General features: G+C 67.0%; 113 protein-coding genes (1 of these 113 only partly in view). 51 read left to right on the top strand and 62 right to left on the bottom strand.

Annotation, left to right across the window (positions count from 1 at the left end; translation table 11 throughout):
* Positions 1-144: 144 nt before the first annotated feature.
* The 8 genes from ACWDUN_RS06685 (at position 145) to ACWDUN_RS06650 (ending at position 8,313) form a co-directional block, all read left to right on the top strand.
* Entirely contained in the window at positions 145-1,083 is a 939-nt protein-coding gene (locus ACWDUN_RS06685; RefSeq protein WP_449926102.1) for a carbohydrate ABC transporter permease, read from the top strand.
* 101 nt (positions 1,084-1,184) lie between these two features.
* On the top strand, positions 1,185-1,925 hold the full coding sequence (locus ACWDUN_RS06680; protein ID WP_449926099.1) for a carbohydrate ABC transporter permease: 741 nt from the start codon (positions 1,185-1,187) through the stop codon (positions 1,923-1,925).
* The gene (locus tag ACWDUN_RS06675; protein ID WP_449926098.1) at positions 1,922-3,187 is read left to right on the top strand and encodes an ABC transporter substrate-binding protein; all 1,266 of its coding nucleotides are present in this window, start codon (positions 1,922-1,924) and stop codon (positions 3,185-3,187) included. The genes ACWDUN_RS06680 and ACWDUN_RS06675 overlap by 4 nt, the downstream gene beginning before the upstream one ends.
* Positions 3,188-3,292: 105 nt before the next feature.
* Positions 3,293-5,635, top strand: a complete 2,343-nt coding sequence (locus tag ACWDUN_RS06670; protein ID WP_449926096.1) for an FAD-dependent oxidoreductase — start codon at positions 3,293-3,295, stop codon at positions 5,633-5,635.
* A 61-nt stretch (positions 5,636-5,696) separates the two neighbouring features.
* Complete coding sequence (locus ACWDUN_RS06665; RefSeq protein WP_449926093.1) at positions 5,697-6,713, top strand: LacI family DNA-binding transcriptional regulator; 1,017 nt, start codon at positions 5,697-5,699, stop codon at positions 6,711-6,713.
* Positions 6,714-6,747: 34 nt separating this feature from the next.
* Positions 6,748-7,830: an ABC transporter ATP-binding protein gene (locus ACWDUN_RS06660; RefSeq protein ID WP_449926090.1), complete on the top strand. Its 1,083-nt coding sequence runs from the start codon at positions 6,748-6,750 to the stop codon at positions 7,828-7,830.
* Positions 7,827-8,135 (top strand): hypothetical protein, encoded by a 309-nt coding sequence (locus ACWDUN_RS06655; protein WP_449926088.1) that lies wholly within the window; start codon positions 7,827-7,829, stop codon positions 8,133-8,135. Before ACWDUN_RS06660 ends, ACWDUN_RS06655 begins: the two co-directional genes overlap by 4 nt.
* A gap of 7 nt (positions 8,136-8,142) precedes the next feature.
* Positions 8,143-8,313, top strand: coding sequence for a hypothetical protein (locus ACWDUN_RS06650; RefSeq protein ID WP_449926086.1), 171 nt, complete (start codon positions 8,143-8,145; stop codon positions 8,311-8,313).
* Between the two features lie 11 nt (positions 8,314-8,324).
* Here ACWDUN_RS06650 and ACWDUN_RS06645 read toward each other — a convergent pair whose 3' ends face one another.
* The 3 genes from ACWDUN_RS06645 to ACWDUN_RS06635 are packed head-to-tail and all read right to left on the bottom strand — an operon-like array spanning position 8,325 to position 10,925.
* Complete coding sequence (locus ACWDUN_RS06645) at positions 8,325-8,738, bottom strand: nuclear transport factor 2 family protein (RefSeq protein WP_449926083.1); 414 nt, start codon at positions 8,736-8,738, stop codon at positions 8,325-8,327.
* 48 nt (positions 8,739-8,786) lie between these two features.
* Positions 8,787-9,944: a serine hydrolase domain-containing protein gene (locus tag ACWDUN_RS06640; protein ID WP_449926080.1), complete on the bottom strand. Its 1,158-nt coding sequence runs from the start codon at positions 9,942-9,944 to the stop codon at positions 8,787-8,789.
* A gap of 33 nt (positions 9,945-9,977) precedes the next feature.
* On the bottom strand, positions 9,978-10,925 hold the full coding sequence (locus ACWDUN_RS06635) for a helix-turn-helix transcriptional regulator (RefSeq protein WP_449926077.1): 948 nt from the start codon (positions 10,923-10,925) through the stop codon (positions 9,978-9,980).
* A gap of 61 nt (positions 10,926-10,986) precedes the next feature.
* On the opposite strand from ACWDUN_RS06635, the gene ACWDUN_RS06630 reads away from it, so the two are divergent.
* Positions 10,987-11,616, top strand: a complete 630-nt coding sequence (locus ACWDUN_RS06630) for a TIGR03086 family metal-binding protein (RefSeq protein ID WP_449926074.1) — start codon at positions 10,987-10,989, stop codon at positions 11,614-11,616.
* 49 nt (positions 11,617-11,665) lie between these two features.
* On the opposite strand, the gene ACWDUN_RS06625 is transcribed toward ACWDUN_RS06630, so the two are convergent.
* The 3 genes from ACWDUN_RS06625 to ACWDUN_RS06615 all read right to left on the bottom strand — a co-directional run bounded on the left by ACWDUN_RS06625 (position 11,666) and on the right by ACWDUN_RS06615 (position 13,161).
* Positions 11,666-11,968, bottom strand: a complete 303-nt coding sequence (locus ACWDUN_RS06625) for a hypothetical protein (protein WP_449926071.1) — start codon at positions 11,966-11,968, stop codon at positions 11,666-11,668.
* 88 nt (positions 11,969-12,056) lie between these two features.
* The gene (locus ACWDUN_RS06620) at positions 12,057-12,428 is read right to left on the bottom strand and encodes a nuclear transport factor 2 family protein (RefSeq protein WP_449926069.1); all 372 of its coding nucleotides are present in this window, start codon (positions 12,426-12,428) and stop codon (positions 12,057-12,059) included.
* A gap of 58 nt (positions 12,429-12,486) precedes the next feature.
* Positions 12,487-13,161 carry a DUF1684 domain-containing protein gene (locus ACWDUN_RS06615; protein ID WP_449926066.1) on the bottom strand — a complete coding sequence of 225 codons (675 nt, stop codon included), beginning with the start codon at positions 13,159-13,161 and terminating at the stop codon, positions 12,487-12,489.
* 299 nt (positions 13,162-13,460) lie between these two features.
* On the opposite strand from ACWDUN_RS06615, the gene ACWDUN_RS06610 reads away from it, so the two are divergent.
* Positions 13,461-14,084 (top strand): helix-turn-helix domain-containing protein, encoded by a 624-nt coding sequence (locus tag ACWDUN_RS06610; protein WP_449926064.1) that lies wholly within the window; start codon positions 13,461-13,463, stop codon positions 14,082-14,084.
* Positions 14,085-14,208: 124 nt separating this feature from the next.
* On the opposite strand, the gene ACWDUN_RS06605 is transcribed toward ACWDUN_RS06610, so the two are convergent.
* Positions 14,209-14,835 carry a TetR/AcrR family transcriptional regulator gene (locus tag ACWDUN_RS06605; protein WP_449926061.1) on the bottom strand — a complete coding sequence of 209 codons (627 nt, stop codon included), beginning with the start codon at positions 14,833-14,835 and terminating at the stop codon, positions 14,209-14,211.
* A gap of 118 nt (positions 14,836-14,953) precedes the next feature.
* Between ACWDUN_RS06605 and ACWDUN_RS06600 the strand changes: the two genes are divergently transcribed.
* The 3 genes from ACWDUN_RS06600 (at position 14,954) to ACWDUN_RS06590 (ending at position 16,963) form a co-directional block, all read left to right on the top strand.
* Positions 14,954-16,126, top strand: coding sequence for an aromatic ring-hydroxylating oxygenase subunit alpha (locus ACWDUN_RS06600; protein ID WP_449926339.1), 1,173 nt, complete (start codon positions 14,954-14,956; stop codon positions 16,124-16,126).
* A gap of 181 nt (positions 16,127-16,307) precedes the next feature.
* Entirely contained in the window at positions 16,308-16,544 is a 237-nt protein-coding gene (locus tag ACWDUN_RS06595; RefSeq protein ID WP_173839648.1) for a type II toxin-antitoxin system Phd/YefM family antitoxin, read from the top strand.
* Positions 16,545-16,564: 20 nt separating this feature from the next.
* The gene (locus ACWDUN_RS06590) at positions 16,565-16,963 is read left to right on the top strand and encodes a PIN domain-containing protein (protein WP_449926056.1); all 399 of its coding nucleotides are present in this window, start codon (positions 16,565-16,567) and stop codon (positions 16,961-16,963) included.
* A gap of 652 nt (positions 16,964-17,615) precedes the next feature.
* Here the strand turns inward: ACWDUN_RS06590 and ACWDUN_RS06585 are convergent.
* Together ACWDUN_RS06585 and ACWDUN_RS06580 are read right to left on the bottom strand one after the other, a co-directional pair.
* Positions 17,616-19,109, bottom strand: a complete 1,494-nt coding sequence (locus ACWDUN_RS06585; RefSeq protein ID WP_449926053.1) for a flavin-containing monooxygenase — start codon at positions 19,107-19,109, stop codon at positions 17,616-17,618.
* A gap of 76 nt (positions 19,110-19,185) precedes the next feature.
* Positions 19,186-20,193 carry an AraC family transcriptional regulator gene (locus ACWDUN_RS06580; RefSeq protein ID WP_449926050.1) on the bottom strand — a complete coding sequence of 336 codons (1,008 nt, stop codon included), beginning with the start codon at positions 20,191-20,193 and terminating at the stop codon, positions 19,186-19,188.
* 111 nt (positions 20,194-20,304) lie between these two features.
* Here ACWDUN_RS06580 and ACWDUN_RS06575 point away from each other — a divergent pair, with 111 nt between their 5' ends.
* From ACWDUN_RS06575 to ACWDUN_RS06565, 3 genes are read left to right on the top strand one after another with little or no spacing between them, the layout of a single operon-like run.
* A complete protein-coding gene (locus ACWDUN_RS06575) occupies positions 20,305-21,330 on the top strand; it encodes an alcohol dehydrogenase catalytic domain-containing protein (RefSeq protein WP_024454948.1) in 1,026 nt (341 codons plus the stop codon).
* Positions 21,323-22,453: a zinc-dependent alcohol dehydrogenase gene (locus ACWDUN_RS06570; RefSeq protein WP_449926046.1), complete on the top strand. Its 1,131-nt coding sequence runs from the start codon at positions 21,323-21,325 to the stop codon at positions 22,451-22,453. Before ACWDUN_RS06575 ends, ACWDUN_RS06570 begins: the two co-directional genes overlap by 8 nt.
* Before the next feature lie 27 nt (positions 22,454-22,480).
* Complete coding sequence (locus ACWDUN_RS06565) at positions 22,481-22,897, top strand: tautomerase family protein (RefSeq protein ID WP_024454946.1); 417 nt, start codon at positions 22,481-22,483, stop codon at positions 22,895-22,897.
* A 261-nt stretch (positions 22,898-23,158) separates the two neighbouring features.
* On the opposite strand, the gene ACWDUN_RS06560 is transcribed toward ACWDUN_RS06565, so the two are convergent.
* The 5 genes from ACWDUN_RS06560 to ACWDUN_RS06540 form a co-directional block, all read right to left on the bottom strand.
* Entirely contained in the window at positions 23,159-23,785 is a 627-nt protein-coding gene (locus ACWDUN_RS06560; RefSeq protein WP_449926041.1) for a hypothetical protein, read from the bottom strand.
* A 173-nt stretch (positions 23,786-23,958) separates the two neighbouring features.
* Positions 23,959-24,861, bottom strand: a complete 903-nt coding sequence (locus ACWDUN_RS06555; RefSeq protein ID WP_449926038.1) for a hypothetical protein — start codon at positions 24,859-24,861, stop codon at positions 23,959-23,961.
* Entirely contained in the window at positions 24,843-25,625 is a 783-nt protein-coding gene (locus tag ACWDUN_RS06550; RefSeq protein ID WP_449926035.1) for a TnsA-like heteromeric transposase endonuclease subunit, read from the bottom strand. The genes ACWDUN_RS06555 and ACWDUN_RS06550 overlap by 19 nt, the downstream gene beginning before the upstream one ends.
* Before the next feature lie 459 nt (positions 25,626-26,084).
* Complete coding sequence (locus ACWDUN_RS06545; RefSeq protein WP_449926033.1) at positions 26,085-26,621, bottom strand: DoxX family protein; 537 nt, start codon at positions 26,619-26,621, stop codon at positions 26,085-26,087.
* An 88-nt stretch (positions 26,622-26,709) separates the two neighbouring features.
* Positions 26,710-27,471, bottom strand: coding sequence for an IclR family transcriptional regulator (locus tag ACWDUN_RS06540; RefSeq protein ID WP_449926030.1), 762 nt, complete (start codon positions 27,469-27,471; stop codon positions 26,710-26,712).
* Positions 27,472-27,645: 174 nt separating this feature from the next.
* Between ACWDUN_RS06540 and ACWDUN_RS06535 the strand changes: the two genes are divergently transcribed.
* Entirely contained in the window at positions 27,646-28,935 is a 1,290-nt protein-coding gene (locus ACWDUN_RS06535) for a DUF6986 family protein (RefSeq protein ID WP_449926028.1), read from the top strand.
* Positions 28,932-29,747 carry a bifunctional allantoicase/(S)-ureidoglycine aminohydrolase gene (locus tag ACWDUN_RS06530; protein WP_449926025.1) on the top strand — a complete coding sequence of 272 codons (816 nt, stop codon included), beginning with the start codon at positions 28,932-28,934 and terminating at the stop codon, positions 29,745-29,747. Before ACWDUN_RS06535 ends, ACWDUN_RS06530 begins: the two co-directional genes overlap by 4 nt.
* A 55-nt stretch (positions 29,748-29,802) precedes the next feature.
* Here ACWDUN_RS06530 and ACWDUN_RS06525 read toward each other — a convergent pair whose 3' ends face one another.
* Complete coding sequence (locus ACWDUN_RS06525; protein WP_449926022.1) at positions 29,803-30,525, bottom strand: aspartate/glutamate racemase family protein; 723 nt, start codon at positions 30,523-30,525, stop codon at positions 29,803-29,805.
* 7 nt (positions 30,526-30,532) lie between these two features.
* Positions 30,533-32,041: an NCS1 family nucleobase:cation symporter-1 gene (locus tag ACWDUN_RS06520; protein WP_449926020.1), complete on the bottom strand. Its 1,509-nt coding sequence runs from the start codon at positions 32,039-32,041 to the stop codon at positions 30,533-30,535.
* A 218-nt stretch (positions 32,042-32,259) separates the two neighbouring features.
* On the opposite strand from ACWDUN_RS06520, the gene allB reads away from it, so the two are divergent.
* From allB to ACWDUN_RS06475, 9 genes are all read left to right on the top strand, one after another.
* Entirely contained in the window at positions 32,260-33,627 is a 1,368-nt protein-coding gene (gene allB, locus ACWDUN_RS06515; RefSeq protein ID WP_449926018.1) for an allantoinase AllB, read from the top strand.
* A gap of 44 nt (positions 33,628-33,671) precedes the next feature.
* Positions 33,672-35,294 (top strand): alkaline phosphatase D family protein, encoded by a 1,623-nt coding sequence (locus tag ACWDUN_RS06510; protein ID WP_449926015.1) that lies wholly within the window; start codon positions 33,672-33,674, stop codon positions 35,292-35,294.
* Positions 35,295-35,463: 169 nt separating this feature from the next.
* Complete coding sequence (locus ACWDUN_RS06505) at positions 35,464-36,156, top strand: cutinase family protein (protein WP_449926012.1); 693 nt, start codon at positions 35,464-35,466, stop codon at positions 36,154-36,156.
* A gap of 133 nt (positions 36,157-36,289) precedes the next feature.
* Positions 36,290-37,318, top strand: a complete 1,029-nt coding sequence (locus tag ACWDUN_RS06500) for a nitronate monooxygenase (RefSeq protein WP_449926009.1) — start codon at positions 36,290-36,292, stop codon at positions 37,316-37,318.
* A gap of 8 nt (positions 37,319-37,326) precedes the next feature.
* On the top strand, positions 37,327-37,698 hold the full coding sequence (locus ACWDUN_RS06495; protein WP_449926006.1) for a hypothetical protein: 372 nt from the start codon (positions 37,327-37,329) through the stop codon (positions 37,696-37,698).
* A 34-nt stretch (positions 37,699-37,732) separates the two neighbouring features.
* On the top strand, positions 37,733-38,176 hold the full coding sequence (locus ACWDUN_RS06490; protein ID WP_449926003.1) for an SRPBCC family protein: 444 nt from the start codon (positions 37,733-37,735) through the stop codon (positions 38,174-38,176).
* Positions 38,177-38,257: 81 nt separating this feature from the next.
* Entirely contained in the window at positions 38,258-39,490 is a 1,233-nt protein-coding gene (locus ACWDUN_RS06485; protein ID WP_449926337.1) for an MFS transporter, read from the top strand.
* Positions 39,487-41,205 carry a sensor histidine kinase gene (locus ACWDUN_RS06480; protein WP_449926001.1) on the top strand — a complete coding sequence of 573 codons (1,719 nt, stop codon included), beginning with the start codon at positions 39,487-39,489 and terminating at the stop codon, positions 41,203-41,205. Before ACWDUN_RS06485 ends, ACWDUN_RS06480 begins: the two co-directional genes overlap by 4 nt.
* Positions 41,206-41,284: 79 nt before the next feature.
* Positions 41,285-42,163 carry a universal stress protein gene (locus ACWDUN_RS06475; protein ID WP_449925998.1) on the top strand — a complete coding sequence of 293 codons (879 nt, stop codon included), beginning with the start codon at positions 41,285-41,287 and terminating at the stop codon, positions 42,161-42,163.
* A gap of 4 nt (positions 42,164-42,167) precedes the next feature.
* Here ACWDUN_RS06475 and ACWDUN_RS06470 read toward each other — a convergent pair whose 3' ends face one another.
* Together ACWDUN_RS06470 and ACWDUN_RS06465 are read right to left on the bottom strand one after the other, a co-directional pair.
* Positions 42,168-43,745: a hypothetical protein gene (locus ACWDUN_RS06470; protein WP_449925995.1), complete on the bottom strand. Its 1,578-nt coding sequence runs from the start codon at positions 43,743-43,745 to the stop codon at positions 42,168-42,170.
* A gap of 9 nt (positions 43,746-43,754) precedes the next feature.
* Positions 43,755-44,231: a winged helix-turn-helix transcriptional regulator gene (locus tag ACWDUN_RS06465; protein WP_449926334.1), complete on the bottom strand. Its 477-nt coding sequence runs from the start codon at positions 44,229-44,231 to the stop codon at positions 43,755-43,757.
* A 96-nt stretch (positions 44,232-44,327) separates the two neighbouring features.
* On the opposite strand from ACWDUN_RS06465, the gene ACWDUN_RS06460 reads away from it, so the two are divergent.
* From ACWDUN_RS06460 to ACWDUN_RS06440, 5 genes are all read left to right on the top strand, one after another.
* Positions 44,328-45,029 (top strand): SDR family oxidoreductase, encoded by a 702-nt coding sequence (locus ACWDUN_RS06460; protein ID WP_449925992.1) that lies wholly within the window; start codon positions 44,328-44,330, stop codon positions 45,027-45,029.
* Positions 45,030-45,052: 23 nt separating this feature from the next.
* On the top strand, positions 45,053-45,478 hold the full coding sequence (locus ACWDUN_RS06455; RefSeq protein WP_449925990.1) for a tautomerase family protein: 426 nt from the start codon (positions 45,053-45,055) through the stop codon (positions 45,476-45,478).
* 74 nt (positions 45,479-45,552) lie between these two features.
* Positions 45,553-46,158, top strand: coding sequence for a hypothetical protein (locus ACWDUN_RS06450; RefSeq protein WP_449925987.1), 606 nt, complete (start codon positions 45,553-45,555; stop codon positions 46,156-46,158).
* A gap of 13 nt (positions 46,159-46,171) precedes the next feature.
* Positions 46,172-47,644: an adenylate/guanylate cyclase domain-containing protein gene (locus ACWDUN_RS06445; RefSeq protein ID WP_449925985.1), complete on the top strand. Its 1,473-nt coding sequence runs from the start codon at positions 46,172-46,174 to the stop codon at positions 47,642-47,644.
* Between the two features lie 28 nt (positions 47,645-47,672).
* Positions 47,673-48,800, top strand: coding sequence for an epoxide hydrolase family protein (locus ACWDUN_RS06440; RefSeq protein WP_449926331.1), 1,128 nt, complete (start codon positions 47,673-47,675; stop codon positions 48,798-48,800).
* Here ACWDUN_RS06440 and ACWDUN_RS06435 read toward each other — a convergent pair.
* Entirely contained in the window at positions 48,781-50,190 is a 1,410-nt protein-coding gene (locus ACWDUN_RS06435; protein ID WP_449925982.1) for a purine-cytosine permease family protein, read from the bottom strand. The genes ACWDUN_RS06440 and ACWDUN_RS06435 overlap by 20 nt on opposite strands.
* A 384-nt stretch (positions 50,191-50,574) precedes the next feature.
* Here ACWDUN_RS06435 and ACWDUN_RS06430 point away from each other — a divergent pair, with 384 nt between their 5' ends.
* Genes ACWDUN_RS06430 through ACWDUN_RS06415 form a run of 4 tightly spaced genes read left to right on the top strand, consistent with a single transcriptional unit; the run spans position 50,575 to position 54,581 of the window.
* Positions 50,575-51,615, top strand: a complete 1,041-nt coding sequence (locus tag ACWDUN_RS06430; RefSeq protein ID WP_449925980.1) for an ABC transporter ATP-binding protein — start codon at positions 50,575-50,577, stop codon at positions 51,613-51,615.
* Between the two features lie 42 nt (positions 51,616-51,657).
* On the top strand, positions 51,658-52,845 hold the full coding sequence (locus ACWDUN_RS06425; protein ID WP_449925978.1) for a polyamine ABC transporter substrate-binding protein: 1,188 nt from the start codon (positions 51,658-51,660) through the stop codon (positions 52,843-52,845).
* Between the two features lie 33 nt (positions 52,846-52,878).
* Positions 52,879-53,754: an ABC transporter permease gene (locus ACWDUN_RS06420; protein ID WP_449925975.1), complete on the top strand. Its 876-nt coding sequence runs from the start codon at positions 52,879-52,881 to the stop codon at positions 53,752-53,754.
* A complete protein-coding gene (locus ACWDUN_RS06415) occupies positions 53,751-54,581 on the top strand; it encodes an ABC transporter permease (RefSeq protein WP_449925972.1) in 831 nt (276 codons plus the stop codon). The genes ACWDUN_RS06420 and ACWDUN_RS06415 overlap by 4 nt, the downstream gene beginning before the upstream one ends.
* A 74-nt stretch (positions 54,582-54,655) precedes the next feature.
* Here ACWDUN_RS06415 and ACWDUN_RS06410 read toward each other — a convergent pair whose 3' ends face one another.
* The 6 genes from ACWDUN_RS06410 to ACWDUN_RS06385 form a co-directional block, all read right to left on the bottom strand.
* Positions 54,656-55,516 carry an EamA family transporter gene (locus ACWDUN_RS06410; protein WP_449925970.1) on the bottom strand — a complete coding sequence of 287 codons (861 nt, stop codon included), beginning with the start codon at positions 55,514-55,516 and terminating at the stop codon, positions 54,656-54,658.
* A 43-nt stretch (positions 55,517-55,559) separates the two neighbouring features.
* Complete coding sequence (locus tag ACWDUN_RS06405) at positions 55,560-56,372, bottom strand: acyl-CoA thioesterase domain-containing protein (protein WP_449925967.1); 813 nt, start codon at positions 56,370-56,372, stop codon at positions 55,560-55,562.
* Between the two features lie 41 nt (positions 56,373-56,413).
* Entirely contained in the window at positions 56,414-57,088 is a 675-nt protein-coding gene (locus ACWDUN_RS06400; protein ID WP_449925964.1) for a response regulator transcription factor, read from the bottom strand.
* Positions 57,089-57,101: 13 nt separating this feature from the next.
* Positions 57,102-58,322, bottom strand: a complete 1,221-nt coding sequence (locus ACWDUN_RS06395) for a sensor histidine kinase (RefSeq protein ID WP_449925961.1) — start codon at positions 58,320-58,322, stop codon at positions 57,102-57,104.
* Positions 58,323-58,443: 121 nt separating this feature from the next.
* Positions 58,444-59,091 (bottom strand): nitroreductase family protein, encoded by a 648-nt coding sequence (locus ACWDUN_RS06390; protein ID WP_449925959.1) that lies wholly within the window; start codon positions 59,089-59,091, stop codon positions 58,444-58,446.
* A 70-nt stretch (positions 59,092-59,161) separates the two neighbouring features.
* Positions 59,162-59,575, bottom strand: a complete 414-nt coding sequence (locus ACWDUN_RS06385; RefSeq protein WP_449925957.1) for a nuclear transport factor 2 family protein — start codon at positions 59,573-59,575, stop codon at positions 59,162-59,164.
* A gap of 198 nt (positions 59,576-59,773) precedes the next feature.
* Between ACWDUN_RS06385 and ACWDUN_RS06380 the strand changes: the two genes are divergently transcribed.
* Positions 59,774-60,646 carry an SCO6745 family protein gene (locus ACWDUN_RS06380; RefSeq protein WP_449925954.1) on the top strand — a complete coding sequence of 291 codons (873 nt, stop codon included), beginning with the start codon at positions 59,774-59,776 and terminating at the stop codon, positions 60,644-60,646.
* A gap of 6 nt (positions 60,647-60,652) precedes the next feature.
* Here ACWDUN_RS06380 and ACWDUN_RS06375 read toward each other — a convergent pair whose 3' ends face one another.
* From ACWDUN_RS06375 to ACWDUN_RS06360, 4 genes are all read right to left on the bottom strand, one after another.
* Entirely contained in the window at positions 60,653-60,979 is a 327-nt protein-coding gene (locus ACWDUN_RS06375; RefSeq protein ID WP_449926328.1) for a YnfA family protein, read from the bottom strand.
* A gap of 85 nt (positions 60,980-61,064) precedes the next feature.
* Positions 61,065-63,044 (bottom strand): DUF7064 domain-containing protein, encoded by a 1,980-nt coding sequence (locus tag ACWDUN_RS06370; protein ID WP_449925951.1) that lies wholly within the window; start codon positions 63,042-63,044, stop codon positions 61,065-61,067.
* 41 nt (positions 63,045-63,085) lie between these two features.
* Positions 63,086-64,999: a primary-amine oxidase gene (locus ACWDUN_RS06365; RefSeq protein WP_449925948.1), complete on the bottom strand. Its 1,914-nt coding sequence runs from the start codon at positions 64,997-64,999 to the stop codon at positions 63,086-63,088.
* A gap of 53 nt (positions 65,000-65,052) precedes the next feature.
* Complete coding sequence (locus ACWDUN_RS06360) at positions 65,053-66,564, bottom strand: carboxylesterase/lipase family protein (protein ID WP_449925945.1); 1,512 nt, start codon at positions 66,562-66,564, stop codon at positions 65,053-65,055.
* Positions 66,565-66,642: 78 nt separating this feature from the next.
* Here ACWDUN_RS06360 and ACWDUN_RS06355 point away from each other — a divergent pair, with 78 nt between their 5' ends.
* On the top strand, positions 66,643-67,338 hold the full coding sequence (locus ACWDUN_RS06355; protein WP_449925943.1) for a hypothetical protein: 696 nt from the start codon (positions 66,643-66,645) through the stop codon (positions 67,336-67,338).
* A gap of 6 nt (positions 67,339-67,344) precedes the next feature.
* On the opposite strand, the gene ACWDUN_RS06350 is transcribed toward ACWDUN_RS06355, so the two are convergent.
* Positions 67,345-68,544 carry an alpha/beta fold hydrolase gene (locus ACWDUN_RS06350; RefSeq protein ID WP_449925940.1) on the bottom strand — a complete coding sequence of 400 codons (1,200 nt, stop codon included), beginning with the start codon at positions 68,542-68,544 and terminating at the stop codon, positions 67,345-67,347.
* 15 nt (positions 68,545-68,559) lie between these two features.
* Positions 68,560-68,919 (bottom strand): hypothetical protein, encoded by a 360-nt coding sequence (locus ACWDUN_RS06345; protein WP_449925937.1) that lies wholly within the window; start codon positions 68,917-68,919, stop codon positions 68,560-68,562.
* Between the two features lie 144 nt (positions 68,920-69,063).
* On the opposite strand from ACWDUN_RS06345, the gene rbpA reads away from it, so the two are divergent.
* Complete coding sequence (rbpA, locus tag ACWDUN_RS06340; RefSeq protein WP_019512961.1) at positions 69,064-69,399, top strand: RNA polymerase-binding protein RbpA; 336 nt, start codon at positions 69,064-69,066, stop codon at positions 69,397-69,399.
* Positions 69,400-69,426: 27 nt separating this feature from the next.
* Here rbpA and ACWDUN_RS06335 read toward each other — a convergent pair whose 3' ends face one another.
* The 8 genes from ACWDUN_RS06335 to cobN form a co-directional block, all read right to left on the bottom strand.
* The gene (locus tag ACWDUN_RS06335) at positions 69,427-70,230 is read right to left on the bottom strand and encodes a polyprenol monophosphomannose synthase (RefSeq protein ID WP_449925930.1); all 804 of its coding nucleotides are present in this window, start codon (positions 70,228-70,230) and stop codon (positions 69,427-69,429) included.
* Positions 70,227-71,978 (bottom strand): apolipoprotein N-acyltransferase, encoded by a 1,752-nt coding sequence (gene lnt, locus ACWDUN_RS06330; RefSeq protein WP_449925927.1) that lies wholly within the window; start codon positions 71,976-71,978, stop codon positions 70,227-70,229. Before lnt ends, ACWDUN_RS06335 begins: the two co-directional genes overlap by 4 nt.
* Entirely contained in the window at positions 71,971-73,575 is a 1,605-nt protein-coding gene (locus ACWDUN_RS06325) for an amidohydrolase (protein ID WP_449925925.1), read from the bottom strand. Before ACWDUN_RS06325 ends, lnt begins: the two co-directional genes overlap by 8 nt.
* 12 nt (positions 73,576-73,587) lie before the next feature.
* Positions 73,588-74,109: an FxsA family protein gene (locus tag ACWDUN_RS06320; protein ID WP_449925922.1), complete on the bottom strand. Its 522-nt coding sequence runs from the start codon at positions 74,107-74,109 to the stop codon at positions 73,588-73,590.
* Positions 74,110-74,316: 207 nt separating this feature from the next.
* Entirely contained in the window at positions 74,317-74,703 is a 387-nt protein-coding gene (locus ACWDUN_RS06315) for a PPOX class F420-dependent oxidoreductase (RefSeq protein ID WP_449925919.1), read from the bottom strand.
* Between the two features lie 17 nt (positions 74,704-74,720).
* A complete protein-coding gene (purU, locus tag ACWDUN_RS06310) occupies positions 74,721-75,617 on the bottom strand; it encodes a formyltetrahydrofolate deformylase (RefSeq protein ID WP_449925917.1) in 897 nt (298 codons plus the stop codon).
* A 1-nt stretch (position 75,618) separates the two neighbouring features.
* Positions 75,619-76,002: a PPOX class F420-dependent oxidoreductase gene (locus tag ACWDUN_RS06305; RefSeq protein WP_449925914.1), complete on the bottom strand. Its 384-nt coding sequence runs from the start codon at positions 76,000-76,002 to the stop codon at positions 75,619-75,621.
* A 31-nt stretch (positions 76,003-76,033) separates the two neighbouring features.
* Positions 76,034-79,627: a cobaltochelatase subunit CobN gene (cobN, locus tag ACWDUN_RS06300; protein ID WP_449925911.1), complete on the bottom strand. Its 3,594-nt coding sequence runs from the start codon at positions 79,625-79,627 to the stop codon at positions 76,034-76,036.
* 379 nt (positions 79,628-80,006) lie between these two features.
* Here cobN and ACWDUN_RS06295 point away from each other — a divergent pair, with 379 nt between their 5' ends.
* Positions 80,007-80,948, top strand: coding sequence for a TauD/TfdA dioxygenase family protein (locus tag ACWDUN_RS06295; protein ID WP_449925908.1), 942 nt, complete (start codon positions 80,007-80,009; stop codon positions 80,946-80,948).
* A 4-nt stretch (positions 80,949-80,952) separates the two neighbouring features.
* Here ACWDUN_RS06295 and ACWDUN_RS06290 read toward each other — a convergent pair whose 3' ends face one another.
* Positions 80,953-81,144 carry a hypothetical protein gene (locus tag ACWDUN_RS06290; protein WP_449925906.1) on the bottom strand — a complete coding sequence of 64 codons (192 nt, stop codon included), beginning with the start codon at positions 81,142-81,144 and terminating at the stop codon, positions 80,953-80,955.
* A 136-nt stretch (positions 81,145-81,280) separates the two neighbouring features.
* On the opposite strand from ACWDUN_RS06290, the gene cobG reads away from it, so the two are divergent.
* Genes cobG through ACWDUN_RS06270 form a run of 4 tightly spaced genes read left to right on the top strand, consistent with a single transcriptional unit; the run spans position 81,281 to position 85,640 of the window.
* Positions 81,281-82,408 (top strand): precorrin-3B synthase, encoded by a 1,128-nt coding sequence (cobG, locus tag ACWDUN_RS06285; protein WP_449925903.1) that lies wholly within the window; start codon positions 81,281-81,283, stop codon positions 82,406-82,408.
* Between the two features lie 9 nt (positions 82,409-82,417).
* A complete protein-coding gene (locus tag ACWDUN_RS06280; RefSeq protein WP_449925900.1) occupies positions 82,418-83,044 on the top strand; it encodes a precorrin-8X methylmutase in 627 nt (208 codons plus the stop codon).
* A gap of 28 nt (positions 83,045-83,072) precedes the next feature.
* A complete protein-coding gene (locus tag ACWDUN_RS06275) occupies positions 83,073-84,548 on the top strand; it encodes a precorrin-2 C(20)-methyltransferase (protein ID WP_449926325.1) in 1,476 nt (491 codons plus the stop codon).
* 51 nt (positions 84,549-84,599) lie between these two features.
* Positions 84,600-85,640 carry a phosphotransferase family protein gene (locus tag ACWDUN_RS06270; protein ID WP_449925897.1) on the top strand — a complete coding sequence of 347 codons (1,041 nt, stop codon included), beginning with the start codon at positions 84,600-84,602 and terminating at the stop codon, positions 85,638-85,640.
* Here ACWDUN_RS06270 and ACWDUN_RS06265 read toward each other — a convergent pair.
* The 4 genes from ACWDUN_RS06265 to ACWDUN_RS06250 are packed head-to-tail and all read right to left on the bottom strand — an operon-like array spanning position 85,637 to position 89,017.
* Positions 85,637-86,362, bottom strand: coding sequence for a cobalt-precorrin-6A reductase (locus ACWDUN_RS06265; protein WP_449925894.1), 726 nt, complete (start codon positions 86,360-86,362; stop codon positions 85,637-85,639). The two genes, ACWDUN_RS06270 and ACWDUN_RS06265, sit on opposite strands and share 4 nt — an antisense overlap.
* Positions 86,362-87,117, bottom strand: a complete 756-nt coding sequence (cobM, locus tag ACWDUN_RS06260) for a precorrin-4 C(11)-methyltransferase (protein WP_449925892.1) — start codon at positions 87,115-87,117, stop codon at positions 86,362-86,364. The genes ACWDUN_RS06265 and cobM overlap by 1 nt, the downstream gene beginning before the upstream one ends.
* Positions 87,114-88,277 carry a precorrin-6y C5,15-methyltransferase (decarboxylating) subunit CbiE gene (gene cbiE / locus ACWDUN_RS06255; protein WP_449925890.1) on the bottom strand — a complete coding sequence of 388 codons (1,164 nt, stop codon included), beginning with the start codon at positions 88,275-88,277 and terminating at the stop codon, positions 87,114-87,116. Before cbiE ends, cobM begins: the two co-directional genes overlap by 4 nt.
* Positions 88,274-89,017 carry an SDR family NAD(P)-dependent oxidoreductase gene (locus ACWDUN_RS06250; RefSeq protein ID WP_449925887.1) on the bottom strand — a complete coding sequence of 248 codons (744 nt, stop codon included), beginning with the start codon at positions 89,015-89,017 and terminating at the stop codon, positions 88,274-88,276. The genes cbiE and ACWDUN_RS06250 overlap by 4 nt, the downstream gene beginning before the upstream one ends.
* 35 nt (positions 89,018-89,052) lie before the next feature.
* On the opposite strand from ACWDUN_RS06250, the gene ACWDUN_RS06245 reads away from it, so the two are divergent.
* A complete protein-coding gene (locus ACWDUN_RS06245) occupies positions 89,053-89,466 on the top strand; it encodes a F420-dependent biliverdin reductase (protein ID WP_449925884.1) in 414 nt (137 codons plus the stop codon).
* 3 nt (positions 89,467-89,469) lie between these two features.
* On the opposite strand, the gene ACWDUN_RS06240 is transcribed toward ACWDUN_RS06245, so the two are convergent.
* Entirely contained in the window at positions 89,470-90,612 is a 1,143-nt protein-coding gene (locus tag ACWDUN_RS06240; protein ID WP_449925881.1) for a M24 family metallopeptidase, read from the bottom strand.
* A gap of 32 nt (positions 90,613-90,644) precedes the next feature.
* On the opposite strand from ACWDUN_RS06240, the gene ACWDUN_RS06235 reads away from it, so the two are divergent.
* Positions 90,645-91,598, top strand: a complete 954-nt coding sequence (locus ACWDUN_RS06235) for a 5'-3' exonuclease (RefSeq protein ID WP_449926322.1) — start codon at positions 90,645-90,647, stop codon at positions 91,596-91,598.
* 71 nt (positions 91,599-91,669) lie between these two features.
* Here the strand turns inward: ACWDUN_RS06235 and ACWDUN_RS06230 are convergent, their stop codons facing one another.
* The 15 genes from ACWDUN_RS06230 to ectA all read right to left on the bottom strand — a co-directional run bounded on the left by ACWDUN_RS06230 (position 91,670) and on the right by ectA (position 106,592).
* Positions 91,670-92,410, bottom strand: a complete 741-nt coding sequence (locus tag ACWDUN_RS06230; protein ID WP_449925878.1) for a DUF4333 domain-containing protein — start codon at positions 92,408-92,410, stop codon at positions 91,670-91,672.
* A gap of 42 nt (positions 92,411-92,452) precedes the next feature.
* Positions 92,453-95,200 carry a DEAD/DEAH box helicase gene (locus ACWDUN_RS06225; RefSeq protein WP_449925875.1) on the bottom strand — a complete coding sequence of 916 codons (2,748 nt, stop codon included), beginning with the start codon at positions 95,198-95,200 and terminating at the stop codon, positions 92,453-92,455.
* The gene (gene tatC, locus ACWDUN_RS06220) at positions 95,184-96,119 is read right to left on the bottom strand and encodes a twin-arginine translocase subunit TatC (protein WP_449925872.1); all 936 of its coding nucleotides are present in this window, start codon (positions 96,117-96,119) and stop codon (positions 95,184-95,186) included. The genes ACWDUN_RS06225 and tatC overlap by 17 nt, the downstream gene beginning before the upstream one ends.
* A gap of 81 nt (positions 96,120-96,200) precedes the next feature.
* Positions 96,201-96,458, bottom strand: a complete 258-nt coding sequence (tatA, locus tag ACWDUN_RS06215) for a Sec-independent protein translocase subunit TatA (protein ID WP_449926319.1) — start codon at positions 96,456-96,458, stop codon at positions 96,201-96,203.
* A gap of 30 nt (positions 96,459-96,488) precedes the next feature.
* Entirely contained in the window at positions 96,489-97,430 is a 942-nt protein-coding gene (locus ACWDUN_RS06210; protein WP_449925869.1) for a helix-turn-helix transcriptional regulator, read from the bottom strand.
* Complete coding sequence (locus ACWDUN_RS06205; protein ID WP_449925866.1) at positions 97,427-98,440, bottom strand: helix-turn-helix transcriptional regulator; 1,014 nt, start codon at positions 98,438-98,440, stop codon at positions 97,427-97,429. The genes ACWDUN_RS06210 and ACWDUN_RS06205 overlap by 4 nt, the downstream gene beginning before the upstream one ends.
* A gap of 44 nt (positions 98,441-98,484) precedes the next feature.
* Entirely contained in the window at positions 98,485-99,843 is a 1,359-nt protein-coding gene (gene pafA / locus ACWDUN_RS06200) for a Pup--protein ligase (RefSeq protein ID WP_449925863.1), read from the bottom strand.
* An 81-nt stretch (positions 99,844-99,924) separates the two neighbouring features.
* Positions 99,925-100,683 carry a proteasome subunit alpha gene (gene prcA, locus ACWDUN_RS06195; protein ID WP_449925861.1) on the bottom strand — a complete coding sequence of 253 codons (759 nt, stop codon included), beginning with the start codon at positions 100,681-100,683 and terminating at the stop codon, positions 99,925-99,927.
* 1 nt (position 100,684) lies between these two features.
* Positions 100,685-101,533, bottom strand: a complete 849-nt coding sequence (gene prcB / locus ACWDUN_RS06190; protein ID WP_449925858.1) for a proteasome subunit beta — start codon at positions 101,531-101,533, stop codon at positions 100,685-100,687.
* Positions 101,530-101,724 carry a ubiquitin-like protein Pup gene (locus tag ACWDUN_RS06185; protein WP_083054794.1) on the bottom strand — a complete coding sequence of 65 codons (195 nt, stop codon included), beginning with the start codon at positions 101,722-101,724 and terminating at the stop codon, positions 101,530-101,532. The genes prcB and ACWDUN_RS06185 overlap by 4 nt, the downstream gene beginning before the upstream one ends.
* A 74-nt stretch (positions 101,725-101,798) precedes the next feature.
* Entirely contained in the window at positions 101,799-103,307 is a 1,509-nt protein-coding gene (gene dop, locus ACWDUN_RS06180) for a depupylase/deamidase Dop (RefSeq protein WP_449925854.1), read from the bottom strand.
* Between the two features lie 34 nt (positions 103,308-103,341).
* Positions 103,342-104,241: an ectoine hydroxylase gene (gene thpD / locus ACWDUN_RS06175; protein WP_449925851.1), complete on the bottom strand. Its 900-nt coding sequence runs from the start codon at positions 104,239-104,241 to the stop codon at positions 103,342-103,344.
* Positions 104,238-104,636: an ectoine synthase gene (locus ACWDUN_RS06170; RefSeq protein ID WP_449925848.1), complete on the bottom strand. Its 399-nt coding sequence runs from the start codon at positions 104,634-104,636 to the stop codon at positions 104,238-104,240. Before ACWDUN_RS06170 ends, thpD begins: the two co-directional genes overlap by 4 nt.
* Before the next feature lie 21 nt (positions 104,637-104,657).
* Positions 104,658-105,956: a diaminobutyrate--2-oxoglutarate transaminase gene (gene ectB, locus ACWDUN_RS06165; RefSeq protein ID WP_449925846.1), complete on the bottom strand. Its 1,299-nt coding sequence runs from the start codon at positions 105,954-105,956 to the stop codon at positions 104,658-104,660.
* 72 nt (positions 105,957-106,028) lie between these two features.
* Positions 106,029-106,592, bottom strand: coding sequence for a diaminobutyrate acetyltransferase (gene ectA / locus ACWDUN_RS06160; protein ID WP_449925843.1), 564 nt, complete (start codon positions 106,590-106,592; stop codon positions 106,029-106,031).
* A 558-nt stretch (positions 106,593-107,150) separates the two neighbouring features.
* On the opposite strand from ectA, the gene ACWDUN_RS06155 reads away from it, so the two are divergent.
* Positions 107,151-107,825, top strand: coding sequence for a response regulator transcription factor (locus tag ACWDUN_RS06155; protein ID WP_449925840.1), 675 nt, complete (start codon positions 107,151-107,153; stop codon positions 107,823-107,825).
* Here the strand turns inward: ACWDUN_RS06155 and ACWDUN_RS06150 are convergent.
* Positions 107,801-109,177: a sensor histidine kinase gene (locus tag ACWDUN_RS06150; RefSeq protein WP_449925837.1), complete on the bottom strand. Its 1,377-nt coding sequence runs from the start codon at positions 109,175-109,177 to the stop codon at positions 107,801-107,803. The genes ACWDUN_RS06155 and ACWDUN_RS06150 overlap by 25 nt on opposite strands.
* A 75-nt stretch (positions 109,178-109,252) precedes the next feature.
* Here ACWDUN_RS06150 and ACWDUN_RS06145 point away from each other — a divergent pair, with 75 nt between their 5' ends.
* The 3 genes from ACWDUN_RS06145 to ACWDUN_RS06135 all read left to right on the top strand — a co-directional run bounded on the left by ACWDUN_RS06145 (position 109,253) and on the right by ACWDUN_RS06135 (position 111,434).
* Positions 109,253-110,395 carry a hypothetical protein gene (locus ACWDUN_RS06145; protein WP_449926316.1) on the top strand — a complete coding sequence of 381 codons (1,143 nt, stop codon included), beginning with the start codon at positions 109,253-109,255 and terminating at the stop codon, positions 110,393-110,395.
* A gap of 201 nt (positions 110,396-110,596) precedes the next feature.
* Positions 110,597-110,890, top strand: coding sequence for a DUF732 domain-containing protein (locus ACWDUN_RS06140; protein ID WP_449925835.1), 294 nt, complete (start codon positions 110,597-110,599; stop codon positions 110,888-110,890).
* A gap of 151 nt (positions 110,891-111,041) precedes the next feature.
* Complete coding sequence (locus ACWDUN_RS06135; protein WP_449925832.1) at positions 111,042-111,434, top strand: LysR substrate-binding domain-containing protein; 393 nt, start codon at positions 111,042-111,044, stop codon at positions 111,432-111,434.
* Here the strand turns inward: ACWDUN_RS06135 and arc are convergent.
* On the bottom strand, positions 111,422-113,236 hold the full coding sequence (gene arc / locus ACWDUN_RS06130; protein WP_449925829.1) for a proteasome ATPase: 1,815 nt from the start codon (positions 113,234-113,236) through the stop codon (positions 111,422-111,424). The two genes, ACWDUN_RS06135 and arc, sit on opposite strands and share 13 nt — an antisense overlap.
* 156 nt (positions 113,237-113,392) lie before the next feature.
* Between arc and ACWDUN_RS06125 the strand changes: the two genes are divergently transcribed.
* Positions 113,393-113,673 carry the 5' portion of a hypothetical protein gene (locus ACWDUN_RS06125; protein ID WP_449925826.1) on the top strand. It continues 205 nt past the right edge of the window, so the window shows 281 of its 486 coding nt (coding positions 1-281); it begins with the start codon at positions 113,393-113,395; the stop codon falls past the right edge of the window.

The raw sequence follows: 113,673 nt of genomic DNA, 5'->3' as shown, positions 1-113,673 counted from the left end.
TCGCGCGCGATACGTTGTGGACCGGTCCACGTGATCCAAGCCACTTCAGTTGGCTGAGGTCGCGGACGGCACACGTCAGAGAGGACACCAGATGCTGTCGAGATCCTGCTCATGCGCTCGGACACAATGCGAACGGTTCACCCCGTGACCTCCGGCCTGGCGACGGACACAAAGGATCCGGTGCCTTCGCCCATGAAGCGCCGGCGCAAACGATCCCTGTTTCCATACCTGCTGCTGGCGCCGGCGATGTTGATGTTCGTCGCAGTGATCGCCTACCCCTTTGTGCAGTCACTGTTGTTCGGCCTCTATGACGAAAGTCTGTTGGGTGATCGAAGTGGCGAGTTCGTCGGTTTCGATCACATCTCAAAGCTGTTGTCAGATACCGATTTCTGGTCGGTGGCGTGGCAGACCATCGTGTTTGTGGTGGTGTCCACCGTCGGCGCACTGGCGCTTGCCCTGGCGCTGGCTTTGGCGCTGAACTCGAAGATCCGCGGGTTGGCCATATGGCGTTCCACCCTCCTCATACCCTGGCTGCTGCCGGGTGTCGTGGTCTCGTTCTTGTGGCGATGGATCTTCGACACCAATTACGGTTTACTGAACGGAATTTCGGCATGGCTGGGTGGCAGCGGCGTCACCAACTGGCTGGATCAACCCGGCTTCGCGATGATGGCGGTGATCCTCGCCAAGATATGGCATTCATTCCCGTGGATGGCAGTGCTGCTGTTGGCCGCTCTGCAGGGGGTGCCCAACGAAGTACACGATGCTGCCGCGATCGACGGAGCCAAGGGCTGGCAGAAGCAGATCTATGTCGTACTTCCTCAGATCAAGGCCGCCATCGCCCTGACTTTGTTGCTTGAATTGATATGGGGACTCCAACATTTCGAGATTCCCTATGTCATGACCGGTGGCGGTCCGGTCGGCTCCACGACCACGCTGTCGATCGATCTGTACAAGGCCGCCTTCTCCCGGTTCGATCTGGGCGAGGCTGGCGCCATCGGCATCATGTGGACCGCACTCATGGCGGTAGTGGTGGCAATCTACCTGACCTATTCGGCTCGGCAGGAACGGGAGGCCCGGCGTTGATTCGCTCGAATAAACGGGAGCTCAGGCGCCGGTCGCGACCGGTAACCGCATATCTGACACTGGCGGTCATCGCGTCCTTCGCGCTCATTCCGGTGGCATGGATGGTCCTGACCTCGATTACTGACGACAGTGACATCTTCCAGTTTCCGCCGTCGGTATCCAGGTCGTACACCCTCGACCACTTCTTGGCGGTATTCCGCGATTCCACGCTTATGACGTTCGTGTTCAACGGTCTCGTCGTTTCGGTGGCGACGTCGGCGTTCAGTGTTACCGTGGGCTTTTGGGCAGGCTATGCGTTCTCGAAGTTCCGGTTCGGCGGGCGGAGTGGCCTGATGTACCTGCTGCTGATCGCTCAGATCGTTCCGCAGGTACTGCTGTTGGTGACGTTGTATACCGCCTTCGATCGTGTCGGCCTGCTGAATACCTACCTGGCACTGATACTTTCGTTCACGACGTTCACATTGCCGCTGTCGGTGATGATGATGAAGAATACATTCGACGCACTGCCCGACGAACTGATCGATGCGGCGCGCATCGACGGGGCCAGCGAATTGCGCGTCATGGGTTCGGTGTTGTTGCCGGTGATGAAGACCGCATTGATCGCGGTGGCGTTGTTCGCTTTCATCCGGGCGTGGAACGACTTGCCGTTCGCGCTGACCCTGGTGGATACCGAGAGGCAGACGTTGCCTGCAGGTTTGTCGCTGAAGTTCATGGGAGAGTTCAGGACTGCCTATGGCGAAATGATGGCGGCATCCATTGTGACGTCGCTGCCTGTCGTGGTCATCTTCCTGGCTCTGCAGAAGCACTTCGTCAGCGGCGCTGTGACGGGAGCAATCAAATGATGCAGTACAACCCCCTTCTGAGTCGGCGCAGGGCGCTGGCCTTGGGATTGGGCGCAGCGGGCGCGGCGCTGGTCGGCTGCTCGGCATCGAATTCGGCGATCGAAGAAGGTAAGGCTGTCAACTTCACGTCCTGGGTGTTCGGAACCAGCGGCGCGGGGCCGACGTCTCAGGCGGTCGCCGGATTCCAAGACCGCACCGGTATCACCGTCCGCCCGCGCTCGTATCCGTACGAGCAGTACCTGAACCAGATGGTGCTCAAATCACGAAGCGGCAACACCACCGGTATCGCGCACATCGACGAGGAATGGATGTCGACACTCGTCACGGCCGGGGTGCTCGCCGATCTTGGCCCCGTGGTCGATACGTCGTTGTATCCGGACTTTGTCCGGGCTGCAGGCACGTACCGCGGCACGCGGTATGCGATGCCGTGGACACAATCGGCCATCGGCATCGTCGCGAATGCGCAACTGGCCGAAGAGTTTGGTGTCGACATCGGCGCAGTGCGCGGCGTGGATTCGTTCACGAACGCGCTTCGGACCATCAAAAGGGCAGAACCGTCGATTATTCCGTATGTGCCGTGCACCGATGTCACTCAGCTCAAAGACATCATCCCGTGGATGTGGTCGTTCGGATCTCCTGTGGTGAAAGACGGCCGCCTCGCCCTGGGGGATCCAGGTTCGGTGCAGGCTGTCGAGTACTGGAAGATGCTGTTGGACGACAGTCTCATTCAGCCCGGAATCATCCGGGATGACGCACGCACGCTGTTCGCCCAGCAGCGGGCGGTCTTCTACGATGACGCACCTCAGGCCATCGGTGTGGTGCCCAAACGCTCCAGCGATCCTGGTATCGCAGCCACGATGCGACCTCTGCCTCGGCCTGCGGTGAACGCCGGTGGACGGAACCTGGTGTGGAGCCAGCCACTGGTGGCGCTGAACCGAAACGCCGCCGTCGACGACCTGCTCCGATACATGTCGACCGATTCTGAGGCGTTGAGGATCATGTTCGACGAGGCCGGACAGCCACCTGCGACATCCCGAGCGTTGCAAAGCCAGTGGTTCACCCAGGATCGCTTCTATGCCGAATGGAATGCCGTCGTTGCGTCGTCATCACAATTGAATCCATTATGGAGTTTCCCGAAAGCCACGGCTGCGCAACAGCTTTTCGATGAATGCATGGAACTGGCGCTCACCGGTTCGGTGCCTGTGAAGCAGGCGCTGGCCCAAGCGGCCGAAGGGCTGCAGGACCAACTCGACCCGTCCTGACTGTGCCGGCGGTCGTCGCCGTTCGGATACGATCTATGTGGAACGGTCCACATAGCGGACGACGGTCTCCATCGGACAATCCACAACAATCAAGGAAAGAAACAAATGCGAACGGTTGAAGAAGCGTACGACGTAGTGGTGTGTGGCGGGGGTCTGGCCGGATTCTCCGCAGCGGTGGCAGCGGCAAGGCATGGCGCGCGTACCGCGCTGATCCAGGATCGTCCGGTGCTGGGTGGTAATTCGTCCTCGGAGGTGCGTGTGACCCCGCACGGAGCCGCGGCGTTCCACGGATATGCACGCGAAACCGGCATCATCTCCGAAGCGCTGATCGCCGACAGGGCGGTCAACCACGCCGTCATCCGCGAGAACGGCTGGACCAACAGCGTCTGGGATCTGGTGCTCTACGACATGGCGGTGCGCACCCCGAATCTGACGCTGCACCTCAACACCGCAGTGCACGGCGTGCAGGTCGACGGCGAGAGGATCACCGCGGTCCTCGCCCGGGTGGCGAACGCGGAAACCGAGATGGTGATCGCGGGGCGGGTGGTGATCGATTGCACCGGTGACGGAACGGTCGCCGCGCTGGCAGGAGCCGAATCCCGGACCGGCACCGAGGCCGCCGACGAGTTCGACGAGCAGCACGCCCCGGCGACCGCCGATATCCGCCACACCATGGGCAGCTCGCTGCATTTCAAGACCGTGGATACCGGGCGACCCGTGCGCTTCGAGGCGCCGGAATGGGCTCACCGTTATGACGACCCGTCGTTCTTCAAAGACGGTGGGCGGCTCATCCCCACCCTGGAGAGCGGCTACTGGTGGATCGAGATCGGTACCCCGTGGGACACGCTGCACGACAACGAAACCATCCGGCATGAGCTGACACGCCACGTGCTGGGCATCTGGGATTACCTCAAGAACCGCGACCCCTACTGGTCGGCCAAGGCGACCAATTTGGCGCTGGACTGGGTGGGGCAGGTGCCCGGCAAGCGCGAGAGCCGACGCATTCTCGGGGAAGTGCTGCTCACCGAGCACGACCTGGATCGCGACAGGGTCTTCGAAGACGAGATCGCCTTCGGCGGCTGGTATATCGATCTGCACACCATCGGAGGCCTGCTGGAGAAAGTCGCCGAGCCGGTGACCACCGCGCGCCTGGCTGACCCGGAGTCGAGCTCGGGATCTTCGACCTATGTCGGACCGTTCGGCATCCCGATGCGCGCCCTTGTCGCCAAGGACCTGAGCAATCTCATGATGGCGGGCCGCAACATCTCTGCCACGCATGTCGCGCTCGGCTCGACGCGTGTGATGGGGACGGCTGCGCTGATGGGGCAGGCGGCCGGCACCGCAGCAGCCATGGCAAGCAATGACCGGGATCTGCGACAGGACCTGCCCGCGCACGTGCCGGCCATTCAACAGGCCCTGCTGCGCGACGGTTGCTTCTTGCCGCACGTCCGCAACGAGGATCCAGCGGATCTCGCCCTGCGCACGACCGCCACGGCCAGTTCGACCGACCTGGTGCGCGGTGTCGGTCCATCCAGTGCGAACTGGCTCGGCGGTCTCGACCATTGGCGCGGCTACCCGGTGTTCCCGTTCAAGGGGGAGTTGGCCAAACGCCTGGCTCAGTGGGTAGCTGTCGGCCCTGGTCAGAGGGTCGAGTTGATACGACTGGCGTTGCGCAACGGCGCTGACGAACCCCGTGCGGTGTCGGCGACACTGCATGACGTCGAAGACATCTGGGACTACCGACTCGACCCGGCCAAGCCGCTGGCGACGGCTGACCTGTTGGTCCCGCCGGGTGGCCCACACTGGGTCGAGTGGCGGGTGGATCTCGACGCCGACGCCGATCAGGGATTGCCGAGCCGTTACGTGCGTGTCGATCTGGCCGAGACCGCCGATGTGGAATGGGTGCTCAGCTCGGCCGTGTTGCCGGGGCAGATCGCGGGTTATGAGGACGGCGGCCGCTATCGGCGCTTCGGCGGCGGTTCCACGTTGAGCTTCCAGGTCGAACCGCCACAGCAGTCCTACGGACCCGATCAGGTTCTGACCGGCGTCACCAGGCCGCATGCCTCGGCCAACCAATGGCGCTCCGATCCGGTTGTACCGCTACCACAGTGGTTGTGCTTGGAATGGGAGCAGGCGCAGACGGTTGCGCAGGTTCAGCTCACCTTCGCCGGGCATCTGTTGCGCGAATACCACGCCTATCCGCCGCTGTACCGCGACCCGCAGACCGTGCGGGACTACGCCATCGAGGCGTGGCAGGACGACGCGTGGTGTGAGCTCGTACGGGTGCAGGGAAACGTGACCACTCGGGTCGTCCACGCCTTCGACCCGGTGACGACCACCCGGGTACGTCTGGTCGTCTATGCCACCAATGGCGACCCGGCCGCCGGCGTGTACGAGTTCCGTTGCTATGGCAGTGAAGTATGCACACCAAATGTGACCCAAGGGTGACCGCCCTCATCGCGGAGCCGACATAATTGCTGCTTCAGCACCGGGTTGAGAGGAACAGGCCGTGTCCCAGAAACGGGTGACCATCCGTGATGTCGCAGCGGCGGCAGGGGTTTCCAAATCCCTGGTGTCCTTCGTCTATGCCGACCCGAACCGGGTCAGCAAGGAGAAGCGCGAGCTGGTCCTGGCGACGGCGGCCGAGTTGGGCTTCCGCCCGAACTGGGCGGCTCGATCGCTCGCCGCGTCTGACGGTGGTTTCGTCGGTGTGCTGATGGCAGACCTGCACAGCCCGGCGTTCGCGGAGATCGTCGACGGTGCCCGCTCCAGGCTCAAGGAGAACGGCCGCACGCCGCTGATGACCTCGGCGCATCTCGTGGAGACCGACAACGTCACTGCACTGGATCCCAGTGCAGTGACGTTCTTCGGCGATCTGCGTCCGCAGGGTCTGCTGATCGTCGGGGGAGTGCCCGACATGTCGGCGGTACACGCGCTGGCAGAGACGGTACCGACGGTGATCGCGGGCGCCTCGCTCGACACGATGCCCTCGGTGGCAACCGTGCGGACCGATGACGTCGCCGGTATGGCCGCGGCGATCAGGCACCTGAAAGAGCTCGGACACGTCGACATAGCCCATGTCGGCGGAGCCGGCGGCCGGGTGTCCGAACTGCGTGCCCAGGCCTACCTCGATGCGATGCGTGCACACGGTCTCCACGACCACGTCTGTGTCGCAGCTGCGGACTTCTCGGAATCGACTGGCTACTCTGCCGTTTCGACCCTCCTCGACCAGGGGGAGCAGTTCACCGCAGTCTGTGCGGTATCGGATTACGCGGCTATCGGTGCGTTGGCTGCCCTGTCCGAACGGGGGCGCACCCAGGTCTCGGTCGTCGGTTACGGCGATACCGAGGTGGCGGGCTTCGCCTTCATCGGGTTGACGACACTGCGCCCCGGTAACACCGCCATCGGCGAACGTGCGGCGCAGGAGCTGCTCGACGCCGAATCCGCCGACGGAGCCGGTGGCTGGACCGTGCTCTTACCGCCGGAACTGGTAGTTCGGCGTACAACGCATCGGCTGAGGACGTAGCCGGGCTACTCATGTTGTTTCAGAAAGGATTTCGATGGCTTCGGTAATATTCGACTCGGTTCGCAGGGTCTTTCCAGGTCACGATCGCCCCGCGGTCGATGATCTGAATCTGCAGATCGAGGACGGTGAATTCATGGTTTTTGTCGGTCCGTCCGGTTGCGGAAAGTCGACATCGCTGCGGATGTTGGCCGGATTGGAGGACGTCACCGACGGCAGCATCCTGGTCGGAGGCCGCGATGTCACCGACGTCGCGCCCCGCGACCGCGACATTGCCATGGTGTTCCAGAACTATGCGTTGTATCCACACATGACGGTCCGCGAGAATATGGGTTTTGCGCTCAAGCTCGCCAAAGTAGACAAAGCCGAACGCAATCGCCGGGTCGAGGACGCCGCCCGGATGCTGGAGCTCAGCGAGTATCTCGATCGTAAGCCGAAGGCGCTCTCCGGTGGTCAGCGGCAACGAGTTGCCATGGGGCGGGCCATTGTTCGTGAACCTCAGGTCTTTCTGATGGACGAGCCGCTGTCGAACCTCGACACCCAACTGCGGGTGTCTACACGCACCCAGATATCGGCCATGCAGCGCCGGCTCGGAATCACGACTGTTTACGTGACCCACGATCAGGTCGAGGCCATGACTATGGGTGACCGGGTAGCGGTCCTCAAAGATGGTGTCCTACAACAGGTTGATGCTCCGCTCGCGCTCTACGAGCGACCCGCCAACCTGTTCGTCGCACGGTTCATCGGTTCGCCGGGCATGAATCTGTTGGAGACGCGCCCCCGAGACGGGTCGGTCATGTTCGGCCACCAGCGGCTGCGTCTAAACCGTGCGGCGTCGAGTGCTACGGCCGGCGGGCATGTGACCCTCGGTGTCAGGCCCGAGCATTGGCGGTTGGTGTCGGCCGGGGACGGCGTCGAGCTGACCATCGACCAGGTCGAGGACCTCGGTTCGGTGTCTTTCGTGTACGGCACGGTCTCGCTGGATGGTCAGCGTTGCGACGTTGTGGTGCGAACCGGTTCGCGTTCGGGACTCGCGGCCGGACAGACGGTCGAGATCGCAGCCGATCCGGACTCTGTCGTGATGTTCGACAGTGGCACCGGTCAGCGTCTGGCAGCGTGACCGTCGACCTGTTCGACTATCGACAGCTGATCGATTTCAACCCGGCTCGGCCTGAACCGCTCTACTACCAGATCGGCGTCGCGATCGCGGTGGCGGTGACGCAGGAGAGGATCCCGTCAGGCGTGCCTGTCCCATCGGTGCAGCGATTGGCGCAGAACCTGGACATCGCGAGTTCGACGGCGCGAAATGTCTTGGGTTATCTGGACCGACACCGCTACATCGAGCGCATCGGGCGCCGCAGGTTTCTGGTCGCGCCGGGGGATCGTTCGCGGTGCCTGGCGGATGCTCGTGCGGTAGGAGGATGATGGCGGCATGTCCACTGCGCTCTGGATCGTCGTTGCGGTATTCGCGGTCGGCACCATCGCCGGCGGGTTGCTGCGGATCCGGGCCTGGTTACAGAAGCCGGTGCCGCCCGAGATCATCGAGGCCGCGCACCGCGACGACGACGAGGACGAGGGGCGCCAAGGACCGGACGATGGATGAATTCGCCGTCCTCAGTCGGTGAAGGCTCGGAACACCGAGAGGCTGTCTTCGTAGATGTGGTGGCGAGTGATCAGACCGTCCACCACGGTCAGGTGCAGCGCAAAGGCGGCTGTGTAGCTGCGGCCGGTCGGTGCGGCGGTGTTGTGGAGTTCACCGAATACCACAGCGTCCGCGCCGTCGACCAGCACGGAATGCACCTCGGCCGAACTCAATTCGGCTATGTGGTGTTCAGCAATCAGCGCGTAGTGCTGCGCGACGCCGGCGCGCGTAGACCGCTGTCGGATCCAGGGGACAGTGTCTGCGTAGTCATCGTCGGGCCAGTTCAGTTTCCACGAGATCTGCTCGGCGTAAAGCGCAGCAACTTCCGTCGGGTCACCGACTGCGATGCGGCGGAGCAGTTCGTTGACCGTCTCTCGGGTGTCCACGGGGTCGAGTGTGGCACTCGGCGGGGTGGCAGGCGATTACGCCAGAGGTCATAGCGCGTCGTACACGGCGGCGAGGAGCCGATGGGCGCGGCGATCACCGGCCAGCCAGTCCCGGCGCAGGTTCGGCACGAAAGCGAAAGCGACGTTGTGTTCGGGATCTGCCAACCCCACCGCGCCGCCGGCGCCCGGGTGACCGAAGGCAGTCCGTTTCGCAGCTTCGGGCACCACGAAGTTCTGCGATGGCAGCATGTAACCCAGCCCGAACGCGCTTTCCAAGCACAGCACTCTGTCACGGCCGCGTACCCGCTCGGTGATCGCGTCCCGAAGAAGACCAGGGGAGATCAGGACTCCACCGATCAGATCGCGATAGAACTCGGCCAGATCACGAGCGGTGGTGACCAGGCCGGCCGCGGGCCAGCCTGCTGCCAAAACCTCTGGATCATTGTAGTCAGCAACGGGATTCGACGATGACCGGAGGAACAGCGATTCCGGATCGGCGAACGCAGCCAGCATCTCGGAGACGGTGTGCTCCGGGATCGGCGGTGCGTTCTCGGCGCTCCAGACACGCTGCTCGGGTGGTGGCGAACTCATCCGGGCAGCCTCATCCGCCGCCGCGCCGGAAACCCCGATGAGCAGACGCCGGCCCATGTGGCGCCTGCTGAAGTCGCCGACGGTCATACCGGCGTGGCGGCGCACGAATTCGCCGACCAGCCAACCGAAAGTCAAAGCGTGATAGCCGTGTTCGGCCCCGGGCTGCCAGAGCGGGCGTTGATCGGCCAACAGGTCGGCCATCGCCGCAGGATCGGCGGCTTGGGCCGCTGAGACCGGGCGCTCCAAGACGGGTAGTCCGGCGCGGTGAGCGATCAGGTCGGCAAGTGTGGTGTCGTGCTTGCCGTGCTCGGCGAACTCCGGCCACCAGCCGCCCACCGGTTCATCGGCACTCAGCCCGTGCTGTTGGGCCACCATGAGCGCCGCGGTCGCCGTCACCGCCTTGGTGCACGAGAAGGTCGGGCACGCCGTGTCGCGCGTCCATGGACGTCCGGCCCGTCTGTCGGCGATGCCTCCCCACAGATCCACCACCGCACGACCGTCGACGAATACCGCCACCGCGGCGCCGAGGTTGTCGCCGTCGGCCAGATCTGCGTCGAAGACGGCTTTCACTTCCGCGAACGCGGGGTCGAGGTCTCCCGCGGCTGAACCGGACATACGTCGGATTAGAACACGGGTGGCGCGTCCGCCTCAGCCGTAGCGTGCCACCAGTGCGTTGCCGATCGCAGCCAGTTGCTCGCACACACCCGGCGGGCCGGTGACTTCGAGCCATTCGGTGAGCCAGGCAAGTTCGCCGGCGAGCACGAACTCGTCGCGGCCGCGGATGACGACCTCGATCCGGCCGTCGGCTGTGGAGCCGCCGACTTCGAGGCGGCCACCGACCACCCTCCGGAGCAGTTCGAGCCCGTCCGCAGCGCAGATGGCCTGGGCCGAAAGGGGAGTGCGCCTGCGATCGACCTCGTCGGCGATCTCGCGCCAGCTCGCGGCAAGGTCGAATCCCCGAGGCCGTTCGACAGCATCGTCGGTCAACTCGACCGAGGAGACGCGGTCGATCCGGAAGGTCCGTCGGCCGGTGTCTGTCCCGGAGACCAGATACCACGTCGGTCCCTTGGCCACGATGCCCAGCGGATGCACGGTGCGTTGGGTCGGTGAGCCCTTCCGGTCGACGTAGCCGAGCCGTACCTGGGCGCCGCGGATCACCGCCTCCTGCAGGGTGTCGAGAAAGCGGGGTGGACGCGGTTCGGGCCGGCTGGATCCCCAATGTCGGGAGTCCACGACGACCGATGTCGCGGCCGCCGCGGCCTCGTCCCGGAAGGGTTCGGGCAGCGCACGTACCAATTTGCGCAGAGCGGCTTTCACGCTCGGCGTCGCCGTCGAGGCGGGTCCGGCGACAAGAAAGAGTGCGCGAGCCTCGCCCGCGGTCAACCCGGACAGGTCGGTGCGAGCGCCACCCAACAGTCGCCACCCGCCTCCGCGGCCCGGCACGGCGTACACGGGCACCCCGGCGCCGCTCAGCGCGTCGAGGTCCCGGCGGGCGGTGCGCTCGGATACCTCCAACTCCAGGGCGACCTCGGCGGCCGTGACCTGCTCGCGGTGTTGCAGCAACAGGAGTGTGGCTACCAGCCGATCGGCCCGCATGTCACCACACTGTCACATAAACCGGTCATGAGGTGACCGGTTTTGCCGTCACAATGGCGCCATGATCGCATCCAGCCAAGACCCCCGGGTCATCCTCGACCGTGCCATCGCCACCGGCGGCGTCGTCATCGCCGGTGTCCGGGCCGAGCAACTCACCGACCCGACGCCATGCGCGGACATGGATGTGCGGGCCCTGCTCGGTCACCTCATCTCCGTGCTGGACCGAGTTGCCGCGCTCGGCAACGGAGCAGATCCCTTCGCCGTCACCGAAGTTGCAGTGGCCGACGATCGCTGGCCCGTTGCCTGGCAGGAGTCGGGAAGGCGTGCGGCGGATGCCTGGAGTGACGACGCCGTGCTCGCGCGACCGATGGCCCTGCCGTGGATCCAAGGCAGCGGCGCCGAGGTATTGGCGTCGTACTTCTCCGAACTGACGGTCCACACCTGGGATCTCGCGACGGCTACCGGTCAACAACCCGACTGGGATGATGCCGTCGTCACCGTGGCATTCGGCGGGGCGCGCCGGATGTTGCCGGCAGCGAATCGTCGCGCGCTGTACGCGGAGATCTCAGCGCAGAGGGGCCTGGACGAGATGGCCGTCCCGTTTGCCGAGGCTGTTCCGATCTCAGACGATGCGCCCATGATCGACCGCCTCGTCGCCTGGAACGGTAGGGATCCGCGCCGTCGTTCCTGACGGCCGCAGGTCACGACAAAGCTCTCGTGCCGCGTGGCTGTGAACGGGACTAGAGGAGACCGACTGGCCGGCAGACATTGGACAGGGCGTTCCAGTACTGACCGGGCGCACAGGCCTCCGCAGGGCGCGGCGTCTGACAGGTGTTGGTGATCGGATCCCAGAACTGGCCGTTGACGCAGTTCAGCGGTTCTGCCGAACTGATCCCGGCCCCGAAGAGCGACATGGCGGCGATGGGCGCGGCCGCGAGGATGGCGGCGGTCGTGCGGAGTGGAAGTTTTCGCATGAGTTGATCTTGCCCGACGCCGTGGGTCTCGAAACCCGGATAGTTCAAATCAGCGGCCCAGGGAACCACTGTGACACGAAACCCGCGTATGTAGGTGAAGTCGATACCCCGCCGAAAGCCGCTGCAGTCCCTCGGGGTCCCACTGACGGCATCCGGATCAGTCGGGTGATGGTGTCGCGAAGTTGGCGTATTCCTCGATGCGGTTGATCAGGCCGTCCTTGAAACCGAAGTACATCGCGACATGCAGTTCGATGACCGAGTCATCAGCGTTGGTGATGTTCAAGACGTGCTGTTGAAGTACCTCGTCCGGGCGATCGAATTGACGGATGATGTCGTAGCGCAGCGACGCGATGTTCCCGATCGTCATCTTTTCGAGTCCGGCCAGGTTTTCCTCGATGCCCTGCTCACCCTGGCCGTCGTTATGCCACACGGTCGCAGTCGGGGTACATAGCGTCCGCATTCCAGTGAAGTCGCCCTTCTCCAGCAGTCGCAGGTAGTGGACAGCAGTTGCCTTGTTTTCTTGAGTCATTGGATTCGTGGGCCTTTCAATATCATTGCGGGACAGCGTGACTGAGGTACCGAAGCAGTTAGTCGTCGGAAAACAGTGGTGCCCGTTCTCCTGCTTCGACGCGAAGCGGCAGGTGGTTGCCAACCGGTGGAAGGGGGCACGGAAACACTGGAGAGAAGCTGTGATGCGCCAAGACCACGCGGTTGAAATCGACCGTCAGCGCGCCGGACTCGGGGTCTGAAAGGATGAGCCAGCGCCCGATGCCGGGTGTCTGCTCCCCACTGGTGGAGTCGGTGAACACCACGAGACGCTGGCCGGGGAACGTCTCGATCACCTGCAAGGTGTGCTGGTCGCCTGCAATCTCGAATATGAGGTCACCCGGAGAGCGGACCTCCTCCATGCTCGGTGGCGTCGTGACCCTCTGTACCGCGACGACCCTTTCGGCAGGCGCCGGCCGATACTCGGCGTCGATGACCCAGTTCGGGTCAAACGGGTAGGTGTCTATTGCCCGGAGTCTGGAAAAGGTCGGTGCGTTGGGGTCCCATACGCGCAGGCCATAGACGCCGTCACCGCCGCCGACAGATCCGATACGTGCGCCACAAAACACAATTTCGGATTGGGCGCTGATGGTCACAGTGCCATCGACTTGCTCGCCGTCAACGGTCACCTCGTCGGCGCATCCGGCAGACAGGGTCAGGCCATCGGCGGCGTGCGGGTTCCAACGTCCCGGGACACCAGCAAGGATCTGTCCCACCGTACTGATCCTCTCCATCAGGACAACTCCTGCGAGACCCCGTGGTCCGGCGACTTCGGCCCAACGGGCTTCCTTCCACGCTTCGTGGTCCTGAGGCGAGTACGTGCTTGGGGTGCTAGAAGACATTTCGGGTTCGGTACTCCGTTCTTCGGGTGATGCGTCGTGGTCGAACTGTCAGGTGGCGCCGGCCGACGACTAATAGCCGCCGACGCGCGGCCATCGCTGTCTCTGAACTCGTCGGTTGCGGCACGATCTCCACGGCGAGCAGCATGCGACGGTGCCGTCATCGCCGGCAAGTTATGTTGCCGATATGTCAAAATGAACCCGTGGACAACAGCATCGACCAGACCATCGACGCGGTCGGGCCGCGTCTGCGAGCGCTGAGGCGGCAGCGTGAGATGACGCTGGCCGAGCTTTCGACTCTCACCGGCATCGCAGTCAGCGCTCTCTCGCGCGTCGAATCAGGTTCTCGGAGGCCGCATTTAGAGCAGCTGCTTATTCTGGCCAAGGTGCTCAGTGTCACGCTCGATGAGCTGGTCGGCGCTCCGCCCACCGGTGACCCGCGTATCCATATACGGCCCGTGACTCACAACGGTGTCAGCGTGCTGCCGTTGACTCGGCGAGCCGGCGGCGTACAGGCCTACAAGTTCGTCATACCCGCCGATAGCGGGCGAAAGCATCCCGACGTAGAAATCCACGAAGGCTACGAGTGGCTCTATGTCCTTGATGGGCGGCTTCGACTTGTCCTCGGGGACCTCGATCTCGTGCTCTCGCCGGGCGAAGCCGCCGAATTCGACACACATACCCCACACTGGTTCGGTCTCGCCGATGACCGATCAGTAGAGTTCATATGTCTCTTCGGCAAACAGGGCGAACGAGCCCATCTGCGGACAACGCCGACGATCAAACGCGATCCGAAATGACGGGCCAGACACGGATCGGGTGCGCCAGGCGAGGGTTGACCAGCGCGCCGATCTCGATGCGGGCTGCTGCGCTGTGCGTGGGGATGTGCGAGGCGAGACATGCCAGCTCGCCGGATCGTCTGGCTCAGCGCCGTTGCGCTCCTGCTACTCCGCTGGAGCTGTGCTGGTCGACGGCCGGCGCGACCCAGCGACGCAGATAACCACGCAGCTCTGCCCCGTGCCGTTCCGACCCGCCCGGATCGAGAATGAAGGACTGCAGCGTTCGAAGCATGAATTCGATGAGCTCGTCGAGTCGCGGCCCGCTGAAACCCGCCGCGTCCCAATCCACGTGGAACCGCTCCAGGATTGAGCGCCCGAACGCGATGGCCGTCTCTGAGGTGATTCCTGCGGCGAAGGCGCTGGCTCGACCGGGCTCCATGACCAGACCGAGATAGCGATCCTCGGGCAGCCGCTCAAGGGTATACGCGATGCCTTCGACGACGGCGCTGGTCGGATCGGTGATTGATTCCAGGTCCCTGGCCAGACGGTCGAGGAACTCGCCGACGGCAGACATCGCGGTGCCCGCCAGCAGCGCGTCGAGGGTGGGGAAGTAGCGGTACACCGTCTGGCGCGTAATGCCCAACTGGGTGGCCACCTCGGACACACTGACCGAGCCTGTCGCGTCGATCGACGCACGGGCCACCCCGACAATACGGTGGATCGCCTCGTCGTCGTCAACGGGCATGTCGCCCGCCCAGCCGTGTCTGCGCATAGGCGCATCGTGTCATCTCATGACCGGCCATGTCCTGAACACGTCGCCCGATCGTGACCAAACAATCGATATCCGTTGTATGGTCAATGTGGGCATTCACACCCAGAAGGGGGCCACCATGACAGACGTCGCCGTAGGTCCGGTCGACAACCAAAACGCGGAACTGACCAGGCGGGCGCTGCGGCACGCGATTGACAAGACCACCGACATGGCCGTGCGGGAGCTCAAAGTTCCGATGCATTACTACCGAGATCCGAAGATCACCGAGATCGAGGAAACGCACATCCTGCGCCGGGTCCCGCTGGCGATCGTGCCGTCAGCTCAACTGCCCAACACCAATGACTACGTCGTGCGATCGGTGCTGGGGGACTCGCTGTTGGTGACCCGCGACCGCGACGGCACGAGTCACGTCTTTCTCAACTACTGCCGTCACCGCGGCGCCATGCCGGCCTGCGGATCAGGCAATGCCTCTCGGTTCGTGTGTCCGTACCATGCGTGGAGCTATCGCAATACCGGCGATCTGTTCATGGTGCCAGGCAAGGCCGGCTTCGATTCGATGGACAAGGCTGACTACGGGTTGGTGGAGCTGCCGAATCAGGAACGCCACGGCTTCATTTGGGCGGTCTTGACGGCGGACGGGAGCATCGACGTCGACGCCCATCTCGGCCCGATCGGGCTGGAAATCGCGTCGATGAACTACGCCGACTACGGTTATCACACCGACCAGGAATTCCAGTCGCAGGTGTCATGGAAGGGTGCGCTGGAGGCCTTCGCCGAGGGTTATCACTTCCCATTCGTCCACGGGGAGAGCGTGATTGGCCAGAATACGCTGCCGGACACGGGAGTCTACGACGAGTTCGGCAAGCACCACCGAATCGGCTTCCCGTTTAGCTGGGTCAGCAACCTCGCCGACGATCCGTCGGGCTCATGGGATCCGCACCAGAACATGGGCCTCATCTACTGGATCTATCCCAATCTCATCCTGGCCAACAGTCCGATCGGCGTGGAGATCATCGATATCCTGCCCGCCGGGGAACCGACTCGGTGCTCGGTGCGGCACAGCTGGATGGGTCGCGTGCCAGCCACCGATGATGAGATGCGCGCGGTCTACGACCAGGTGTACGACAGTGTGCACGCGGCGGTTGTCGACGAGGACTTTGTGATGCTGCCGCAGTGTGGTGAAGGTGTCCGGCACGGTCAGCACGACCACATGTTGATCGGCCGCAACGAGATTGGCGTGCAACATATGATCAAGGTGTTTGCGCAGGAACTAGGCGTGGCGCTGCAGTAGCCGGGTCGAGACATTTTGTGAGTCGTCTCGCTTCTTGGATATGAAACGCACACCCGTTTCACCGGTGGGTCGGCGCTTCATCCGATGCAATGTAGTACTGGTAACCCTGCACATTCTCGCGTGCGCAACGGTGCAGTGTGGGTGCGCTGCCTTGACGTCTCACCGGTGATACACTTCGTACGTGGATGCAGTCACGGTGCGCGAACTGCGCAACAGTGGAGGAGACGTTCTGCGCCGTGTCGAGCATGGCGAGCGCATCGTCATCACTCGGGACGGGACACCTGTTGCTGAGCTACGGCCGTTGCCTCGTTCGAGCGCAGGACCTGCGGAACTGATTCGTCGCCGCAAGAATCTCCCGCCGGTGGACCCGGATGCCCTCCGGCGCGATATCGACAATCTCATCGACCCGTCGCTGTGACGCAAACTCCGAGCCGGGGGATGCTCGATACCTCGACGGTGATCCTTTTGGGTCAGCTGTCTGACCCAGCCGAGCTTCCCGATGAATCGGTGATCAGCGCGATCACGCTGGCCGAGCTGTCCGTAGGTCCACACGTCACCAACGACGATGCTGAGCGCGGTGCTCGGCAGCAGCACCTGCAGCAGGCCGAGGCGGATTTCGACGTCCTACCGTTCGATGGAGATTGCGCCCGGGCGTTTGGAGCCGTAGCGGCGGCGCTGCACGCGGCGGGTCGCAAGCCGGCTGCGCGCGCCTACGACGCGCTCATTGCGGCCAGTGCAATCGCACATGGAGTGCCGCTGTACACGTGTAACCCCGCCGACTTCACGGGAATCCCGCGACTGGAGCTGCGGTCAGTTACTCACCCGCATCACCGATAGGGGCAATGTTGGGTGACAACGAATCTGAGACCAGTGACAGACAGTTGAGACTCGTTATCCGCTGGGATCGGGTCCGTGTTGTCGACTTCGGTGACAAATGAATTGAGACAAACAGCATTGGCGCGCCGCTTTGTCAGCAGGTTTGTTGAGCTGTGCGGTGCGGTGTTCGGCTTTCGACCCAACCGCCGGGTTGGACAACCGCACGTATTGTCCTCGTCGCCATCGACGAGTACAGCGTTCAGCGGCTGCCACGACCGCGATCGGGTAGTTCCGACCCAATGTCGGCACGTGGCGATATGTTTACCGCCGTGACCGGGGTTGAGACTGCCGTTGCTCGTTGACAAGCATCCTGGGCGGGGCAAGTTGCCCCCTCTTCCCGAGCCTGGTCAGGTTGTCGAGGTTCGCGGTTCGACATGGGCCGTAGCCAACGTCCAGGCACACGACCTCCGGCGCAGTCCCGCCGATGAGTCCACCGCGTCGCTGAGCCTGGCTCGAACTGCTCGACATCGAAGGGCCGTTCCTCGCCACACCGCCACTCAAACGCGTTTGGCCACAAGGTATGCCAGCGCTGAGCGATGAACGCAAGGCCGCCGCCCGCAAGGACTTCGAGAGTGCCGCCGCAATCCGGTGGAGCAAGGCCGCAAGGCCGGGGTCAAGCAGCATTGCGGTCTGTCCTCGCGACGGGTTTTAGGGTGCGGGCGAAGTCATTACGCAGTGTGGCTGCGGCGTCCAGGACGTAGTTCTGTGCCATCTTCCACGGCGCTCTGGTGGACTGTTTCGGGAATGCTCCGACCGACCGCTGCACGTATCCGGAGGTGAGTCCGAACAGTGGCAGCGCTTCCATCGAATCGTCAGCGACCGGTGCGACGGCGTCGAGGTTCTTTGATTTCATCCAGTTCAATACCTTGCACACCAACCGTGATGAGAGGTCGGCGCGCAGTGTCCAGGACAGACGCGTGTAGCCGATGCAGAACGCGAAGTTCGGGAGCCCGGAGACCATGGCGCCCTTCCACACAAACTGGTCGGCGAAGTCCACGGTCTTTCCGTCTATCTGTGGCTGGATGCCGCCGAAGGTGGATAGCTGCAGCCCGGTCGCGGACACGATGATGTCGGCCTGCAGAACCCGGCCGGAGGTGAGGCGAATGCCGTCGGGCACGAACTCGTTGATGGTGTCGGTGACGATGTCCGCGTGGCCGGCTTTTATCGCTTTGAAGATGTCGGCGCCGGGAGCTGCGCACAAGCGCTGTTCCCACGGGCGGTAGGTCGGAGTGAAGTGCTCCCTGACGGCGTCAGGGCCTAGGATGCGGGTGGTCTGGGACTGCAGCAGTGTGCGAGCCCGTTTTGGAAACCGTTCGCAGTACTGGTGGAACCCGATGTTGAATGCCACGTTCTTGGCCCGCGCCACTCGATGCGCGAGCCGCTCCGGGAGATGTTCGCGCAGCCAGTCGGCTTTCTTATCTCGACTCGGCACCGCACTGATCCAAGTGGGCGTGCGCTGCAGCATCGTCACGTGCGTCGTCTCCGATGCCATCGCCGGCACCAGGGTCACCGCGGTGGCCCCGGACCCGATGACAACGACGTTCTTCCCCTCGTAGTCGAGGTCATCGGGCCAGAACTGTGGGTGCACGATCTGACCCCGAAAGTTCCTCTGGCCCAGAAATTCTGGCGCATATCCCGCGTCGTAGTTGTAGTAGCCGGCGCACGCATAGACGAACGCAGCCGTCATCGGCGTGGTCTGACCGCCCCGCTCGATGGTGATGTTCCAGATTCGGTTTCGGCTGGACCAGTCGATCGAGGTGACTTTCGCGCCGTAGCGGATGTGCTTGTCGATGCCGAATTCCTCAGCAGTCTCCCGGATGTAGCTCAAAATGGATGCGCCGTCGGCGATGGCCTTGGCATCCTTCCATGGCTTGAACGGATAACCGAGGGTGAACATGTCCGAGTCCGAGCGAATCCCTGGGTAGCGGAACAAATCCCAGGTGCCGCCGAGGGTGTCGCGGGCTTCGAGGATGACGTACGACCGGTCGGGGCATTCGGTCTGCAGCCGGTAGGCAGCGCCGACGCCGGACAGCCCGGCGCCGACCACGAGGACGTCAACGTGAGCTGGAAGCGGTGCCGGCCGAGGCACGGTGTCGCGAAGAGTCATGGGTCAACCTTCGCGCAACCGGAGGCTACAGATTTGTCATTATGCGACATTCAATTAGCATTTGACGACAATCGTTTCAGCGGCGACGCTTGCGCATCTGCGTGGGGGTGGCCTGCCACCAGCGCCGCGCGGCACGTGTGAAAGACGCCTGCTCGTTCATCCCGATCATCGCGGCGATCTGCCCGATCGGCAGTTCTGTGCCGACCAACAGCCGCAACGATTTGTTGCGGCGTTCGTCGTCGACGATCTGTTCAAACGAGGTTCCCGCGGCCGCGAGCTGCCGTTGGAGCGTGCGCGGATGCAGCATCAGGAGCCGGGCGACGGCGTCCAAGTCGGTCGTGCCGGTGCCCAGTGATTCTTGGACGGCGGTGCGTACCCGGGAAATGACGTCGTGGCCCTGGGTGGCGCTGCGGCGCGCGAGGTAGGCCAGGGCCAGTTGGTGAATGGTGTCGTCCACCCCGCGTAGCGGTGTCGCGAGCACATCATGGGCCAGCCTCAGCATCACGCCGCCCTGCACTCGACCGGAATGCACCGGAGCGCCGAAGAACTCGCGGTGCACCGCCAGCGGAGCCGCGGGCGCATACGGCAGTTCGACGCTGCGCAACGTGTACGGGCCGCGATTGAGGTAACTGATCACCCGGTGCGCCGATCCGACACCAAGGTCGCCGGCCTGTACGGGGCCCGAGCGGCCGGCAGGCCGATACACCAGCGCAATTGTTGCCGGTTTACCGAGCGGGTCGAGTTCGGTGGTCAGGGTGACCATGCGGCTGTGCACCGAGATGTAGCGGGTCAAACAGTCGATGGCGTCGCCGATGGTGGGCGAGTTCGTGACCGCCACCGCCAACGGTCCCAGCACCGACAGCGACTGGGCGGCCGCCAGCCGCAGCCCGAGGTCGGGGCAATCCAGCACCGCGGCCGCGTCTTCCAACATCGCGGTCGTTGCGGGCGCATCGATGAGGACGTCGTCCTGACCCAGGCATTCGGGGGGTAAGCCGAACCGCAACACCAGGTCCACCGGGTTACCGCCCAGACCTGTCACGACCTCGCGGAAGCCTCGTAGCGTCGCGGAACGAACAACCGTCACACCCGAGATTGTCGCGTAAAGACAAGGCTTTGTCGCGTAAAGGCAAAAGTATGCTGCCGAGTCAACGAACACTCAAGCGCAAGATCGTCCCCGACACCAGGAGCATTCCGTATGCGCACCGTGACTTTTGTTGGCCCCCGCGAATTGCGGTTCGACGAAGTCGACGCACCCACCATCGTCGACCCGACTGACGCTCTGGTGCGTCCCGTCGCAGCTACCACCTGCGACCTGGATCAGTGGACGATCCAGGAGAAGGTGCCCCTGTCGATGCTGGGCCCGTTCCGGATAGGCCACGAGTGCGTTGCCCGTGTCGTCGAAGTCGGCACCGAGTGCACCCTCAAGGTCGGCGATGTCGTGTCGGTGGCGTGGCACATCGCGTGCGGCACCTGCGAGCGTTGTCAGGCCGGCCTCCCGTCGAACTGCAAAAACCACTCAGGCTCTCAGTACGGCCTGCCGATCCGCGGCGAATGGGGTTCGACCTTCTCCGAACTGATCCGCGTCCCATACGCCTCGTACAACTGCCTGACTCTTCCCGGCACGGTCGACCCCATCCACCTTGCCTCGCTCTCGGACAATCTCGCCCTGGGCTGGGAAACCACCATCGCGACATGCCAAAAGGAAGGGCTCACCAATCCCGAGATCGCCGTGTTCGGTGGCACCGGCTCCATCGGCCTCTACGTCGCCCAAGTCGGAGCCGCACTTGCTGGCGGACGAGTCGTGTTCTACGACGACGACCCGGTCCGGATGGCTGTGGCCGAGTCGGTCGGCGCCGAGGTACGCGATATCAACGGGCCGATCGAGGACCACTACGACCTCGCCGTCGATGCCACCTGCGACCCCGAGAAGCTGCGCAAGGTGTTGGTGTCGGTGCGCCCCGATGGGTGTGTCAACTCGGTCGGTATCTACTTCGCCGACGTCAAAATCCCGATGCTCTCGCTCTACCAGCGCGGCGTGAACTTCCACAACGGCAAAGGCCAAGCCCGACCGTGCATGGACCCCATCGTCGACGCCGTCGCCAGCGGAAAGATCAAGCCTGAACTGGTCACCAGCGGCGTCTACGACTGGGAACAGATCCCAGAAGTACTCTGCGGCGAAAACCCCGGCCACAAACCGATTTTCACCCTGCCCGATGCGTGAGCTGACCTTTGTGCGCACCGGCCATCTGCGATGGTTCGACCGACCTGCGCCGACCCTCCAGGCGAGCACGGACGCCCTGGTGCGTCCGTTCGTCGCGAGCCGGTGCGACGGTGACACCCTGCCACTGCATCGGCCGGTGTCCTGGCCGATGCAGGCCGGGCTGAAACTCCGCCTCCTCGCTCCGGTCATCGGTCACATCGTCGGACAGCGACCGTTCCAGGGCCCGTTCGGGATTGGGCACGAATGCGTCGCCCAAGTCACCGCCACGGGAAGCGACATCACGACTCTTGCGGTGGGTGACGTTGTGGTCGTGCCGTGGGCCCTGTCCTGCGGGACCTGCCCGCAGTGCCAGCGGGGCTTGACAGCGAAGTGCGCGACGATGACTGCAACCAGTCCAGGTAAGACATTGGCCGCATTCGGCTTTGGACCCCAATGTGGAGCGTGGGGTGGCATGGTCGCTGACACGCTCCGCGTCCCGAACGCCGATCACTTGCTCGTCAAGGTGCCGGCCGGGGTCGACCCAAGACGGGTGGCCGCCGCAAGTGACAACCTCTCCGATGCATGGCGGACCGTGGTGCCGGCGCTGAGAAAGCGGCCCGGCAGTCGGGTACTCGTGCTCGGTGGCGGCGCCAAGAGCATCGGCCTCTACGCCGCCGGCCTCGCCGTCGCTCACGGGGCCGAGGTCGACTACACCGACGATGACCAGGACCGCCTCGCCATCGCCGCCAGCTTCGGCGCCTGCGTCCACGCGGTGACCAAACGCGGCTCCGCAGCCAGACGATCCGGATACGACGTCGTCGTCGAGGCAGCGTCCAATGCCAGGGGCCTTCGCGAAGGGCTCCGCGCTCTCGCACCCGGCGGAGTGTGTGTCGGCACCGGATACTACGTCCGCACCAACACAAAGCTGCCCGTGATGGACATGTACGCGACTTCCGTCACCCTGCAGGTCGGCGTCTCCCACGTACGACCAGTGCTCCCCGAACTACTCGAATTCATCGCCCAAACGGGTTTCGAAGCCGAACGCGTCACCACTCTGCTCGCCGACTGGAACGACGCCCCCGCCGCCTACCAGGAACGCGCCACCAAAGTCGTCCTGCACCGAACCCCACTCGACCTCAACTAGCACCAAACAACAAAGGAGACAAAGAAAATGCCGCAGGTCCAGCTGACCGTACCCGCCGGCGCCCTCACCGAGGACGGCCTCTCAACCATCCAACAAGACCTGGCCCGCACCCTACTGAAGTGGGAAGGCGCGCCTGACAACGACTTCTTCAAGGCCCTCGGCTGGTCCTACCTCCACGAACTGCCGGCAGGCGCACAGGTAACCGCCGCCGACACCGAACCCCGATTCCGCGTCGACGTGACCGTGCCACAGTTCGCGCTCAACGACGACCGCAAGGCCGGGCTGGCAAAAGAAGTCACCAGTATCGTCCTCGCTGCCGCTGGGCTCGGTCCAGAACACGCACTGCGAGTCTGGGTCCTCATCAACGAACAAACCGACGGCACCTGGGCCGTGGGAGGCCAAATCTTCCGTCACGCTGATCTCGTCGCGCTAGCCAAGGGCTGACCGACGGCGACCGCCTACAGCGTTCGGCACGACCACCTTGGACACCCGCAGAGACCATCGATCGTGTCTGCTGGTGTCAGATCTGGCAGGTGGGCACGATTAACAATGAATTGCGGCGCCGCCCTGCTGCTCGTGCTCCTCATCGATCTAGGCGTGGTGCTCGTGGGGATGTCGATCGGTTGGCTCCAGGCTGACCAGCACCGGCACATCCACAGATCGTGATCAATGCTCTGGAAGTTGCGGCGCCGAGGAGTGCGTGGGTCAGGCCACGCTGCGGACGTGTGCCTCAAGCAGCGCCTGCAGATTGTTGACCAGCAGCCATCGGTCATCCCCGGCCCAATCGAGACTGTCAGTCAATGCGCGTCTGATCTCGTGCCGCTGCCGTGTGCCTTGACCGGCCCAGATGACCAGTTGGGGTCGAGTCACGGCGCGAAGCGCCAGCACTGTCTGCGGGAACAGAGCGACCCGGTCATCGGTACCGACGGTGAATTTGGGTTGGTCAAGTGCTCGCCGGAGTCTTTCTGGCTTGGCGTTCTCACCAATCATGTAAGCATGATCGCGTACGGCGTCCCAGGTGCCTTCGTACAGCTCCCGGGTTACGTACCCTGATCGGACCATGCAGCGCAGGGCCTGCTCGGCCTTCCAGAGGTCGGCGTCGAGGACGGCAGGGCGTTGAAGTTTGCCTAACCACTGGCCGTGCCGACGGCAAAAGGCGAATCGGATGTGGGGGTAGGTCGCTACCGCTGTGCCGGCGGTGCATGACAGGCATGCGGTGCCGCTGGTGGACTGCTTGTCCCAGGGGCCGCGGAGATTCCGGTGCCCGATTAGCGCCCATGCGTGCGCTGATTCGAATCTTCCAGGTTCTGGTCCACCGAGTTCGGAAATCATGACTCCGAATTCTCGCGCACCGCAGCCTCCGGTGCGCCGCCGTTGTCGGACAATCGTTTCCATCCACGGACGGTCGATTGAATTCGCTGTGCATAGCCGCGTGAAATACGACCCAGGGGTCTCGAGGTGAACCGGGCGGACGGGCGCTGATTGGCGTGGCAGCTGGTCGATATTCATGCAACGCCGATCTGCCCGACCCCGACAAGGTGCTCCTGTGTGATGATCTCGCTGCCAGTGTCATCACGGTCGGTGATCGCGTTCGCCATCGCGAGGGCAAGAATGCTTCGAAGGTCGCCGATTTTTCCGCCGGTCATCGTCAGCAGGATGTCGGCGTAGGGCGCGAGATGAGCGGGTTCGGCATCGAGCAAATGCATTGCATCGCCGGCTGCTTCCAACATCGGGGTAAGCCAGCGTCGTATCGTGCGGTCGCTTGGCCAATTGACGTCTTTCCCCGGATTATCCTGGCGGACACGATGTTTGACCTTATCTATGAAGTACAGGACATCGCGGCTGGTCGCACCGAGATGATCAGCGACGACACGCTGAGCGGCTTCCTCGATCTCGGGTGCGATTCGCCGTGGTTCCTGACGGCGCAGGAGCCGCCGGTCGACGAGCCCGGCGATACCTTCCGTTCGGTACTTGGCGACTTTCCGGAACAGGCTTGGCCGCGACGTTTTAATTCCCGCGGCATCGAGTTCAGCAAGCTTGCGCTGCACGCGTTCTTCAAGGGTCGTCTCTGGGCCGTAGCCGTCACGCGGCTGGGCATCCGGGTCATGTGGATCGATCAGGCCGGACTGCACCTCGTTCACGTGTTGCAGCCAGAACAGGACATCCTGACGAACTTCCGACGCAAGCATTGCGAGTTCAACGCGGTTGCGCGCCGCCCGGGCATGCTCGGTGTCTGCACGATGATGCTCGAAGGACTCGTCTTGGGAGATCGTCGCTAGATCGACCCAGACGGGCGAGCCGCCTGCCACGGGGTTCAGGCGCGTACCACGCTCACCGTGGGCGTCGACTATCCAGTCGCAGCCGTCCCAGGTGACGATGTCTCCGAGGTTCACGCTCCGCAGTTGCATGGTTCTCCCTTGTGGACGCTTTCAAGTAGGCTCGACTCGGTAATTACCTGGTCAAAATCAGTGCGTAAATATTTGTGCCACAACAGATGTCGGATATACGCGGCTGCAACGTACGGTCGTTTGAGATCGGCTTTGAGCGCTCCGTCGCGGAATGTGCATTCGTTGGCGAACACCGCAACCAACCGGTCAAGCTCGGGCCGCCCTGGGTGATATCGCGTGTGCCGTGCTGCACGAAGCCACTCGAGATTGCGCAGCCTGGTCGGGTGCAATTCGTGCAGCACCTGATGCTTCCAGCCGACCGTACGACATACGTCCGCCGTCTTCGCAAACTGCTCGACCGTCGCATCGGTCATGCGACCCGATGGTTTGACGTCATAGAGGACCTGGTCACCGCTGCGGAGCGTGGCGAAGAAGTCAGGGAAGTGGGTCGAGCCGTCGGCGAAGCTGATTTTCATCGGCTGCGATGCGATCTGGCGAACCAGGCCGCCGAAGTCCAGCGACAGCAATGATTCGGCTTCCAAGCCTGATTCGCACCACACATGCGTGCGCTGCGAGGCGAAATACTGCCGCGAATGCCGATTCAGCCGGTTCTGAAACTGGACGCCGGAACGCCAGGGCAGAGCTCGGTGGAAATGCTCATGAAGCAAGGCGGGCGACACCGCAGCCGATCGTTCGTTCCCGTCAGCGATGATCCACGAGACCGTGTCGATCCCGATCTGCGCCGACGAATCTGCCGATGAGTCTACGGACGTGCGACTGGACATGAGCCAGACCATATTGCGGGGGTGCGACAAGCTGACGGGCCCGACAGGGAGCGCGGCTTACTTTACTTGACATAATGTAGATTATCGGCGAAATGTCCTGAATGGCGAGAGTGTCGGAGCAGCCCGATTTCGGACAGGGCCCACTATGCACTCCGCTCCACACTTGACCGCTCGCTCCCGCTTACGGTTGCTCGACGCTGGACTGTCGCCGTCGCCGTCTGCGGACTCCGCACGGAGTGGCGGCCAACGAGGCGGGTCGCAGAAATCAGATCCATCCGCCTCAACTCAGTATCCACGCCGCGGCGGCCGCATGAGCGCTTCATTCGGACCAACGGTCGTCGCTCCCGACCCGCCTCCTGGCTGACCCGAAAACGTCACAGTGACGAATTGCAAAGTCCCGCTGAGTCATTGCCAATCACCGCCCGACATTCAGGTCAACGCCCCCGGTGGCTCAGTGCTTTACAGCAATGACGTCAGAACCAGAACCGCCGCTGCGGATGCGACGCCGACGGCGATGCTGAGCCCGGCCCACAGTGGCCCCTCGCGCTGCCATGACCGACCGTGATCCACCGCCAAAGCCCCGGCGCCCGTGCAGGCCACAACGGCGCCGACCGTGGCATAGAGTAACGCCAGCTGATAGCCGTTCGTGCCGAACAAGCCGCCCGACAGCGTGGCCGACACGGCGTTGATCATGACGCCGATGACAATTGCACAGGCCAGCGGGGTGAACAAACCCAGCAACAACAGCAGCCCGCCGACAGTCTCCAGGATGCCGGCGACCGCGGCGAACAGCACGCCGGGCTGGAAACCGATCTGTTCGAAAGTATCGCCCGTCGCCGAGAGGCCTTGTCCACCAAACCATCCCACGAGCTTCTGGAGTCCGGCCGCGGCCAGCAGCGCACCGAAGACCATGCGGAGGAACAGGAGTCCGATATCAACAGTGCGGATCGAAGTTGTACGGGCTATCGACTGTGCGTCAACCGCTGAAGTCTCCATGAGGTGACGATAAAACCTCAACTTCGGTTCGGGTCAATACCGTCCACACGCGTTGGTGGGCAGGGTTGTTCCGGCACCACCTGTCGGCCTACTGTTCCCGCCAGCCGATCAACGCCTCTGAGATCGCGCCGGTTGCCTGCTTCAACGCAGGAACGGCCCGCGCGATCAGATCCTTGGTGACGCGTGCCGACGGGCCCGAAATGCCGATTGCCATCGGCGTCGGCGCGCCAGGCACCGCCATCGCGACGGAGCGGACCCCGACCTCGAACTCCTCGTCATCGATCGCATAACCGTCGGCGCGGACCCGCTCGACCTTCGCGAACACCGCCGAAAGCGTCGACGCACTGTTCTCGGTCGGCGCCGGAAGCCCGGACTGCGTCACTAGTTTCAGTATCCGCGCGTCATCCAACTCGCCCAGGACAGCCTTGCCCACACCGGACGTGTGCAGACCGACGCGCTTGCCGACCTCGCTGTTGGTCCGCATCAGCTTCGACGGCAGCACCTGTCCGGTGTAGATCACCATGTCACCGTCGAGCACCGCCAGACTTGCCGTCTCGGACAGCTCGTCCACCAACGACTGCAGCACCGGGCCGGCGACCGCGCCCAACTGACGGTTCGCCACCTCCCCCAGCCGTATCAACCTCGGTCCCAGGGCGTAACGGCGGTTGGGCAGCTGGCGAACGTACCCCATGCCGACCAGCGTGCGCAGCAGGCGGTGAATCGTCGGCGGCGGCAGCGGAGACTCCGCCGACAACTCCGTCAGCGAGCACTCCCCTCCGGCGCGTCCGATCAGCTCCATCAACTCGAACGCGCGTTCCACCGACTGCACACCGCCCGATTTCTCCGCCATGTGATCCGCTTTCGGTTGACGTCTTTCGGACCATCCAACATCTCCGGAATTGCTTCCGCAATACGGAATTGAAGCCCGCGGCGAAACTCGCATGTCACGACCGCTGGGGTCTCGCCAAAAACTCCACAATGTGGAATTCTGGTGTGGGCAACTCTAGGACGTGAAGGGACACCTGTGGCACGACGCCTCGACGATGCGGTGCTGGCCGGCGTCGACCGCCGCCTCTCGGCCGCCGACGCAGAACTGGTGAGCCGATACCCCGGCGATGACGGTCGGCGCCAACCCGTGCACACCGTTTACATCCCCGGCAACCGGTACTCGGCGACGATGCCCGCCGACTGGGGCTCCGCGGCGCTCGCGGCCGCAGCCGGTGCAGGCGGACTGGACGCGGTGGCCGCAATGGTCGGTACGGGCAGCGGATCCGACTGTGCGCCCGAGACTCTCGCCGCCCTCGTGCAGGACAAGCTGACCTCCGAGCCGATCGAAGATCTGCGCATCGACTTCGAGGACGGCTACTCCCCATCGGATGGCACCGTCGACGACGCGACCGAGGACGCCGATGTGGCCCAGGCGATCGCCGCGCTGCGACTCGCGCTCGATGCGGGCACCTCGACGCCGTTCGTCGGCACCCGCTTCAAGTGCTTCGAGGCGAGCACCAGGAAGCGGGGCCTCCGCACACTCGACATGTTCGTCAGCGGCCTCGTCGAATCGGGCGGACTTCCGGACGGTCTGACCCTCACCCTGCCCAAGGTGACCTCCGTCGACCAGGTCGAGGCCATGGTCGCGGTCGCCGGCGCGCTGGAGGCTGCGAACGGACTACCAGACGGCCGGATCCGTTTCGAGGTGCAGGTCGAAACGCCACAGGCGATCCTCGGCGCCGACGGCCGCGCACCCGTTGCCCAGTTCATCAGCGCCGGCCAAGGCCGCGTCAGCTCGCTGCACTACGGAACCTACGACTACTCGGCGTCGCTCGGCATCGCCGCGGCCTACCAGTCGATGGAGCACCCGGCGGCCGACCACGCCAAGAACGTCATGCAACTGGCCGTCGCCGGCACCGGTGTGCACCTGTCCGACGGCTCGACCAACATCCTGCCGGTCGGTGACCCCGACAACATCGCCATGGCATGGAAGCTGCACGCGCGCCTGGTGCGGCGCCATCTGGAACGCGGCATCTACCAAGGCTGGGACATGCACCCCGCCCAGCTCGTCACCCGCTACCTGGCGACGTACGCGTTCTACCGCGGCGCCTTCGCGCCCGCCGCGACGCGGCTGCGCAACTACGTCCACCAGCTCGACTCGACCGTCATGGACGAACCCGCCACCGCCCGCGCACTCGCCAACGTGATCCATCGCGGCAGCGTCTGCGGCGCGCTGACCGCCGACGAGATCGAAACCGCCACCGACCTTTCCACCATCACCGTGCGCGATATCGCGCTCGGCCGCACAACCAGGAGCAACCAGTGACCACAGCGTCGTACTACACGCCCCGCGGCGGACTGCCCCCACAGACCGACCTGCTGACCGACCGCGCCATCGTCACCGAGGCCTACACGGTGATCCCCCGCGGCGTCCTCTCCGACATCGTCACCTCCGTCTTCCCGGAGTGGACCGATACCCGCGCGTGGATCATCAACCGACCGGTCGCCGGCGGTGCCACGACGTATTACCAGGCGATCGTCGAGGTCAAGCCGGGCGGCGGGGCGCAGCGACCCGAGCCGCAACCCGAGGTGCAGAGCTTCCTGTTCGTCACCTCCGGCGCGCTCACCGTCGCCGCGGCGGGCCAGTGCCGGACACTCACCGAGGGCGGCTTCGCCTACCTGCCCGCCGGCACGGACTGGTCGGCCCACAACAACGGCGATGTCGACGCCACGTTCGTCTGGATCCGCAAGCGCTACGAGCCCGTCGAGGGCCACCCGGTGTCGGTCAAGTTCGGCAACGAGCAGGACATCGAACCGTCGGCCATGCCCGGAACCGAGGGCAAATGGCGCACGACGCGCATGCTGGACCCGCAGGACCTCGGCTACGACATGCACGTCAACATCGTCACGTTCGAGCCCGGCGCGACCATCCCGTTCGCCGAGACCCACGTCATGGAACACGGCCTGCTGATGCTCGAGGGCAAGGCCGTCTACCACCTCAACGGTGACTGGGTGGAGGTTCAGGAAGGCGACTTCCTGTCGCTGCGCGCCTTCTGCCCCCAAGCCTGCTACGCGGGCGGGCCGTCGAACTTCCGTTACCTGCTGTACAAGGACGTCAATCGCCAGATCATGCTCTGACACAACAAGACCGGGCGCCTCGGATGGGGCGCCCGGTCTCGTTCATGTCGTGGATCTACAGCTGAAACGGCCAGCCGATCACCGTCTTCTTACGCGGTGTCGCGTAGGTGCGCACCTTCGACGTGGACAGGCCCATCCGGACCAGGCCCTCGGCGATGGTGACCGCCGAGCGGACTCCGTCGACGATCGGGACGCCGGTCGCGGCCGACACCTTCTCCTCGAGTTCGGCCATCCCACCGCAGCCCAGGCAGATCACCTCGGCGTGATCGTTCTCGACGGCCTCGCGCGCCTGGCGCACGATCGCCTCGACCGCACGCTCGGGATCCGATTCGAGTTCGAGCACACCGAGGCCCGAGGCACGCACCGACGCGCACCGGGCGTCGAGTCCCGCGAGCTTGAGCCGGTCCTCGATCAACGGGACGGTGCGGTCCAGCGTGGTGACCACCGAGTACTTGTGTCCCAGATATATCGCCGTCGAGGCGGCCGCCTCGGTGATGTCGACCACCGGGACATCGAGCAACTCCTGCAGACCTTCCCGGCCGTGCTCGCCGTAGCCGGCCTGGATCACCGCGTCGAACGGTTCGGGATAGGAGGTGATCGCGTCCATGACGGCGATGGCCGCAAGGTAGCTCTCGAAGTTGCCTTCACACGAATCCGCGCCGAAACGCGGTGTGATGCCGACGATCTCGGTACCCGGCGACGCGACGCCGCGCGCCGACTCGGCGATCGCGTCGGTCATCGAGGCCGTCGTGTTGACGTTGGCTACGAGGATTCTCATGGCAGTCCTAGTGGTGCGTGCTCGTCACGGCGATCGGCTCGCCGGAGACATCGTTGAACGGCCCCCGACGGTCCGCCAGCACCCAGTACACGACCGCGCCGAGCCCTGCACCGATGAACCAGGAGAACTCGGAGATGACCTTGAACGCCGGCACGAAGGCCAGCAACAATGCTGCCACCGCCGTGATCGCCAGGGCTACCACCGCCCGCACATTGACGCCCTTCGAGTAGTGGTACTCGCCGTTGGCATCCGTCGTGAACAGCGCCAGCACGTTGATCTTGGAGCGGCGCACCAGCCAGTAGTCGACCATGATGATGCCGAACAGCGGTCCGAGGATGGCACCGAGCCCGCCGAGGAAGTAGTTGATGACGGCCGGTGAGTTGTACAGATTCCACGGCAGGATCACCAGGCCGATGACCGCCGAGATGAACGCTGCGCGACGGAAGTTGAGGTGCTTCGGGAACAGGTTGTTCAGCGCGTAGATCGGGGCGACGAAGTTCGCCATGAGATTCACGGCGACGGTCAGGATCAGCAGCGCCAGCGCCGCGAGCACCAGCAGCAGCGTGTTCGGCACCTCCTGGACGATGTCGGCGGGCGCTTCGATGATGCGTCCGTCGATGCGGAACTGGGCGCCGGCCAGGGTGATGACGATGGCTCCGAACACCAGCATGTTCAGCGGGATGCCCCAGAAGTTGCCGCGCACGATGGCGCGCTTGGACGTCGCGTTACGGGTGAAATCGCAGAAGTTGAGCACGAATGTGCCGTAGATGGCGACCCAGAGGCTGGCGCCGCCGATGATCTGCAGCCACATGTCGACGCCGGTCAGCGAATCGGGCGTCGTCCACGCGATGCTCCAGTCGGCGTTGCCCAGCACCCAGATGGCCAGCGCGATCATCGTGAACAGGATGATCGGGCCGGCGAACGCCTCGTACTTGCGGATCATCTCCATGCCGTAGCTGACGATGATCACCTGGATCACCCACAGCGAGACGAACGAGATCCAGCCGAGCGTCGACAACCCCAGGAAGCTGTTGGTGTCCAGGGTTGCCGCCGACGGTGCCAGCGCGATGATCATGATGCGCAGCACCACCGACGCCAGATAGGTCTGGATGCCGAACCACGCGATGGCGACCGCGCCGCGGATGAGGGCGGGGATCTGCGCGCCGCGGATGCCGAAGGCGATGCGGCTCATGACCGGGAACGGCACCCCGGTCTTCTCCCCCATGAACCCGGACAGGTTGAGCAGCAGGAAGAGGAAGATGCCGCCGAGGCCGAGTGCCAGCAGGATCTGCCACCCGCCCAGGCCGAGGGCGAACAGTCCGATGGCGAAGGAGTAGTTGCCGAGGCTGTGGACGTCGTTGGCCCACAGGGTGAAGATGTTGTAGGCACCCCATCGCCGACCTGCGCGCTTGGTGGGCGCGAGATCGGCGTTGTAGAGGTGCGGACTCACGTCGGTGGACGGGGTTGCATCGTTACGATTGGAGTCGTCGATGAGCCCGGTGGACTCTGTGCTCATGGATACGCCTGTCACGTTCGGAGCGCCGACGCTGCGCGCCGCCGCAAATTCCACTTTGTGGAAGTGATATTCCACACGTTGGGTAAGTAACGCGCATTCGGGCACCGGCTGTCAAGCCTTTCCATCGATTGACTGTGCCCGTGCTCACACCTACAGTTTCTTGGAAAGTGGAGTTTTAGTTCCACGATGAGGAATCGCTACCGACGGAGACGCCGCCCATGACCGCTGACTCCCCCGAGCAGTCGAGCCGACACGATTTCGACCTGGTGGTCCGCGGCGAACGCACGCTGACGACAGCGGGAATCGTCGCCCGCGAGATCGGCATCCGCGACGGCCGCGTCGTCGCGATCGAGCCGCTCGGCAGCAACCTGACCGGCACCGAGATCATCGAGCTCAGCGCCGAACAGGTGATGATCCCCGGCCTGGTCGACACCCATGTGCACGTCAACGAGCCCGGCCGTACCGAGTGGGAGGGATTCGACTCGGCCACCCGCGCCGCGGCCGCCGGCGGTGTCACCACGTTGATCGACATGCCGCTCAACTCGATTCCGCCGACGGTGAACGTCGAAGCGCTCGACGCCAAGCGCGCGGCGGCATCGGGCAAGACGCACATCGACGTCGGTTTCTGGGGCGGCGCCATCCCTGGCAATACCGGTGACCTGCGCGCCCTGCACGACGATGGCGTGTTCGGCTTCAAGTGCTTCCTGCTGCATTCGGGAGTCGACGAGTTCCCCCATCTCGACGCCGATGAGATGGAGAAGGACATGGCCGTGCTGGCCGGCTTCGACTCCATGATGATCGTGCACGCCGAGGACTCCCGCGCCATCGACCGCGCGCCGTCGGCCGAGGGCAACAAGTACGAACGCTTCCTCGCGTCCCGGCCGCGCGGCGCTGAGAACGTGGCGATCGCAGAGGTGATCGAGCGCGCCCGGTGGACCGGCGTGCGTGCGCACATCCTGCACCTCTCGTCATCCGACGCGCTGCCCATGCTGGCCACCGCCAAGCGCGACGGGGTCAAGATCACCGTCGAGACCTGCCCGCACTACTTGACCTTGCTGGCCGAGGAGATCCCGAACGGCGCGACCGCGTTCAAGTGCTGCCCGCCGATCCGCGAGGCGTCGAATCGGGAACTGCTGTGGCAGGGCCTGCTCGACGGCACGATCGACTGCATCGTCTCCGATCACTCACCATCGACGATCGACCTGAAAGACGTCGAGAACGGCGACTTCGGTATCGCGTGGGGCGGCGTCGCGTCGCTGCAGCTGGGCCTGTCGTTGATCTGGACCGAGGCCAAGCGCCGCGGTATCGAACTCACCCAGGTGCTGGAGTGGATGGCGGCCAAACCCGCCGCACTCGCCGGACTGAACAACAAGGGCAAGATCGCGCTGGGATACGACGCCGATTTCGCGATCTTCGAACCCGATTCCGCGCATGTCGTCGACGCGCACAAGCTGCACCACAAGAACCCGATCACCCCGTACGACGGCCGCGCGCTCGCCGGTGTCGTGCGGAGTACCTGGTTGCGCGGCAAGAAGATCGACTTCCAGACCGCGCAGGGCCGGATGCTGCGCCGCGGCGGGGTATAGCGCACCGACTCGGCCTCCCGGTCGAGACCGCATAGGCTGGCTCGGTGACTCTCGTTCTGGGCCCGGTCCTACGCCACGTCGGCGAAACCACCGCGATGGTGTGGGTGCAGACCGACGCACCCGCCGAGGTCACCGTACTGGGGTGTTCGGCGCGCACCTTTGAGGTGCAGGGTCACCACTACGCGTTGGTGGCCGTGCAGGGATTGAGCCCGGACACCACCACCGAGTACCAGGTGCACATCGACGGCTCGCTGGTCTGGCCGGAACCGGATTCGGACTTTCCCCCCAGCGTCATCCGCACGCGGGGGCCTGCGGCATCCGAACACCTGCGCGTCATCTTCGGATCCTGTCGATACCCGAAGACCGGTGACGCCAAGATCGACGAGAAGCTCGGTCAGGACGCACTGGACTGTTATGCCGAGCGGATGACCACCCAGCCACCCGAACAGTGGCCCGACGTGCTGATTCTGCTCGGTGATCAGGTGTACGCCGACGAGTTGACGCCCGAAGCGCGACAGCGGCTGACCGGTCGGCGGACCAACAAGAAGCGCCCACCCGACGAGGTCGTCAGCTTCGACGAGTATGTCGGTCTGTACCGGCACACCTGGGGCGACCCGGAGATCCGCTGGGTGATGTCGACACTGCCCACCGCGATGATCTTCGACGACCACGACATCCGCGACGACTGGAACACCTCGGCGGCCTGGCGTGCCGAGGTCAACCAGAAGCCGTGGTGGCGTGACCGGATCCGCGCCGGTCTGGCCTCGTACTGGGTCTATCAGCACATCGGCAACCTCAGTCCGCAGCAGCTGGACAAGGACGCCGACTACCAGAAGGTGCTGACCGCCGACGGTGACCGCTGGCCACTGCTGGCCGATATCGCCGACCGTGCCGACCGCGAGGTCGACGGCGAGAAAGGCCTGCGCTTCAGCTTCCGCTGGGATCTGGGCCGCAGCAGGTTGCTGATGATCGATTCCCGCAACTCTCGGATCCTGGACGACGGTAGCCGGAAAATGCTGGGCGACAAGGAGTTCGCCTGGGTCGACCGGCATGTCCATGAGGGTCTCGAGGATCTGGACCATCTGATTCTGGCGTCTTCACTGCCATGGCTCCTGCCGCCGGCGATCGGCGACATCCAGACGATCAACGAGTTCGCCGCCAACCGCTCCGGTCTACGCGGCAAGGTTGCCGAGAAGATCAGGCAGGCCGCGGATCTGGAGCATTGGCCGGCGTTCCTGAAGTCCTATCTGCGACTCAGCGAACTGATCATCGCGGCCGCAAGCAATCCCGACCGTGGCCCGGCGACCGTCAGCGTGCTCTCCGGCGACGTACATCACAGCTATGCCGCGCGCGCCGAGTTCCCGGCCGATTCCGCGGGCCGGGTGCACCAGTTGGTCTGCTCCCCCGTGCACAACTATGTCCCGTTCTTCGTCAAGCCGGCGTTCAAGCTGAGCTGGTCGCCGCGGCTGGCCCGCGTCGCCCGCCGCTGGGCCCGTCGCCACGGTGCACCCGACCTGCCGATGTCATGGCGCAACCTCAGTGGTCCGCTCTTCGGCAACACGATCGCGACCCTGGAGATCGACGTACGGTCCGCGCGGGTGGTGTTCGAACAACCCGAGGACGATTGTGAACTGGCGGCCGTCGCCACGATCGCGCTGACCGACTGACCTGGGTCGTGGTCAATCGTGTAACACGCCGCTCGGCGGCCCCGATGAGCACGACGGTGGCGGGTCTCGACGGAAATGCCGACACCCGTGCCGGGGGTCTGTCACAGTCTGGGTAAGAGCGTTTGTGGGGGTTTGAACATTGGCTACCGGTTTACGAGTGGTGGGCCGCATGGTGGCGGCGACAGGGCTGGCACTGGCGGCGCTTCCCGTGCTGATTCCGACGGCGGGCTCGCAGCCGCAACCGTGTCCCGATATCGGGGTCGTTTTCGCCAGGGGTACCGCCGAACCCCCGGGGGTCGGCGGCGTCGGGCAGCGTTTCGTCGATGCGCTTCGGGCGCAGGCGTTTCCGCGAACCGTCGGTGTGCACGCCGTCAACTATCCGGCCAGCAACAATTTCACCGGCGGAACGCTGTTCACGCAGAACGTCGTCGATGGTGTGCGCGATGAGACGACCCACGTCCAAGGGGTCACCACCGTCTGCCCGAACACCAGGATGGTCCTCGGCGGCTACTCACAGGGTGCGGTGGTGACCGCGCTGGCCACCTCCGGGGCGGTGCCCGCAGGCATCGCTGCCCCGCCCCCGATCCCCGGCGACGCGGTCGACAATGTGGCGGCCGTGGTGCTGTTCGGCATGCCGGCCGGTTGGTCGGCGGTGAAGTACGGCACGCCGGTGATCGATGTCGGAGCAGCCTTCGCGGACCGGGCGCTGGAACTGTGTGCCCCCGGCGATACGGTCTGTTCCGGTGCGCCGGCGTCCGGGACGAGCGCGCCCCATCAGCAGTACGCCCACAACGGGATGGCCGATCAGGCCGCCGCATTCACGGTCGGCAAGCTAAGAGTGCCCTCGCCGAATCCGGTCTGACAGTCCGACGGATCCTGGGCCGCATTGGAAGTCTCGGCCTCCTGACAGGGAGGCAACTCGTCCTATCGGCCCGAAACACCCAGCGCGCAGAATCGGTTGGGATGAGGACAGCACCCCGACCCGAGGAGCAACGATGAGCACTCCCCTGACCCCGCTGGGCCTCGACGTCCCGGTGATCGCCGCGCCGATGGCCGGCGGGGCCACCACCGCAGCCATGGTCATCGCGGCCGCGCGCGCAGGCGGGCTGGGATTTCTGGCGGCCGGCTACAAGACCCCGCAGGCGCTGCGCTCCGAGATCGCCACGGTCCGCGAGGCCTCGATCCCGTTCGGGGTCAACGTGTTCGTGCCGAATCCGGTGCCGATCGACACGGCGTCCTACCGCCGCTATGCGCAGGCGGTGCAGCAGGAGGCCGATCGCTACGACCTGACCCTGCCCGCTGAACCGGTCGACGATGACGACGCGTTCGGCGCGAAGGTCGACCTGCTGGTCTCCGATCCGGTGCCCGTCGTCAGCTTCACGTTCGGACTGCCCGGCCGCGACGCCATCACCGCCCTGCAGAAGGCGGGCACCGTCGTGGTGCAGACGGTGACGAATCTGGCCGAGGCGCAGGCGGCGGCCGCGGCCGGAGTGGACATGCTGGCCGTGCAAGCCGCCGTCGCCGGCGGGCATTCGGGCACGTTCACCCCGGATCGGCTGCCGGCGCCGGTACCCATCACCGACCTCATCGCCGAGGTGAGCGCCGGCGTCGGCATCCCGGTCATCGCGGCCGGCGGTATCGCCACGCCCGAGGCGGTGTCGGGCGTGCTCGGGGCCGGAGCCGTCGCGGCGGCGGTGGGCACCGTGCTGCTGCGCGCGGACGAGAGCGCCGCATCGGCCACCCACAAGGCTGCGCTGATCGATCCCGCACGCACCGAAACCGTGCTCACCCGGGTCTTCACCGGCCGTCCCGCACGCGGACTGCGCAACGGGTTCATCGACCGATTCGAGGCCGCGGCGCCGCTGGGTTACCCGGCGCTGCACCATCTGACCAGCCCGCTGCGCAAGGCCGCCGCCGCGGCCGGCGACGCCGACCTCGTTCACCTGTGGGCAGGCACGGGGTACCGTCAGGCCCGTGACGAGTCGACTTCGACGATCCTGGCGGGCCTGGCCCGCTTGGGCTGAGCACGCTCATGTCTGACGAGTCCGGCGGTGTCACCGCGGTCCGCGATGCGATGCGCAAGGACCTGGTCGACGCGATGAGGTCGCGGGCCGCGGAGACGGTCGCCGCGCTGCGCTCCGGACTCGCGGCGATCGACAATGCCGAGGCGGTCGACCCGGCCGCCGGTCCCATGGCCCACGAATCCGTGATCGCCGGCGCCACAACAGGACTGGGCTCCGGCGAGGTGCCGAGGCGGGAACTGTCGATCGCCGACGCGCGATCGGTGCTGAGCGAACTGATCGCGGAGTACACCGCCGAGGCCGACCGCTACGCCGGGTTGAACCGTCCCGATGCGGCCGAACAGCTGCGGCGCCAGGCCGCCGCGCTGACCAGATATGTCTGACCCGGCGTACCAGAGGCCGGGTTAAGGTCACGGAATGCATGCCTCAGCGTCCGTTCAGATCAACGCGCCGGCGCTCGACATCTGGAATGTCGTCGCCGATATCCGCAACACCGGCAAGTTCTCCCCCGAGACGTTCGACGCCGAGTGGCTCGACGGGGTGACCGGGCCCGAACTCGGCGCCCGGTTCCGCGGCCACGTCAAACGCAACGAGATCGGCCCCGTCTACTGGACCACCTGTCGGGTGACCGCCTGCACGCCCGGCGAGGAGTTCGGGTTCGAGGTGCTCATCGGCGATCGCGCGGTCAACAACTGGCATTACGAGTTCGAGGCACAGGGAGACGCGACGCGGGTGACCGAGTCCTTCCACATGCCGGGGCCCAAGCTGCTCGACGCCGTGATGTTCCTGCGCAAGCGGCGCAACGAACGGGATATGGCCACGACTCTCGGTCGCATCAAGACCTACGTCGAGCAGAACTGATCACAGTGTCACGCCGGCAGCGTCGCCATGGACAGAACGACGTGATGCGGCTGTCGACATGACACTGCGGTCGTGCGTGCGATGAGCTATCTCGGCGAACTGCGGGCGAACTGGCAGCCGCTGGCCGCGGCGACGGCCGGACTGAGCGCCGGCCTGAGTCTTAGCGCGTACACCAACGCGGTGATGGCGCCGCAATTTCTCGACGAGTTCGGCTGGGACCGCTCGGATTTCGTCCTGACCGGCGTGATCACCCTGCTGACGTTCGTGTTCTTGCCGATCTACGGGCGCCTGACCGATGTGTTCGGCGTCCGCCGGATCGCCGTGATCGGCGTCATCGGGCTGCCCCTGTGCTGGGGTGCCTACGCCCTGATGTCGGGCCCCATCTGGCAGTACTTCGCCATCAACGTGGTGCTGATCGCCCTGGGCGTGACCACCACACCGGCCATCTACAGCCGCATCGTGGCAACGTGTTTCGACAACGCCCGCGGCCTGGCGCTGGCCGTTGCGATCTCGGGCCCTCCCCTGCTGGGGGCGGTGGGGGCGCCGCTGTTGGAGATGGTCAACGAGGCTTACGGCTGGCGGGTCGGCTGCGTGGTCATCGCGGTGACCATCGCCGTGATCGGGTCAGCGGCACTGCTGCTCGCGCCCCCGGACACCGCCGCGCTGCGTCGGGCCCGCGGCGAGGGCAAGACCGCCGGTGACTACCGCCAGATCGGGAGCACGGCGGTGTTCTGGATCCTGTTGGCCGGCGTGCTGCTGTGCAACCTCTACCACACGGTGACCACCAGCCAGCTCGGTGTGGTGCTCGGCGACTCTCTCGGCACCGACGGTGCCGGCGGCCAGATATCGCTGCTCATCTCGATTTTCGCCGGCGCCGTCATCGTGGGGCGGTTCGTCTGCGGTATCGCGCTGGACCGCCTTCCCGCCCAGCTGGTCGCCGCCGTGGCGATGGCACTCCCCGGTCTGGGCTGCCTGCTGCTGGCCTCACCGTGGAGCAGCTTCACGGTCCTGGTACTGGCGGTGTGCTGTCTGGGAGCGGCCTGGGGCGCCGAGGGTGATGTCATCGCCTATCTGGTGGCACGCCGCTTCGACCTGACCCTGTACAGCACCGTGCTGAGCATCCTGTCGGCCGCCATCGGGGTGTCCTCTGCCCTGGGTGCCTTCATCCTCAGCCGCACGTTGCGGGCCAGTGACAGCTTCGACGGATTCCTGGTCTTCAGCGGCGCGGCGGCGTTCGTCGGCGGTGCATTGTTCCTGCTGTTGGGGCGACGGTCGGCCGTGGCGCAGACCCGCGATGACACAATGATCGGGTGACCGACGCTGACGCGACCGACGGCGTGCGCCCACTGCGGGAGACGCTGTCACAGTTGCGTCTGCGCGAGCTGCTGAGCGAGGTCCAGGACCGCGTCGAGCAGATCGTCGAGGGCGGAAACCGCATCGACGGGCTCGTCGAGGCCATGCTTGCGGTCACCGCCGGGCTCGATCTCGACGTCACGCTGCGCACCATCGTGCACACCGCGATCGAACTGATCGACGCGCGCTACGGAGCGCTCGGTGTACGAGGCGACGATGACAGCCATGAATTGGTCGAGTTCGTCTACGAGGGCATCGACTCCGCCACCCGGGAACTGATCGGGCCGCTGCCGCAGGGGCGCGGTGTGCTCGGGTTGCTCATCGACGAACCCGCACCGATCAGACTCGACAACATCACCGATCACCCGGCATCGGTCGGCTTTCCGCCGAATCATCCGCCGATGCGGACATTTCTCGGTGTGCCGGTGCGCATCCGCGACGAGGTGTTCGGCAACCTGTATCTCACCGAGAAGAATTCCGGTGGACCGTTCAGCGAGGACGACGAGGTGCTGGCGCAGGCGCTGGCCGCGGCGGCCGGCATCGCCATCGACAATGCGCGACTCTATGAGCAGGCCCGCGCCCGCCAGTCGTGGATCGAGGCGACCCGAGACATCGCCACCGAACTGCTGTCGGGTACCGATCCCGCCGGCGTCTTCGGCCACATCGCCGAGCAGACCCGCAAGCTCACCGGTGCCGACGTGGCCTTCGTCGCGGTGCCCACCGACAGCGACGGGGACGAGCCGCCGGACGAGCTCGTGATCACCGAGATCGTGGGTGCCGAAGCGGCGCCCGTCGACTCCCTGCCACCGATCCCGCTTCCCGATTCGCTCCTCGGCCGCACATTGCGTGAGCAGCTACCGCAGCGCTGTGATGCTCTCGACGTGCCCGCCGGCGTACTGGACCGGTGCGGTCCCGCACTGATCGTCCCGCTGCGAGCTGCCGGATCGATGGCCGGTGTGCTGGTGACACTGCGCCGCGTCGGTGCACGGCCGTTCACGGCCGAACAACTCGACATGACGGCCTCGTTCGCCGACCAGGCCGCGTTGGCCTGGCAGCTGGCCACCACGCAGCGCCAGATGCGCGAACTCGACGTGCTGGCAGATCGCGACCGGATCGCCCGCGATCTGCACGACCATGTGATCCAGCGACTCTTCGCCATCGGGCTCTCGCTGCAGGGAACGGTGGCGCGTGCGCGTTCCGATGATGTCCAGCAACGACTCTCGGCGTCCGTGGACGATCTGCAGGAGGTCATCCAGGAGATCCGCACCGCCATCTTCGACCTGCACGGCGGCAATTCGGGCGCGACCCGATTACGGCAGCGACTGCAGGACGCGGTCGACCAGTTCGCCACCGCGGGTCTGCGCACGAGCGTGCAGTTCGTCGGGCCACTCTCGGTCGTCGAGGCGGGACTGGCCGAGCATGCGGAGGCGGTCGTGCGAGAGGCGGTGAGCAATGCCGTACGTCATTCCGGGGCAACGGAACTGGCGGTGGTCATCCGGGTGGACGACGATCTGCGCATCACCGTCACCGACAACGGGTGCGGTGTCCCCGACAACGTGACCGAGAGCGGTCTGGTCAATCTGCGCCGACGCGCCGACGATATGGCCGGCACGTTGACCATCGGGCCGGGCCCGCGCGCCGGCACCGTCCTGCAATGGTCGGCGCCGCTGCCTTGACAGCGGTGACCTAAGTCCCTGCCCGCGTCCTCGCACAGTGACTACGGTGGGTGATGGGTCGATCAAGGAGGAATCTCATATGTCCGGCACAGCAGAGCACCTCGGAATCCTGGTGGCCGTCGATGGATCGCCGGGTTCGGACGCCGCCATCGCCTGGGCGGCGCGAGAAGCGCTGCTCAGAGCCACGCCGGTGACCCTGCTGCACGTTTCGGCACCGGTCATCACCACCTGGGCCTCGGCGTCTGGGGAGTCCGATCTGGCTGAACTGCAGGAGGATTCATCGCGGACGGTGCTCGAGCGGGCGAAGCAGACCTTCGACGCCGCTGTCGGCGGCGCCCATGAGGCCGGTGTGCGGGTCGAGTCGCGGCCGTCGCCGGTGGTGGGCACCCTTGCCGAAGCGTCCAGGCAGGCCACGCTGCTGGTGGTGGGTAACCGCGGCACCGGCGGTCACAACCGGTTGCCGCTGGGCTCGGTGGCTGCCGGACTGTTGCACCATGCGCGTTGTCCGGTCGTCGTCGTGCACCCCGCCGATGCCATCGACGACACGGCACCGATCGTGCTGGGCGTCGACGGATCACCGGCTTCGGATGCCGCGACCCAGGTGGCCTTCGAAGAGGCAGCCCTGCGGGGCGCGGACCTGGTGGCAGTTCATGCCTGGAGCGACGCAGGCATCTTGCCGATGTACACCATGGACTGGTCGATCTACGAGGAACAGGCCCGGGCAGCACTGGCCGAGCGGCTCGCCGCGTGGCAGGAGAGGTTCCCCGACGTGCGCGTGGAGGCGCGCCTGGTGCGGGATCGCCCTGGTCATTGGCTGGCAGAGGAGTCACGCAGGGCACAGCTCGTCGTCGTCGGTAGCCGTGGCAGAGGCGGATTCGCCGGTCTGGTGCTGGGATCGGTGGCCTCCACCGTGGCTCAGCTCTCGCACGCCCCGGTCATCGTGGTGCGCAAGGACTGATCGGTCACCACCGGCAGTAGTTCGGTGAGCCGGGTTGGATGACCCGGAAGTCCAACAACACCATCCCCGGGGTGCGTCGCTCGGTCCGCCAGGCGGGATCGCTGACGATATCGTCGGTCGTATGGCGAAAGCCGTTGTATCCGTACGTCAACGGAACGCGGTAACCGGCTTTGTCCCATTCGTGGATCCATTTGCGGAACTCGACCACCGGGAGCGCGAAACCGCGCGGTCCGCGGTCGTAGTGGTGGATCACGCGGCCGTAGCGGTCATCGATGTCGATGATCCACACGACATCTTCCTGGTAACCCCAGATCTTGAGGGGGTTGCTGCCCAGCAGCAGGTGGTTGGACTGCTCCCCCTCGGTCCGCAGATTGCTGAACATCGAGAAGTTGCCCGCGGTACGCAGGCCCAGATACGGCGTCAGCCCGATGAACACCAACAACACCGGTACCAGGTACAGCGCTATCGGGGTCCGCTTGTCGAGGATGCGCACGCCCGACCAGTGCGGCCGCGGCGGCGATGAGAACGCCGTAGCGAGCAGCGGCCAGATGAGCAGCAGCAGTGCGGCGTCGAGCATCAACCCGGAGATCAGCGTCCACTCCGGGATGCGGTGCAGGTGCGTGTGCACTCCCGACAGCAGCGCGATGGCCACGGCTGCCAGGACGTAACAGAGTGTCCGTGGTATCGCATATCGGCCCAGGCGGGCCGTGCCTTCGATGAGGAGTTGCCGATAACCGTCGGGGACGAAGGCGAACAGCAGTGCAACGGCCAGGGCACCGAAATCCACGAAGCCGATCAGGGCCAGCGTCGCGTGCATGGTCAGGGAGAAGACGACGATTGCGGCCTGCAGGCGCGGCACCGACAGCAGGAATCCGCCCACCAGTTCCCAACCCAGCACGGCGACGGCGGCGATCAGGCCGATCGTGGTGATCAGGGGGCCCAGTCGTTCGTAGAGCAGCACCACCGCCATCACCGTGAGTCCGGCCAGTCCGATGGCGGTGACCGTGATCGTGAACCGCAGGTGCTCCGGCCTACCGAACCGTCCGCGGCGGGAGAGTCGATAGCCGAGGATCCCTGCGGTCACCGCCAGCGGCACGACCAGCGGGATGCCGAGCAGACTGGTCTGCAGCGCACGGATGACCGAGGTGAAAATCCCGGCGGCGCAAGAGGCTGCGATGTCGAGATAGTCGGTGTTGAGTTTGTGGAAGCCGGCCAGGGCGTAGATCAGGATGAGGCTTATGCGCAGGATGGGGGCGATTGCCGCGTAATCGTCATCGGGCGTGGTGCGATGTCGGATCAGAGAGAACCCGAGTACCCCGATCATCGCCACGTTGAGGCACAACATGAGATTGACGTGGTTGGCCACCTCGGGGAATTCGGCGACGGCAACGTATCCGGTGACCACCGTCAGCAGGACGAGGAACTTCGCGCGGGTGATGCCGGTGACGACGAAGATGGTGGCCAGGATCGCGAAAGCGCCGGTGAACCAGGGGGTTTGCCACCGCTCGGCGAGCTCCAGCAGCATGGCGACGGTGTAGAGCGTCGCGAAAACCGAGAACGGGCCCCGCGTTTGAGCGTTCACCGGTGCAGCTTATCCGCGCCCGCCGGTGTAGCGGATCTCGATATCGTCGGCACGCACGTCGGGCTCCTCGGTGTCGGCGGTCACCCGCACACCGACCGGCCTGCCGCCGGGGTCGCGGAACGACAGCGGCGGCTTGCCGTTCTGCAGGTACCGGTCGCCCCATTGCACGAGGGACAGGAACACCGGCAGCAGGTCCTGGCCGGCCGGTGTGAGGCGATACTCGTCGCGGGCTCGGCTGCCAGGTTCGCGATAGGGCACCCGGACAACGATCTCGGCGCTCTCCAGTTGCTTGAGGGCGCGCGAGACCGCAGGCGCCGACGCGCCGACGCGCTCCACGAAGTCTTCGAACCGTGTTGTGCCGTAGAAGCACTCGCGAACGGTGAGGAACACCGTCTTGGTGCTCAGCAGGTCGAGCACCTTGGCCGCCGAGCAGTTGTCACCGATGGTCCAGCGGCTGCGGTCGCGGAGTCGGCGTTCGAAGGTCATCGCCATGTCCTCCAGTGTAACTAACGTTTGCATTACCCAGAAGATCGCTCTACGATCTGGATAACGAAGTCGTTAGTCAAGTGTGGGAGGTTCGAAATGGTGGCAGTCGGTGGCAAAGTGGTCCTGGTGACCGGGGGCCGGCGGGGCCTGGGGTCGGCGCTGGTCGACGAGGTGCTCGCGCGCGGCGCGGCCAAGGTGTACGCGACCGCGCGCGAGCAGTACCCCGACACCCGCGCCGAGGTCGTGACCCTTCCGCTGGAGGTGCGCGACGACGCCTCGGTCACGGCACTGGCCGCCGCCGCACCCGATGTCGACATCGTCATCAACAACGCCGGGATCCTGCTGCCCGGTGCACTGCTCACCGGTTCCCTCGACGATGTCGCGACCACCTTCGACATCAACGCCCTCGGACCGCTGCGGGTCACCCGTGCATTCGCGCCCATCCTGGCCGCCCGGGGTGGCGGCGCCGTGGTGAACGTCCACTCGGTGCTGTCCTGGTTGGCCGGCGCCGGCGCCTACGGTGCCTCCAAGGCCGCGATCTGGTCGCTGACCAACTCCCTGCGCGTCGAACTCGCACCACAGCACACCCAGGTGCTGGGCGTGCATGTCGGTTTCATCGACACCGAGATGGTCGCCGATGTCGCGCTACCCAAGACATCCCCGCAGACCGTGGCCAAGACCGTCGTGGACGCGCTGGAAGCCGGTGCCCACGAGGTGCTCGTCGACGATGCCACCGTCGCGGTCAAGGCCGCGCTGTCCGGCCCGGTCGAGGCGCTGACCTTCGATCAGGCGCACTGACACCGCGCAGAGAGGAACCGATCATGCCGCTGTGGACCATTCACCACACGCCCGGCGTCTTCACCGAGGCCGACAAGCGCGCCCTGGCCACCCGGGTCACCGACCACTACGCGGGCGTGGGCCTGCCCCGCTTCTACGTGGTCGTCGTGTTCAACGAGACCGCGCCGCAGGACCTCTACGTCGGCGGGGAACCCGCCCCCGTCGGCGTCCGCGTCGTCATCGAGCACATCGCCCGGCGCAGCACCGACACCGCGGGCAGGCGCCGCACCACCGGCTGGATCAAGGCGATCCTGGCGCCCTTCGTCGACAGGCACGAGGGCATGCACTGGGAGTTCCACGTCGACGAGACCAGCGAGGAACTCTGGATGATCAACGGCCTGATCCCGCCACCGGCGGCGTCGGAGGCCGAGCGCGACTGGGCTCGCACCAATATCGCGTCGGCGTACTGAACGCACGGCCGGCGACCCGCGGACACGTGCGGGTGCTCGCCGCCCCGACCCGCAGCGGGCCTTACGCTGAGCCGATGGCCCGGCACAACCATCACCGCGTCCGGCAGGCCGTCGGCGCCGGCGGACTGACGCTGCTGGTCGCCGGCTGCGGCTCCCCCACCGTCGTCAATACCGGTGAGCCGTGGACGCCGCCGGAAAAGGCGTCGGCGGCACCGCAACTACCGGCCCATGACAGCAACCATCTGCTGGCCGACGCCGCCGAGTTCTACGTGCCGGCGGAAGGCCGCAAGGGATATCACTTCACCAGCCCCAGCGGCCGGTGGCAGTGCGTCATCATCCCGCACACCTCCGCGGGTTGTCGGCCGACGAACTCGGCGGCGCTGGCCATCACCGGCGCGCCGACTTCGGTACCGGGCCTCGACGGCACGCCGACCGCCCCGAACACCGTCCTGATCGATCGGCACGGTGACGTGCAGTTCGTCGACACCGACGCCGACGTCTACACCGTGACCCCCGGCCCACCCGTCACCCTGCCGTTCGGCCAGGTGTTGATGGTTGCCGGGTTCCGTTGCAATGTGCAGGAGGCCACCGGAATCTCGTGCGGCAGCGAGACGAGCGCCAAGGGATTCACCTTCTCGGCCGACGGCTACACCCCGGTCTATACCGATGTTCCGCGCTGAGCGGTCGGATGCGTTGGAACACAGAACCTTCCGCTACTGCGCCGGATTGGTCTCGGCCCATCTGCTGACCGCCGCCGAGTTGGTCGGTGTGCTCGGCTCGCTGCGCCGCCAGACACTGGTGGGAACCGAATCGCTGCTGACCAGCGCCAATCTGATCTCGGTGATCGTGCTGATCGCAGTGAGCACCAGCGTGATCGGCTACGGCGGCTACCGCATCATGGCGCCCTCGGTGCGCTGGTTCGAGGCCGGCGCCGAACCCGATGATGCGCAGCGGCGCGCCGCCATCAACATCATCAGATCGCAGTCGGTTCTGCTGCTTGCGGTGTGGCTGGTCAGCGGTGCCGCGTTCCTGATCGTCAACCGCGACATCGGCACACCGCTGGTGGCCCTGATGTCGCTGACCGTCGTGTTCGGTGGGACGGCCACGGTCAGCAGCAGCCTGCTGTTCACGCAACGGGTCATCCGTCCGGTGGTGGCTGCGGCCACCCGCGAGTTCGACAACCGCATCACCGCACCGGGTGTCACCGCGCGGCTGGTGTTGATGTGGACGCTGACCACGGCGCTGCCCAGCGCGACGATCGCCGTCCTGGTCCTGTGCCGGATGAACGGATGGCTGCTGCCCACGGGCGCATCGATCGACGTACCGGTGCTGCTGCTGGCGCTGGTCGCGGTGTTCCTGGGGCTGCGCACGCTGATACTGGTATCGCTGTCGATATCCGACCCGCTCCGCGAGATCGTCACCGCGATGGCCGATGTCGAGAAGGGTCGGCTCGCCGTCCGCGTCGCCGAATACGAGCAGTCCGAGATCGGGCGGCTACAACGCGGATTCAACAAGATGGTGGCCGGGCTGCAGGAGCGGGACCGACTGCGTGACCTGTTCGGCAGGCATGTGGGCGACGAGGTGGTGCGGCTGGCGATCGAATCCGACGGCGCGGTCTCCGATGCCGCGCTGAACGGCGAGGTGCGCGAGGTCGCGGTGTTGTTCGTCGACGTGACCGGGTCTACGCAACTGGCGATGCATCATTCGCCGCAGGATGTCGCCGCCGTGCTCAACGAGTTCTTCCGCATCGTCGTGGCAGCCGTCGACGAACACCACGGTCTGATCAACAAGTTCCAGGGCGATGCCGCGTTGGCGGTGTTCGGTGCGCCGATCGCGGCGCAGGACGCCGTGCGACAGGCACTGGCGACGGCGCGCGCTCTCGGTTCGGATCTGCGCGCGGTCACCGACTTCGGTATCGGCGTGTCGGCCGGATCGGTGTTCGCGGGTAACATCGGCGCGGCGAATCGCTACGAATACACCGTGATCGGTGACCCGGTCAACGAGGCGGCGCGGCTGGCCGATACGGCCAAGACACTGCCGGGACGGGTCGCCTGCGCAGGGGCGGCCGTCGACGGCGCCGGCCCGGAGGCGCAGCGCTGGATCGAACACGGCACCGTGACACTGCGCGGACGTTCCGAACCCACCCGGCTGTACGTGCCACGATGAGATCGTGACCGCTTCGAGCACGCCCGAGATCCGCCCGTTTCGCATCGCCGTCGCCGACGAGGATCTCGAGGATCTGCGCAGGCGTCTGCGCACCACCCGCTGGCCGGAGGCCGAACCCGTCGACGACTGGAGCCAGGGCATCCCGCTGGACTACACCCGCGAACTGGCCGCCTACTGGGCCGAGGACTATGACTGGCGGGCGCGCGAGACACTGTTGAACCGTTTCGCGCATTTCACGACGGCCATCGACGATCTCGACATCCACTTCATCCACCAGCGCTCGCCGCATCCCGACGCCCTGCCGCTGGTCATCACCCACGGCTGGCCCGGGTCGGTCGTCGAGTTCGGCAAGATCATCGAACCGCTCACCGATCCCACCGCCCACGGCGGTCGCGCCGAGGACGCCTTCCACGTGGTCTGCCCCTCGTTGCCGGGCTACGGATTTTCCGGCAAACCGACCACGACGGGCTGGGGCATCGAACGCATCGCTGCGGCCTGGGACACCCTGATGCAACGGCTGGGATACCGGCACTACGGTGCCCAAGGCGGCGACTGGGGCGCTGCCGTCACCACCCAGATCGGCCGAAACGAACTCGGCTGCATCGCCATCCACACCAACATGGCGATCGGGCAGCCCACCGAGACCGCGATGAAGAACCCCACCGACGAGGACCAGCGGGCCTTCGCGGCGCTGAAGCACTACCAGAAGTGGGAGGCCGGCTACTCCAAGCAGCAGTCGACGCGCCCACAGACCATCGGCTACGGGCTGGTCGACTCCCCCGTCGCCCTGCTGGCCTGGATCGTGGAGAAGTTCTGGTCCTGGAGCGACTGCGACGGGCATCCGGAGAATGTGTTCGGCCGCGACGAACTGCTGGACAACGTGATGCTGTACTGGGTGACGAGATCCGGAACGTCCTCGGCTCGGTTGTACTGGGAGAGCTTCAACGCGTTCGGAAAACCCGATCCCGTCCGATTGCCCACCGGAGTCGCGGCGTTCCCCGCGGAGATCCTGCGCTCACCGCGGCCCTGGTGCGAGGCGCACTACAACATCACCCAGTGGACGACGATGCCGCGCGGCGGCCATTTCGCCGCCTTCGAACAGCCCGAACTGCTGGTCGACGACATCCGGGCCTTCTTCAGGACCGTGCGCGGCTGACATACCGGTAACCGCCGTAAAGCCCGGCGGCCACAACGAAGTTCACGAAGTAGGCGATATCGGCGCCGTGCCATGCCGAGGCCACCGCCCCCTTGATCAAGGTGGTGTTCATGAACGGCATCGCCGCGGCGTAGGACAGCACGAAGACCACCAGCGCGGCCACGGTGTCGCGACGGGCGGTGACCGCCCCCGCCACGTCGACGGCGGTGCCCGCCCTGCGGGTGCGCAGTGCCCAGTCGATGACGATGACCGCGACGAACGCCGGGATCCAGTACCCGATGAGCAACAGCACATCCAGGAATCGGGTCGCGGTGTCGGCCGCGTGCAGCCACAGGATGAGGAAGAACGCGAGCACGGTGACCAGAACCGCGGACACCGGTCGGCGCAACCGCACGCCCATCGTCTGCAGCGCCAGTGACCCGCTGTAGTCGTTCATCACCCCCGAACCGACCGAGGCCAGCGCAATGACCAGCAGCGCCGCCGCGCCCAGTGCGCCGCCGCCCATCACGTCGCGGACACCCTCGGCGGTGTGGTCGCCGAGCACACCGGCCGCCGCGATACCGATCCCCTGCACCAGGACATAGGCCAGCACGATGCCGGCGAAGGTGAAGCCGAACACCCGCACGTTGGACGACTCCACCGGCAGGTAACGGCTGAAGTCGGCGGCATAACTGGCCCACGAGATGGTCAGGCTCAGCGCGATGGTCACCTCCATGACGAAGGCGCCGACGAGGTCGGCTCCCGTCAGCGTCGCCGGTGTGACGATCTGATGGCCCTGCACCAGGTTGATCGCGAACACCACGAACGTCACGAACAGCACGACGGTGAGCACGGCCTGTAGGCGGTGGATCAACTCGTAGCCGACGAAACCGACCGCGCCCTGCACACCGAGCACGATCAGCACCGCGATCCAGAACGGGATGTCCAGCAGCAGGGCCAGTGCCTGACCGCCGAACAGTCCGACCAGTGCATCCCAGGCGATGGACGACAGCCACTGCAGGGCCGCGGGGAGCGCAACCCCCGATCCGAAGGCCATCCGCGCGGCCGGTAATTGCGCGGCTCCGGTGCGCGGGCCCCAGGTGGACAGGTAGGCCACCACCACACCGCCCAGCACCGTGCCGATCACCATGGCCAGCAGGCCCAGCCAGAAGCCCAGCCCCAGCAGGATGGCCAGCGTGCCGGTGAAAACACCGGTCATGTTGACCTGCGGGGCGAACCACACCGTGAACAACCGGCCCGGGGTTCCATATCTCTTGTCGGGCGCCACGGGTGCGATACCGTGCGTCTCCACCGTCAGATCGCCGGCGCCGCGGGGTGACCGGCCGGCGAACGACGGCGAGGTCAGTGATCGATTCGTTGTCGGAGTGGCCCCTGTGGCGCTGCCGGTCATGGGAACATTCGACCACGCCGCACGTGGTGTTCCGGCGGCCACCCGCGCACGACCGGGATGGCGGCTCGCCCGTCGGCGCAGCGGAATCTGCCTTCTTCCGCCAATGAACCTATGGATTCCATTGTCGGAATGTAAATTCGTTGCGGAATCGCTTGCGAAGGTCGTTTCGATCGGCGATTGTTGATGCACCGACCGCAATGCTGAGGAGGCCCAGTCCTGTCCGGTACAGACACCACCGCCGCGGACCCCGCAACCGGCGAGGGCGGGGCGGCCCTACGAAAGGGCCGGCCCGTCATCGAGATCGACCACGTCGTCAAGCGCTTCGACGACTATGTCGCGGTCGCCGACGCGGACTTCACCATCGCCTCCGGCGAGTTCTTCTCGATGCTCGGCCCCTCGGGCTGCGGCAAGACGACGACCCTGCGCATGATCGCCGGATTCGAGACCCCCACCGAGGGCGCCATCCGGCTCGAGGGCGTCGACGTGTCGAAGGTCCCGCCGCACAAACGCAACGTCAACACCGTGTTCCAACACTATGCGCTGTTCCCGCACATGACGGTGTGGGACAACATCGCCTACGGCCCGCGCAGCATGAAGCTGGACAAGACCAAGGGCAAGGGTGAGACCAAGCGCCGGGTCGACGAAATCATCGAGATCGTCCGACTCACCGATTTCGCCAAGCGCAAACCCGGCCAACTCTCCGGCGGTCAGCAGCAGCGTGTCGCGCTGGCCCGTGCGCTGGTCAACTACCCCAGCGCGCTGCTGCTCGACGAACCGCTCGGCGCGCTGGACCTCAAGCTGCGCCACGCCATGCAGTTCGAGCTCAAGCGCATCCAGCGCGAGGTCGGCATCACCTTCATCTACGTCACCCATGACCAGGAGGAAGCGCTGACGATGAGTGACCGCATCGCGGTCATGAACGCCGGCAACGTCGAGCAGATCGGCACCCCGACCGACATCTACGACCGGCCCGCCACGGTGTTCGTGGCCGGCTTCATCGGTCAGGCCAACCTGTGGGCGGGCCGCCAGACCGGGCGGATCAACCGCGACCACGTGGAGATCGAGGTGCTCGGCACGACGTTGAAGTCCCGTCCGGGTGAGACCGCCATCGAGTCGGGCGGACAGGCGACGCTGATGATCCGCCCCGAGCGGGTACGCGTCTCCACCGACCACCCGAGCGGTGACCTCGCCGTCGTGCGCGGCACGGTGCGCGACCTGACGTTCCAGGGTCCGGTGATCCGGCTCGCGGTCGCCGCGCCCGATGACTCGACGATCGTGGCGCATGTCGGTCCCGAACAGGACCTGCCGATGCTGCGCCCCGGCGACGAGGTCTACGTCAGCTGGTCGCCGGAGGCCTCGCTGGTGTTGCCCGCCGCTGATATCCCCACCACCGAGGATCTCGAAGAGATGCTCGACGAATCCTGACCCGTGTCACCGCTTTCCCCCTCCCCTCACGAAAGGCCCAGCATGTCCAACGAGATCGACCCCCGGCTGCTGTCCCGCCTGGCCGCCAACCGCACCAGTCGGCGGCGGTTCATCGGCGGTAGCGCCGCGACGGCTGCGGCCGCCATTCTGGGCTCGTCCTTCCTGGCCGCATGCGGATCCGACAGCAGCACAACGGGTTCGACAAGCGCCCAGGATGACGGCGGGCCCGCCAGCGGCACCCTGCGGGTGTCGAACTGGCCGCTGTACATGGCGGACGGCTTCATCGCCGCGTTCCAGACGGCGTCCGGGATCACCGTCGACTACAAAGAGGATTACAACGACAACGAGCAGTGGTTCGCCAAGGTAAAGGAACCGCTGTCGCGTAAGCAGGACATCGGCGCGGATCTGGTGGTGCCCACCGAGTTCATGGCCGCCCGGGTCAAGGGGCTGGGCTGGCTCAACGAGATCAGCGAGGCCGGTGTGCCCAACCGCGCCAACCTGCGCCAGGACCTGCTGGACTCCAAGGTCGACGAGGGCCGCAAGTTCACCGCGCCGTACATGACCGGCATGGTCGGCCTGGCGTACAACCGTGCGGCCACCGGTCGCGAGATCCGTTCGATCGACGATCTGTGGGATCCGGCGTTCAAGGGACGGGTCAGCCTGTTCTCCGATGTCCAGGACGGCCTGGGCATGATCATGCAGTCGCAGGGCAACTCCCCCGAGGATCCGTCGACGCAGTCCGTGCAGCAGGCGGTGGACCTGGTGCGCGAACAGAAGGACAACGGCCAGATCCGCCGATTCACCGGCAACGACTACGCCGACGATCTGGCGGCCGGCAACATCGCTGTCGCGCAGGCATACTCGGGCGATGTCGTCCAACTCAAGGCCGACAACCCGGATCTCGAGTTCGTCATCCCCGATTCCGGAGGCGTCTGGTTCGTCGACACCATGGTGGTGCCCTACACCACGCAGAACCAGAAGGCCGCCGAGGCCTGGATCGACTACATCTACGACCGCGCGAACTACGCCAAGCTGATCGCCTACACACAGTTCGTCCCGGCACTGTCGGACATGACCGACGAACTGGCCAAGGTCGACGCCGCCGCGGCGGAGAATCCGCTGATCAATCCCCCGCAGGAGACGCAGTCCAAGCTGAAGTCCTGGGCGCCGCTGACCGATGAGCAGACGCAGGAGTTCAACACCCTGTACGCCGCCGTCACCGGCGGCTGATCGGGTGGCACTGCGGACTTTTGAGGAGGCTTGATGGCGGGAGTCGCCACCAGTAGCAGGCAGCGGAGCAAGATCGCGCCGTACCTGATGATCTTGCCCGCACTGGCGTACCTCGCCATCTTCTTCGTCGTACCGTTCGTGACGCTGGCGCGCACGTCGCTGTCGTCGGCCGGCGGTTCGGTGTTCCTGCCGACGCTGACCTTCGACTGGAACTTCGGCAACTTCGTCGACGCGTTCAAGCTGTATCAGGATCCGATCCTGCGATCGTTCGGATACGCGGCGACGGCGACGGTGCTGTGCCTGCTGCTGGCGTTTCCGCTGGCATATGTCATCGCGTTCAAGGCCGGCCGCTTCAAGAATCTGATTCTGGGACTGGTGATCCTGCCGTTCTTCGTGACGTTTCTGATCCGCACCATCGCGTGGAAGACGATCCTGGCCGACGAGGGCTGGGTCGTCAGCGCGCTGGGCGCGATAGGGCTGCTACCGGACGAGGGTCGGCTGCTGTCGACCAGCTGGGCGGTGATCGGCGGGCTGACCTACAACTGGATCATCTTCATGATCCTGCCGCTGTACGTCAGCCTGGAGAAGATCGACCCGCGCCTGCTGGAGGCGTCGCGCGATCTGTATTCCGGTGGCACCCGCAGTTTCCGCAAGGTCATCCTGCCGCTGTCGCTGCCCGGCGTGTTGGCCGGCAGCATGCTGGTGTTCATCCCCGCGGTCGGTGACTTCATCAACGCCGATTATCTGGGCAGTACCCAGACCACGATGATCGGCAATGTGATCCAGAAACAGTTCCTGGTGGTCAAGGATTATCCGGCGGCGGCCGCGCTGAGCCTCGGGTTGATGGGCCTGATCCTGGTCGGGGTCATCCTCTACACCCGGGCGCTGGGGACGGAGGATCTCGTATGACCGCCACCGTGGAACGGCCATCGGCGCCGAAAGCTGTTCGACCCCGGCCCAAGTGGGGCGATTACTCGCTGCGGATCGTTGCCGGTCTGGTGCTGGCGTACCTGTTCCTGCCCATCGCGGTGATCGTGCTGTTCTCGTTCAACGAGCCGGCGGGCAAGTTCAACTACACCTGGCAGGGCTTCACGTTCGAGAACTGGCTGGACCCGTTCAAGTACCCGGCCCTGACCGAAGCGCTCCAACTCAGCCTGGAGATCGCGCTGATCTCGACGCTGGTCGCGCTGGTGCTGGGATCGTTGCTGGCGATCGCGTTGGTGCGCCAGCGGTTTCGCGGATACCGGGCGGTCGACACGTTCGTGATCCTGCCGCTGACCGCGCCCGAGGTGGTGATGGGTGCGTCGCTGCTGACGCTGTTCCTGGATCTGGGTTGGGCGGCCGGCTACACGACGATCCTGATCGCCCACATCGCCTTCGAGGTCAGCTTCATCGCGATGACGGTGCGGGCGCGGGTGCGTGGATTCGACTGGACACTGGAGGACGCCTCGATGGATCTGGGTGCCAGCCCGGTCCGCACGTTCTTCAGGGTGACGCTGCCGCTGATCGTGCCCGGCATCGTCGCGGCGGGCATGCTGTCCTTCGCGTTGTCGCTGGACGATTTCATCGTCACCTACTTCGTCAGCGGTTCGACGGTCACCTACCCGCTCTACGTCAACGCCGCGGTCAAGGCCGCCGTGCCACCGCAGATCAATGTGCTGGCCACCGCGATCCTGGTGATCAGCCTGATCCTGCTGGCCGTCGGCACGCTGTACCGGCGCAAGGTGAAGGTGTGATCACACGCCACGGCCGAAGGTGAAGGCGATGGCAAGGAATCACGAATTCCTCGCCATCGTCTCCGTTTTCGGCGTCATGTCGAGATGGGTTCGTGGGTGCGTGCCCCATGCCGGGCGGCACCGATCCCCGCGATGACGACGAAGCAGATGCCGGCCAGACCGATCAGGTGCGGCACCTGGCTCAGAATCAGCCAACCCATCAGCATCGCGAAGGCCGGCTCCAAACTCATCAGTGTGCCGAACGCCGCCGAGGTCAGCCGGCGCAGCGCGAGCAGTTCCAGCGCAAACGGTATGACGGGCAACAGGATCGCCAACCCGACCCCGATCAACCAGAGCTGCGGGGTCATCTGCGCGAAGACCGCCGGTCCGGCCACCGCCGAAGCCACCAGCGCGGCGACCGTGATCGACACGGCCAGCCCGTTCAGGCCGCTGACCTGGTCGCCGACCCGCTGGGTCAGCACGATGTAGACACCCCAGCAGAACCCGGCGGCCAGCGCGCATGCCACCCCGATCGGGTCGAAGCTGCCCGACCACGGCTCGGTCAGCAACAACACGCCGACCGCGGCCAGACCCGGCCACACGAACCGGTGTCGGCCGCTGCCCTGCCACACCGCCACGCCCAGCGGGCCGAGGAACTCCAGCGCGCTGGCGGTGCCAAGCGGTATCCGCTCCAGCGCCATCATGAACAGCACGGTGATGCCCGCCGTGGCGACGCCCAGGAGCACGGTGGTCCCGAAGGCCTGCCGGGTGAACGACGACGGCCGGGGCCGCACCAGGATCAACAGCAGGATCGCGGCCCAGAACAGCCGCAGCCAGGCAGCGCCGGTGGCCCCGATATCGTCGATCAGGCCGACCGCGATGGCCGCGCCCAGTTGCACCGAGCACATCGCGGCGATCGCCATGAAGGCCCCGGTCCGGGCGTGGGTGGTCGGCATCCCTGCATTCAACTGTGGGTCATCCGCGGCTGTCCACGAGTTTTCAGCGCGTGCGGTCCGGGAAAGGGTCGTTGCGGAAGTCGATCTGGGCCGCCGCGTTGCTGATCGCGGTGACCATGCCGGAGCCGATCGGCCCCTCGCTGTCGAACAGCGTCGACGTGCCCACGGCGATACCGTCGGCCGACCAGTGCGAGTCGGCCTGCACCCCGATCCACTCGTCGCGCGGCAGCCGTGCCAGCGCCACGGTCAGATCACCGTTGATATAGCCCACTCCGGCGGTGCCGAGATTGGTCACCAGGCTGGTGCCCTCGGCGGCCATCGCGGCCCGCACGAACGGTGAGTTCCGGCTGCCCTCGACGACGTCGATGGTGCGGTTGAGGAGGCGCTTGCGGGAGGTGTTCTGGTGATCGGCGATGGCCCCGGTCCAGCCGATCTCATCGCTGCCGACACCGATCCCGCGGGTCTCGTCACGCTCGGCAGGCATGTCGAACTCGGCCGGTCCCACCCACTCCGCGCCGCGGGGCGGGGACGACAGCCGGTACTGGACAAGCGTCGCGCGGACCACCGTGACACCGTCCTGCACCAACTCGCACTCGGAGTTGCGCACCCGCCGGCCGTCGCGCACCGATGCCAGTTTCACCACCGTCGGAACCCCACGCGCCGCCTTGAACAGGTCCACCGTCAGCCTGGCGGGCAGGAACTGCGGGTCACCGAACTCGGACTCCAGCGCCCGGGCCGCCAGTCCTACCAGCGCCGGCCCGTTGAGGTGGTCGGCACCCCAATGGCTCTGCGCGTAAGCGGTGGGCGCGAAGGTGCCCTGCTCGGTCTGGCGGAAATGGAACGGCCGTTCGGTCATTTCCGCATCGTCGCACGACGAGGTGCGCGACCGGCGATCGGCTACCGCGGGGTGACGATGCCGTGGTCGTAGGCGTACACGATCGCCGCGGCCCGATCACGCAGTCGCAACTTGTCGAAGATGCGCCCGATATGGCTCTTGACGGTGACGCCGGAGATGACGAGTTCGTCGGCGATCTCGGCGTTGGTGCGACCGCGCCCGATCAGCGTGAGCACGTCGAGTTCGCGGCCGGTGAGCTCGGAGACCTGGACCGGACTCGGAGCGTCGGTCGCCGTCCGGTAGGTGGACAGCACCCGGGCCGTCACGGCCGGGTCCAGATAGCTGTCACCGTGCGCCACCGCCCGCACCGCGCGGATCAACTCCTCGGCCGAGGAATCCTTGAGGACGAAACCCGCCGCCCCGGCGCGCAGCACGCCGGAGAGCAACTCGTCCTCGTTGAAGGTGGTCAACGCCAGCACCGGCGGACCGCCGGCAGCGCGTACGCGGCGGGTGGCCTCGATGCCGTCGATCCGCTTCATCCGCAGGTCCATCACCACCACGTCCACCGCATGCTCGTCCAGCGCCGCGGGCACCTCGTCGCCGTCGGCGCATTCGGCGACGATCACGAAACCGTCCTTGCGACGGAGGATCCGGCGCAGACCCGAACGCACCAGATCCTGATCGTCGACGAGCAGTACGGCGATGTCGATCCAGCCGCCGTCCCCGTTGAGATCCATCCGCTTCCCGTCGCTATCCGCCGCAGCGTCCGGCGTTGCGCGGGGTGCCGTTCATCCCCAGCGGAACCTCCGCGTGCACCGACCAGCCCTGCCCTGTCGAACCGATATCGATCACCCCGCCGAGCAGTTGCACGCGTTGGCGCATACCGCGCACGCCGCGGCCGTCAGCAGCGCGGCGCGTCCGGGCGGTGACGGCACCCACCGGCAGTTCGTTGACCACCGACAGTTCGACGCGGTCGTCGCAGACCGCCAGCGTCACCGTCGATCTGGAGTCCGGTGCGTGCTTGGCGATATTGGACAACGATTCCTGCGTGATGCGGTACAGCGCCAAGCCGACCGTCGGCGACAACGACCCGGTGGCCCCTTCGGTGCGCAGCGTGACCGTGAGTCCTGCGCGCGCGAAATCATCGGTGAGGCGGGCGATATCGTCGACCCCGGGCTCCGGGGCAATCTTCATCGGGGTGCCGTCGAGCAGTCCGACGGTGCGCCGGATATCGGCCATCGCCTCGCGTCCCAACTTTTCGGCGTCCTCCAAAGCGTCCACGGCATCGTCGATATCGCGATCCTCCTGCAGCGCGCGTCGCGCACCGGTCAGATGCAGCAGCGTGACCGACAGCGAATGCGCGATCACGTCGTGCACCTCGCGCGCGATGCGACGGCGCTCATCGGCGGCGGCATGTTCGGCCAGCGCGTCCTGCGCCGCCCGCTGCCCGATGATGAGCTGTTGCTGGATGCGCATCAGATACCCCACCAGCCAACCCATCCCGAGCACGCACAGGTACAGCCAGACACCCTCCAGACGTCCGGACGCGGCCGCCGCCCCCAGCATGGCGGCCGCCGATGCGGTTGCCACCAGACCGCCCGCCGGCGGCGTCATCGCCGCCACCACACCGACCATCAGCACCAGGATCAGCGGGGCGAAGTCGAACGGAATCGGGGTGGACGTGCCGAACAGGAAGATCGCCGCGGCACCGGACCAGGCACCCCAGATCAGCAAGGGATTGAACGACGCCCCGGCGGCGAAGAAGACGACCAGCGGACACATCGCGATCATGAAACCCACCGGCACCGCGACCAGATAGTCCGAAGCCGGTCGCTGCAGTGTCGAGATCAGCGCGATCAAGGCCAGCGCGGAGTCGGTGGTGAGGACGAATGTCCAGCTCCACCCGAGCTCGTTGAGTTCGTTGTGGCGCTCGAACCGCCTACGCAGGAACTCGGGCACCACGACGCGCATCGGTCAATGGTAGGACCGCGACCCGGCCGTGACCATCATGCCGTGGGCGGGTTCGCCCGTCCTACCACGGTCGGACGGCGGGATCGCGCCGCCGCGAGATCGAGCCACGTAGCCGGGACCGTCAGCGCGCCAGCAGATCGTCGGCGGGTTCATCCCAATGGTCCAGATTGACCGCATGAGTGAGCGGGCGGCGTCGTAACGGGCCGTGCTGTCCCTTCGGCCAGCCCACCACGATGTGGCCGCCGAGCATCCAGTCATCGGGTACGCCCACGGCTTCCCGCAGGATCTTCTCCCCGTCGTAGGACGCCCAGCTGGTCAGGCAGGCACCCAGCCCCTGCGCCCGCGCGGCCAGCAGGAAGTTCTGCATGGCGGGGAATATGGAGCCGCCCAACAGCAGCTCGGAGGCAGTCGGAAAGCGCTTCTGGACGAACAGGACCGAGGTGAACTCCTCGGCGCGGTCGTGCAGTTCGTAGGTGGCCCGGTTGTTGCGCGCCACCAGATCGGTTTCCTGATCGGTCGGACGGCTCATCCCGTAGACGGGCTCGATGACGGCCAGGGCGTGCCGCGCCGCCTCGGCGACCACCGCGCGCTGTTGTGCGGACCGCAGGACGATGAATCGCCAAGCCTGGGCGTTGGCACCCGACGGCGCCCAGGTGGCGGCCTCCAGGCAGCGGGTCAGCGTCGCGTCATCGACCGGCTCATCGGTGAACCGGCGGATCGTCCGCGCGGTCGACAGCACCTCCCAGATGTCACTGCTCGCTGTGGCCATGTCGGCACCATAGCGTGCGGTCATCCCATCGTGGCGGCGCCCGCCACCGGCGCTGGGTGGCGAACACTTCTCAGTCCCCCAGCGCGACGATGCGCACCGCGGTGAAGACGCGTCTGGCGATCCGCCAGCCGGCGTCGGTGCGGACCAGTTCGTCGTCGTAGATGCCGACCGCGTTGACACCGGATGTGTTGTCCGCGGCGAGGATCAGACCGTCGACGTAGCTGCGGGCGGTGGCCCGGTACCCGTCCAGTTCGATCACGATATTGGACAGCCGGTGCATGGTGTGCCCGGCCAGCGCATGCGATCGATCCATGAAGTCGGTGACGGCGTCGACGCCCTCGAAGGTGCCGATCTGGCCATAGTCCAGCACGCAGTCGGGGGCGAACGCGGTGCGGAAGGTGGTCCAGTCCCGGCGATCGATACCGGTGGCGTAGCGCAGCAGGGTCTCGGTGATATCGGCGCGGTCGCGGTGAGCGTCGGTCATGGCGGTCTTCCGTCTGGGTCAGCTGACCGCCGAGACTACGGGCCGGGGTGCCCTCGGATAGGGAGTTCGGCCGAAAGCGGGTCGACGCCGTGCGGGGATCAGGTCGCTCGGGCGGTGATTCGCGCCGACTGGAGAACTGCGCTCGGCGGCAACGATATCCGCTTCAGGTGACTGAGTCGCCCGTGCTTGACTGTCAGGGTGAGCAGATCCACCACCCTCGCCCGGCGCCTCTTCGACCGCCTCGAGCCCGTGCACGCCGTCACCTACTTCGCCCCCGAGGCCCGCACGGCTCTCGATGAGCTCGGCTACCGAGGATTCTGGAGCGGCTACTTCGCCGCGCGGTCGGCACCGCTGGGTGCGGTGGCGCCCGAGGTCGTCACCGCGGTGTTCTACAACTTCGCACCACACCGGGTGGCCAAGGCCTTACCGGCGGCGTGGGAGATCGCCTCGCCGGCAACAGTTCTACGCAGCCGTGAGCGAGCCGCGGTCGCGGCCCTGCGCCGCTACGGCCTGTCCGATGGCGTGGACACGGCCGCGGCGCTGCTGAGCGAGGCGGCCCGCAGCGCGCCGCTGGACGGACGCCCGTTGTTCGCCGCCAATCTCGCACTGCCCTGGCCCGACGAACCACTGGCGCGGCTCTGGCACGCCAGCACCCTGCTGCGCGAACACCGCGGTGACGGCCACATCGCGGTGCTCAACGTGCACGGCATCAGCGGGCGGGAAGCCAATGTGCTGCACGCCGCCGCGGGCCGAGTACCGACCGAGATGATCATGCGCAGTCGCGATTACGACGAGCAGCTGTGGCAGGAGCAGGTCGACCGGCTCGCCGCCCGCGGACTGCTGGACCGGTCCGGGACGCTCACCGACGCCGGCGCCGAGCTCAAGGCTCGGGTCGAGGAGGCCACCGACCAGCTGGCGCTCTCGGCCTTCGACGTCCTCGACGATGATGAGCTGGCCACGTTGTTCCGGGTCTTGACCCCGCTGACCCGCTTGGTCGTTGCCGGCGGTGACGTCCCGTCGGCCACGCCGATGGGCCTGGACCGCGGCGATCTGGACAACGACGGCATCTGATCGGGCTCAGCGCGGGGCGTACATGATCAACCCGACGCCCGCCAGGCAGACGAGAGCCCCCGCGATGTCCCAGCGGTCGGGCCGGAACCCGTCGGCGACCATGCCCCAGATCAATGAGCCGGCCACGAACACACCGCCATAGGCGGCGAGTACCCGGCCGAAGTGTGCGTCGGGCTGGAACGCGGCCACGAATCCGTAGGCGCCGAGCGCGATCACGCCCGCCCCGACCCACAACCAACCGCGGTGCTCACGGACGCCCTGCCAGACCAGCCAGGCGCCGCCGATCTCCAGGATCGCGGCCAGCACGAACAGAACCATCGATTTGAGCACCATCACGGGTACCAGCCTGCCGTGAGCGTGCGGAAAGTGCGGTAGGGACCCGGCGTGTCCGCAGCAGACCCGCACGCTCGCCGGGAAGTCAGGGGCGGTTGCGGTTCCATTCGAGCCAGCCCACCCCGGACCGCCCGTCGGCGGTGCTGACGGTCGCCCAGGCCCGCGGGAAGTGGCTGACCCGGCCGTCCTGGGCGGTCAGCAGCACCGGAGCCTGTCCCTGCACCTGCGCCACGGCGACCACACCCACCGGCGCCAGCGACACGGTGGTGGCCACCGGCAGGTCATCGGCGCCGAACTCCTCGGTGGCGGTCACCCCGGACAGTTCGTGCAGCGCCTCCCCCTCACGCTGCAGATAACCGATGCCCATCGGTCCCATGCCGGGGATGCGCAGATCGACCCCGTGCAAATGGGTCCCGTCGTCCAGATGCAGCGCGCTCCACACCCATTCCATGCTCCACCAGTCCCGCACACCCCAGGAGTGATCGCGCTGTCCGGGCACCGAGGCCAACTCGTAGCGGTGACCGTCGGCCGACGCCGAACCCGTTACGTGGCAGGCGATCTCGTACCGGGGCGTCACCCGGTACAGATACGGCGTACTGACGGAGGTGAACTCCAGATCCAGCGCGACGTCGACCGGCCGGCCCTGCTCACCGCGCAGCAGGCCGGCGGGGTCGTCGTAGGCCTGCCCGCTTCCCTGCAGCGTCACGCGGTGGCTCTGTAGCGGCACCGTCGCGGCAAGGTCCAACGCGATGTCCTCGGTGCGTACCGAGAACGGATCGTCGGGCAGCGCCACGGCCATGTCGTTGACGGCAACGGTCGGCAGCCCGGGCCCACAGAGCAGCGCCTGCACCCAGGCCGTCTGTTGATGGGGAATCAGGCCCAACCGCACCCAGCCGCCGACACCCTGTGCGGCGTCGACAAAGTCGAAATACCAGCTCTCGTTCCACAGTTCCTCCTCGCCGGGCGGGTGTGCGCCCTCGTCGGCGGGTAGCGGGATCAACGGCTCGGGCACCGTCGCGGCCGGCAGCATCTGCAGCGCGTCGGTGTCGAGCACGTGGGCGCAGTGCCGCGCCAGCATCGTCATGAACATCTCGTCACCGCGCTCGGTGCGCTCGACCAGCATCGAGGACACGATGGCCATCATCACGCCGAAGAAGCTCGCCCGGCGTACCCCGTCCCGCACATCCTGCAGAGACAGCGGTGCATCGGGGCCCAGAGCGTCGTGATAGGCGGCGAGCAGATCGTCGTAGTGGGCGCGGCGCACCTCGTCGGGCAGCGCACACCCGAGGAAGTAGGCGACATCGGTCAGCGCCGGCCCGCGGGTCACGGTCTGCCAGTCGACGACGGTCAGCGGACGCTGCGATCCGGCCTGGCCGAACAACATGTTGTCCAACCGGTAGTCGCCGTGCACCAGACCCTGCACCGACGTCGCCTCGGCCGCCAGATATTCGTCGAAGGCCGCCACCAGGCGCTCGCAGACCTGCCGGTGCTCATCGGCGATCCGGTCGCCGAACCGCTCGGTGAAACCGGCCCACAGGCCGGCCAGCAGCGCCTGGCTGACCGGTGCCTCGCGGTTGAGCCAGGCGGCCTCGGCGAGCGCGTCGTCACTCAGCAGCGGACCGTGCACCCGGCCCAGCTGCCCCAGTGCCAGGCCGGCCTGTTCAACTGTGGCGCCGCGGATCTCGTCACCGACCACGGCCGGGGCGGCATCGCCGAGCAGCAGGTCGAAGGCACCGGTCTCGGCGTCGTAGGCGTGGTGATGACACGGCGCGAACGGTCCGGCCAGCTTCGGGGCGATATCGGAATAGAAGCGGACCTCGCGTTCGTAGAGCCCCAGGGCCAGGCCGGTCTGTCTACTGTTGGGATCGGCGGCGGCAACCTTGAGCACCACACTGGCCGGGCCGGAGTCGCCGTCGGCGTAGCGCAGCGTGACGCGGTAGCACTCGCTCATCTGGCCGGTGCCGATCCGCTCGAACTCGTGACCGACGACGGTCGGTCCGCCCAGGGCGGCCGTGAGCCATCCGTCGGTCAGGTCGGTGGGACGCTCGATCAATGTCGGATGCACAGTGGCAACCTAGCAGTGGCGCCGGTCACATATGACAGGTGTCAACTGTTATGGCATTCCGTCGGGGTGGCCGGCACGTCCAGCGACGGATTGCGGTCGAAGAAGCCGAACGGCTTCAGCCAGAACGACACCACATCGGCCGGCATCACCGGCCAGTCCTCGGGCCGGGTGATGTGGTGGATGCCGAAGACGTACCAGAGCACGACATCGGTGTTCTCGATGCTGCGGTTGGCCTTCGTCCATTCGCCGAGCCCGGTATCGGCCACGGACTGATTGACGAATTCGCCGGCGGGCCAACGCTCCTCGGCGCTGTTCGGGGTCACCCACAGGGTATGACCGATGACGTTGGCGCGCCGCAGCACCGGCGAGTCCGGGTCGAACATCGCCGGAATCGCCCCGGTCGGGACCAGCTTGTAGCCGGGATGGGTGCCCAGGCCGTTGACGACGTTGGTGTTGACCACCTTCCAGCAGCGCTGGGTCGCGAAGTCGACGTCCTGTTTGCCCTGCTGCTCGTCGCGCAGTGCGGTATTGCGCGTCACCAGCGACAGACCGTGCGGATTGTCCGGGCCGATGGGTTCGGCGTAGGACTCCGACATGTAGACGGTGTTGTCCGGACCGTCGATGTCCAGGTCGATACGGGCGACCAGGAAGTGCTGGTGAAACGGCGCATAGGTGCGTTCGTCGACCAGGGTGCCGTTGGGGCTGGCCCGCCCGGCCGCCAGCGGCGTGGTGACCATGATGCCGGTGGCCCGCACCTCGCATTCGATGTTGCCGTCCTGATACAGCCGCCAGTAGACGAGGTATTCGTAGTTGGCGACGGTGACGTGGAAGGAGATCGTCAACCGCCGCATCCGGCGCACCTCGGCACCGCTGTGATGGTCGACGTGCTTCCAGAGCACGGCGTTGTCCTCTTCGTGTACGCAGATGGCGTTGTCGATGGTGTACGGCGTGCCCGTGCTGTCGTGCAGGACGGCGTCCAGATAGCGGATCTCACCCAGGCAGTCACAACCCAGGGTCAGCGAGGTGGTCATGAATCCCAGACCCCACTCACCGATGTCGAAGGCCGTGCGCCGGTAGTGATCGGCCGACGGGTCCCGGTAGGGCACTACCATCTCGGCGAACGACAGCCGGTGCGCCACAGGGCGTTCCCGGCTCCCGTCGCGGTAGGCCACGGTGTGCAACACCATGCCCTCGCGATGGTTGAACCCGATACGCAGCGACCAGTTCTGCCACCGCAGCAGGTTGCCGTCCAGGGTGAAGGACGGCCCCTCGGGCTGGCTGATGTGCAGCGGGGTCAGGGGCTCACGGTGCTGCTCGGCGCGGATGCGCTCGGGCACATGCCGGGGCACGTACTCACCCATGACGGGTGCGATATCGACGGGCTCACCGTCCTCGACACGCAGCACCTCCATGGCGTTGACATCGATGACGCAGTGCAACCCGCTGATCAGATGGGCATACGGGTTCATGCCCGGCCCGTCCTTGAGCCAGGTGTCCGACCAGCCGAGCCTGCGGCCGGCGAACTCGGCCGGGGCGACGGCGTCCCCGTAGGTCCAGGTGTCGAAGAAAACCAGGTCGATATCGTCGATGCCGCGGCGGGCGAGCGCGGCCAGCAGTTCGGGGTGCGTGCGCAACAACTGATCGCACTCGTTGAACTCGTCGACGGTGAAGTTCGCCTGCACGCCCGGGATGTGCTGGAAGGATTCCACCCGGGCCTCGGTGAGCGAGACGACCGCCTTGTGGGTGGTGTTGGCCGCCCGGTTCAGACAGATCGCGTGCGCCCGCCGGGGTGGTCTCGCCCCGCCGGCCGCGAAGGCGCGCAGCTCCGCCTTGGACGGTTCGGCGAGTTCGATCGAGGCGAACCGCCAACCGTCTCCTACCCCGTGTTCGCGACCCAGGATCGCGGCAACCGCACGGAATTCGTCGAGACCCAGCGGGTCCAGCGGGTGCTCCATCCTGAACACGCAACCACACCCACCGCCGGCGTGCGGACGGTTCGGCGCAAGCGTTACCGAGCTGCCAGGGTGAACCCGTCCCAGGCCTGCCGGCGCTCGGAATGCGGGTCGTACTCCAGGTGGGTGCGCCGGTCGAACACCAGCACCGCCCGCATGCTGTCCTCATAGCGCGGCCACCCTTCGCCGGGGGTACCGGTCCGGCTGAACGCACGCCAGTGGGCCTGCACCTCGCGGCTGACCCGCCGCGCCGAACCGGCATCGGCTGCGGCGGTCAACAATCCGCCCAGCCGGGTGCGGTAGATCCCGAACACCGCCAGCAGCTCGGTCGCGTGCGTGGCACCCATCCCCGACCAGTGCAGGATGCGCGGCGCGTAGTCGTAGCGGTACACGTGCGTCGGTGCATGCCTGCTGTGCGCGTTGGCGATATCCCAGGTGGCAGAACCGAATGCGAAGTCGCCGCCCAGCCTGACACAGGCCCGCCGGGCCGGATAATCCGGATACGCCGCCAGGATGCGGTCCCGGGTGTCGGCGTCGGCGCCGGACAACAGCATCTCGATGGCCTGCTCGTTCATCGGCAGCAACTGCAGGAACCGGGTGAACAGCTTGCCCTCGTCGGCGTTGGTCCCGACGATCAACGGCAACCGGTGCGCGTCACCGGACGCCATCGCCTGCACCGGATCCTGGGGCAGCAGTTCGGTGCCGCAGGTGGGGCCGGCCGGGAAGGCTCCCGGCATGTCTTGACCGCCGCGTGCGATGAGCTTGTCCAGTGCGGTGACGAGCTCGGCGGGCCGCGCCGCCTTGACCGCCGCGGCGCCGTCGGCCGCGGATGCGCCGAGCAGGCCGGCGAACTGTTCGGCGAAGGCGGCCGCCGCGTCCGGTGTCCGGACCATACCGCTGGCGGGGCTCTGCGAAATGGCTTGCGCGAACAGTCCTTTGGCCTGAGGAACCGCCATCAGGGTCGCGACGGCGTGCGCCCCTGCGCTCTCACCGAAGATGGTGACGTTGTCCGGATCACCGCCGAAGACCGCGATGTTGTCACGCACCCAGCGCAACGCCAGCAGCAGGTCGGCCAGGTACAGGTTGCCGTCGATCGGATGTTCCGGAGTCGACAGCGCGGACAGGTCGAAACACCCCAGCGCGCCGAGTCGGTAGTTGACCGAAACGTACACACAGCCCCGCTTGGCCAGTGCGACGCCGTCATAGATGGGCGTGGCCGAGCTGCCCATGATGTAGCCGCCGCCGTGTATGAAGAACATCACCGGCAGCGGCCCGTCGTCCTCGGGTGACTCGGGGGCCACCACGTTCAGCGTCAGGCAGTCCTCGCTCATCGGCTGGTACTTGCCGACCCCGAGCAGGGTGTACATCTTCTGCTGCGGCGCACAGTAGGTGTATCCGTGGCAGTACCGCACCCCCGGCCAGGGCTCGGCCGGCACGGGGGCCCGATAACGCAACGCGCCCACCGGTGCTTTCGCATACGGGATGGAACGCCACCGATGCACCCCGTCCTTGGTGAACCCCTCGACGGTGCCCGTGCCGATGCGGGCACGGACCGTATGTTCGTGCATGACGCCGACGTTAGCGAACAACCGGCAGTTCGCACCTGCCTTGCGGGGGCCGCGTCGCGGTCGGGCTACCCTGACCGGATGCGGTGGATGGTGGTGCTGGCGGCATCTGCGCTGATGGCGGGCTGTTCGTCGGGACCCGACGCGGTGCCCACCCGCACCCCGTTATCCGTCCCCGCCAAGTCCACCTCCGCGGCGACCGCTACGACGACGGCGGTCCCGACCACGTCGACCACGACCGCGACGACCGCATCGGCGCCGCCGTCGGCCGGTGCCGACCTGGCCGATGTCATCGCTTGGATCGAGGCGGCCGAACCCGCGCCGGCGGCGCGGTTCGGCAGCGTCTCGCGTGAGGGCACCAGCACCGCGGTCGACGGTATCGCCTTCAGCACCGACACGGTGAACTGCATCAGCACCGCCGCGTACCGCGACGGGGCGCTGACCTGCCTGGTGGACCTGGACGACCCGCCGCCGCGTCCCGCGGATGCGGTCTCGGTGTGGAAGGGAAACTGGGTCGACTTCGACGGTGCGGCGGTTCAGATCGGTTCGGTGCGTGGCGATCCCGGGCCGTTCCGCGAGGGCGCGGGTGCGGACCTGCCGGCCGGGAACTCGTTGAGTTTCGGTGATTACCGCTGCCGCGCCGATACTGCCGCCGTGTTGTGCGTGAACTATGCGCAACGTTCGGCGCTGCGGATGGGCGCCGACGGTGTCGACGGGTTCGGCTGCCTCACCCCGGCGCAGGCGCCGTCCGGGATCGGGGTGCGGCTGTCCTGCTGAGACATCTCAGCAGGACAGGAAGGAGACCAGTTCGCTGCAGAACGTCTGCCAGGCCGGTTCGCTCTCGGTGAGCAGGTGGTTGTTGCTGGGCAGGGTGACCAGTCGCGAGTCCGGGATCAGGGCCGCGAGTTCCTCGCCGTAGCGCAGCGGCACCCGACGGTCGTCGGCGGAGTGCATGACCAGGGTCGGACAGGTCACCCGCCGGGCGGCGTCACGGACGTCGATCCGGCTGAACTCGTCGAGGAAGCGCACCGCGTTCTCCGGAGAGGTGGTGCGCCGTTGCAGATGATCGAAGGCCTCCCACTCGGCGCGGGTGCCGTCGGGCAGGAACTGCGCGGCGAAAACCTGCCGGAACGCGGGGTCGTCCCTACCCCAGCCGACCCGCGCCAGATCCAGATCCAATGCTGCGGCACGCTTTTCGTCTTCCCCGACGGCACGCACGGCGCGCCCCCGGGCGTATGCGCCGCACAGCACCAGGTGGGTGACGCGTTCGGGATGCCGCGCCGCGTACACCACCGCCACCGCGCCGCCCTGCGACACCCCCAGCAGCGGAAAGCGCTGCAGGCCCACCGCCTCGACCACCGATTCCAGGTCGGTGACCCAGTCATCGAAAGTGAAATCGCCCGCCTCCCAGTCGGACAGGCCACAGCCGCGTTCGTCGTAACGGATGAAGGTGTGCGCGCCGGCGAGATCGCGCACCCAGTGCCGCCACACCGGACTCTCGATGTCATAACCGAGATGGGTCATCCAGTTGGCGGCCCGCACCAGCGGCGGACCCTGCCCGGCGACGGCGTAGGCCAACCGCACACCGTCGGCGGCATGGCAGAAGGCGATGTGCTGGCGCGGCGCCGTCGGCTGCGGCGGCGCGGTCGACGGCGCCGCGCCGGCCACCGTGCCGACGAACTGGTAGCCACGGCCCCGCACGGTGCGGATGAAGCGCTGCGACTCGCCGTCGTCGCCGAGGGCGCGCCGGGCGGCCTTGATCCGGCTGGTCAGCGCCGCTTCGCCGACGAAACGGCCGCCCCACACCGAATCGAACAGTTCCTCCTTGGTGACGAACCGGTCGTGGTGGGACACCAGTAGCACCAGCACATCGAAGACCTGGGGCTCCACGTGTACCCGCGCACCATCGCGGCGCAGTTCGCACCGCGCGGTGTCGAGCTCGAAATCGGCGAAGCGCCACACGCGTGACGTGGGGACGGTCACGGCCGTGCGGTGCTCTCAGCGCCAGCCGTCGGCGGCCTTGGCGGCGCGCAGCAGGTCCTCGCAGAGCGCGAGCAGCTCGGCTGCGTCGGCGCCCTCATGGATCGCGGTGGTCACATCCTCGGCGGCGCACCTGACCTGGAAGATCCGGTCGGACAGATCGGCGGCCTCCTCGGCGCTGAGCACCACCGCATCCGGTGCCACCGAGGTGCCCTTGACCTGCGCGCGCTGCTCGTAGGCGCGCTGGCGGCAGGACTGCCGGCAGTACTGGCGGCGTCGCCCCATCCCGGCGTCGGGCACTTCGCGGCCACACCAGCGGCACGGCTGGGCGCGGGCGCGTCTCCTCCGTGCCGAGGCGTCCGGCGTAGCGGATGTCACGGGCCGACTGTAGACGGCCGGGCCGGGGTATCGCAGTATCTGCCGTATCCTGGTCAGTTGAGTCGGGGAACTCCAGGGAACCAAATCCAGGTCTGCTGCGTTGATTCTCCGGACCGAAACGCGCGTTGTCGAAGGAGAGTTGAGATGGCTGATCGTGTTCTGAGAGGCAGTCGCCTCGGTGCCGTGAGCTACGAGACCGATCGCAACCACGATCTGGCGCCACGCCAGGTCGCGCGCTACCGCACCGACAACGGTGAGGAGTTCGACGTTCCGTTCGCCGACGACGCCGAGATCCCCGGTACCTGGCTGTGCCGCAACGGTCTGGAGGGCACCCTGATCGAGGGTGATGTCCCCGAGCCGAAGAAGGTCAAGCCGCCCCGTACGCACTGGGACATGCTGCTGGAGCGTCGCTCTGTCGAGGAACTGGAAGAACTGCTCAAGGAGCGCCTCGACATCATCAAGACCAAGCGCCGGGGCTGATACCCGGCGCCGGCCCGGCGCAGCGTGCTACAGCTGCGCCGGCCTGCTGGTCACGCCACGGGCGCGGTCGATGCGTCCGCGCAGTCCCCATTCGGCCACTTTCAACATGGCCTCGCGGATATTCGATCCGCTCATCTTGGACACCCCGAGTTCGCGCTCGGAGAAGGTGATGGGCACCTCGACGACCGTGAAACCGGCGTTGATGGCCCGCCACGTCAGGTCGATCTGGAAGCAGTAGCCCTTGGAGTCGACCGCCGCCAGATCGATCTTCTCGAGCACCTCGCGCCGATAGGCGCGGTAACCGGCGGTGATGTCGTTGATGCCCACACCCAGCAGCACCCGAGCGTAGGTGTTGGCGGTCTTGGACAGCGCGTACCGGCGCCGCGGCCAGTTGCGGATAGCCCCGCCGGGCACATAGCGCGAACCGATCACCACATCGGCGCCGCCGTCGACCGCGGCCAGCAGGCGGCCCAGTTCCTCGGGTGCATGGCTGCCGTCGGCGTCCATCTCGACCAGCACCGCATACTCGCGGCCCAGGCCCCACGCGAAACCGGCCAGGTAGGCCGCTCCCAGACCGTCCTTGCTCATCCGGTGCATGACATGCACGCGGTCCGGGTCGGCCAGCGCCAGTTCGTCGGCGAGTTGGCCGGTGCCGTCGGGGCTGCCGTCGTCGACGATGAGGATGTGGACCTGTGGGAGCGCGGCATGCACCCGGCCCACGATCAACGGCAGGTTGTCCCGCTCGTTGTAGGTGGGGATGATCACCAACGTCCGCGTGCTGGGCGACGCCGGATAGCCGGGGTTCTCCCCCGGGCCACCATTCGGGCTCATGCTGTCTTCTCGTCCTCACTGCCCTGGCCGGGCCGTTCCACTTCGTCCTCGGACGCGGCGGCATCGGAATCCCGGCGGCCGTCTCCGGTGCGCACGGCGGCGGGCTGCCGCCTGCGCACGAACTTCCCATTGTGCAGCATGGCCGCGATCACAGCCGAAAGGCCGATACCCACCAGCACCGCCTGCACCACCGGCCCCCACTGGGTGGCGAAAGTCATGTTCGACCGCAGCTTCACGGCCGTGTCGAGATAGGCCGGCTCGAACCACTCGGTGCGGGCGAGCTCGCGCCCGTCCGGCGCGATCACCGCACTGATCCCGGTGGTGCCCGCGACGACGACATAGCGGTCGTGCTCGACGGCGCGCAGCCGGGCGAAGGCGAGCTGCTGGACGCTCATCGTCTCGTCGAAGGTCGCATTGTTGCTGGGCACCGCGAGCAACTGGGCGCCGCTCTGCACCGACTCGCGCACCGCGCGGTCGAAGATGACCTCCCAGCAGGTGGCCACCCCGATCGGGATACCCGCGGCCTGCACCACCCCGGTGTCGTCGCCGGGAATGAAGTAACCGGCCCGCTGCGCGTAGTCGGAGAACTTCTCGAAGAAGCCCCGCCACGGCAGATACTCGCCGAACGGCTGCACGATCCGTTTGTCGTGCCGGTCGGTCGGTCCGTTCTCCGGATCCCACACCAGCACCGAGTTGGTGGTCACCGGTTGCTCGGCGGAGTACTCGGGAGCGGCCAGCACCGTGCCGACCAGGATCGGAGCCCGGATGGCGCGTGCCGCCTCGGAGATCTGCGCCGCGGCGTCGGTGTTGCGCAGCGGATCGATGTCCGAGGAGTTCTCCGGCCAGATGACGACCATCGGCTGGGGCGCCCGGCCCGCTCGCACATCCTCGGCGAGCCGCAGGGTCTGGGCGACGTGGTTGTCCAGCACCGCCCGGCGTTGAGCGTTGAAATCCAGGCCCAACCGCGGCACGTTGCCCTGGATGGCGGCCACCGTGACCGACGGGTGCTCGCCTGCGCCCACACCGGATTGCCGGACCCCTGGCCAGACCAGCGCGGTGGACAACAGCACCAGGCAGATGCACATGCCGGGCAGGACCGCCTCGGGCCGCGCGGCATCGGAGCTCGATGTTCGGGATCGGCCGGGATGACTACGCCGCCACCACAGCGCGATCTCCAGGGTCAGGGCGGTGAGACTGAACCCGACCAGCGCGGTGGCAGCCGAGACCAGCGGTGCGCCGCCGATCTGCGCCAGCGGCAGCAACGGTCCCTCGGTCTGGCCGAAGCCCACCACACCCCACGGGAATCCGCCGAAGGGCACCGTCGACTTGAGCCACTCCTGCACCGCCCATTGCGCGGCGAACCACACCGGCCATCCCGCGAGCCCGCGGACCACGACGGCGAGCAGTCCGAACACCGCCGGGAACAGCGCCTCCAACAGCGACAGCGCCAACCACGGCCCGGTGCCCACGAACAAGCCGACCCACGGCAGCAGCGGCAGATGGAAGGCCAGACCGAACAGCAGGCCGTAACCGAATCCGCCGGCCCGGGTGGTCTGCGTGCGGGTCACCACCCAGCCCAGCAGTGCCAGCGCCGGGAACGCCGACCACCACCAGCCCGTCGGCGGGAAGCTCAGATACAACAGCGCGCCGCCGGCGATCGAGGCCAGCAGCCGGATCCACCGCGCGATCAGAGCGCGCCGGAACGCGCCGGCGAGACGGGCACCCCGGCCGGGTGTGCCGTCAGCCATGTATCACCGCGCCGCGGTGCACCGCGCGCACACAGCGCGGCAACGCGGCCGCGTCGTCCAGGCGCGGCAGGGCCGGCACCCGTGAGCGTGGGTCGGTCGACCAGCGTGCCGCGGTGTCGTCGGCGGAGGTGGCCACCTCCAGCGGCCCGGTGTCCCAGATGGCGTAGGAGGCCGGTGCTCCGGGCACCAGCGTTCCGGTGACGCCGTCGCGGACGCCGCCGGCCCGCCACGCGCCGCGGGTGGCCGCAGAGAACGCCGCGCGGGCCGAGATCCCGCTGCCGGGCGTCCGGTGGTGCACCGCGGCGCGGACGGTGGCCCACGGGTCCAGCCCGGTCACCGGACTGTCGGAGCCGAAGGCAAGGGGCACGCCTTGGGATGCTAACAGCGCGAACGGATTCAGCAACGCGGCCCGATCGCCGCCCAGACGCTGGGCGTACATGCCGTCCGGCCCGCCCCAGAGCGCGTCGAAATTCGGTTGCAGGCTACCGATGACACCCCACCGTCCCAGGTCGGCCGCCTGGTCGGCGGTGACCATCTCCAGGTGTTCCAGGCGGTGCCCGCAGCGTGCGACGGCGGGGCCACCGAACTGGTCGACGACGACTCGCAACGACTCGACGACCGCGCTCACCGCGGCATCGCCGATCACATGGAACCCGGCGGCGATCCCGGCCTCGGTGCACGCGTGCAGATGCGCGGTGATCTCATCGGGGGTCAGGTAGTGGTTGCCGCAGTGGTGGCCGGCATCGGCATACGGTTCGTGCAACCAGGCCGTGCGTGAGCCGAGGGCGCCGTCGACGAAGAGGTCACCGGCCAGGCCGGCCGCGCCGGTGGTCTCGGTCAGGGCGCGGGCCTGCGCGGCGCTGCGCACCGCCTCACCCCAGTACCCGATGATCTCGACGCCATGCTCGAGGGCCTGCACCGCACGCCAGTCGTCGAGCCCGCCGATGTCGGGGCCGCCGCATTCGTGCACGGCGACGATGCCATGGCCGGCGGCGGCGTCGAGGGCGGCGATCTGGGCGGCGTGCCGCTGCGCCGGTGTGAGCAGATCCCGCGCGACGGCCCGCACCTGATGGTGGGCCTCGGCGGTCAGCGGGCGCTGGGGGTCGTACCCGGCAGCGGCGGTGAGGCCGGCCGCGGCCGTCCGCAGTCCGGTGGAGGCGACCGCCGAATGGACGTCGACGCGGCTCAGATAGGCGGGCCGGGCACCGAGGATGTCGTCGAGGTCGGCGGTGCTGGGCGGGGTGCGGTCGGGCCAGGACGACTCGTCCCACCCCGATCCCCACACGATGCCGTCCGGACGGGTGCGGGCGTACTCGGCGACCAGCGCCAGACACTGCTCGCGGGAGGTGGCCTGCCGCAGATCCAGTCCGGTGAGGCTGAGCCCGGTGGCGGTGAGGTGCACATGACTGTCGACGAAGCCGGGAGCGACGAAAGCCCCGCCCAGATCGACGATGTCGGCGTCGGGGAACTCCGAGCGGGCGGTGTCGTCGGCGCCCAGCCACACCACGGCGCCGGATGGTCCGTCGCTGAAGGCGATCGCGGTGGCGTCGGGGGCGGCCGGGCTGTGCACCCGCCCGTTGATCAACAGAGTCGTCACGAAAGTGACAGGTTAATCGGCCCGGTTGATCCGGTGTTCCAGCGCCGTCGGATCGGGCCGGTGATTGTCGGGGCTGTCGACGTCGACCACGTCGATCACCTCACCGTCGACGTAGTCGCCGGCGGGGCGGGCCTGCTGCGGTCCGAACGCGGCGGGGTAGGTCATCACCAGCGGTGTCGCCGCCAGCCGGCGACCCACCAGCGCCGTGGCGACCGGCCGGGCGATCCGGCGCGTCGGCGGCAGCAACAACAGCGCCCCCAGCACCGAACTGGCCAGACCCGGGATGACGACAAGCACCGCGCCGAGAGCCACCAGGGCGCTGTCGGTGGCCAGCGCACCGGATGCCGAGCGTGCATTCAGCGCGGTCTGCAGCCGGGCCAGGTGCCGGGCGATCTGCGAACCGGCCAGCGCCAGGCCCACCACGAAGGTGACCATCACCGCCAGCACGGTCCAGCCGAACCCGATGGTGGCGATCAGCGCGGCCACCACCGCCAGCTCGACGAGCAGGTAGACACCGAACAAGCGCTTTGCCATATCCGGACAACGTGTGGCGCGGTTCTCGGGTTCCGTACTGCGCAGGACTGCAGAAGCACCCGCTGCGGCTACCACGTTTCAGTCTCGATGGCCGGGGTGCGACGACGCTGAAGCGAGGTAGGCAGAAAGGCTCCGGAGTCCTGCCTGAACTCAGCCGCCCGCCGGGATCGGCAACGAGACTGAGGCCAGGTAGGCCGCGTCGCGGGCTCAGTCGACCGGGCGGACCTCGATGGCGGCGTGCACCTTGTCCACCCCGCCCCGGATGAGGGCCTGCGGAATCCACCACCACGCGTGCCACCAGTAGCGGCGGGTCACCATGTCGAAGACCCGCCGGGTCTCGGATTTGGGCAGGTTACGGGCCACCGCCTCGACCGGCTCCCCCTTGACCTTGCCCAGGACGCCGCACTTCTGGATGGTGACCCGGGGTGTGTTGTTGATCCGTTTGGTCTTCCACGACCCGTCGTCGGTACTGATCAGCAGCTTGCCGTCATGGGGCACGCCCCACACCGGGGTCGGCTTGGGCCGTCCGTCCTTGGTGAAGGTCGTCAGCAGCAGGTACTTCTCGCGGTAGACATCTTCGAAACTCGGAGCCATGCGCTGAGTTCACCACGTCAGAAGATGACGGTCTCGCCGCCATGCCGCACGACGCGGTCCTGGCAGTGCCACAACACCGCGCGTGACAACACCGCGCGCTCGACGTCGGCGCCCAGGCGCACCAGATCCTCGACGGTGTGCGTGTGGTCGACCCGCACGACGTCCTGTTCGATGATCGGGCCTTCGTCGAGGTTCTCGGTGACATAGTGCGCCGTCGCACCGACCAGTTTCACTCCCCGTTCCTTGGCGCGCCGGTAGGTGTTGGCGCCGATGAACGCGGGCAGGAACGAGTGGTGGATGTTGATCAACGGACACCCGACGTCAGCCAGGAATTCGGGTGTGACGATCTGCATGTACCGGGCCAGCACCACCAGATCGACATTGCCGCGCAGTAATTCGAGCTGGCGGGCCTCGGCCTCGGCGCGGGTGTCGCGGGTGGCGGGTATGTAGACGAACGGCACCCCGAACGGCCGTACCTGATCGGCCAGGTCGGGATGGTTGGCGATCACCATGGCCACCGTCATGTCGAGTTCACCGCGCCGGTTGCGCCACAACAGATCGAGCAGGCAATGATCGGCCGTGGAGGCCAGGATCGCGACGCGTTTGGGCTTGGCGGCATCGGTGAAGCGGTAGTCGATGTCGAAGGCCGGAGCGATCCGCGCGGCGAACTCGCGTTCCAGTTCCGGTCCGGCAGCCGCCAGCCCTGGCAGGTGGAACACGGTGCGCTGCAGGAAGGTTCCGTCCTCGGGCTGGGTGGAGTGCTGGTCCAGGGAGATGATGTTGGCGCCGGCCTCGGTGAGGAATGTCGTGACCGCGGCGATGATCCCGCTGTGGTCCGGGCAGCGCAGCAGCAGTCGGCCGATGTCCTTGTAGCGGCTGGCTGTCGCCGTTCCCGCCGGGTGGCTGCCGGTCATCTCAGGCGGCCGCGCGGAGCTCCAGCGCGAGGTTGTTCTTCATGCCGCCGCGCAGTTTGGAGAACAGGTTGAACACCTTGCCGATCAAGCCGTAGCGCTTGCCGATCCCGTCGTAGGTCCGGCGCAGCGCATCCTCGTCGAGGATCGCCGCAGCGGCCTCCACGGGTTCGCTCTTCGGGTTGCCGCGCCGGTCACACACCGCCACCGTCACCCGCGGGGTGTTGCGGATGCGCTTGACCTTCCAGGCGCCGGCCTGGGTCAGCACCAGGAGCCGGTCACCTTCGGGCACGGCCCACACGGCGGTGGGCTTGGGCCGCCCGTCCTTGGTGAAGGTGGTCAGCAGGACGTAGTCGGCCTTGGCGACATCGGCGAAGGTGAGAGACATGAGCTGAATCCTAATGTCATCCAGCGGTGTTTCAGCCTTCCAGCTCGCCCTCGGTCTCCAACAGCACCTGCTTGAGACCGTCCAACGTGGCGGTCTCCGGTTGTGCCCACATGCCGCGGCCGGCGGCCTCCAACAGTCGCTCGGCCATACCGTGCAGCGCCCAGGGATTGGATTCGTTCATGAACTTGCGGTTCTCGGCGTCCAGCACATAGCTCTGGCTCAGCTGCTCGTACATCCAGTCGGACATGACGTGTGCGGTGGCGTCGTACCCGAACAGGTAGTCCACGGTCGCGGCCATCTCGAAGGCGCCCTTGTAGCCGTGTCGGCGCATCGCGTTGATCCACCGCGGGTTGACCACTCGGGCGCGGAACACACGGGTGGTCTCCTCGCTCAGGGTCCGGGTGCGCACCGCATCGGGGCGGGTGTTGTCACCGATGTAGGCGGCCGGGTCCTTGCCGGTGAGCGCCCGGACCGTGGCGATCATGCCGCCGTGATACTGGAAGTAGTCATCGGAGTCGGCGATATCGTGTTCGCGGGTGTCGGTGTTCTTGGCCGCGACCACGATTCGGCGATAGGCGCGGTTCATGTCGTCGGTGGCCGGGGCGCCGTCCAGTCCGCGCCCGTAGGCGTATCCGCCCCAGGCGGTGTACACCTGGGCCAGATCGGCGTCATCGCGCCAGTTACGGCTGTCGATCAGCTGCAGCAGACCGGCGCCATAGGTGCCCGGCTTCGAGCCGAAGATCCGTGTGGTGCTGCGGCGTTGGTCACCGTGCTCGGCCAGGTCGGTCAGCGAGTGGGCGCGCACGTAGTTGTCCTCGGGGGCCTCGTCGAGGGCCGCCACCAGGGCCACGGCATCGTCGAGCATCGTCACCACGTGTGGGAAGGCGTCGCGGAAGAATCCGGAGATGCGCACCGTCACGTCGATGCGGGGCCGGCCCAGCTCCTCGAGCGGGATCGCCGCCAGGTCGACCACGCGGCGGGACGCATCATCCCAGCGGGGTCGCACCCCGAGCAGGGCCAGCACCTCGGCGATGTCGTCGCCGGCGGTGCGCATCGCCGAGGTCCCCCACACCGACAGGCCGACCGATCGGGGCCACTCGCCGTTCTCTGAGCGGTACCGCTCCAGCAGCGAATCGGCCAGCGCCACACCGGTTTCCCAGGCCAGCCGAGAGGGCACCGCCTTGGGGTCCACCGAGTAGAAGTTGCGACCGGTCGGCAACACGTTGACCAGGCCGCGCAGCGGCGATCCGGACGGGCCTGCCGGGATGTAGTGGCCATCGATCGCCTTGAGCACGGCCTCGATCTCGCCCGCGGTGGCGCGCAACCGCGGAACCACCTCGGTGGCCGCGAACCGCAGGATCTGAGCGACCACCGGGTCGTCGGTCAGGCCGTCGACCGCGCCGGCATCCCAGCCGCTGTCCTGCAGACCGGCCACCAGCGCGCGGGCGGCCTCCTCGGCGGCATCGACGCTCGCGCGCTCGTCGGCGCCGTCCTCGGCGAGCCCGAGGGCCTGGCGCAGGCCGGGCACGGTCTGTTCACCGCCGAACAGCTGGCGGGCGCGCAGGATGGCCAGCACCAGATCGAGTTCTGACTCCCCGTGCGGCGCCAGCCCGAGGATGTGCAGTCCGTCGCGGATCTGGACGTCCTTGATCTCGCACAGCCAGCCGTCGACGTGCAGCAGCATGTCGTCGAAGGAGTCCTCGTCCGGGCGGTCCTGCAGACCCAGGTCGTGGTCCATCTTCGCCGCGCGCATCAGCGTCCAGATCTGCTGGCGGATGGCCGGCAGCTTGGCAGGGTCCAGCGCGGAGACGTTGGAGTGCTCGTCGAGCAACTGCTCCAGACGCGCGATATCACCGTAGGTCTCGGCGCGGGCCATCGGCGGGATCAGGTGGTCGACCAGGGTGGCGTGGGCGCGGCGCTTGGCCTGGGTGCCCTCGCCGGGATCGTTGACCAGGAACGGGTAGATCAACGGGAGATCGCCCAGGGCGGCGTCGGTGCCGCATTCGGCGCTCATGCCGAGCGTCTTGCCGGGCAGCCACTCCAAGTTGCCGTGCTTGCCCAGGTGGACGACGACGTCGGCGCCGAAGCTGTTGGAGAAGCTGTCATCGAGCCACCGGTAGGCCGCCAGGTAGTGGTGGCTGGGCGGCAGGTCCGGATCGTGATAGATCGCCACCGGGTTCTCGCCGAAACCGCGCGGCGGCTGGACCAGGATCACGGTGTTGCCGGATTGCATTGCGGCGATGACGATCTCGCCATCCGGATCCTGGCTGCGGTCGACGAAGAGCTCGCCCGGCGGCGGTCCCCAGTGCTGCACCACCGCATCGGCGAAGTCGGCGGGCAGGGTGGCGAACCAGGCCCGGTAGTCCGCCGCGGAGACGCGGATCGGGTTGCCCGCCAGCGACTCCTCGGTGAGCCAGTCCGGATCCTGTCCCCCGCGCTCGATGAGCGCGTGCACCAGGGCGTCCCCATCACCGGAGTCGACGCCGGGCACCTCGCCGATGTCGACACCGTGATCACGCAGGGCGCGCAGCAGCGCCACCGCGCTGGCCGGGGTGTCCAGGCCGACCGCGTTGCCGATGCGGGCATGTTTGGTGGGGTATGCCGAGAAGACCAGCGCCACCCGCTTGTCGGCCGGGGCGATGCGGCGCAGCCGGGCGTGCCGCACGGCCAGCCCCGCGACCCGGGCACACCGTTCGGGGTCGGCCGCATAGGTGATCAGCCCTTCGTCATCGATCTCCTTGAAGGAGAACGGGACCGTGATGATGCGGCCGTCGAACTCGGGCACCGCCACCTGGGTGGCGACGTCCAGCGGGGACAGGCCGTCGTCGTTCTCCGACCACTTGGCGCGGGAACTGGTCAGGCACAGGCCCTGCAGGATCGGCACATCCAGCGCCGCCAGGTGCGCGACGTTCCAGGCGTCGTCGGTGCCGCCCGCGGTGACACCGGCCGGCGTCGCCCCGCCGGCGGCCAGCACCGTGGTGATCAGGGTGTCGGCCGTGGCCAACAGTTCCAGCAGCTCGGGTTCGGCGGTGCGCAGTGAGGCGCAGTACACCGGCAGTGCGAGAGCGCCCGCGGCGTCGATGGCGTCGCACAGCGCCTCGATGTATCCGGTGTTGCCGGCCAAGTGCTGAGCCCGGTAGTACAGCACCGCGATCGTCGGCGCGTCGTCTGCCACGTGTCGATCCCGGTGCAGCACACCCCAATTCGGGATCGCGATGGGCGGGTCGAAGACCTCGCCGGTCATCAGCAGGTTGTCGCTGAGGAAGGCGTGCAGGCCGCGCAGGTTGGCGGTGCCGCCCTGCGCCAGATAGACGTGCGCCTCCAGCGCGACTCCGGCCGGGACCGTCGAGTAGCGCATCAGTTCGGCGTCGGGAGCCTGTTCGCCGGAGAGCACCACGGTGGGCACACCGCTGGCCACCACGGCGTCGATACCGTGCTGCCAGGCGCGGTAGCCGCCGAGGATCCGCACCACCGCGATGTCGACGCCGTCGAGCAGTTCACCGAGTTCGCGCTGCAGGTCGTCCTCGAGTAACCGGGAGGGGTTGGCCCAGCGATAGCCGGCACCACTGGCGCGCGCGGTGATCAGATCGGTATCGGACGTCGAGAGCAGCAGTACGGTCGGCACTGCTCAATCCTGCCCCACCGCGCGCGCTGCGTGGTGGGCCGGTCAGTGTTCGGAGCGACTCCAGCGGCCATACCAGGAGTCCCGGTACGGGGTGGCGATCGCGGCGACCACGAGGGTCACGCCCAGTCCGATGGCGATGAGTGAAGCCATTTCGTCGCCTCCTTTCCTATGGGGTACCGGCGGTACCGCTCGGCTGTTCTGAAGGTAGCGCCCGCGCCCGGTGAAAAGTTGGTCCTGTGCGTGAGGAGACAGCCTCGTTCGCGCTGTGACGTACTTCACATCAGGCGATCGCACGCCGCCGCGACGTGGGCTTATCACGATTGCAATCGCGACGCATCAAACCGTTGGCGGCGCCGCGGACGGCTGGCCCACTAGGGGTATGAGCTTTCTGCCTTCAGTGGATGTCGTGAAACTCGGTGCGCAGATCGGTGCCCGGATCAACGGTGTGCGCGTCGGGGATGACCTCGACGGAGCCACCGTCGCCGCCCTCAACCGCGCGTTGCTGACACACAAGGTCATCTTCTTCCGCGACCAGCACCACCTCGATGACGACGGGCAACTGGCCTTTGCACGGCGGTTCGGCATCACAACGGCTGCGCACCCGACGGTGCTGTCTCGCGGTGCGCGGGTACTGCCCATCGATTCGCGGTATGACAAGGCCAACAGCTGGCACACCGATGTCACCTTCGTCGACCGTATCCCCAAGGCCTCACTACTGCGAGCGGTCACCCTGCCTTCGTACGGCGGCACCACGGTGTGGGCCAATACACAGGTCGCATACCAGCAGTTGCCGCAGCCGCTGCGGGCGCTGGCCGAGGACCTGTGGGCCGTGCACACCAACACCTACGACTACGCCGCCGACTATGACGGCCGGCACGAACTACTCAGCGACACCGTCCGCGAGCACCGGAGCGAATTCGAGTCCGAGTACTTCGAGACCGAGCATCCCGTGGTCCGCGTGCACCCCGAGACCGGTGAACCCGTCCTGCTGCTCGGACACTTCGTCAAGCGCTTCGTGGGGCTGGGGTCCGCCGAGTCTGCGGCCCTGTTCGACCTGCTGCAGAAGCGGATCACCCGCCTGGAGAACACCGTCCGATGGAATTGGCGGCTGGGTGACCTGGCCATCTGGGACAACCGGGCGACCCAGCACTATGCGGTATCCGATTACGACGATCAGTTCCGCCGGCTCAGCCGGGTGACCCTGGCCGGCGACATCCCCGTCGACGTGAGGGGAAACCCAAGCCGTGTCATCGCCGGTGACGCGTCGCGCTACTCCGGGATCGCCGATGCGGCGCCCGTCGGTCGACAGTGGGCCGGTTGAACGGTCACAACCGGCGTATCTCGCGGGCCAACAGCGCGTCCTCCAAGAACTCGTAGCGCGTGCATTCGTGTCTCTGCTCGGCCTCGAACAGGTGATGCGCCCTGTGCTGCCACGCGTGGGCGGCGTCGGCGATCCGGTGCAGATCCGGATGCGGCACCTGCGGCACGTGCATCCAGTGCAGCGTCAGACTGGTCATTCGTCCCTCCAACCCTCAGTCCCGCCCCATGGGAGAAAAGTTAGGAGTCGCCCGGCGTCGGCTCGCACGTAGACCGGTACCTGTTTTCGTCGGCTGCGCAGCGACGGGTGAGACACCAGAGCAGTACGGTGAGCACGTGAGCCGAACCCGCGATCAGGACGCCTGTCCCGGCGCCCTGCAGGTCCATCAGGCGGCCGACGGTGCGCTGGTGCGGGTACGTCTGCCGGGCGGACTCCTGACCGCGACGGCCCTGGAGAAACTGGCGCACGCGGCGGCCGGACACGGCAACGGATCGCTCGAACTCACGTCGCGCGGCAGTCTGCAGATCCGCGGCGTCACCGACCCGGTGCGGGTCGCCGAGACCGTGGCCGCGGCGGGCCTGTTGCCCTCCCCGCAACACGAACGGGTCCGCAATATCGTGGCGTCGCCGCTGTCGGGACGCTCCGGCGGCCTCGCCGACGTCCGCGGCTGGGTCGGTGATCTCGACGAAGGGCTGCAACGCGATCCGGCGTTGGCGCAGTTGCCCGGGCGATTCTGGTTCTCCCTCGACGACGGACGCGGAGACGTGTCCGGTCTGCACGCCGACGTCGGCCTGCAGGTCACCGACGCCGGTGTGGCGCTGCTGCTGGCCGGCACCGACACCGGGATTCGGCTGGACCCCGACCGGGCGGTGCCCGCACTGATCGAGATCGCCAGGCGCTTCCAGCAGCGACGAGGCAAACGCTGGCGGGTGGTCGAACTCGACGACACCGCGGAGTTGCTCGCGGGATTCTCCGACGATGTCGCGGTCGAGGACCGGTTGGCGGTCACCGACAGCACCCGCGGCCCGGTGGGGTGGATCCCGCAGGCCGACGACGACCGGGTGACGCTGGCCGCGGTGGTGCCACTGGGCGTGTTGCCGGCCCGGACGGCCGAGTTCCTGGCCGCCATCGAGGCACCGCTGGTGGTCACGCCGTGGCGGTCGATCCTGGTGTGTGATCTGTTCGAGGGGGTCGCCGATACCGCTCTGCGCGTGCTGGCGCCCCTGGGCCTGGTTTTCGACGAGAACTCACCGTGGTTGAGCATCAGCGCCTGCGCGGGCAGTCCGGGCTGCGAACGGTCGCGCAGTGATGTGCGTGCCGACGCGACACGGGCCGCCGGACTCGGCGTCGTCGACGGCTCAGGTCACCGGCATTTCGTCGGATGCGAACGTGGCTGCGGCGCTCCGCCCGGCGCGCGGGTTCTGGTGGCGTCCGGGAACGGATACCGACCGCGGCACCCGTAGGGTATGCGGGTGCTCGAATACACCCGCGATGCCGCGGAGATCTACCGTGAGTCCTTCGCGACGATCCGCGCCGAGGCCGACCTGACGCGGTTTCCCGCCGATATCGCCCGGGTCGTCGTCCGGTTGATCCACACCTGCGGCCAGACCGATGTCACCGAACACGTCGCGTTCACACCCGATGCCGTGGCACGCGCGCACGCAGCCCTGGCCGCGGGCGCGCCGGTGCTCTGCGATTCGTCGATGGTGGCGGCGGGCATCACCAGATCCCGGTTGCCCGCGCAGAACGAGGTGGTCTCCCTGGTCGCCGACCCGCGTGCCGCCGAGGTGGCCGAACGCCTGGGCAGCACCCGGTCCGCGGCCGGCGTGGACATCTGGGCCGACCGCCTCGGCGGGGCGGTACTGGCCATCGGCAACGCGCCGACGGCGCTGTTCCGCCTGCTCGAACTGTTGGACGAGGGGGCTCCCGTCCCGGCCGCCGTGCTGGGCGGACCGGTCGGATTCGTGGGTTCGGCCCAGTCCAAGGACGAGCTGACAGCCCGTCCACGGGGGATGTCCTATCTGGTGGTGACCGGCCGGCGCGGCGGTAGCGCGATGGCGGCGGCCGCGGTGAATGCGATTGCGAGCGAACAGGAATGAGGCTTGCCGAATGAACGATCAGCCCGAGATGGCCAAAGGCACGCTCTACGGCGTCGGTCTGGGACCCGGCGATCCGGAACTGGTGACCGTCAAGGCGGCCCGGCTGATCGGTGAGGCCGACGTGGTGGCCTATCACAGCGCCCGGCACGGGCGCAGTATCGCGCGGCGGATCGCCGAACCGTATCTGCGCGCGGGACAGATCGAGGAGCACCTGGTCTATCCGGTGACCACCGAGACCACCGATCACCCCGGCGGTTATGCCGGGGCAATGGAGGATTTCTACGCCGAGGCCGCCGAACGCATCGCCGTGCACCTGAGCGCCGGACGTGATGTGGCGCTGCTGGCCGAGGGTGATCCGCTGTTCTACAGCTCCTACATGCACATGCACACCCGGCTGACCGAGCGGTTCGACGCCGTCATCGTGCCCGGTGTGACGTCGGTGAGCGCCGCCTCCGCCGCCAGCGGCACCCCACTGGTCCAGGGCGACGAGGTGCTCACCATCCTGCCCGGCACCCTGCCCGCGGCCGAGCTGACCCGGCGGCTGGCCGACACCGACGCCGCGGTGATCATGAAGCTGGGCAAATCCTTCTCGGAAGTACGCCAAGCGCTTTCGGAGACCCACCGCCTGGACCGGGCGTTCTATGTGGAGCGGGCCAGCACCGACCGGCAACGGGTGCTGCCGGCCGCCGATGTCGACGAGGACTCGGTGCCGTACTTCTCCATCGTCATGCTGCCCGGCGAGGCCGCGCTGCGCCCGGGCCCGTCTTCGGTCGCCTCGAAGGGCGGCGTCGCAGTGGTGGGCCTGGGTCCCGGTGACCTGGATTGGATCACCCCGCAGGCGCGCCGCGAGTTGGCCGCGGCCACCGACCTGATCGGCTACTTCCCCTACCTGGACCGGGTCGGCACCCGCACCGGGCAGACCCGCCATCCCAGTGACAACACCGACGAACCGGCGCGCGCCAGACTCGCCTGCGAACTGGCCACTCAGGGCCGGTCGGTGGTCGTGGTGTCCTCCGGTGATCCGGGGGTTTTCGCGATGGCCACGGCCGTGCTCGAGGAGGCGGTGCACTGGCCCGACGTCCCGGTCCGGGTCATCCCTGCGATGACGGCCGCCAATGCCGTCGCCAGTCGCGTCGGTGCTCCGTTGGGCCACGACTACGCGGTGATCTCACTGTCGGATCGGCTCAAACCGTGGGACATCATCGCCAAGCGGATCAGCGCCGCGGCCGCCGCGGATCTGGCGATCGCCGTGTACAACCCGGCGTCGAAGACCAGGACCTGGCAGGTCGGTGCCATGCGTGACCTGTTGTTGGAGCACCGGTCCCCCGAGACACCGGTGGTGATCGGGCGCGATGTGGCGGGACCGAACGAGACCGTGCGGGTGGTGACACTCGGCGATCTCGACCCCGGCGAGGTGGACATGCGCTGCCTGTTGATCATCGGGTCGTCGCAGACCCGGACGCACGGCGACATCGTCTTCACACCGCGGACGTACCCCGGCTGACGCCTGTCGAGGATCGTTGACACGCGTCAGCATCGGGTTTACTGTCCGCACGTGATCCCGCGTACTCCCGATGACGTGACGGCGGACTGGCTGACCGGTGTGCTCGACGTGCAGGTCAGCAGCGTCGACACCGTCCCGATCGGAACCGGTCAGACCGGTGCGACCTATCGGTTGACGGTCGGCTACGGCACCGAGGCCGAATTGCCGGGCACCTTCGCCCTCAAGTTGCCGTCCCAGGACGACACCGTGCGTGACCGCGTCGCCATCGGGTATCGCTGCGAGCATGCCTTCTACACCCAGGTGGCCGACCGGCTGCAGGTGCCCATCCCCCGCAACTTCCACTGCGAGATCGACGGCGACGGTGCGGATTTCGTGTTGTTGCTGGCCGATATGGCCCCCGCCGTACAGGGTGACCAGATCGCCGGCTGCACCGCCACCGAGGCCTCGCTGGCGGTCCGCGCACTCGCCGGTCTGCACGCGCCGAGTTGGTGTGACCCCGCGCTCACCGATTTTCCCGGGATCGCCATGCCCAAGCCGGACGCCGCGATGGCCGCCGGCATGGGCGATGTGGCCAAGATGGCCACCGAGATCACCCTCGAGCGCCTCGGTGACCGGATGAGCGCCGATGACCGCGCCACCCTGGCCGCCGCGATGGCGATGGTGACACCGTGGTTGCTCACCGAACCCGACCGGTATGCCCTGCTGCACGGCGACTACCGACTGGACAACATGCTCTTCGATCCGGAGCGCACCGCGGTGACCATCGTCGACTGGCAGACCCTCGGCGCCGGACTGCCCGCCCGCGATCTGGCCTATTTCACCGGAACCAGCCTGGAACCCGAGCTGCGCGCGGCCACCGAACGTGATCTGGTCGCCGAGTACCACGCCGGGCTGGTGGCTTTGGGTGTCGTGGACTACGACGTCGAAACCTGTTGGCGTGACTACTGTCTGGGCATGGTGCAGGCCCCGCTGATCATCGCGTTCGGCGTCGCGTTCGCCACCTCCACCGACCGCGGCGACGACATGATGTTGGCCATGGCAAAACGGTCCTGCCGGGCGATCCGCGAATTGGGCACCCTGGAACTGATCTAAGCCAGCGCGCGCAACCAGTCGACCGCCGCGTCGACGGTGTGCACGGTGGTGACGCCGGCCGGCAGCGCCGGACGGTCGACCATGATCACCGGCACACCCGCCCGGGCGGCGGCGTCGAGCTTGGCGTGCGTCATCGATCCGCCGCTGTTCTTGGTCACCAGCGCGTCGATATCGTTGCGGCGCAGCAGGTCCAGCTCACCCTCGAGATGGTAGGGGCCCCGGGAGAGCAGCAGGCTGTGTCGCTGCGGGAGCAGATCGATATCGGGCGCGGTGACAGCCCGGATCAGAAACCACGCGTCGACATCGCGGAAGGCCGCCGTACCCGAGCGGCCGGTGGTCAGGAACACCCGGTGAAAACCTCTGCGGGTGACCACCTGCGCGGCAGCGGTATCGGAATCGACCACGATCGCACCGTCATGCGGCCAGGCCGGCCGCGCCAACACCACATGGGGCAGGTCCAGTCGAATCGCCGCCCGTGCCGCGTTGGCGGTGATGGTGGCCGCGAAGGGGTGGGTCGCGTCGATCACCGCGGAGATACCGTTGTCGCCCAACCACCTCGCCAGACCGTCCGGCCCACCGAAACCGCCGATGCGGACCTCGCCGACGGGCAGCGCCGGGTCGGGCACCCTTCCGGCCAGCGAGCTGATCACCGGCACCTCAGGGTGCAACCGGGCGGCCAGCGCACGGGCCTCGGCGGTGCCCCCGAGCAGTAGGACCCGCACTAGTGCCGGCTCCCGCGTCGCCGGCCCGCGGAGTACAGATAACTGTCGGTGAACCCTTCGGCGGCCAATACGTCGCCGACGATGATCACCGCGGTCTTGGTGATCCCGGCCGCACGCAACTGTTCGGCCAGCTGTCCCAGCGGGCACCGCAGCACCTGTTCCGATGGCCAACTGGCATACGCCACCACGGCGCACGGGGTGTCGGGCCGGTAGCCGCCGGAGGTCAGCTCGGCGACGATCATCTCGGCCTGCGCGGCGGCCAGATGCAGGACCAGGGTCGCACCCGGCGCCGCCAGCGCGGCCAGCGATTCCTTCTCCGGCATGGCCGTGGACAGGGTGGCGACCCGGCTGAGCGTCACCGTCTGCGACACCCCGGGCACCGTCAGCTCGCGGCCCAGCGCCGCCGCGGCGGCCGCGAAGGCGGGCACCCCGGGCACCACCTCATAGTCGATGCCCAGCGCGTCGAGCCGCCGGCACTGTTCGGCCAGCGCCGAATAGAGCGACGGATCCCCCGAATGCAGGCGCGCCACGTCGTGACCGGCGGCATCGGCGGCGACGATCTCGTCGATGATCTGATCGAGTGTCAGCGGCCCGGTGTCGACGATCCGCGCATCATCGGGACAGTGCGCCAACAGATCCCGCGGCATGATCGACCCCGCGTACAGGCACACCGGGCATCGGCCGAGCAACCGCTGTCCACGCACGGTGATCAGATCCGCCGCGCCGGGGCCGGCGCCGATGAAAAATACGGTCACTGTTTCACCCACGCCCACTGGGTCACCGGCAGCGCGGGACGCCACGCGGTGAAGCCGCCCACGGCGCCACCCTGATAGTGCTGGAAGCGTCGCAACTCGCCACCTCTCTCCGAATACCACTGCGCCAAGAAGGCTTCCGATTCCACCGTGACGGCGTTGGCCACCAGCCTGCCACCGGAGGGCAGATGGTCGACACAGGCCTGCAGCAGGCTGGGCTGGGTGACCCCGCCGCCGACGAAGATCACCGCCGGGGGTGCCACGTTGCCGAAGGCGCCGGGAGCGTCGGCCTGCACGTCGACCCGGGCGCCGAAAGCGTCGGCGTTGGCCGCGATCCGATCTCGTCGCTGCTCATCTCGCTCAAAGGCCACCGCCCGGCAGCCCGGTGCGCTGCGACACCATTCGACGGAAACGCTTCCCGAACCCGAGCCGACATCCCACAACAGCTCGCCGGGCCGCGGTCCCAGGGCGGCCAGGGTCACCGCCCGAACGGTCTGCTTGGTGATCTGCCCGTCGTGGGCGAACTCGTCGTCGGGTAGTGCATGGGCGCGGCGGTGATCGGGCAGATACCGCACGGCCACGACATTGAGATCGTGGACAGGCTCGGCGAATTCGTGTGCCGAGGCCCGGATCATCCGCTCCTGCGGACCGCCGAGTTGCTCGAGCACGGTGAGCTCGGAATCGCCGCGGCCGGATTCGGTGAGCAGGCGGGCCAGGGTGGCCGCGGTGGTGCCGTCGCGGCTGAGCACGACGGCGCGTCCGCCGCGCCGTACCGCGGTGGACGGGTCCGCGGTCACCAGACTGATCACCTCGGTGTCGTGCACCGGCCAGCCCAGTCGGGCACAGGCCAACGTCACCGAGGACACGTGCGGCAGGACCCGCACGCGTTCGGCGCCGAACACCCGGATCAGCGTGGCCCCGATCCCGTGCAGCATCGGATCCCCGGAGGCAACCACGTGCACGGTGCCGAGCCCGTCGAACAGCGTCGGTAGTGCGTCCAGCATCGGTGACGGCCATTGCCGTCGCTGCCCGGTGATCGACGCGTCGAGCAGGTCGAGTTGGCGGGGCGCGCCGAAAATGGTTCGTGCGCTGCGTAATTCGGCGGCCGAGGCCGGCGACAGGCCGGCCATCCCGTCCGCGCCGATACCGACGACGATGATCACCGCGGCAGCCTACGCCAGATCGGGCCGGGCAGGATCCGGAACACCGCGGCGATGACGCCCACCTGCCGCGGCACCCACACGCTGCGGCGTTTGCCCTTCAGGGCGCGCACCGTCGCATCGGCGACCTGCGCCGGGGTGCTGGAGAACGGTGCCGGTTCCATCCCGTCGGTCATCCGGCCGATCACGAACCCGGGCCGCACCAGCAACAGCCGCACGCCCGATCCGCGCAGCGCGTCGGCCAGGCCCCCGCAAAAACCGTCCAGCCCGGCCTTCGCCGATCCGTATACGTAATTGGCCCGACGCACGCGCACACCGGCGATCGAGGAGAACGTGACGATGGTGCCCGCCGCGACGTTGCGCATGGTGGTGGCCAGCTCGGTGAGCAGGCTGACCTGGGCCACGTAGTCGGTGTGCACGATCGCCGCGGCGTGCGCGGAATCGGCCTCGGCCCGTTTCTGCTCGCCGAGGACGCCGAACGCGAGTACCGCGGTCGCGATAGGCCCGAGTTCGCCGGTGAGCGCGGCCACCAGCGGGCCGTGGGAGGCGATGTCATCGGCGTCGAACTCGCGGACATGCACCTCGGTGGCGCCGGCCGCCCGCACCGCCTGCACCTCGGCGGCCAGATCGTCGGCCCGCCGCGCTGCCAGCACCACCTTCCGACCTGGCGCCAAGCGTTTGGCGACCTCGACGCCGATCTCGCTGCGACCGCCGAAAATGACGACGTAGCCCGTGTCCTCCATGGCAGTGATTATGTCCTGCGCTAGCGTGGACCCCGATGGGCAAGGCAACCACCCGACTGACCAATGACGCGCTGGCATTTCTGACCGAGCGTCATCTGGCCATGCTCACCACCCTGCGCGGTGACAACTCCCCGCACGTGGTGGCGGTCGGCTTCACCTTCGACCCCACCACGCATCTGGCCCGGGTGATCACCACCGGTGGCTCGCAGAAGGCCGTCAACGCCAAGGAGCGCGGCGTCGCGGTGCTCAGCCAGGTCGATGGCGCCCGGTGGCTCTCGCTGGAGGGAACCGCCACCGTCAGCGGCGATCCCGATGATGTCCGCGATGCCGAACTGCGCTACGCGCAGCGCTACCGGACACCCCGGGTCAATCCGCGCCGCGTGGTCATCACGGTTCGGATCGAGCGCGTGCTCGGCTCGTCGACGTTGCTGGACCGCAGCGAGTCCTGACCGTCAGACCGGCACGACGACCAGTTCGTGCGGTCGGTGGTTCACCGACTCCACACCGTCCTCGGTGACGATCACGATGTCCTCGATGCGCGCTCCCCACGTGCCCGCGAAATAGATCCCCGGCTCGACGGAGAACGCCATCCCGGGCCGCAGGACGATGTCATTGCCGGCGACGATATAGGGCTCCTCGTGCACCGAGAGCCCGATGCCGTGACCGGTCCGGTGCACGAACACCTCGGCCAGACCCTCGGCGGCGAGCACATCGCGGGCGACGGCGTCGACCGACTCGGCGGTCATCCCGGGGCGCACCGCGGCGACCGCGTCGGCCTGCGCGCGCTGCAGCACCGCGTACTGGCGGGCCACCTCCGGATCCGGGGTGCCGATGCTGTAGGTGCGGGTGCAGTCGGAGTTGTAGCCGGGGGCATACGGCCCGCCGATATCCACGACGACGATATCGCCGGCCGCCAGGGTGCGGTCCGAGCATTCGTGGTGCGGGTCGGCACCGTTGGGTCCGGAGCCGACGATGATGAACGCCACCTCCGAATGTCCTTCGGCGACAATGGCTTCGGCGATATCGGCGGCGACGTCGGCCTCGGTGCGGCCGGGCACCAGGAATTCGGGTACCCGGGCGTGCACCCGGTCGATGGCGGCCCCCGCCTTGCGCAGCGCGTCGACCTCGGCCGGGTCCTTGATCATCCGCAGTTGGCGCAGCACGTCGGTGGCCAGCACCGGCACCCGCCCGAGGACCTCCGCCAGCGGCAGCAGGTGCAGAGCGGGCATGGAATCGGTGACCGCGGTCGCGATGGCCTCCCCTGCCCCGAGCGCCTGAGCCACCAGCGCGTAGGGATCCTGGCCGTCGACCCAATCACGCACCGTCACATCGAGTTCGGGCACCGCCGATTCGCGCAGCGCGGCCAACTCCAGGCGCGGCACCACGACCGTGGGCGTGGACCCGTCGGCGGGCACCACCAGGGCGGTCAGCCGTTCGAAGGTCTGGGCCCGTGACCCGAGCAGATAGCGCAGGTCATAACCCGGAGTGATGATGAGCGCGGCCAACCCGGCCGCGGCGGCTCCGGCGGCGGCGTCACGCAGTCGTCGGGCATAGACATCGGTGCTGAAGCGGGCGGTGTCTGCGGCGGTGGCCATGGCCATAGGCTAGTGCGATGCCCGATCCCGGAATCAACTCCCCCGTCCTGCTGCTCGACGGCGCCAGCATGTGGTTCCGCTCGTTCTTCGGGGTGCCGTCCTCGATCACCGCGCCCGATGGCCGGCCCGTCAACGCGCTGCGCGGTTTCATCGACAACATCGCCGCCCTGGTGACCACACACCGGCCCGGCCGGCTGGTGGTCTGCCTGGACCTGGACTGGCGCCCGCAGTGGCGCGTCGACCGCATCCCCTCCTACAAGGCGCACCGCGTCGAGGAGGCCCTGCCGGACGGAACCCCCGATATCGAAGAGGTGCCCGACGAGCTGACCCCGCAGGTCGACATGATCATGGCGATGCTGGACGCCTTCGGGATCGCCACCGCGGGAGCGCCCGGGTACGAGGCCGACGATGTGCTGGGCACGCTGGCCGCCGCCGAGCGAAAAGATCCGGTGGTGGTGGTCAGCGGCGACCGCGATCTGCTGCAACTCGTCGGCGACGACCCCGTCCCGGTGCGTGTCTTCTATATCGGGCGCGGGCTGGCCAAGGCGGTGCTGTACGGCCCCGCCGAGGTGGCCGAGACCTACGGCGTCCCGGTGGATCGCGCCGGACCGGCGTATGCCGAACTCGCACTGTTGCGTGGGGATCCCTCCGACGGGTTGCCGGGTGTCGCCGGTGTCGGGGAGAAGACGGCCGCGACGCTGCTCGCCCAGCACGGATCGCTGGCGGCCATCGTGGCCGCGGCTGCCGATCCCGGGTCGAAGATGCCTACGGCACAACGGAAGAAGCTGTTGGCCGCGCAGGAGTACATCGTGGCCGCCGAACCGGTGGTGCGGGTGGCACTCGACGCGCCGGTCAGCATGTCCACGGCGACCGATGCGTTACCGCTGGCCGCCGCCGACCCGTCCCGGGTGGTCGAACTGGCCACCGAGTTCGGCGTGCAGTCCTCGATCGCCCGGTTGCAGAAGGCGCTGGACAAACTGCCCTGACGGCGCGAGCGACCGCGTCGGAACCGCGACACGCCGCCGCGGTGCGCACTCTGCGGTCGCTCGCGGCGGACCTACTTCGGTCGACCGACCTCGTAGGTGCCGTTGTCGTCCTGGAAGGTCACGGTGACCTGACGCTTGGTCCCGTCGATGCTGACCTCGCAGGTGAAGGTGTCACCCTTCTTGACCTCGGGGCTGACACCACCGTTGCAGGTGACGTCGCGGACGTTCTGGGCGCCGTAGCCGTTGGCTTCGTCGGTGAGGATCTGCTGCACCCCGGTCTGGGCGGCCTCCACGTCCAGCGTGGTGGTGACGAAGAAACCGGGCTTCCAGAAGCCGAGCACCAGCACCGCGACGATGATCACCAGGGCGAGCCCGCCGATGACGCTGCCGATGACGGCCAGCGACTTCTTCGAGCCCTCCTCGGAACCGGTGGGGCCGTAGGGCTGGTACTGCTGGGACGGGTCGTACTGGCCGGGCTGCCCGTACTGGGGCTGCTGGCCGTAGGGCTGGCCCGGCTGCTGTCCGTACTGCGGGTACTGCGGCGCGTATCCGGTCGGCTGCTGACCGTACTGGTCGGGCTGCGGGTACTGCTGCGGCTGCCCGTAGGCGGGCTGTCCCGGCTGCTGGTACTGCGGGTACTGCGGCGCCTGGTAGGCGGGCGGCTGGCCCCAGGCCGGGGCGTCGCCGGCGGGCTGCTCGGGCGTGGGAGGCGGCTGCCAGGCGGGTTGATCACCCGGCGGCGGGGTGCCGCCGGACTGCGGCGGCTGACCCGACCACGCCTGCGTGGGGTCAGATCCCTGCGGTCCGCTCATCGTGTCTCCTTGATCCGGGCTCGGTCTACGCTCGCCGCCACACTACCCTGCATCAACTGCCACGACGCCTCGTCGAATGTCGTTGATGGCGCGTTTCGCCGCGGTCCGCAGTGCCGGTGCCGGTGCGGCATTGCGCACCTGGTCGGCCAGATCCAGCACCTGTCGGCACCACCGGACGAAATCGCCCGCGGACAGCGGGGATCCGTTGCCGTTGACATCCGAGGCGGCCAACGACGACGCCAGATCTCCCGTCGTCGCCCACTGATGGATGGCGGCGACGAAGCCGTCATCGGGTTCGCGGCTGTGTGTGATGCGTTGGCGCTGTTCGTCACTGCGGATGTCGGCCCACAGCCGCCGGGTGCCCGCCAGCGCCTTGCGCAGATTGCCGGTCGGAATCTGCATGCCCTGCGGTGCGGGCCCGTCACCACGGGATTCGAACAGCACCGCCGAGAGCACGCCGGCCAGCTCGGCGGGGCCCAATCCGTCCCACACCCCACGGCGCAGGCATTCGGCCACCAAAAGATCGCTCTCGCTGTAGATCCGCGCCAGCAGCCGACCGTCGTCGGTCACCCTCGGCGTGTCGCCCGAGCGGTCCACGAATCCGCGTTCGGAGAGCAGCACCAGGATCCGGTCGAAGGTACGCGCCAACGAGTTGGTCGCCGCCGCGACCTTCTGGCGGATCTGCTCGTTCTCCCGCTCCAGACGCAGATACCGTTCGGCCAGCCGGATCTGGGTCTCGCGGTCGGCGGCACCGTGCACCGGGTGGCGACGCAGCTGGTCGCGCAGCCCGGCCAGCTCGGGATCGACATCCGGTTCGCCCCGCGGGGCGCGGCGACGGCTCGGCACATCCAGGCCGGCCGCCGCCGACAGCAGCGCCGAGGCCAGATCGCGGCGCACCCGGGGCTGGCGGTGCTCGACCCGTTTGGGCAGGTGCATCGACCCCAGCGCGGATCCGCCCGAGTAGTCACTCGACGAGATGCGGCCCGCCCAGCGATGTTCGGTGAGCACCAGCGGTCGCGGATCCTCGCTGTCGCGGGCCGGTTCCAGCACCACGGCCAGGCCACCGCGACGTCCGCTGGTGATGTTGATGATGTCGCCGCGGCGCAGCGCGGTCAGCGCGTCGTCGGCGGCGCGACGGCGTTGCAGCCGAGACGCCCGTGACTGTGCGCGTTCCCGGGTGGAGATGGCCGCCCGCAGGCGGGCGTACTCCAGGATCGGCGGCTCGGTCTTCTTGCCCGGCTCTGCGCCCATCTCGGCGGCGAGATCGGCGAGCATCTTCTCGCCGCGGGCAAGTCCGCGTACCAGACCGACGACCGAGCGGTCGGCCTGGAACTGCGCGAACGATCGCTCCAGCAGCTTGCGGGCCTGTTCGGGACCCATCTGCTGCACCAGATTGATCGTCATGTTGTACGACGGCGCGAAGGAACTCTTCAGCGGGAAGGTGCGGGTGGAGGCCAATCCGGCGACCTCCGCCGGTTCGGCGGCGGCGTCATCGGGATGCCAAAGCACCACCGCATGGCCCTCCACATCGATACCGCGCCGACCCGCCCGCCCCGTCAACTGGGTGTACTCACCGGGCGTCAGCGGCACGTGCTGCTCGCCGTTGTACTTGACCAGCCGCTCCAGCACCACCGTGCGGGCGGGCATGTTGATGCCGAGCGCCAGTGTCTCGGTGGCGAACACGGCCTTGGTCAGGCCCGCGGTGAACAGTTCCTCGACGGTGTGCCGGAAGACCGGGAGCATCCCCGCGTGGTGGGCGGCCAGCCCGCGCAGCAGGCCCTCACGCCATTCGTAGTAGCCCAGCACCTGCAGGTCCGCATCCGACAGGTCCGCGCACCGCCGGTCGATGATCTGTGCGATGCGCTCCCGGTCCTCGTCGGTGGTCAGCCGCAGCGGCGAGCGCAGACACTGCTTGACCGCGGCGTCGCAGCCGGCCCGGGAGAACACGAAAGTGATTGCCGGCAGCAGACCTTCGGCATCCAGCGTGGCGATCACATCGGGTCGTGACGGCGGTCGGTTCAGGCTGGGCCGGCCGGTCTGGCGGCCCCGCCCCCGGCCGCGGGGCTGCCAGTCGGTGAGCCGGTCGGCTTCGCGCCGATGGGCGATGTGGCGCAGCAGGTCCCGATCCACCAGCGCCTGGTCGCTTCCGCTGAACAGGTCGAACAACCGCTTGCCGACCATCATGTGCTGCGACAGCGGCACCGGCCGGTGCTCGTCGACCACCACCGTGGTGTCACCGCGCACGGTCTGGATCCAGCCGCCGAACTCCTCGGCGTTGCTCACCGTCGCGGACAGGCTGACGAGTCGGACCTCGTCGGGCAGGTGCAGGATGACCTCCTCCCACACCGCGCCGCGCATCCGGTCGGCCAGGAAGTGCACCTCGTCCATCACCACATGGGAAAGCCCCTGCAGGGCAGCGGAGTTCGCGTAGAGCATGTTACGCAGCACCTCGGTGGTCATCACCACCACCGGTGCGTCACCGTTGATGGACTGATCACCGGTGAGCAGGCCGATCTCCTCGGGCCCGTAGCGCTGCACCAGGTCGGTGTGCTTCTGATTGCTCAGCGCCTTGATCGGCGTGGTGTAGAAGCATTTGCGGCCGGCGGCCAGCGCCAGGTGCACGGCGAACTCGCCCACCACCGTCTTACCGGCCCCGGTCGGCGCGCAGACCAGCACACCGTGCCCGTTCTCCAGCGCGGCGCAGGCCCGCAGCTGAAAACCGTCGAGCCCGAACCGCAGCTGCTCGGCGAAACTGCGCAGCTGAGGTCCGGCGTCAGGTGGCGTCGTCATCGATCAGTGCCTGCGAGGACACCGCGGTCGGTGGGGCGATCGGCTCGGCCGCCGGAATCGGCGCGGCCTGATCCTCGGGCACCTCGGCGAGCGCCTCCCGCTTGGCTTTGCGCCTGTCGTGGATGCGGGCGATCTGGATGGCGAACTCCAACAGCAGGGTCAGCGCGAGCGCGAGCGCGAGCATCGAGAACGGGTCCGAACCGGGGGTGGCGAAGGCGGCGAAGACGAACAGCGCGAAGATCAGCCCACGGCGCCACTCCTTGAGCCGCGCATAGGTGAGCACCCCGATCAGGTTCAGCATGATGATCAGCAGTGGGAACTCGAAGCTGATACCGAAGACCAGCAGCAGGTTGATCAGGAAGCCGAAGTACTGGTCACCGGACAGCGCGGTCACCTGGACATCGCTGCCGACGGTGAGCAGGAAGCTCAACGCGGTGGACAGCACCACATAGGCCAGCACCGCGCCACCGATGAACAGCACCCCACCGACGGCGACGAAGGCGACGCCGAACCGGCGCTCCTTGTTGTAGAGCCCGGGGGTGATGAACGCCCACAGCTGGTACAGCCAGACCGGGCTGGCCAACACCACACCGGCGGTCAGCGCCACCTTGAGGCGGAGCATGAACTGGTCGAACGGGCCGGTGGCGAGCAGGCGACACTGCCCGTCCGGGGCGATGGTGGCGCGCGCCGATTCCGGCAGCGCACAGTAGGGCCCGCGCAGCCATTCACCCAGGCTGTGGAAACCCAGAAAGCCGTGGGTGTACCAGATGAAGCCGAGAATCGTCGTCAGCACGACCGCGGCCACGGCGATCAGCAGCCGGTTGCGCAGTTCGGCCAGATGGTCGACCAGCGACATGGTGCCGTCGGGATTGGTCTGCGCACGACGACGCAGCTTCTTGAGTATTGCGGGGGTCTGCACGGGCAGCCTTAACGTCGAAGCAAGCGCGGGACGTCCCACCGGCGCAGTGGATGCCGCGGGTGGGACGGGGACTGCGGCAGGCTAGGCCGTGCGCTTGTCGCTGGACTGCTCGGGGGCGTCCACGCGCTCCGAACTGACCGGAGTGGCCTGGGTCCCGCTCTCGGGCAGCGACGTGCTCGGCTTGTCGGCGCCGTCGGACTGCATCTCCTTGATCTCGGACTTGAAGATCCGCATCGACTTACCCAGCGAACGCGCCGCGTCCGGGAGCTTCTTGGCACCGAACAGCAGGATGAAAGCTGCGATAACGATCAGCCAGTGCCAGGGTTGAAGACCGCCCAATTCAAACACCTCCAGAGATTGTGGTCGAGTCTACTCGTCTTCATACGCGCGAACCGCGGCTGCGGCTGTCTCGCGGACCTTGTCCGCCAAATCCCGTGGCTTCAGCACCCGCACGGCCGATCCGAAACCCAGGACGAAGCGGGCCATCCACTCATCAGAAGCGTATGTCATGGCCGCCTCACATGCACCGTCGGGAAGCTCGGTGAGCACCCGCAGCGGGTAGTAGTCGAACATCCAGCCGGCGGACTTGTCGATGAGCAGCGTGGCCGACGGCAGCGACGGATCGGCGTCGAACAGCGCGGTATCCGGTTCGGCCTGCACGGCCGGCGCCGGTGGGTTCGAGGGTTCGTCGAGCACCCGCGCGTCGACGATGCGGTCGAACCGGAACAGCCGCACCCCCTCCGCACTGCGGCACCACGCCTCCAGATAACTGCGGTCGCTGACGAGCACGACGCGGATCGGGTCGACGATGCGGCTGGAGACGGTGTCGTGGGAAGCCGAGTGGTACTCCAGTGCCAGTGCCCGGCCGGTGCGGGTGGCGTCCCGGACCGCGGTGGCGCTGACGGGTTCGCAGACGTCGACGGGTTCGGCCGCGCTGGCGGTGCCCGCCGCGGACTCGATCTTGGCGATGGCGCTGCGGGCGGCCTGCGGATCGACCATGCCCGGCACGTCCAGCAGCGCGCGCAGCGCCACCAGCACGCCGGTGGCCTCGGTGGAGGTCAGCCGCAGCGGATGGTCGACACCGGCGGCGAAGGTCACCGCGATGGTGTCACCGGTGAAATCGAAGTCGATGAGATCACCGGGGCCGTAGCCGGGCAGCCCGCACAACCACAGCTGATCCAGATCGGCATCGAGCTGTTTGCGGGTCACGCCCAGCGCGGCGGCCGCCTCGTCACGGGTGACCCGGGGATTGGCCTGGAAGTACGGCACCATGTTCAGCAGCCGGACCAGCCGGGTGGACACCTGGTTCATGAGCGGTCCTCGCCGGCGGTCGAGGTGTTACCCGCATGCGCCCGCAACCGGGCCAGCACATCATCGCGCAACTGCGGCGGGTCCAGGGCCACCGCGTCGGTGCCGTAGCTGGCGATCTCGCGGGCCAGCCGGTCGTGCATGCCGATGTCCACGGTGATCTCCTCCCCTGTGCGTCCCCGCCAGGTCAGAGGTGCGGCGGTGACGGCCTGGCGGCGCAGTGCGGTGGCCCGGCCCTCGGCGATCCACACCCTGGCCTGCTCCCCGGTCGGCACGTCGGCCACCACCCGCTGCACGATCTCACGCAGATCGATCCCGTCGGGGACGGTCACCGCGCCCGACGGTCCGATCGCCTTGGCACCCGGCCCGATGCGCGACAGCCGGAACGTCCGGGTGTCGGCACGGTCGCGATCGTGACCGACGACGTACCAGCGACCCTGATGGGTCAGGACACCCCACGGTTCCAGGGTGCGCGTCCGATAGGGGTCGTTGCGGGTCTGGCGGTGCTGGAACTGGACCACCCGGCCGGAGTTCGTCGCCGCCAGCAGCACGCCGAGGGCCTCCTCGGAGCCGCGCAGGCCGGGCAGCGCCGCGGTCGACGTGATGGCCACCCCGGCATCCTCGGAGTCGACGTCCACCCCGGCCGCGCGCAGCTTGAGCAGCGCACTCTGGGTGGCGGTGACCAGTTCGGGCGACTGCCACAGCTGGGTGGCCACGGCCACCGCGGCCGATTCCTCGGCGGTCAGTTCGACCGGTGGCAGCGCGTAGGCCTTGCGGTTGATCCGATAGCCCTCGGTGGCGTCGAACGAGGACAGTTTGCCGGTCTCCAGCGGGATCCCCAGATCGCGCAGCTCGTTCTTGTCCCGTTCGAACATCCGGGAAAACGCCTCGTCGGAGGCGCTCTCGGAGTAGCCCGCGACGCTCTTCCGGATTTTCTCGGCCGTCAGGTACGAATTGGTGGACAGCAGTGCGATCACCAGATTCATCAGGCGTTCGACTTTTGACGTCGGCACGTCAGCAGCTTAGGGCGTGTGCGCCCGATGACCGTGCGCGACGCTCACATGCTCGCGATGAGGCGCTTCACCCGTTCGTCCACCGACCGGAACGGATCCTTGCACAGCACCGTGCGCTGGGCCTGGTCGTTGAGCTTGAGGTGCACCCAGTCGACGGTGAAATCGCGGCCCGCTTCCTGTGCGGCGCTGATGAACTCGCCGCGCAGCTTGGCCCGGGTGGTCTGCGGCGGGGTGTTGACCGCGGCCTCGATCTCCTCGTCGGTGGTGATCCGGGCCGCCAGACCCTTGCGCTGCAGCAGGTCGAACACACCGCGGCCGCGTTTGATGTCGTGATAGGCCAGATCCAGCTGGGCGATCTTCGGATCGGACAGCTCCATGTCGTAGCGATCCTGATAACGCTGGAACAGCTTTCGTTTGATGACCCAGTCGATCTCGGTGTCGACCTTGGCGAAGTCCTGGGACTCGACGGCGTCGAGTTGGCGGCCCCACAGATCGACCACCTGCTCGATCTGGGTGTTGGGTTCGCGGGTCTGCAGGTACTCCACGGCCCGGCCGTAGTACTCGCGCTGGATGTCCAGCGCGCTGGCCTGGCGCCCGCCGGCCAGCCGCACCGGGCGGCGCCCGGTCAGGTCGTGACTGACCTCCCGGATGGCCCGGATCGGGTTGTCCAGCGAGAAGTCCCGGAACGCCACGCCGGCCTCGATCATCTCCAGCACCAGCGATGCCGTGCCGACCTTGAGCATGGTGGTCGACTCGCACATGTTGGAGTCCCCGACGATGACGTGCAGTCGACGGTACTTCTCGGCGTCGGCATGCGGTTCGTCACGGGTGTTGATGATGGGACGGCTGCGCGTCGTCGCGCTGGAGACGCCCTCCCAGATGTGTTCGGCGCGCTGCGACAGGCAGTAGGTCGCCGACTTCGGGGTCTGCAACACCTTGCCGGCACCACAGATCAACTGGCGGGTCACCAGGAAGGGCAGCAGCACGTCGGAGATGCGGGAGAACTCGCCGGCCCGCACGATCAGATAGTTCTCGTGGCAGCCGTAGGAGTTGCCCGCGGAGTCGGTGTTGTTCTTGAACAGGTAGATGTCCCCGCCGATGCCCTCATCGGCGAGGCGCTGCTCGGCATCGATGAGCAGGTCCTCCAACACCCGCTCGCCGGCCCGGTCGTGGGTGACCAGTTGGGCCAGGTTGTCGCACTCGGCGGTCGCGTACTCGGGGTGGCTGCCCACATCGAGGTAGAGCCGGGCCCCGTTCCGCAGGAAGACGTTGGAGCTGCGGCCCCAGGACACCACCCGCCGGAAGAGATAGCGGGCAACCTCGTCGGGGCTGAGCCGGCGGTGACCGTGGAACGTGCAGGTCACACCGAATTCCGTCTCGATACCCATGATCCGTCGCTGCACAAAGTCGAGCTTACGGGGTGGTTCACGGTATCGGTGGGCAAGCCTCGCCGGTATTCGTTTCCGGTCGCGGGTGGGCGCGACCTACTGTGCGGGCGGCGGCTCCGGATCGGCGTCGCTTCCGCCGTCCGCGGCGGGCACCAGTGCCTCCAGCGCCGCACCGGTGATCCGGCGGAAGGCGCGGCGCGGACGATTGGCGTCCAGGACGGCGACCTCCATGGTGGACGGTCCGAGCACCCGGGTCTCGCCACCGTTGCCCGAACCGGCGATGCCGGCCCGCAGCGCGTTCACCGCGATGGTGACCGCATCGGCCAGGTTGGCGTTCTCGGTGTAGGACTCGGCCAGCGCGGTGGCGATCGGTTCGGTGGTGCCGCCCATCACCACGAAATGCGGCTCGTCGGCGATCGACCCGTCATAGGTGATCCGGTACAGCTCAGGGGCTTTCGATTCGCCGTAGTGCGCAACCTCGGCCACGCAGAGTTCCACCTCGAAGGGTTTCGCCTGCTCGGTGAAGATGGTGCCGAGCGCCTGGGCGTACACGTTGGCCAGCTGGCGACCCGTCACGTCCCGGCGGTCGTAGGCGTAGCCGCGGGTGTCGGCGAATTGGATGCCGGCCACGCGCAGCTTGTCGAACTCGTTGAACCGGCCGACGGCGGCGAAGCCGACCCGGTCGTAGAGTTCGCTGATCTTCTGCAGCGACCGCGACGGGTTCTCGGCGACGAACAGCACACCGCTGTCATAGGCCAGCACCACCACGCTCCGACCACGCGAGATGCCTTTGCGGGCAAGCTCGGACCGCTCACGCATCGCCTGTTCGGGCGAGATGAAATAGGGAAAACTCATATCAGCCGTTACCGCCCGCGCGCGTCCGTTTCTCGATGACCTGCCTGGCCAGATCGGCGATCCTGGCCTCGGTGACCTCCTCGGCCCCCGCGGAACTGATCAGCACCGCGGTCGGGTAGATACCGCGCACCAGATCGGGACCGCCGGTCGCCGAATCGTCGTCGGCGGCGTCGTAGAGCGCCTCGATCCCCGCCATCAGGGCGGAGTCGGCGTCGGTCACCTGGGGGTAGAGCTTCTTGATCGAGGACTTGGCGAACAGCGAGCCCGAGCCCACCGCCTGGTAGCCCTCCTCCTCGATGTTCCAGCCGCCGGCCGCATCGAAGGACACGATGCGCCCGGCGTTCTGCATATCGGGGTCGTCGATGTCGAAGGCGACCAGCAGCGGCAGCGCGACGAAGCCCTGTAGGGCCGCACCGAGATTGCCGCGCACCATGGTGGCCAGCCGGTTCACCTTGCCGCGGAAGGTCAGCGGCACACCCTCGACCTTTTCGTAATGCTCCAGTTCGACGGCGTAGAGCCGGGCGAATTCGACGGCGATGGCCGCCGTGCCCGCGATGCCGGTGGCCGCGTAATCGTCGGCGATGTGCACCTTCTGCACGTCGCGGCTGGCGATCATGTGGCCCTGGGTGGCGCGCCGGTCACCGGCGATCAGGACACCGCCGGGGAATTTCAGCGCCACGATCGTCGTGCCGTGCGGCAGATCGGTACCTGGGCCGCCGGCGGCACCACGGCCGCCCGGAAGCAACTGCGGCGCCTGCCGACTCAGGAAATCGGAGAACGACGAGAGGTTCAGATGAGCTGGGGTGAGATCGAGACTGTCGGGGAACGGTTTATGCGACCAACCCGTCACTGGCCACCCTTTTGCACGTAGGCACGCACGAAGTCCTCTGCGTTCTCTTCCAGGACGTCGTCAATCTCGTCGAGCAGATCGTCGGTCTCCTCGGCCAGCTTCTCGCGGCGCTCCTGCCCGGCTGCCGATGCGCCGGGAACGTCGTCATCCTCACCGCCGCCACCGCCACGCTTGGTCTGCTCCTGAGCCATCGCTGCCTCCTGATTGCTCTGTCCGGTTCTTTCACATTACCGGTCGACACCGATAAAGCTGGGGATAGCGAAGGTTAGTTGGTGAGCTGCTCGACGAGTTCGACGGCACTGTCCACCGAGTCCAGCAGCGCACCGACATGCGCCTTGCTCCCCCGCAGCGGCTCCAGGGTAGGGATCCGGACGAGCGAATCCCCACCGAGGTCGAAGATGACCGAGTCCCAACTCGCCGCGGCGATATCGGCGCCGAACCGGCGCAGGCATTCACCGCGGAAGTACGCCCGGGTATCGGTGGGCGGGTTGTCGACGGCGTCGAGCACCTGTTGTTCGGTGACCAGACGCTGCATGGAACCCCGCGCCACCAGGCGGTTGTACAGGCCCTTGTCCAGGCGCACGTCGGAGTACTGCAGGTCGACCAGGTGCAGCCGCGGGGCGGACCAGGACAGGTTCTCGCGCTGGCGGAATCCGTCGAGCAGTCGCAACTTGGCCGGCCAGTCCAGGATCTCCGCGCATTCCATGGGATCGCGCTCCAGCAGATCCAAGACGTGTGCCCAGGTCTCGACGACATGGTCGGCCCGCGGGTCGGGGTCACGGGCCTCGACAAGTTTGGCAACCCGGTCCAGATAGATCCGTTGCAGCGCAAGCGCGGTCAGCTCGCGACCGTCGGCCAGCGCGACGGTGGCGCGCAGCGACGGGTCCCGGCTGATGACGTGCACGGCGTGCACCGGGCGCGCCAGTGCCAGATCGGAGAGGTCGATACCGTGTGCCGGGCCCTCCTCGATGAGATCGAGCACCAGCGAGCTGGTGCCGACCTTGAGGTAGGTCGATGTCTCGGCCAGGTTGGCGTCGCCGATGATGACGTGCAGCCTGCGGTACTTGTCCGCGTCGGCATGCGGTTCGTCGCGGGTGTTGATGATGCCGCGTTTGAGCGTGGTCTCCAGGCCGACCTCGACCTCGATGTAATCGGCGCGCTGGGACAGCTGGAAACCCGGCTCGTCACCGGAGGGACCGATACCGACGCGGCCCGAGCCGGTGACGATCTGACGGGACACCAGGAACGGGGTGAACCCGGCGATGACCGCGGAGAACGGGGTCTGCCGTGACATCAGGTAGTTCTCGTGGGTGCCGTAGGACGCACCCTTGCCGTCGACGTTGTTCTTGTACAACTGCAGCTTGACCGCACCCGGCACGCTGGCCACATGGCGGGCGGCGGCCTCCATGACACGTTCGCCGGCCTTGTCCCAGATCACCGCATCCAGCGGGTCGGTGACCTCGGGAGCCGAGTACTCGGGGTGCGCATGGTCGACGTACAGCCGCGCCCCGTTGGTCAGGATCATGTTGGCCGCGCCGACCTCGTCGGCGTCGACGATCGGGGCGGGTCCGGTGGTGCGGGACAGATCGAATCCGCGGGCGTCGCGCAATGGCGACTCCACCTCGTAGTCCCATCTGGTGCGCTTCGCGCGCTGCAGTCCGGCCGCCGCCGCGTAGGCCAGCACGGCCTGCGTGGAGGTCAGGATCGGATTGGCCGTGGGGTCCGACGGCGAGGAGATGCCGTATTCGACCTCGGTGCCGATGATCCGTTGCATACGAGAAGCCTAGGCGACGTGCCGTGGCGGCCGGTCAGCGCGTCACCGGTGCGGCTGTCTCGCGTGCCGCCAGATGCTCGGGTCGGATCCCATCCGCCGCATAGGGATCGAGCAGCCGGTTCTCCACCGAGTTGAACACCAGGAAGACGTTGGACCGCGGCAGCGGGGTGATGTTCGATCCCGAGCCGTGCAGCAGGTTGCAGTCGAACCACAGCGCCGTGCCCGCCGCGCCGGTGAACTGATCGATGCCGCACTGATCGACGGCCTTGGTCAGGGTGTTCTCATCGGGTACGCCGAACTGTTGGGCGACCAGCGACTGCTGATGGTGATTGTCGGGGGTGGCGCCGACACATGGGTAGAACGTGCGGTGCGACCCCGGGATCACCATCAGCGACCCGTTGTAGGGATAGTTGCGGGTCAGCGCGATCGAGCAGGACACCGCCCGCATGCGCGGCATACCGTCCTCGGCGTGCCAGGTCTCGAAATCGGAGTGCCAGTAGAACCCGGACCCGGTGAAACCTGGCATCAGGTTGATCCGGGCCTGATGGATATAGACATCGCTGCCGAGCAACTGCCGCGCCACCGGCAGCACCGTGTCGAGGCGCACCACATCGGCGATCAACTCGCTGAGCAGGTGCGGTTGGAAGATCGAGCGGATGGTCCCGCGCGGCTCCCGGATGACGCGCGGATCATCGGAGCCGAGGTCGGCGGCCAGCCGGTCGATCTCGTTGCCCAACGGCGTGACAGTGTCCGCGGCGACGGTTTCGGGTCGGATCAGGTACCCGCCCTCGGTGTAGGCGTCGATGTCGGCGGCACCGAGCGGGCCGTCGGTACCGCCCCACACCACCGGATCCTGGCGTTCGATCGGCGTGATCGCGTGGTCGAGCCTGCTCGGGTACGGATCATGCAAAGGTTGCAGTACAGCCGAACTCATGCAGACGCAGCCTCCCGTGGTGCAGGGTAGGCGCCGGTCTCGTCGTGCACCTCGTCACCGACCACCGGCGGGTTGAACACACACAGCATCCGCAGTTGGTCGGTGCACGTGACGCGGTGTCGCTCATGGCCGTTGAGCAGGTACATCGTCCCCGGCCCGAGGTCGTACACCTGACCGGTCTCCAGATCTGTCAGGGTGCCGGCACCCTCGATGACCCAGACCGCTTCCACATGGTGCTGGTAGTGGAACTCGCTGACCGAATCCGTCTGGATGACGGTTTCGTGGAAGGAGAACCCGACTCCGTCACCGGCCAGGATGATCCGCTTGGATCGCCATGCACCGGCAGCGACATCGCGCTCGGTGCCGGTGATCTCGGCAGTGGTACGCACAATCATGACAATGAACTCCTCGGTGTTCTAGACGGTGGCGGCGACGGACTCGGCCAGGATCTCCAGGCCCGATTCCAGGTCATCGCTCGATGTGGTCAGTGGCGGAAGCAGTTTGACCACCTCATCGGAGGGTCCGCTGGTCTCCATCAGGGCTCCGCGTTCGAACACGGCTCGGCACACCTGTTCGGCCAGTTCGGCGTTGTCGAAGCGAAGGCCTTGGGCCATACCGCGCCCGCGCGCCGAGACCCCGTCGTGCGCGGCCGCGATCCGGTCCAGTCCCTCGCGCAGCAGTTTGCCCTTGTCGGCCGTCTGCTGTGCGAACTTCGTGTCCGACCAGTAGGTTTCGAGCGCCTTGGTGGCGGTGACGAACGCCGGGTTGTGCCCGCGGAAGGTGCCGTTGTGCTCACCGGGGGTCCACACGTCCAGATCGCGGCGCAACAGGGTCAGCGCCATCGGCAGGCCATATCCGCTGATGGACTTGGACAGGGTGACGATATCGGGCACGATACCGGCCGCCTCGAAGCTGAAGAACCCGCCGGTGCGACCGCAGCCCATCTGGACATCGTCGACGATCAGCAGGATCTCGCGCTTTCGGCACAGCGCCGCGAGTTCCTGAAGCCATTCCAGCCGTGCGACATTCAGGCCGCCCTCCCCCTGCACGGTCTCGACGATGACCGCCGCGGGCCGGTTGAGTCCGCTGCCGGAGTCGTCGAGAACTCGCTCGAACCAGTGGAAGTCCTCGGTGACGCCACCGAAGTAGTTGTCATAGGGCATCGGGGTGGCGTGCACCAGCGGGATGCCGGCGCCGGCACGCTTCATCGAATTACCGGTCACCGACAGCGATCCCAGCGTCATCCCGTGAAAGGCGTTGGTGAAGCTGATGATCGACTCGCGGCCGGTCACCTTGCGAGCCAGCTTCAGTGCCGCCTCCACAGCGTTCGTGCCGGTCGGTCCGGGGAACTGAATCTTGTAGTCCAGCCCGCGCGGTGTCAGGATCAGCCGGTCGAACGCCTCCAGGAACTGCTGTTTGGCGGTGGTGGCGATGTCGAGCGAGTGCACGATGCCGTCACCGGCGAGGTAGTCCAGCAGCGCATCCTTGAGCACGGGGTTGTTGTGCCCGTAGTTCAATGCGCCTGCGCCGGCGAACATATCGAGGAATTTGCGGCCTTCGGTGTCGGTGACCCAGGAATCCTTGGCGGTGACCAGCGTGGTCGGCCAGGCCCGACAATAGCTGCGCACCTCGGATTCCACCGACGCGTAGACGTCGGGGAGATTCGACTCGGTCAGCGACGCGGCGTCGTCGAGCAGGGTTGATTCGAGCAGCAAGGTATTACCCTCCAATGGATTTCAGCCATCTCGGCGAGATGGTGTGGTGCACTGCCTGGCGGGCAGTGTCGATCAGTCGGTAACCAGTGGTGCGGCCAGCGGCCCGATGCGAAGCAGGGGCTCGTCGGCGTGCGCCAGGTCGGGGTCGAGTTGTTCGGCGGTGAAGTGCGGATGCTCGCTGAGCGGAACACCGTGCCGGCGGGCAAATGCGCCGAAGAAGGCCCGTGAGGGGGCGTTGTCCGGTGCCACCGTGGCCTCCACGGTCAGTGGGTGACCGTGTTGTTCGGATCGGATGCGGTGCACCAGATCGTCGAGCATCGCGGCCGCCAGGCCGTTGCCCTGAGCGGCCGGCGCGACGGCCACTTGCCACACGAACAGTACGCCGGGGCGTTGTGGCGGTTGATAGCCGGTGATGAAGCCCTGCAGCTCGCCGTCGACTTCGGCGACTATCGAGGTGTCGGCGAAGTCGGTGGCCAGCAGCAGGTACGCATAGGTCGAATTCAGGTCCAGCACACCGGTTTCGGCGACGATGCGCCGGATCGCGATGGCGTCGGAGCCTTGTGGACGGCGCAGTGTCTGCGCTTCGATCTCATCGGCTCCGGCCGAGTTGTCCGGAGCTGTCGTCAAGCCGTTCATATTCAGTAAGAGTCACCACCGAGCAGATTTCGATCTTGTCAGTTCACGTCTTCGGTACCCCGACCGTATGCACACGTAACTTTTCGATCAACCCTTCGAGTCGGCCGTCCGGCAGCCGGTTCACGCGACCGTTGAGCGCTGTCACCTGCGCGTATCTGCGGCGATGGCAGCAAATATTCGCCTGTCAGTCTGTTATCCAATCGTGATCTTTCCCGGCGTATAGTGGCCGACCTCACGTTCCGGCGTGCTTGTACGGCCGGTGCGGTGCCCGGCGCGTCGTGGTGGCCGCGCACCGCGCAATCGCGGCGGGCAACTGTCCGAATCCCCGGCGCGGACGGACCGACTGACGCTAACGTCACCGGATATGCCGTACGGTGAAAACAGCAGGTAAAGGAGTCACCGAACCGCCAGACCGTCGGCGCGCCACGTGGTCCGCACACCTTCATGCTCATCGTTGACACCCTGGCATGGGGGGCCGGTGCACAGCGTGACGCGCCGACCTCTGCGCGCATACGGGCCGGCGCCGCTGCGACCGGAACCGTAGGACAAAGAGGCGTTATGAGAGTGCTGATCGTCGAGGACGAGCCTCGGCTGCGTTCCACCCTGGCCATCGGACTGCGCGCCGAGGGATTCGTCGTCGTGGAGGCCGCCAATGGGGTCGACGGGCTGTGGCAGGCCAGCGAGAACGATTTCGATGTCGTGGTGCTCGACATCATGTTGCCCGGCCTCAACGGATACGAGGTACTGCGCCGGATGCGCGCGAAATCGGTGTGGACGCCGGTGCTGATGCTGACCGCCAAGGACGGCGAGTACGACCAGACCGATGCCTTCGATCTGGGCGCCGACGACTATCTGACGAAACCGTTCTCGTTCATCGTGCTGGTGGCCCGGCTGCGCGCGCTGGTCCGCCGGGCGGCGCCGCACCAGCCGCCGGTGCTCACGGCGGGATCGCTGTCGATCGACCCCGGCCGGCGCACCGTGCAGCGTGGCGACAAGGCACTGTCGCTGACGCCGCGCGAGTTCGGGCTGCTGGAATACCTGATGCGCAACAAGAACGTCGCCGTCACCAAGGCCGACATCCTGCGCAACGTCTGGGATGCCCACTACGACGGTCCGGACAATGTCGTCGAGGTCTATATCGGCTACGTGCGCCGCAAGATCGACATTCCGTTCGGCACCAGCACCATCGAGACCATCCGCGGAGTCGGCTACCGACTGGCCGACGACAACTGAACCACGGCCCGGGTGCCGCCGTCGGGACGATCCTCGATATACACCCGGCCGCGGTGTGCGGCCACGATCTCCGAGACGATTGCCAGCCCCAGGCCGGTTCCCCCGGCGTCGCGCGACCGTCCCTCGTCGAGGCGGACGAAACGGTCGAAGACCCGTAACCGGTCCCCCGCCGGGATGCCCGGACCGTCGTCGCCGATGGTCAACACCACCTGACCGTCGGTGGTGCGCATCTCGATCTCGACGACCGAGGCCGCATGTCGTGCCGCGTTGTCCAACAGATTGCGCAGCACGCGGGCCAGCGCGGCGGAATCGCCGCTGACCCGGGCCGGCCGGATGGTGGCCAGCACCTTGCAGGCGGTCTCCCGTCGGAGCCGATCGACCTCGGTGGCGGCCAGGTCGTCGAGATCGACATCATCGCGGCGCAGGCTCCAGCCGCGCTCGTCGGCGCGGGCCAGCAACAGCAGATCGTCGATCAACGACCGCATCCGCTGCGCCTCGGGCATCAGCGTGTGTTGCGCCAGATCGTCGTTGAGCAGCTCCGGGTGCGCCGCAGCCACCTCAAGCGCTGAGATGATTGTCGCCAGCGGACTGCGCAGTTCGTGGGAGGCATCCCCCACGAACCGTTGCTGCGCGGCGTGGCCGGCCTCGACACGGGCCAGCATCTCATTCATGGTCACCGCCAGCGCGGCGATCTCGTCGCGGCTGTCGGGAACCGGGACCCGACCCGTCAGGTCGGAGGTGGTGATGGCGGCAACCCGGGAGCGGATCTCGTCGACCGATCGCATCGAGCGACGAACCAGCAGATAGGTTGCGGCAGCGGACACTCCGATCACGACGGGGGCCGCCACCGCCAGGGCTCCGATGACCGTGATGACCGTCGAGGCGACCGCCCGGCTGCCCTCGCCGACGACGATGGTGTACCGCTCGTCGTCGGGCCCGGCGATGGTCTGGGCGCTGAACCGGATCTGCCCCAGGGCCGAATCATGTTCTGGCATCCCGACCAGTGGGCCCGGACCGACCTGATCGGCCGGGATGAGCGGGGTGTCGGGCGCCCCGGGCGACCGGCGCACGACATCACCCTCGTCGTCGATGACCTGCACCGCCAGGATCCTGGTATCGGTGGACAGCAGTTCGGCGTCCAGGCCGCCCGGCCCTCCGGTCGCGATCACCTGCGCGACGCGGGCCACCCGCGCGGCCGCGGCGTTGTCCACCCCGGTGAGCATCGTCTGGTACAGCACCCAGGCCACCACGACGGCGGTCACCGCCAGGGCGCCCAGCACGACGCTGGCGGCGACGAACGCCGAGCGCGCGGAGATCCCCCAGTCTCCGGGTCGGGCCGGCATGCGTCGCATGCGACCACTGTGCCTGATCGGCGCGTCCGGGCCGGAGAAGACATCCCGCGTGCGCACAATACTGCGGTGGCCGACATCAAACAGGTGCACGAGTGGTTCCTGCACCGCGGGCTGCCGCTGGTGCTGACCCGCCGGGTGCGCTCCCGGCGCCTGATCGAGCGATCGGCGCCGATGATCAGCGCGGTCGGGGCGCTGACCGCGGTCACCATGCTGCTGGCCGAGGTCACCGGCGACGGCGCCGACTACGGTTATGCGCTGCGACTCGGTGTGATTGCGGCCGTGTTGATGGCCGCGCCCTTCGTGCTGTACGCGCTGCACCGGCGCGACACCGCGCTCGGTGAGATGGTGCGCCGCTGGGGTGCCTGGCTGGTGATGGCGATCTTCGTGGTGGTGATGCCGGTGACGGTGAACGGCTGGTCGGCCGCGACGGCCGCGGAGGCGCCGCTGTTCGTGCTGATCTCCATCGTGGCCATCTGGTTGACCTATCTGGGCTTCGGTTCGATCGCGGCGTGGGCCTTTCGATTCGCCTGGGTGCAACTGGGCGCGCTCGGCACCCTGATGAGCCGTGCGCTGCCGCTGTTGATGTTGACCGTGGTGGTTTATTTCACCGGTGAGCTGTGGCAGCTGGCAGCTCGGATGACGCGTCAACGGCTTTGGGAAACAATAGGTTTCCTGGCTTTGGTGGCTCTGGTTTTCATGGTGACGACCATTCGTGACGAGGTGCAGGCGTTGCGTGAGGATCGGGCCGAACAGACCGATCCGGCGCGGCTGCTGGCCGGCACCCCGCTGGCTCCGCCGATCGGCCATCAGCCGGCCCGCACACCCCTGTCGCGGGCCGAACAGGTCAACGTGGTGGCCGTGATGGTGGTGTCGCAGGCGATTCAGGTGGTGCTGTTCACCGCCGGTCTGTTCGCGTTCTTCCTCGCGCTCGGCATCATCGCGATCCCGCACGAGGTGACGGTGCTGTGGGCGGGCGAGGAGAGCTGCGCGGTAGGTCAACCACCGTGCGCGGGAACGTGGTTCGGCGTGCACATCCCGATACCGCAGACGATGGTGCACACGTCGCTGTTCGTTGCCGTGCTGTCGGGGCTGTACTTCACCGTGAGCACCAGTGTCGATCCGCTCTACCGGCAGCGGTTCTTCGAGCCCCTGATCGCCGACGTCGCAGTGAGCCTGGCCGGACGCGATGCCTACCTGGAGATGGAGTCGCGGCGCTGATCCGGCGTATTGACAGACCTGGTGATTACTGAGATTCGTTCTCCATGGTCTGCGCCGCCCGTCAACGTCGGAGAATCAAGATCGACAAGTTTGCCGTGCGCAACCGCTCGTGGAGTTCTACACTGCCGAATTGCTGCGCATCACCGGTGACCATCCTGTGACCACGTGACCACTGCGCAGCACGGAAGAGGGGGCTCCATCATGAAGAAACTGCTCATGCTCCCGGTCGGCGCTGCCGCGCTGGCAATCGGACTCGCCACCGCGGCACCCGCGGCCGCCGACGAGACCGGTTATTTCACCGCACTGACCGAGTATGGGTACGGCGACACCGCACAGGATGTCGCGCTCGAACTCGGATACTCGGTCTGCGAGGACCTCGCCAATGGTGTGCCCATGCAGGTCACGCTCGACGCGATCTACGAAAACACCAATGAGAACGTCAACTACGAGGATGCGAACTTCCTGTACAAGACGGCGATCGTGCACCTGTGCTGAACTGAGTGGTAGCTGATCTGTGTACCGGTCGCCGCTGGCCCGCAACAGCTCACCGAGTTCGACATCGTCGTCGTGCACCGTGACGACCGCGACACCACGGGCTGGGGACCGCGGTTCACCTCGACGACGTTGACTGCGTGAACCGCTCGATGTGCTGCTGTGGCCCGGACATCCGTTTGCGGGCCGGCCCGAACTGCGGCTGTCCGAACTCGCCGATCAGGACTGGATCGGTGTCGAGGGTGGACTGATGGTGGACGACGTCTCCAAGTCGATCGCCACGGTTACCGGGGTGAACCCACCGATCGCGCAGCGCATCAACGATTCCGGGTGGCCGAGGAACTGGTACGGGGTGGCATGGGCATCGCCCTGCTGCCTCGCTACGTGGTGCTCGCGCGATCTCGTGCGACGGCCCATCGCGGACATCCGGTTGGCGCGCCGCATCGAGGCGGTGACGCTTGCCGGTGCCGACGGCCGGCCGGCGATCGCGCTGGTGCTCGAGGAGCTACGCACGATCGCCGCCGGTGTCGTCGATCAGAGGTACTGACCCAGGTTCGACTCGGTATCGATGGCCCGGCTGGCCGACGAACTCTTGCCGGTGACCAGGGTCCGGATGTAGACGATCCGCTCACCCTTCTTGCCCGAGATGCGCGCCCAGTCATCCGGATTCGTGGTGTTGGGCAGGTCCTCGTTCTCGGCGAACTCGTCGACGATCGAATCCAACAGGTGCTGGATCCGCAGGCCCTTCGAGCCGGTCTCCAGCACCGACTTGATGGCGTACTTCTTCGCGCGGTCCACGACGTTCTGGATCATGGCGCCGGAGTTGAAGTCCTTGAAGTACATGACTTCCTTGTCACCGTTGGCATAGGTGACCTCCAGGAACCGGTTGTCGTCGATCTCGGCGTACATCCGGTCCACGACCTTTTCGATCATCGACTTCACGGTGAGGGCTCGGTCGCCGCCGAACTCACCCAGATCGTCGGCGTTGACCGGCAGGTCCTCGGTGAGGTACTTGCTGAAGATGTCCTGGGCGGCTTCGGCATCCGGGCGTTCGATCTTGATCTTCACGTCCAGACGTCCCGGCCGCAGGATCGCCGGATCGATCATGTCCTCGCGGTTGGAGGCGCCGATCACGATGACGTTCTCCAGCCCTTCGACACCGTCGATCTCGGACAGCAGCTGCGGCACGACGGTGGTCTCCACATCGGAGCTGACGCCGGTACCGCGGGTGCGGAAGATCGAATCCATCTCGTCGAAGAACACGATCACCGGAGTGCCCTCTGACGCCTTCTCCCGGGCGCGCTGGAAGATCAGCCGGATGTGCCGCTCGGTCTCACCGACGAACTTGTTGAGCAGCTCGGGACCCTTGATGTTGAGGAAGTAGCTCTTGGCTTCTCGGGACTCCTCGCCACGCAACTCGGCCATCTTCTTGGCCAGTGAGTTGGCCACCGCCTTGGCGATCAGCGTCTTACCGCACCCGGGCGGACCGTAGAGCAGCACACCCTTGGGCGGGCGCAGCGCGTACTCGCGGTACAGATCCTTGTGCAGGAAGGGCAGCTCGACGGCATCGCGGATCTGCTCGATCTGCCGGGTCAGGCCGCCGATATCGCCGTAGCTGACATCGGGCACCTCCTCGAGCACCAGATCTTCCACCTCGGCCTTGGGGATGCGCTCGAACGCATACCCGGCCTTGGTGTCGACCAGCAGCGAGTCCCCGGGACGCAGCTTGCGCGGCTGATCGCCGTCGAGTTCGTCGACCGCCGCGATCTCGGTGCCCTCGGGCAGGAACTCCGCGGCGACCAGCGGTTCGGCCAGCCACACGATGCGCTCCTCGTCGGCATGGCCCACGACCAGCGCGCGATGTCCGTCGGACAGAACCTCACGCAGGGTGCTGATCTCACCGACCGCCTCGAACGTGCCTGCCTCCACGACCGTCAGCGCCTCGTTCAGCCGGACCGTCTGGCCCTGCTTGAGCGATGCCGCCTCGATATTGGGCGACAGTGTCAGCCGCATCTTGCGTCCCGAGGTGAAGACGTCGACGGTCTCATCCTCGTAGGTGGCCAGCAGCACGCCGTAACCGCTCGGGGGCTGACCGAGGCGGTCGACCTCCTCGCGCAGGGCGAGCAGTTGCTGGCGGGCCTCCTTGAGGGTGTCCATCAACTTGGCGTTGCGCGCAGCCAGCGAATCGATGCGCGCCTCGAGCTGCTGGACATCGCGTGCGGTCCGCAACCCGCTACCGGCTCCTACCGCCTGCTCGAGTTGTTCTCGTAGAGCCGCAGCTTCGCGGCGCAACCTCTCCAGTTCGGCAGCATCTTCGGCGGACAAGCCCGAACGCTCGGATTCACTCATGTTGCGCTCCCTCCCGCACCGAATGTTGGTGCAGTAACAACTTCAACGCTACCGGCGATTCAGCCTTTGTGTGCGGTCTAGGAATTCGACACACCAGCAACGCTGTTAACCTCTCTTGATACTCGGCCCCGTCGGGATGGACCTGAAAGGACCACTGTGCACCTCAAAACCCTCGTCACCGCCTTCGTAACCAGCGCCGCTGCGGCGGGCGCGGTTACCGCTGCAGCGGCGGGCGTGTCGTCGGTCGCAGCCCCGGCGATCACCCCTGTCGTGTGGGATACCCCGCTGCCGCAACTGCCCGCACCCGAATTGCAGGCCCCGCTGGTGCAGACGCTGACGGTGCTCGCCGGCCCCGGTTCGTTCTCCGGCAAGGCGCCCTACATCCAGGGCGGCATCGGCCGAATCGAGTCGATCGCCGCCGACCGCGCCTACAACAA

It is taken from the genome of Mycobacterium sp. NPDC003323, assembly GCF_053589535.1.
This window is presented reverse-complemented; position numbering and strand designations above follow the sequence as displayed.

Excerpts from the sequence above, each read along its gene's own strand:
- ACWDUN_RS06680 (WP_449926099.1), top strand. The coding sequence starts at position 1,185 with ATGGTCCTGACCTCGATTACTGACGACAGTGACATCTTCCAGTTTCCG.
- ACWDUN_RS06675 (WP_449926098.1), top strand. The coding sequence starts at position 1,922 with ATGATGCAGTACAACCCCCTTCTGAGTCGGCGCAGGGCGCTGGCCTTG.
- ACWDUN_RS06670 (WP_449926096.1), top strand. The coding sequence starts at position 3,293 with ATGCGAACGGTTGAAGAAGCGTACGACGTAGTGGTGTGTGGCGGGGGT.
- ACWDUN_RS06660 (WP_449926090.1), top strand. The coding sequence starts at position 6,748 with ATGGCTTCGGTAATATTCGACTCGGTTCGCAGGGTCTTTCCAGGTCAC.
- ACWDUN_RS06650 (WP_449926086.1), top strand. The coding sequence starts at position 8,143 with ATGTCCACTGCGCTCTGGATCGTCGTTGCGGTATTCGCGGTCGGCACC.
- ACWDUN_RS06640 (WP_449926080.1), bottom strand. The coding sequence starts at position 9,944 with ATGTCCGGTTCAGCCGCGGGAGACCTCGACCCCGCGTTCGCGGAAGTG.
- ACWDUN_RS06635 (WP_449926077.1), bottom strand. The coding sequence starts at position 10,925 with ATGCGGGCCGATCGGCTGGTAGCCACACTCCTGTTGCTGCAACACCGC.
- ACWDUN_RS06630 (WP_449926074.1), top strand. The coding sequence starts at position 10,987 with ATGATCGCATCCAGCCAAGACCCCCGGGTCATCCTCGACCGTGCCATC.
- ACWDUN_RS06620 (WP_449926069.1), bottom strand. The coding sequence starts at position 12,428 with ATGACTCAAGAAAACAAGGCAACTGCTGTCCACTACCTGCGACTGCTG.
- ACWDUN_RS06610 (WP_449926064.1), top strand. The coding sequence starts at position 13,461 with ATGTTGCCGATATGTCAAAATGAACCCGTGGACAACAGCATCGACCAG.
- ACWDUN_RS06605 (WP_449926061.1), bottom strand. The coding sequence starts at position 14,835 with ATGCGCAGACACGGCTGGGCGGGCGACATGCCCGTTGACGACGACGAG.
- ACWDUN_RS06600 (WP_449926339.1), top strand. The coding sequence starts at position 14,954 with ATGACAGACGTCGCCGTAGGTCCGGTCGACAACCAAAACGCGGAACTG.
- ACWDUN_RS06590 (WP_449926056.1), top strand. The coding sequence starts at position 16,565 with ATGCTCGATACCTCGACGGTGATCCTTTTGGGTCAGCTGTCTGACCCA.
- ACWDUN_RS06585 (WP_449926053.1), bottom strand. The coding sequence starts at position 19,109 with ATGACTCTTCGCGACACCGTGCCTCGGCCGGCACCGCTTCCAGCTCAC.
- ACWDUN_RS06575 (WP_024454948.1), top strand. The coding sequence starts at position 20,305 with ATGCGCACCGTGACTTTTGTTGGCCCCCGCGAATTGCGGTTCGACGAA.
- ACWDUN_RS06570 (WP_449926046.1), top strand. The coding sequence starts at position 21,323 with ATGCGTGAGCTGACCTTTGTGCGCACCGGCCATCTGCGATGGTTCGAC.
- ACWDUN_RS06565 (WP_024454946.1), top strand. The coding sequence starts at position 22,481 with ATGCCGCAGGTCCAGCTGACCGTACCCGCCGGCGCCCTCACCGAGGAC.
- ACWDUN_RS06560 (WP_449926041.1), bottom strand. The coding sequence starts at position 23,785 with ATGATTTCCGAACTCGGTGGACCAGAACCTGGAAGATTCGAATCAGCG.
- ACWDUN_RS06555 (WP_449926038.1), bottom strand. The coding sequence starts at position 24,861 with ATGCAACTGCGGAGCGTGAACCTCGGAGACATCGTCACCTGGGACGGC.
- ACWDUN_RS06550 (WP_449926035.1), bottom strand. The coding sequence starts at position 25,625 with ATGTCCAGTCGCACGTCCGTAGACTCATCGGCAGATTCGTCGGCGCAG.
- ACWDUN_RS06545 (WP_449926033.1), bottom strand. The coding sequence starts at position 26,621 with ATGGAGACTTCAGCGGTTGACGCACAGTCGATAGCCCGTACAACTTCG.
- ACWDUN_RS06540 (WP_449926030.1), bottom strand. The coding sequence starts at position 27,471 with ATGGCGGAGAAATCGGGCGGTGTGCAGTCGGTGGAACGCGCGTTCGAG.
- ACWDUN_RS06525 (WP_449926022.1), bottom strand. The coding sequence starts at position 30,525 with ATGAGAATCCTCGTAGCCAACGTCAACACGACGGCCTCGATGACCGAC.
- ACWDUN_RS06520 (WP_449926020.1), bottom strand. The coding sequence starts at position 32,041 with ATGAGCACAGAGTCCACCGGGCTCATCGACGACTCCAATCGTAACGAT.
- allB (WP_449926018.1), top strand. The coding sequence starts at position 32,260 with ATGACCGCTGACTCCCCCGAGCAGTCGAGCCGACACGATTTCGACCTG.
- ACWDUN_RS06505 (WP_449926012.1), top strand. The coding sequence starts at position 35,464 with ATGGTGGCGGCGACAGGGCTGGCACTGGCGGCGCTTCCCGTGCTGATT.
- ACWDUN_RS06500 (WP_449926009.1), top strand. The coding sequence starts at position 36,290 with ATGAGCACTCCCCTGACCCCGCTGGGCCTCGACGTCCCGGTGATCGCC.
- ACWDUN_RS06495 (WP_449926006.1), top strand. The coding sequence starts at position 37,327 with ATGTCTGACGAGTCCGGCGGTGTCACCGCGGTCCGCGATGCGATGCGC.
- ACWDUN_RS06490 (WP_449926003.1), top strand. The coding sequence starts at position 37,733 with ATGCATGCCTCAGCGTCCGTTCAGATCAACGCGCCGGCGCTCGACATC.
- ACWDUN_RS06485 (WP_449926337.1), top strand. The coding sequence starts at position 38,258 with ATGAGCTATCTCGGCGAACTGCGGGCGAACTGGCAGCCGCTGGCCGCG.
- ACWDUN_RS06475 (WP_449925998.1), top strand. The coding sequence starts at position 41,285 with ATGTCCGGCACAGCAGAGCACCTCGGAATCCTGGTGGCCGTCGATGGA.
- ACWDUN_RS06465 (WP_449926334.1), bottom strand. The coding sequence starts at position 44,231 with ATGACCTTCGAACGCCGACTCCGCGACCGCAGCCGCTGGACCATCGGT.
- ACWDUN_RS06460 (WP_449925992.1), top strand. The coding sequence starts at position 44,328 with ATGGTGGCAGTCGGTGGCAAAGTGGTCCTGGTGACCGGGGGCCGGCGG.
- ACWDUN_RS06455 (WP_449925990.1), top strand. The coding sequence starts at position 45,053 with ATGCCGCTGTGGACCATTCACCACACGCCCGGCGTCTTCACCGAGGCC.
- ACWDUN_RS06450 (WP_449925987.1), top strand. The coding sequence starts at position 45,553 with ATGGCCCGGCACAACCATCACCGCGTCCGGCAGGCCGTCGGCGCCGGC.
- ACWDUN_RS06435 (WP_449925982.1), bottom strand. The coding sequence starts at position 50,190 with ATGACCGGCAGCGCCACAGGGGCCACTCCGACAACGAATCGATCACTG.
- ACWDUN_RS06430 (WP_449925980.1), top strand. The coding sequence starts at position 50,575 with ATGCTCGGCCCCTCGGGCTGCGGCAAGACGACGACCCTGCGCATGATC.
- ACWDUN_RS06425 (WP_449925978.1), top strand. The coding sequence starts at position 51,658 with ATGTCCAACGAGATCGACCCCCGGCTGCTGTCCCGCCTGGCCGCCAAC.
- ACWDUN_RS06420 (WP_449925975.1), top strand. The coding sequence starts at position 52,879 with ATGGCGGGAGTCGCCACCAGTAGCAGGCAGCGGAGCAAGATCGCGCCG.
- ACWDUN_RS06415 (WP_449925972.1), top strand. The coding sequence starts at position 53,751 with ATGACCGCCACCGTGGAACGGCCATCGGCGCCGAAAGCTGTTCGACCC.
- ACWDUN_RS06410 (WP_449925970.1), bottom strand. The coding sequence starts at position 55,516 with ATGCCGACCACCCACGCCCGGACCGGGGCCTTCATGGCGATCGCCGCG.
- ACWDUN_RS06405 (WP_449925967.1), bottom strand. The coding sequence starts at position 56,372 with ATGACCGAACGGCCGTTCCATTTCCGCCAGACCGAGCAGGGCACCTTC.
- ACWDUN_RS06400 (WP_449925964.1), bottom strand. The coding sequence starts at position 57,088 with ATGGATCTCAACGGGGACGGCGGCTGGATCGACATCGCCGTACTGCTC.
- ACWDUN_RS06395 (WP_449925961.1), bottom strand. The coding sequence starts at position 58,322 with ATGCGCGTCGTGGTGCCCGAGTTCCTGCGTAGGCGGTTCGAGCGCCAC.
- ACWDUN_RS06390 (WP_449925959.1), bottom strand. The coding sequence starts at position 59,091 with ATGGCCACAGCGAGCAGTGACATCTGGGAGGTGCTGTCGACCGCGCGG.
- ACWDUN_RS06385 (WP_449925957.1), bottom strand. The coding sequence starts at position 59,575 with ATGACCGACGCTCACCGCGACCGCGCCGATATCACCGAGACCCTGCTG.
- ACWDUN_RS06375 (WP_449926328.1), bottom strand. The coding sequence starts at position 60,979 with ATGGTGCTCAAATCGATGGTTCTGTTCGTGCTGGCCGCGATCCTGGAG.
- ACWDUN_RS06365 (WP_449925948.1), bottom strand. The coding sequence starts at position 64,999 with ATGGAGCACCCGCTGGACCCGCTGGGTCTCGACGAATTCCGTGCGGTT.
- ACWDUN_RS06360 (WP_449925945.1), bottom strand. The coding sequence starts at position 66,564 with ATGCACGAACATACGGTCCGTGCCCGCATCGGCACGGGCACCGTCGAG.
- ACWDUN_RS06355 (WP_449925943.1), top strand. The coding sequence starts at position 66,643 with ATGCGGTGGATGGTGGTGCTGGCGGCATCTGCGCTGATGGCGGGCTGT.
- rbpA (WP_019512961.1), top strand. The coding sequence starts at position 69,064 with ATGGCTGATCGTGTTCTGAGAGGCAGTCGCCTCGGTGCCGTGAGCTAC.
- ACWDUN_RS06335 (WP_449925930.1), bottom strand. The coding sequence starts at position 70,230 with ATGAGCCCGAATGGTGGCCCGGGGGAGAACCCCGGCTATCCGGCGTCG.
- lnt (WP_449925927.1), bottom strand. The coding sequence starts at position 71,978 with ATGGCTGACGGCACACCCGGCCGGGGTGCCCGTCTCGCCGGCGCGTTC.
- ACWDUN_RS06320 (WP_449925922.1), bottom strand. The coding sequence starts at position 74,109 with ATGGCAAAGCGCTTGTTCGGTGTCTACCTGCTCGTCGAGCTGGCGGTG.
- ACWDUN_RS06315 (WP_449925919.1), bottom strand. The coding sequence starts at position 74,703 with ATGGCTCCGAGTTTCGAAGATGTCTACCGCGAGAAGTACCTGCTGCTG.
- purU (WP_449925917.1), bottom strand. The coding sequence starts at position 75,617 with ATGACCGGCAGCCACCCGGCGGGAACGGCGACAGCCAGCCGCTACAAG.
- ACWDUN_RS06305 (WP_449925914.1), bottom strand. The coding sequence starts at position 76,002 with ATGTCTCTCACCTTCGCCGATGTCGCCAAGGCCGACTACGTCCTGCTG.
- ACWDUN_RS06295 (WP_449925908.1), top strand. The coding sequence starts at position 80,007 with ATGAGCTTTCTGCCTTCAGTGGATGTCGTGAAACTCGGTGCGCAGATC.
- ACWDUN_RS06290 (WP_449925906.1), bottom strand. The coding sequence starts at position 81,144 with ATGACCAGTCTGACGCTGCACTGGATGCACGTGCCGCAGGTGCCGCAT.
- ACWDUN_RS06275 (WP_449926325.1), top strand. The coding sequence starts at position 83,073 with ATGGCCAAAGGCACGCTCTACGGCGTCGGTCTGGGACCCGGCGATCCG.
- ACWDUN_RS06250 (WP_449925887.1), bottom strand. The coding sequence starts at position 89,017 with ATGGAGGACACGGGCTACGTCGTCATTTTCGGCGGTCGCAGCGAGATC.
- ACWDUN_RS06245 (WP_449925884.1), top strand. The coding sequence starts at position 89,053 with ATGGGCAAGGCAACCACCCGACTGACCAATGACGCGCTGGCATTTCTG.
- ACWDUN_RS06240 (WP_449925881.1), bottom strand. The coding sequence starts at position 90,612 with ATGGCCACCGCCGCAGACACCGCCCGCTTCAGCACCGATGTCTATGCC.
- ACWDUN_RS06230 (WP_449925878.1), bottom strand. The coding sequence starts at position 92,410 with ATGAGCGGACCGCAGGGATCTGACCCCACGCAGGCGTGGTCGGGTCAG.
- ACWDUN_RS06225 (WP_449925875.1), bottom strand. The coding sequence starts at position 95,200 with ATGACGACGCCACCTGACGCCGGACCTCAGCTGCGCAGTTTCGCCGAG.
- ACWDUN_RS06210 (WP_449925869.1), bottom strand. The coding sequence starts at position 97,430 with ATGAACCAGGTGTCCACCCGGCTGGTCCGGCTGCTGAACATGGTGCCG.
- prcA (WP_449925861.1), bottom strand. The coding sequence starts at position 100,683 with ATGAGTTTTCCCTATTTCATCTCGCCCGAACAGGCGATGCGTGAGCGG.
- ACWDUN_RS06185 (WP_083054794.1), bottom strand. The coding sequence starts at position 101,724 with ATGGCTCAGGAGCAGACCAAGCGTGGCGGTGGCGGCGGTGAGGATGAC.
- dop (WP_449925854.1), bottom strand. The coding sequence starts at position 103,307 with ATGCAACGGATCATCGGCACCGAGGTCGAATACGGCATCTCCTCGCCG.
- thpD (WP_449925851.1), bottom strand. The coding sequence starts at position 104,241 with ATGAGTTCGGCTGTACTGCAACCTTTGCATGATCCGTACCCGAGCAGG.
- ACWDUN_RS06170 (WP_449925848.1), bottom strand. The coding sequence starts at position 104,636 with ATGATTGTGCGTACCACTGCCGAGATCACCGGCACCGAGCGCGATGTC.
- ectA (WP_449925843.1), bottom strand. The coding sequence starts at position 106,592 with ATGAACGGCTTGACGACAGCTCCGGACAACTCGGCCGGAGCCGATGAG.
- ACWDUN_RS06155 (WP_449925840.1), top strand. The coding sequence starts at position 107,151 with ATGAGAGTGCTGATCGTCGAGGACGAGCCTCGGCTGCGTTCCACCCTG.
- ACWDUN_RS06150 (WP_449925837.1), bottom strand. The coding sequence starts at position 109,177 with ATGCGACGCATGCCGGCCCGACCCGGAGACTGGGGGATCTCCGCGCGC.
- ACWDUN_RS06140 (WP_449925835.1), top strand. The coding sequence starts at position 110,597 with ATGAAGAAACTGCTCATGCTCCCGGTCGGCGCTGCCGCGCTGGCAATC.
- arc (WP_449925829.1), bottom strand. The coding sequence starts at position 113,236 with ATGAGTGAATCCGAGCGTTCGGGCTTGTCCGCCGAAGATGCTGCCGAA.